Source organism: Myxosarcina sp. GI1(2024) (genome assembly GCF_053543375.1).
This window is the reverse complement of sequence record NZ_JBKGTY010000003.1, coordinates 115,344-230,686: the sequence shown is the minus strand read 5'-3', so window position 1 is coordinate 230,686 and position 115,343 is coordinate 115,344. Positions and strand designations below refer to the sequence as shown.

Annotated in this window: 104 protein-coding genes and 4 pseudogenes (2 of these 108 cut by a window edge); 63 read left to right on the top strand and 45 right to left on the bottom strand. The window is 41.9% G+C overall.

Annotated features, from left to right (window positions below):
• The 28 genes from pssD to ACLFKQ_RS14535 all read left to right on the top strand — a co-directional run.
• On the top strand, nt 1-309 hold the 3' portion of the coding sequence (gene pssD, locus ACLFKQ_RS14670) for a PssD/Cps14F family polysaccharide biosynthesis glycosyltransferase (RefSeq protein ID WP_449000549.1). 141 nt of this gene lie to the left of the window's left edge; 309 of the gene's 450 nt are visible here — the last part of the coding sequence; its start codon lies off the left edge, out of view; its stop codon occupies nt 307-309.
• A 32-nt stretch (nt 310-341) separates the two neighbouring features.
• A complete protein-coding gene (locus tag ACLFKQ_RS14665; protein WP_449000548.1) occupies nt 342-881 on the top strand; it encodes a glycosyltransferase in 540 nt (179 codons plus the stop codon).
• On the top strand, nt 874-1,623 hold the full coding sequence (locus tag ACLFKQ_RS14660) for an acyltransferase (protein WP_449000547.1): 750 nt from the start codon (nt 874-876) through the stop codon (nt 1,621-1,623). The genes ACLFKQ_RS14665 and ACLFKQ_RS14660 overlap by 8 nt, the downstream gene beginning before the upstream one ends.
• 40 nt (nt 1,624-1,663) lie before the next feature.
• Nucleotides 1,664-2,614 carry a glycosyltransferase family 2 protein gene (locus ACLFKQ_RS14655; protein ID WP_449000546.1) on the top strand — a complete coding sequence of 317 codons (951 nt, stop codon included), beginning with the start codon at nt 1,664-1,666 and terminating at the stop codon, nt 2,612-2,614.
• A gap of 38 nt (nt 2,615-2,652) precedes the next feature.
• A complete protein-coding gene (gene rfbF, locus ACLFKQ_RS14650) occupies nt 2,653-3,426 on the top strand; it encodes a glucose-1-phosphate cytidylyltransferase (RefSeq protein ID WP_449000545.1) in 774 nt (257 codons plus the stop codon).
• A 31-nt stretch (nt 3,427-3,457) separates the two neighbouring features.
• Nucleotides 3,458-4,681 carry an L-2-hydroxyglutarate oxidase gene (lhgO, locus tag ACLFKQ_RS14645; RefSeq protein WP_449000544.1) on the top strand — a complete coding sequence of 408 codons (1,224 nt, stop codon included), beginning with the start codon at nt 3,458-3,460 and terminating at the stop codon, nt 4,679-4,681.
• Nucleotides 4,682-4,900: 219 nt separating this feature from the next.
• Nucleotides 4,901-5,977 (top strand): NAD-dependent epimerase/dehydratase family protein, encoded by a 1,077-nt coding sequence (locus tag ACLFKQ_RS14640; protein ID WP_449000543.1) that lies wholly within the window; start codon nt 4,901-4,903, stop codon nt 5,975-5,977.
• A 410-nt stretch (nt 5,978-6,387) separates the two neighbouring features.
• A complete protein-coding gene (locus ACLFKQ_RS14635; RefSeq protein WP_449000542.1) occupies nt 6,388-7,374 on the top strand; it encodes a sulfotransferase family protein in 987 nt (328 codons plus the stop codon).
• A 3-nt stretch (nt 7,375-7,377) separates the two neighbouring features.
• The gene (locus ACLFKQ_RS14630; protein WP_449000541.1) at nt 7,378-7,605 is read left to right on the top strand and encodes a hypothetical protein; all 228 of its coding nucleotides are present in this window, start codon (nt 7,378-7,380) and stop codon (nt 7,603-7,605) included.
• Between the two features lie 254 nt (nt 7,606-7,859).
• Nucleotides 7,860-8,684, top strand: coding sequence for a heparin lyase I family protein (locus ACLFKQ_RS14625; RefSeq protein WP_449000540.1), 825 nt, complete (start codon nt 7,860-7,862; stop codon nt 8,682-8,684).
• Nucleotides 8,685-8,757: 73 nt separating this feature from the next.
• The gene (locus ACLFKQ_RS14620; protein WP_449000539.1) at nt 8,758-10,425 is read left to right on the top strand and encodes a GMC oxidoreductase; all 1,668 of its coding nucleotides are present in this window, start codon (nt 8,758-8,760) and stop codon (nt 10,423-10,425) included.
• Between the two features lie 28 nt (nt 10,426-10,453).
• Nucleotides 10,454-11,413, top strand: a complete 960-nt coding sequence (locus ACLFKQ_RS14615) for a beta-1,6-N-acetylglucosaminyltransferase (RefSeq protein ID WP_449000538.1) — start codon at nt 10,454-10,456, stop codon at nt 11,411-11,413.
• Nucleotides 11,410-12,273 carry a DapH/DapD/GlmU-related protein gene (locus ACLFKQ_RS14610; protein ID WP_449000537.1) on the top strand — a complete coding sequence of 288 codons (864 nt, stop codon included), beginning with the start codon at nt 11,410-11,412 and terminating at the stop codon, nt 12,271-12,273. Before ACLFKQ_RS14615 ends, ACLFKQ_RS14610 begins: the two co-directional genes overlap by 4 nt.
• A gap of 11 nt (nt 12,274-12,284) precedes the next feature.
• A complete protein-coding gene (locus ACLFKQ_RS14605) occupies nt 12,285-13,691 on the top strand; it encodes an apiosidase-like domain-containing protein (RefSeq protein ID WP_449000536.1) in 1,407 nt (468 codons plus the stop codon).
• A 129-nt stretch (nt 13,692-13,820) separates the two neighbouring features.
• Entirely contained in the window at nt 13,821-15,164 is a 1,344-nt protein-coding gene (locus tag ACLFKQ_RS14600) for an IS701 family transposase (protein WP_448998085.1), read from the top strand.
• A gap of 256 nt (nt 15,165-15,420) precedes the next feature.
• A complete protein-coding gene (locus ACLFKQ_RS14595) occupies nt 15,421-17,784 on the top strand; it encodes a WD40/YVTN/BNR-like repeat-containing protein (protein WP_449000535.1) in 2,364 nt (787 codons plus the stop codon).
• Between the two features lie 20 nt (nt 17,785-17,804).
• Nucleotides 17,805-20,096 (top strand): WD40/YVTN/BNR-like repeat-containing protein, encoded by a 2,292-nt coding sequence (locus ACLFKQ_RS14590; RefSeq protein ID WP_449000534.1) that lies wholly within the window; start codon nt 17,805-17,807, stop codon nt 20,094-20,096.
• Nucleotides 20,097-20,161: 65 nt separating this feature from the next.
• A complete protein-coding gene (locus ACLFKQ_RS14585) occupies nt 20,162-20,974 on the top strand; it encodes a sulfotransferase family 2 domain-containing protein (protein WP_449000533.1) in 813 nt (270 codons plus the stop codon).
• A gap of 74 nt (nt 20,975-21,048) precedes the next feature.
• On the top strand, nt 21,049-21,645 hold the full coding sequence (locus ACLFKQ_RS14580; RefSeq protein ID WP_449000532.1) for a chorismate--pyruvate lyase family protein: 597 nt from the start codon (nt 21,049-21,051) through the stop codon (nt 21,643-21,645).
• A gap of 48 nt (nt 21,646-21,693) precedes the next feature.
• Nucleotides 21,694-23,223: a class I adenylate-forming enzyme family protein gene (locus ACLFKQ_RS14575; RefSeq protein ID WP_449000531.1), complete on the top strand. Its 1,530-nt coding sequence runs from the start codon at nt 21,694-21,696 to the stop codon at nt 23,221-23,223.
• A 76-nt stretch (nt 23,224-23,299) separates the two neighbouring features.
• Nucleotides 23,300-24,430: a 3-deoxy-7-phosphoheptulonate synthase gene (locus ACLFKQ_RS14570; RefSeq protein WP_449000530.1), complete on the top strand. Its 1,131-nt coding sequence runs from the start codon at nt 23,300-23,302 to the stop codon at nt 24,428-24,430.
• A 6-nt stretch (nt 24,431-24,436) separates the two neighbouring features.
• On the top strand, nt 24,437-24,700 hold the full coding sequence (locus ACLFKQ_RS14565; protein ID WP_449000529.1) for an acyl carrier protein: 264 nt from the start codon (nt 24,437-24,439) through the stop codon (nt 24,698-24,700).
• 153 nt (nt 24,701-24,853) lie between these two features.
• The gene (locus ACLFKQ_RS14560) at nt 24,854-27,421 is read left to right on the top strand and encodes a condensation domain-containing protein (protein WP_449000528.1); all 2,568 of its coding nucleotides are present in this window, start codon (nt 24,854-24,856) and stop codon (nt 27,419-27,421) included.
• A 15-nt stretch (nt 27,422-27,436) separates the two neighbouring features.
• A complete protein-coding gene (locus tag ACLFKQ_RS14555; RefSeq protein ID WP_449000527.1) occupies nt 27,437-28,363 on the top strand; it encodes a putative capsular polysaccharide synthesis family protein in 927 nt (308 codons plus the stop codon).
• 63 nt (nt 28,364-28,426) lie between these two features.
• Nucleotides 28,427-28,972: a dTDP-4-dehydrorhamnose 3,5-epimerase gene (gene rfbC / locus ACLFKQ_RS14550; protein ID WP_449000526.1), complete on the top strand. Its 546-nt coding sequence runs from the start codon at nt 28,427-28,429 to the stop codon at nt 28,970-28,972.
• A gap of 7 nt (nt 28,973-28,979) precedes the next feature.
• Nucleotides 28,980-30,290, top strand: coding sequence for an NAD(P)H-dependent oxidoreductase (locus tag ACLFKQ_RS14545; protein ID WP_449000525.1), 1,311 nt, complete (start codon nt 28,980-28,982; stop codon nt 30,288-30,290).
• Nucleotides 30,291-30,527: 237 nt separating this feature from the next.
• Nucleotides 30,528-32,279, top strand: a complete 1,752-nt coding sequence (locus tag ACLFKQ_RS14540) for a GDSL-type esterase/lipase family protein (RefSeq protein ID WP_449000524.1) — start codon at nt 30,528-30,530, stop codon at nt 32,277-32,279.
• A 130-nt stretch (nt 32,280-32,409) separates the two neighbouring features.
• Entirely contained in the window at nt 32,410-33,951 is a 1,542-nt protein-coding gene (locus ACLFKQ_RS14535) for a heparin lyase I family protein (protein ID WP_449000523.1), read from the top strand.
• 154 nt (nt 33,952-34,105) lie between these two features.
• Here the strand turns inward: ACLFKQ_RS14535 and ACLFKQ_RS14530 are convergent, their stop codons facing one another.
• Entirely contained in the window at nt 34,106-34,387 is a 282-nt protein-coding gene (locus ACLFKQ_RS14530; RefSeq protein WP_449000522.1) for a hypothetical protein, read from the bottom strand.
• Between the two features lie 376 nt (nt 34,388-34,763).
• On the opposite strand from ACLFKQ_RS14530, the pseudogene ACLFKQ_RS14525 reads away from it, so the two are divergent.
• Nucleotides 34,764-36,378: pseudogene (locus ACLFKQ_RS14525) on the top strand (IS1634 family transposase).
• Between the two features lie 113 nt (nt 36,379-36,491).
• On the opposite strand, the pseudogene ACLFKQ_RS14520 reads toward ACLFKQ_RS14525, so the two are convergent.
• The 3 genes and pseudogenes from ACLFKQ_RS14520 to ACLFKQ_RS14510 form a co-directional block, all read right to left on the bottom strand.
• Nucleotides 36,492-37,286 (bottom strand): annotated as a pseudogene (locus tag ACLFKQ_RS14520) (IS1 family transposase); the annotation flags it as partial.
• A gap of 281 nt (nt 37,287-37,567) precedes the next feature.
• A complete protein-coding gene (locus ACLFKQ_RS14515) occupies nt 37,568-39,094 on the bottom strand; it encodes a serine/threonine-protein kinase (protein ID WP_449000521.1) in 1,527 nt (508 codons plus the stop codon).
• Between the two features lie 196 nt (nt 39,095-39,290).
• Nucleotides 39,291-40,454 (bottom strand): annotated as a pseudogene (locus ACLFKQ_RS14510) (anhydro-N-acetylmuramic acid kinase); the annotation flags it as partial.
• 475 nt (nt 40,455-40,929) lie between these two features.
• Here ACLFKQ_RS14510 and ACLFKQ_RS14505 point away from each other — a divergent pair.
• Together ACLFKQ_RS14505 and ACLFKQ_RS14500 are read left to right on the top strand one after the other, a co-directional pair.
• Complete coding sequence (locus tag ACLFKQ_RS14505) at nt 40,930-43,452, top strand: 4Fe-4S binding protein (RefSeq protein ID WP_449000520.1); 2,523 nt, start codon at nt 40,930-40,932, stop codon at nt 43,450-43,452.
• 132 nt (nt 43,453-43,584) lie between these two features.
• Nucleotides 43,585-45,225 carry an FHA domain-containing protein gene (locus tag ACLFKQ_RS14500; protein WP_449000519.1) on the top strand — a complete coding sequence of 547 codons (1,641 nt, stop codon included), beginning with the start codon at nt 43,585-43,587 and terminating at the stop codon, nt 45,223-45,225.
• Here the strand turns inward: ACLFKQ_RS14500 and ACLFKQ_RS14495 are convergent.
• From ACLFKQ_RS14495 to ACLFKQ_RS14485, 3 genes are all read right to left on the bottom strand, one after another.
• Nucleotides 45,191-45,406 carry a hypothetical protein gene (locus tag ACLFKQ_RS14495; RefSeq protein WP_449000518.1) on the bottom strand — a complete coding sequence of 72 codons (216 nt, stop codon included), beginning with the start codon at nt 45,404-45,406 and terminating at the stop codon, nt 45,191-45,193. The genes ACLFKQ_RS14500 and ACLFKQ_RS14495 overlap by 35 nt on opposite strands.
• 102 nt (nt 45,407-45,508) lie before the next feature.
• Nucleotides 45,509-46,681 (bottom strand): transposase, encoded by a 1,173-nt coding sequence (locus tag ACLFKQ_RS14490; RefSeq protein WP_448998177.1) that lies wholly within the window; start codon nt 46,679-46,681, stop codon nt 45,509-45,511.
• A 236-nt stretch (nt 46,682-46,917) separates the two neighbouring features.
• Nucleotides 46,918-47,436: a DUF1499 domain-containing protein gene (locus tag ACLFKQ_RS14485; protein ID WP_449000517.1), complete on the bottom strand. Its 519-nt coding sequence runs from the start codon at nt 47,434-47,436 to the stop codon at nt 46,918-46,920.
• Between the two features lie 62 nt (nt 47,437-47,498).
• On the opposite strand from ACLFKQ_RS14485, the gene ACLFKQ_RS14480 reads away from it, so the two are divergent.
• Together ACLFKQ_RS14480 and ACLFKQ_RS14475 are read left to right on the top strand one after the other, a co-directional pair.
• Entirely contained in the window at nt 47,499-48,413 is a 915-nt protein-coding gene (locus ACLFKQ_RS14480; RefSeq protein WP_449000516.1) for a class I SAM-dependent methyltransferase, read from the top strand.
• Nucleotides 48,414-48,639: 226 nt separating this feature from the next.
• Nucleotides 48,640-49,125, top strand: a complete 486-nt coding sequence (locus ACLFKQ_RS14475) for a hypothetical protein (RefSeq protein ID WP_449000515.1) — start codon at nt 48,640-48,642, stop codon at nt 49,123-49,125.
• A gap of 70 nt (nt 49,126-49,195) precedes the next feature.
• On the opposite strand, the pseudogene ACLFKQ_RS14470 reads toward ACLFKQ_RS14475, so the two are convergent.
• The 3 genes and pseudogenes from ACLFKQ_RS14470 to ACLFKQ_RS14460 all read right to left on the bottom strand — a co-directional run.
• Nucleotides 49,196-49,365: pseudogene (locus ACLFKQ_RS14470) on the bottom strand (ABC transporter ATP-binding protein); the annotation flags it as partial.
• 527 nt (nt 49,366-49,892) lie between these two features.
• Nucleotides 49,893-50,237 (bottom strand): HdeD family acid-resistance protein, encoded by a 345-nt coding sequence (locus ACLFKQ_RS14465; protein ID WP_449000514.1) that lies wholly within the window; start codon nt 50,235-50,237, stop codon nt 49,893-49,895.
• Between the two features lie 20 nt (nt 50,238-50,257).
• The gene (locus tag ACLFKQ_RS14460; RefSeq protein ID WP_448998010.1) at nt 50,258-51,469 is read right to left on the bottom strand and encodes an IS256 family transposase; all 1,212 of its coding nucleotides are present in this window, start codon (nt 51,467-51,469) and stop codon (nt 50,258-50,260) included.
• Nucleotides 51,470-51,510: 41 nt separating this feature from the next.
• Between ACLFKQ_RS14460 and ACLFKQ_RS14455 the strand changes: the two genes are divergently transcribed.
• The 3 genes from ACLFKQ_RS14455 to crcB (ACLFKQ_RS14445) all read left to right on the top strand — a co-directional run bounded on the left by ACLFKQ_RS14455 (nt 51,511) and on the right by crcB (ACLFKQ_RS14445) (nt 54,391).
• Nucleotides 51,511-52,200 (top strand): aspartate-alanine antiporter-like transporter, encoded by a 690-nt coding sequence (locus tag ACLFKQ_RS14455; RefSeq protein ID WP_449000513.1) that lies wholly within the window; start codon nt 51,511-51,513, stop codon nt 52,198-52,200.
• A gap of 223 nt (nt 52,201-52,423) precedes the next feature.
• Nucleotides 52,424-53,824, top strand: coding sequence for a glutamate decarboxylase (locus tag ACLFKQ_RS14450; protein ID WP_449000512.1), 1,401 nt, complete (start codon nt 52,424-52,426; stop codon nt 53,822-53,824).
• 162 nt (nt 53,825-53,986) lie between these two features.
• Entirely contained in the window at nt 53,987-54,391 is a 405-nt protein-coding gene (gene crcB, locus ACLFKQ_RS14445) for a fluoride efflux transporter CrcB (RefSeq protein ID WP_449000511.1), read from the top strand.
• A 13-nt stretch (nt 54,392-54,404) separates the two neighbouring features.
• Here the strand turns inward: crcB (ACLFKQ_RS14445) and crcB (ACLFKQ_RS14440) are convergent, their stop codons facing one another.
• On the bottom strand, nt 54,405-54,782 hold the full coding sequence (crcB, locus tag ACLFKQ_RS14440) for a fluoride efflux transporter CrcB (RefSeq protein ID WP_449000510.1): 378 nt from the start codon (nt 54,780-54,782) through the stop codon (nt 54,405-54,407).
• Nucleotides 54,783-54,880: 98 nt separating this feature from the next.
• On the bottom strand, nt 54,881-55,099 hold the full coding sequence (locus tag ACLFKQ_RS14435) for a hypothetical protein (protein WP_449000509.1): 219 nt from the start codon (nt 55,097-55,099) through the stop codon (nt 54,881-54,883).
• A gap of 696 nt (nt 55,100-55,795) precedes the next feature.
• Between ACLFKQ_RS14435 and ACLFKQ_RS14430 the strand changes: the two genes are divergently transcribed.
• On the top strand, nt 55,796-56,407 hold the full coding sequence (locus ACLFKQ_RS14430; protein WP_449000508.1) for a TetR/AcrR family transcriptional regulator: 612 nt from the start codon (nt 55,796-55,798) through the stop codon (nt 56,405-56,407).
• A 41-nt stretch (nt 56,408-56,448) separates the two neighbouring features.
• On the opposite strand, the gene ACLFKQ_RS14425 is transcribed toward ACLFKQ_RS14430, so the two are convergent.
• Complete coding sequence (locus ACLFKQ_RS14425) at nt 56,449-57,252, bottom strand: YwiC-like family protein (protein ID WP_449001039.1); 804 nt, start codon at nt 57,250-57,252, stop codon at nt 56,449-56,451.
• A 422-nt stretch (nt 57,253-57,674) separates the two neighbouring features.
• On the opposite strand from ACLFKQ_RS14425, the gene dpsA reads away from it, so the two are divergent.
• Nucleotides 57,675-58,232, top strand: coding sequence for a DNA starvation/stress protection protein DpsA (dpsA, locus tag ACLFKQ_RS14420; RefSeq protein ID WP_449000507.1), 558 nt, complete (start codon nt 57,675-57,677; stop codon nt 58,230-58,232).
• 7 nt (nt 58,233-58,239) lie between these two features.
• Here the strand turns inward: dpsA and ACLFKQ_RS14415 are convergent, their stop codons facing one another.
• From ACLFKQ_RS14415 to ACLFKQ_RS14395, 5 genes are all read right to left on the bottom strand, one after another.
• Complete coding sequence (locus ACLFKQ_RS14415; protein WP_449000506.1) at nt 58,240-59,013, bottom strand: alpha/beta fold hydrolase; 774 nt, start codon at nt 59,011-59,013, stop codon at nt 58,240-58,242.
• Nucleotides 59,014-59,047: 34 nt separating this feature from the next.
• Entirely contained in the window at nt 59,048-59,350 is a 303-nt protein-coding gene (locus ACLFKQ_RS14410; protein ID WP_449000505.1) for a hypothetical protein, read from the bottom strand.
• A gap of 109 nt (nt 59,351-59,459) precedes the next feature.
• Nucleotides 59,460-59,972: a flavodoxin FldA gene (gene fldA / locus ACLFKQ_RS14405; protein WP_449000504.1), complete on the bottom strand. Its 513-nt coding sequence runs from the start codon at nt 59,970-59,972 to the stop codon at nt 59,460-59,462.
• Between the two features lie 267 nt (nt 59,973-60,239).
• Entirely contained in the window at nt 60,240-61,748 is a 1,509-nt protein-coding gene (locus tag ACLFKQ_RS14400; protein WP_449000503.1) for a chlorophyll a/b binding light-harvesting protein, read from the bottom strand.
• A 213-nt stretch (nt 61,749-61,961) separates the two neighbouring features.
• Complete coding sequence (locus ACLFKQ_RS14395; protein ID WP_449000502.1) at nt 61,962-63,023, bottom strand: chlorophyll a/b binding light-harvesting protein; 1,062 nt, start codon at nt 63,021-63,023, stop codon at nt 61,962-61,964.
• A gap of 367 nt (nt 63,024-63,390) precedes the next feature.
• On the opposite strand from ACLFKQ_RS14395, the gene ACLFKQ_RS14390 reads away from it, so the two are divergent.
• From ACLFKQ_RS14390 to ACLFKQ_RS14380, 3 genes are all read left to right on the top strand, one after another.
• Entirely contained in the window at nt 63,391-64,488 is a 1,098-nt protein-coding gene (locus ACLFKQ_RS14390; RefSeq protein WP_449000501.1) for a chlorophyll a/b binding light-harvesting protein, read from the top strand.
• 105 nt (nt 64,489-64,593) lie between these two features.
• On the top strand, nt 64,594-65,655 hold the full coding sequence (locus ACLFKQ_RS14385; protein WP_449000500.1) for a chlorophyll a/b binding light-harvesting protein: 1,062 nt from the start codon (nt 64,594-64,596) through the stop codon (nt 65,653-65,655).
• 82 nt (nt 65,656-65,737) lie between these two features.
• Nucleotides 65,738-67,003, top strand: coding sequence for an IS701 family transposase (locus tag ACLFKQ_RS14380; RefSeq protein WP_448999339.1), 1,266 nt, complete (start codon nt 65,738-65,740; stop codon nt 67,001-67,003).
• A 97-nt stretch (nt 67,004-67,100) separates the two neighbouring features.
• On the opposite strand, the gene ACLFKQ_RS14375 is transcribed toward ACLFKQ_RS14380, so the two are convergent.
• From ACLFKQ_RS14375 to ACLFKQ_RS14365, 3 genes are all read right to left on the bottom strand, one after another.
• Nucleotides 67,101-67,400, bottom strand: a complete 300-nt coding sequence (locus ACLFKQ_RS14375) for a hypothetical protein (protein ID WP_449000499.1) — start codon at nt 67,398-67,400, stop codon at nt 67,101-67,103.
• 387 nt (nt 67,401-67,787) lie between these two features.
• Nucleotides 67,788-68,006, bottom strand: coding sequence for a hypothetical protein (locus ACLFKQ_RS14370; RefSeq protein WP_449000498.1), 219 nt, complete (start codon nt 68,004-68,006; stop codon nt 67,788-67,790).
• 376 nt (nt 68,007-68,382) lie between these two features.
• Nucleotides 68,383-70,104 carry an iron uptake porin gene (locus ACLFKQ_RS14365; protein ID WP_449000497.1) on the bottom strand — a complete coding sequence of 574 codons (1,722 nt, stop codon included), beginning with the start codon at nt 70,102-70,104 and terminating at the stop codon, nt 68,383-68,385.
• A 253-nt stretch (nt 70,105-70,357) separates the two neighbouring features.
• Between ACLFKQ_RS14365 and ACLFKQ_RS14360 the strand changes: the two genes are divergently transcribed.
• Genes ACLFKQ_RS14360 through ACLFKQ_RS14350 form a run of 3 tightly spaced genes read left to right on the top strand, consistent with a single transcriptional unit; the run spans nt 70,358 to nt 71,895 of the window.
• Nucleotides 70,358-70,543 (top strand): NAD(P)H dehydrogenase subunit NdhS, encoded by a 186-nt coding sequence (locus tag ACLFKQ_RS14360; RefSeq protein ID WP_449001038.1) that lies wholly within the window; start codon nt 70,358-70,360, stop codon nt 70,541-70,543.
• Between the two features lie 15 nt (nt 70,544-70,558).
• A complete protein-coding gene (locus ACLFKQ_RS14355) occupies nt 70,559-71,227 on the top strand; it encodes an HAS-barrel domain-containing protein (protein ID WP_449000496.1) in 669 nt (222 codons plus the stop codon).
• 53 nt (nt 71,228-71,280) lie between these two features.
• Nucleotides 71,281-71,895 (top strand): thylakoid membrane photosystem I accumulation factor, encoded by a 615-nt coding sequence (locus ACLFKQ_RS14350; RefSeq protein WP_449000495.1) that lies wholly within the window; start codon nt 71,281-71,283, stop codon nt 71,893-71,895.
• Between the two features lie 76 nt (nt 71,896-71,971).
• On the opposite strand, the gene cruG is transcribed toward ACLFKQ_RS14350, so the two are convergent.
• The 3 genes from cruG to recN form a co-directional block, all read right to left on the bottom strand.
• On the bottom strand, nt 71,972-73,189 hold the full coding sequence (cruG, locus tag ACLFKQ_RS14345) for a 2'-O-glycosyltransferase CruG (protein WP_449000494.1): 1,218 nt from the start codon (nt 73,187-73,189) through the stop codon (nt 71,972-71,974).
• A 9-nt stretch (nt 73,190-73,198) separates the two neighbouring features.
• On the bottom strand, nt 73,199-74,101 hold the full coding sequence (gene cruF / locus ACLFKQ_RS14340) for a gamma-carotene 1'-hydroxylase CruF (RefSeq protein ID WP_449000493.1): 903 nt from the start codon (nt 74,099-74,101) through the stop codon (nt 73,199-73,201).
• A 153-nt stretch (nt 74,102-74,254) separates the two neighbouring features.
• Nucleotides 74,255-76,030 carry a DNA repair protein RecN gene (recN, locus tag ACLFKQ_RS14335; protein ID WP_449000492.1) on the bottom strand — a complete coding sequence of 592 codons (1,776 nt, stop codon included), beginning with the start codon at nt 76,028-76,030 and terminating at the stop codon, nt 74,255-74,257.
• A gap of 178 nt (nt 76,031-76,208) precedes the next feature.
• Here recN and ACLFKQ_RS14330 point away from each other — a divergent pair, with 178 nt between their 5' ends.
• The 5 genes from ACLFKQ_RS14330 (at nt 76,209) to ACLFKQ_RS14310 (ending at nt 79,296) form a co-directional block, all read left to right on the top strand.
• Entirely contained in the window at nt 76,209-76,502 is a 294-nt protein-coding gene (locus ACLFKQ_RS14330) for a DUF2288 domain-containing protein (RefSeq protein ID WP_449000491.1), read from the top strand.
• Between the two features lie 163 nt (nt 76,503-76,665).
• The gene (crtE, locus tag ACLFKQ_RS14325; protein ID WP_449000490.1) at nt 76,666-77,589 is read left to right on the top strand and encodes a geranylgeranyl diphosphate synthase CrtE; all 924 of its coding nucleotides are present in this window, start codon (nt 76,666-76,668) and stop codon (nt 77,587-77,589) included.
• Nucleotides 77,590-77,811: 222 nt separating this feature from the next.
• The gene (locus ACLFKQ_RS14320; protein ID WP_449000489.1) at nt 77,812-78,276 is read left to right on the top strand and encodes a divergent PAP2 family protein; all 465 of its coding nucleotides are present in this window, start codon (nt 77,812-77,814) and stop codon (nt 78,274-78,276) included.
• 195 nt (nt 78,277-78,471) lie between these two features.
• Nucleotides 78,472-78,816 (top strand): hypothetical protein, encoded by a 345-nt coding sequence (locus ACLFKQ_RS14315; protein ID WP_449000488.1) that lies wholly within the window; start codon nt 78,472-78,474, stop codon nt 78,814-78,816.
• Nucleotides 78,817-78,909: 93 nt separating this feature from the next.
• Nucleotides 78,910-79,296 (top strand): hypothetical protein, encoded by a 387-nt coding sequence (locus ACLFKQ_RS14310; protein WP_449000487.1) that lies wholly within the window; start codon nt 78,910-78,912, stop codon nt 79,294-79,296.
• A gap of 7 nt (nt 79,297-79,303) precedes the next feature.
• Here the strand turns inward: ACLFKQ_RS14310 and ACLFKQ_RS14305 are convergent, their stop codons facing one another.
• The 4 genes from ACLFKQ_RS14305 to rbfA all read right to left on the bottom strand — a co-directional run bounded on the left by ACLFKQ_RS14305 (nt 79,304) and on the right by rbfA (nt 82,397).
• Nucleotides 79,304-79,546 carry a DUF4327 family protein gene (locus ACLFKQ_RS14305; protein WP_449000486.1) on the bottom strand — a complete coding sequence of 81 codons (243 nt, stop codon included), beginning with the start codon at nt 79,544-79,546 and terminating at the stop codon, nt 79,304-79,306.
• A 407-nt stretch (nt 79,547-79,953) separates the two neighbouring features.
• Nucleotides 79,954-80,196 carry a DUF4327 family protein gene (locus ACLFKQ_RS14300; RefSeq protein WP_449000485.1) on the bottom strand — a complete coding sequence of 81 codons (243 nt, stop codon included), beginning with the start codon at nt 80,194-80,196 and terminating at the stop codon, nt 79,954-79,956.
• A gap of 166 nt (nt 80,197-80,362) precedes the next feature.
• Nucleotides 80,363-81,976: a glycoside hydrolase family 3 N-terminal domain-containing protein gene (locus ACLFKQ_RS14295; protein ID WP_449001037.1), complete on the bottom strand. Its 1,614-nt coding sequence runs from the start codon at nt 81,974-81,976 to the stop codon at nt 80,363-80,365.
• A 37-nt stretch (nt 81,977-82,013) separates the two neighbouring features.
• Nucleotides 82,014-82,397, bottom strand: coding sequence for a 30S ribosome-binding factor RbfA (rbfA, locus tag ACLFKQ_RS14290; RefSeq protein ID WP_449000484.1), 384 nt, complete (start codon nt 82,395-82,397; stop codon nt 82,014-82,016).
• A 168-nt stretch (nt 82,398-82,565) separates the two neighbouring features.
• Between rbfA and ACLFKQ_RS14285 the strand changes: the two genes are divergently transcribed.
• Both ACLFKQ_RS14285 and ACLFKQ_RS14280 read left to right on the top strand, forming a co-directional pair.
• A complete protein-coding gene (locus ACLFKQ_RS14285) occupies nt 82,566-83,312 on the top strand; it encodes a DUF554 domain-containing protein (RefSeq protein ID WP_449000483.1) in 747 nt (248 codons plus the stop codon).
• A gap of 979 nt (nt 83,313-84,291) precedes the next feature.
• Nucleotides 84,292-84,762 carry a DNA-binding response regulator gene (locus ACLFKQ_RS14280; protein ID WP_449000482.1) on the top strand — a complete coding sequence of 157 codons (471 nt, stop codon included), beginning with the start codon at nt 84,292-84,294 and terminating at the stop codon, nt 84,760-84,762.
• 575 nt (nt 84,763-85,337) lie between these two features.
• Here the strand turns inward: ACLFKQ_RS14280 and ACLFKQ_RS14275 are convergent.
• Nucleotides 85,338-86,123, bottom strand: coding sequence for a photosystem II S4 domain protein (locus ACLFKQ_RS14275; protein ID WP_449000481.1), 786 nt, complete (start codon nt 86,121-86,123; stop codon nt 85,338-85,340).
• A 357-nt stretch (nt 86,124-86,480) separates the two neighbouring features.
• Here ACLFKQ_RS14275 and pirA point away from each other — a divergent pair, with 357 nt between their 5' ends.
• Nucleotides 86,481-86,642 (top strand): arginine synthesis PII-interacting regulator PirA, encoded by a 162-nt coding sequence (gene pirA / locus ACLFKQ_RS14270; RefSeq protein ID WP_449000480.1) that lies wholly within the window; start codon nt 86,481-86,483, stop codon nt 86,640-86,642.
• A 99-nt stretch (nt 86,643-86,741) separates the two neighbouring features.
• On the opposite strand, the gene ACLFKQ_RS14265 is transcribed toward pirA, so the two are convergent.
• From ACLFKQ_RS14265 to ACLFKQ_RS14255, 3 genes are all read right to left on the bottom strand, one after another.
• The gene (locus ACLFKQ_RS14265) at nt 86,742-88,124 is read right to left on the bottom strand and encodes a TldD/PmbA family protein (protein WP_449000479.1); all 1,383 of its coding nucleotides are present in this window, start codon (nt 88,122-88,124) and stop codon (nt 86,742-86,744) included.
• A gap of 74 nt (nt 88,125-88,198) precedes the next feature.
• Complete coding sequence (locus tag ACLFKQ_RS14260; RefSeq protein WP_449000478.1) at nt 88,199-88,537, bottom strand: DUF3082 domain-containing protein; 339 nt, start codon at nt 88,535-88,537, stop codon at nt 88,199-88,201.
• Nucleotides 88,538-88,649: 112 nt separating this feature from the next.
• Nucleotides 88,650-89,222 carry a DsbA family protein gene (locus ACLFKQ_RS14255; protein WP_449000477.1) on the bottom strand — a complete coding sequence of 191 codons (573 nt, stop codon included), beginning with the start codon at nt 89,220-89,222 and terminating at the stop codon, nt 88,650-88,652.
• Nucleotides 89,223-89,423: 201 nt separating this feature from the next.
• On the opposite strand from ACLFKQ_RS14255, the gene ACLFKQ_RS14250 reads away from it, so the two are divergent.
• Nucleotides 89,424-90,098, top strand: coding sequence for a cyclase family protein (locus ACLFKQ_RS14250; protein WP_449000476.1), 675 nt, complete (start codon nt 89,424-89,426; stop codon nt 90,096-90,098).
• A 2-nt stretch (nt 90,099-90,100) separates the two neighbouring features.
• On the opposite strand, the gene hpnH is transcribed toward ACLFKQ_RS14250, so the two are convergent.
• A complete protein-coding gene (gene hpnH / locus ACLFKQ_RS14245) occupies nt 90,101-91,117 on the bottom strand; it encodes an adenosyl-hopene transferase HpnH (protein WP_449000475.1) in 1,017 nt (338 codons plus the stop codon).
• Nucleotides 91,118-91,248: 131 nt separating this feature from the next.
• Complete coding sequence (cobS, locus tag ACLFKQ_RS14240; RefSeq protein WP_449000474.1) at nt 91,249-92,052, bottom strand: adenosylcobinamide-GDP ribazoletransferase; 804 nt, start codon at nt 92,050-92,052, stop codon at nt 91,249-91,251.
• Between the two features lie 148 nt (nt 92,053-92,200).
• Between cobS and ACLFKQ_RS14235 the strand changes: the two genes are divergently transcribed.
• The 3 genes from ACLFKQ_RS14235 (at nt 92,201) to ACLFKQ_RS14225 (ending at nt 94,053) form a co-directional block, all read left to right on the top strand.
• Entirely contained in the window at nt 92,201-92,650 is a 450-nt protein-coding gene (locus tag ACLFKQ_RS14235; protein WP_449000473.1) for a hypothetical protein, read from the top strand.
• Nucleotides 92,651-92,683: 33 nt separating this feature from the next.
• Entirely contained in the window at nt 92,684-93,787 is a 1,104-nt protein-coding gene (gene tgt / locus ACLFKQ_RS14230; RefSeq protein WP_449000472.1) for a tRNA guanosine(34) transglycosylase Tgt, read from the top strand.
• Between the two features lie 128 nt (nt 93,788-93,915).
• Nucleotides 93,916-94,053, top strand: coding sequence for a photosystem II reaction center protein K (locus ACLFKQ_RS14225; RefSeq protein WP_449000471.1), 138 nt, complete (start codon nt 93,916-93,918; stop codon nt 94,051-94,053).
• Nucleotides 94,054-94,117: 64 nt separating this feature from the next.
• Here ACLFKQ_RS14225 and ACLFKQ_RS14220 read toward each other — a convergent pair whose 3' ends face one another.
• Nucleotides 94,118-95,674 carry a BamA/TamA family outer membrane protein gene (locus ACLFKQ_RS14220; RefSeq protein WP_449000470.1) on the bottom strand — a complete coding sequence of 519 codons (1,557 nt, stop codon included), beginning with the start codon at nt 95,672-95,674 and terminating at the stop codon, nt 94,118-94,120.
• A gap of 10 nt (nt 95,675-95,684) precedes the next feature.
• Nucleotides 95,685-96,149 (bottom strand): hypothetical protein, encoded by a 465-nt coding sequence (locus tag ACLFKQ_RS14215; protein ID WP_449000469.1) that lies wholly within the window; start codon nt 96,147-96,149, stop codon nt 95,685-95,687.
• Between the two features lie 639 nt (nt 96,150-96,788).
• Between ACLFKQ_RS14215 and ACLFKQ_RS14210 the strand changes: the two genes are divergently transcribed.
• Nucleotides 96,789-97,502 carry a tetratricopeptide repeat protein gene (locus ACLFKQ_RS14210; RefSeq protein WP_449000468.1) on the top strand — a complete coding sequence of 238 codons (714 nt, stop codon included), beginning with the start codon at nt 96,789-96,791 and terminating at the stop codon, nt 97,500-97,502.
• Between the two features lie 69 nt (nt 97,503-97,571).
• Here ACLFKQ_RS14210 and ACLFKQ_RS14205 read toward each other — a convergent pair whose 3' ends face one another.
• Together ACLFKQ_RS14205 and psaM are read right to left on the bottom strand one after the other, a co-directional pair.
• Nucleotides 97,572-97,937, bottom strand: coding sequence for a slr1601 family putative cell division protein (locus tag ACLFKQ_RS14205; protein ID WP_449000467.1), 366 nt, complete (start codon nt 97,935-97,937; stop codon nt 97,572-97,574).
• 193 nt (nt 97,938-98,130) lie between these two features.
• A complete protein-coding gene (psaM, locus tag ACLFKQ_RS14200) occupies nt 98,131-98,226 on the bottom strand; it encodes a photosystem I reaction center subunit XII (RefSeq protein ID WP_449000466.1) in 96 nt (31 codons plus the stop codon).
• Nucleotides 98,227-98,477: 251 nt separating this feature from the next.
• Here psaM and ACLFKQ_RS14195 point away from each other — a divergent pair, with 251 nt between their 5' ends.
• The gene (locus tag ACLFKQ_RS14195) at nt 98,478-99,188 is read left to right on the top strand and encodes a TerC family protein (protein ID WP_449000465.1); all 711 of its coding nucleotides are present in this window, start codon (nt 98,478-98,480) and stop codon (nt 99,186-99,188) included.
• A 99-nt stretch (nt 99,189-99,287) separates the two neighbouring features.
• Here the strand turns inward: ACLFKQ_RS14195 and ACLFKQ_RS14190 are convergent, their stop codons facing one another.
• From ACLFKQ_RS14190 to ACLFKQ_RS14180, 3 genes are all read right to left on the bottom strand, one after another.
• Complete coding sequence (locus ACLFKQ_RS14190; protein ID WP_449000464.1) at nt 99,288-99,497, bottom strand: glycogen debranching protein; 210 nt, start codon at nt 99,495-99,497, stop codon at nt 99,288-99,290.
• A gap of 44 nt (nt 99,498-99,541) precedes the next feature.
• Nucleotides 99,542-101,233, bottom strand: a complete 1,692-nt coding sequence (locus ACLFKQ_RS14185; protein WP_449000463.1) for a SpoIID/LytB domain-containing protein — start codon at nt 101,231-101,233, stop codon at nt 99,542-99,544.
• A gap of 114 nt (nt 101,234-101,347) precedes the next feature.
• Nucleotides 101,348-104,842, bottom strand: a complete 3,495-nt coding sequence (locus ACLFKQ_RS14180) for a hybrid sensor histidine kinase/response regulator (protein ID WP_449000462.1) — start codon at nt 104,840-104,842, stop codon at nt 101,348-101,350.
• A gap of 292 nt (nt 104,843-105,134) precedes the next feature.
• Between ACLFKQ_RS14180 and purU the strand changes: the two genes are divergently transcribed.
• Nucleotides 105,135-105,989, top strand: a complete 855-nt coding sequence (purU, locus tag ACLFKQ_RS14175; RefSeq protein WP_449000461.1) for a formyltetrahydrofolate deformylase — start codon at nt 105,135-105,137, stop codon at nt 105,987-105,989.
• Here the strand turns inward: purU and ACLFKQ_RS14170 are convergent.
• Both ACLFKQ_RS14170 and ACLFKQ_RS14165 read right to left on the bottom strand, forming a co-directional pair.
• Nucleotides 105,986-106,420, bottom strand: a complete 435-nt coding sequence (locus ACLFKQ_RS14170) for a YraN family protein (protein ID WP_449000460.1) — start codon at nt 106,418-106,420, stop codon at nt 105,986-105,988. The genes purU and ACLFKQ_RS14170 overlap by 4 nt on opposite strands.
• A 1-nt stretch (nt 106,421) precedes the next feature.
• Entirely contained in the window at nt 106,422-106,739 is a 318-nt protein-coding gene (locus ACLFKQ_RS14165; protein ID WP_449000459.1) for a hypothetical protein, read from the bottom strand.
• 181 nt (nt 106,740-106,920) lie between these two features.
• Here ACLFKQ_RS14165 and ACLFKQ_RS14160 point away from each other — a divergent pair, with 181 nt between their 5' ends.
• Entirely contained in the window at nt 106,921-107,412 is a 492-nt protein-coding gene (locus ACLFKQ_RS14160) for a pentapeptide repeat-containing protein (protein ID WP_449000458.1), read from the top strand.
• 157 nt (nt 107,413-107,569) lie between these two features.
• Here the strand turns inward: ACLFKQ_RS14160 and ACLFKQ_RS14155 are convergent, their stop codons facing one another.
• The gene (locus tag ACLFKQ_RS14155; RefSeq protein ID WP_449000457.1) at nt 107,570-108,718 is read right to left on the bottom strand and encodes a mechanosensitive ion channel family protein; all 1,149 of its coding nucleotides are present in this window, start codon (nt 108,716-108,718) and stop codon (nt 107,570-107,572) included.
• Nucleotides 108,719-108,740: 22 nt separating this feature from the next.
• Complete coding sequence (locus ACLFKQ_RS14150; protein WP_449000456.1) at nt 108,741-109,817, bottom strand: mechanosensitive ion channel family protein; 1,077 nt, start codon at nt 109,815-109,817, stop codon at nt 108,741-108,743.
• 322 nt (nt 109,818-110,139) lie between these two features.
• Between ACLFKQ_RS14150 and ACLFKQ_RS14145 the strand changes: the two genes are divergently transcribed.
• The 3 genes in view from ACLFKQ_RS14145 to ACLFKQ_RS14135 are tightly spaced (at most 30 nt apart) and all read left to right on the top strand, a layout consistent with a single transcriptional unit that may run on beyond the window.
• A complete protein-coding gene (locus ACLFKQ_RS14145) occupies nt 110,140-113,052 on the top strand; it encodes a DEAD/DEAH box helicase (RefSeq protein ID WP_449000455.1) in 2,913 nt (970 codons plus the stop codon).
• The gene (locus ACLFKQ_RS14140) at nt 113,053-114,081 is read left to right on the top strand and encodes an NAD(P)/FAD-dependent oxidoreductase (protein ID WP_449000454.1); all 1,029 of its coding nucleotides are present in this window, start codon (nt 113,053-113,055) and stop codon (nt 114,079-114,081) included.
• 30 nt (nt 114,082-114,111) lie between these two features.
• Nucleotides 114,112-115,343, top strand: the 5' portion of a protein-coding gene (locus tag ACLFKQ_RS14135; protein WP_449000453.1) for a lipid-A-disaccharide synthase. 13 nt of this gene lie beyond the right edge of the window; the window shows 1,232 of its 1,245 coding nt (coding positions 1-1,232); its start codon is at nt 114,112-114,114; the stop codon falls past the right edge of the window.

Here is a 115,343-nt window from a genome sequence, read left to right as displayed (position 1 = left end):
CACTGGGTAATCATGCAGGAAGCCAGAATGTTGGGTAGAGCTTTCATCAATTTCTTCCACGCTCTGTTCATTCTCTACCAAAGCAAACCTGATTTAGTAATTTCTACCGGAGCTAGTTTGGCCGTACCGTTTATCTACGCTAGTAAACTCTTTGGCATCAAAACAGTATTTATTGAAAGCATCTCCCGCTCTGATGTTCTCAGCCTCAGTGGCAAACTCGTCTACTATGTCGTTGACGAATTTTATGTTCAATGGCCTGAATGCTTGGAACGTTATCCCAAAGCTAAATATAAAGGACTGATTGCCTGATATGAACTTAAAAATCGAACATTTAGTCAAATATGATTGTTTTTACCTTAGGAACGATTATTTATCCCTTCGACCGCGCTGTTGATTGGTTAGATCTCCTCTTAAAAAAAGAAATTATTACCGAACCAGTTTTATTTCAACACGGTGAGACTTCTGCTGCCCGTTTAGAGCATCATCTGTTAACTTCTGTTGCTTCTCTAAGCAGAACCGAAATGAAAGAGGCAGTCCGGCAGGCATCTCTAGTAGTTGCCCATGCCGGGCAGGGTTCGACTAGAATGTTAGCCAAAATGGGCTCGTCTTTCGTATTGCTACCCAGACTAAAATGCTACGGCGAACACATCGACGATCATCAACTGTTATTTGCCCAAGCAGTGCAAAGATTTGGTGTTAGCCACTGTACGGATTTTACCCATTTAGTTAACTACATCCAGCATCCACCACCACCCATTGGAAGGGAGTTATTTAATGCACCTTCTCTAGCCAAATATTTTCACGACTTTTATCGAGCTCCGCTCATATCTCGTAAAGTACGTTATCCCGTCAATCTTAGCTCAGGACTCTACTATGATTAGCCTGCCCAAAGCTTCAACAACTACTTGGACACGATTGCAAACTAAATGGCAAACTTCAGGTGTAAAAGGTCTTTTTGCTACTAGCTGGATGTGGTTTTGGATGCGCTGGGCGGGATTGGGTTATCTAGGAAAAATTACCACGGCGATCGCCACTTGGTTGGCTCCGCCCTACTATGCCCGTCGCTGTCTGGCTCGCTATCATCCTCGGGGTTATATCGCTCCTGGAGCGACAATTTACCATCCCCTGCTGCAATTGGGAGCTAATGTTTTTATTGGCGATCGCGTAACTATTTTTCAAGACCGCGAAGGGGGCAAGGTAGTTTTAGACGACCGCGTACATCTCTATGGCGATACCTACATTCAAACGGGATACGCCGGAACGGTCACCATCGGCAAAGACACTCATATACAACCGCGCTGTCAATTTTCCGGTTACAAAGCACCAATAATAATTGGTTCTAAAGTCCAAATCGCTCCTAACTGCGCTTTTTATCCCTACGCTCACGGGATCGAACCAGAGCGATCGATTCAAGAACAGCCCTTAACTACTAAAGGCGGCATCGTTATCGAAGATGATGTTTGGCTGGGTTATCGAGTCATCGTTCTCGATGGCGTACGTATCGGTTGCGGCGCCGTGGTTGGCGCGGGTTCGGTAGTCACTAAAGATATTCCTCCAGGAGCGATCGCCGTCGGTGCTCCAGCTCGGGTTGTCAACATGCGTAGTTCGACCCCAGAACCCTAATATCGATTCTTAATTTTTTGTTGATCAATTCCATAAAATCATGAACCAAGATCGACCTTTGGTTAGTATTGGCATGCCCGTTTATAATGGGGAGCAATTTTTAGCAACTGCCTTGAATTCAATTCTGGCACAGACCTTTAGAGATTTCGAACTGATTGTTTCCGATAATGGCTCCAGCGATCGAACAGAAGCAATTTGTCGGCAATATGCCGCCGCAGATCCCCGTATTCGCTATTTCCGTGAAGAACAAAATTTAGGTGCTGGGTGGAATTTCGATCGTGTCGCCGAGTTAGCCACGGGAAAATATTTTAAATGGGCTTGCCACGACGATCTTTGTGCCCCAGAATTTCTCCAAAGCTGTATCGAAATATTAGAACCAGACCCCAGCATCGTTTTAGCCTATTGCCAAACGGCAATCGTGGACGAATCTGGAGCAGAAATTGAAAAATATGAAGATCGCTTTGACTTACAATCTTCCCAAGCTACGGAACGATTCAAAATTTATCGTCACTTAGTGCGTTACGGAAATGAATGTCATCCCTTTCACGGTCTAATTAGACGGGACGTACTACAACAGTTGTTGCCCTTAGGAAGTTATCCTTCCTCGGATTTAGTTTTACTGGGCAAATTAGCTCTTTATGGCAAATTTTATGAAGTGCCCAGTTATTTATTCCAAAAAAGAGATCACCCTGCCAACTCTTGGAGAGCCCATCGTCGCTTCCGCGATCGTATTGCCTGGTACGACCCAGCCAAAAAAGGCAAGCTACACCTAACCAGATGGAAATGGTTACGAGAATACATCGCTGGAATTCATACCGCACCTCTCAACTGGCAAGAACGAGTCAATTGCTATCTCCAAATGGTGCAATGGCTATCGTGGAATAGCGTTTGGTTGAGCAAAGATTTACTCAAAGCTACTGCTTGGCCATTTATCAAGCTGTTTCTCAATCGGCAGTCAGAGCAAACTGCCAAAACGGCACGCTCTGTTTAAATAATCATGAAATAATCAATCACTAAGGAGTCAAACAAATGAAAGCAGTAATACTAGCTGGTGGATTAGGAACTCGTTTGAGTGAAGAAACCAGTATTCGACCCAAACCAATGGTAGAAATTGGTGGTATGCCGATCCTGTGGCACATTATGAAAATCTATTCTACCCACGGGATCGATGATTTCATTATCTGCTGTGGTTACAAAGGTTACGTAATCAAGGAGTATTTTGCCAATTATTTTTTACACCGTTCTGATGTCACTTTTGATATGCGGTTCAATCAGATGAACGTTCACACTGGTAATGCCGAACCCTGGCGAGTCACTCTAGTGGATACAGGAGCGGATACCATGACTGGCGGACGTTTAAAAAGAGTAAAAGAACATGTCGGTACTGAAACTTTTTGCTTTACCTATGGAGATGGAGTTGGTAATGTAGATATTACCAAACTCATCGCTTTTCACCACGAACAGGGGACATTAGCAACCTTAACTGCAACCCAACCCCCAGGACGCTTTGGGGCAATTTGTTTGGAGCAAGAACAAACCAAAATTACCAGCTTTCAGGAAAAACCTGAAGGAGATGGGGCTTGGATTAACGGCGGTTACTTTATCCTCGAACCAGAAGTAATTGATTTTATTGCTGATGATTCGACGGTTTGGGAACAAGAACCCTTGAAAAAACTAGCTCATTTAGAACAGCTTTCTGCTTTCAAACACGATGGATTTTGGCAGCCAATGGACACTCTGCGAGATAAACGCAACTTAGAAAAACTGTGGGCAAGTGGTAATGCTCCTTGGAAAATTTGGTAATTAAGACAATAGATTAGTTTTATTTTAATTTATGTACGATTTTGTAATTATTGGTGGTGGCATTGTCGGTCTTTCTACCGCAATGGCTTTAGGACAAACCCATCCCTCGGCGAAAATTGCCGTTTTGGAAAAAGAATCGCAGTGGGCATTCCACCAAACCGGTCACAACAGTGGCGTGATTCACTCCGGGATTTACTACAAACCCGGTGGGTTTAAGGCTCGATTTTGTCGGGAAGGCAATCAGTCGATGGTGGCATTTTGCCAGCAGCATAACATCGATTACGATGTCTGTGGCAAAGTTATCGTTGCCGTGGAAGAATCAGAGTTACCCTTACTGGAAAACTTATACCAACGGGGTCTACAAAACGGTCTGAAGGTGAGCAAAATTAGTGCCACAGAGGTCAAAGAAATCGAACCCCACGTCCGTTGTCTAGCTGGTTTGCGCGTACCCAGTACGGGGATCGTCAACTACCAGCAAGTAGCTCAAAAGTATGCCGACCTGATCCGATTTCAGGGTGGCGAACTCTACCTCAATACTAAGGTAGTCAAAATTATCAATACCAGTAATACTCAGGTATTAGAAACCACCCAAGGTAAGTTTGAGACGCGATTTACGATCAACTGTGCCGGACTGTATAGCGATCGCGTCGCTAAATTGGCTAAAGCTAAGCCGAAAGCTAAAATCGTTCCTTTTCGCGGCGAATATTACGAACTAGTACCGGAAAAACGCTACCTGGTCAACACCTTAATTTATCCCGTACCCAATCCGGCATTTCCTTTTTTGGGAGTTCACTTTACCAAGATGATCGATGGCACCGTTCATGCCGGACCGAATGCGGTACTGAGCCTCAAACGCGAAGGCTACCACAAAACTGACTTTAACTTACGAGACTTTGTCGAAGTGATGACCTACCCTGGTTTCTGGAAGTTAGCTGCCAAACACAGCGATGATGGGATTCAAGAAATTATTCGCTCTTTTAGTAAAGCAGCCTTCGTCAGGAGTTTGCAAAGACTAATCCCTGAAGTTCAAGCAGAGGATCTAATTCCCACCCATGCAGGAGTTCGCGCTCAAGCACTGCTGAACAATGGCAAACTGGTAGACGATTTCTCCATCGTCCCCGGTCAAAACTCAATTCATGTTTGTAATGCTCCCTCTCCTGCCGCTACTTCTTCCTTGGAAATCGGTAAGGCAATCGTTCGCCAACTTCCTGAAATAAGCAAGTCGGCTGCAGTAAATCTCGTAGCTAACAGTTAGTATCGAACTTCAAAACTTGCCAACAGAATAAAGTCGATCGGCAACAAGCAATTGAAACAAACCTTTCCCGAACCAACCATCTTTGAAGAAAAATTTTTGGGCTTGACCAAATCTCTAATGGCATACTAAACCTCTAAGGTCGGCTCAAAGAACCCAAAAAATTCAGAGCAGTTCTCTGATTAACCATACTCAATTTATAGTTTTTCTTTTTTATTACCTATGAAGATACTAATCACTGGAACAGAAGGATATTTAGGCTCTCTACTCGCTCCAATTTTAATGCAGCGAGGACATGAAGTTATCGGGGTCGATACTGGATTTTATAAAGTAGGCTGGCTTTACAATGCCACTGACTTAACTCCTAAAACTCTTAATAAAGATCTCCGTCTGATTACCAGTGCAGACTTATCAGGAGTAGAAGCTATCGTTCACATGGCAGAACTTTCTAACGACCCCGCCGGTCAACTCGCTCCCCACATTACGTACGAAATCAATCATCAAGGTTCGGTACGCTTGGCAAAACTAGCTAAAGCTGCAGGGGTAGAACGCTTTGTCTATATGTCCTCCTGTAGCGTATATGGCGTTGCCACAGAAGACTACGTTACTGAAGAGTCTGCCGTCAATCCACAAACGGACTATGCAGTATGCAAAACTTTAGTAGAAAGAGATCTCAGACCCCTAGCCGACGATAATTTCTCTCCCACTTTTCTGCGTAACGCCACTGCTTATGGTGCTTCTCCTCGGATGCGCTTCGATATCGTGTTAAACAACTTGGCCGGACTTGCCTGGACGACCAAGGAAATTAAGATGACTAGCGATGGTACCCCCTGGCGACCTTTGGTACATGCTTTAGATATTGCTAAAGCTATCGTCTGTGCTTTAGAAGCACCAAGAGAAATCGTTCACGATCAAATTTTTAACGTTGGAGATAGCGCTCATAACTATCAAGTTAGAGAAATCGCTACCTTCGTTGCCGATGCCCTTCCTGGCTGCCAACTCAGTTTCGGTTCTAGCGATGGTGATAACCGCAGCTATCGAGTTTCCTTTGAGAAAATCAATTCCAACCTACCCGGCTTTAAATGTGACTGGAATGCCGCTAAAGGTGCACGACAACTTATAGATTTATTTACTCACATTGACATGACCCCAGAAACTTTCACCTTTAGGGGTTTTACTCGTCTCAAGCAACTAGAGTATCTTATTCGCACTCAGCAAATCGATCGCAACTTTTTCTGGAGCCAGTCATCTCAAGTTGTTACAACACCTGTAATAAAGAAAGAACCAGTGAGTGTTTGAAAAACAAAAGTTTGTTTGAGTAGATTCGATTCACTTACGATATAAGTTAACTGGAGAAGTTAAAAAATACTTTTAACTACCGAATGTAGCAATTTGCAAGTCAGTACGAAACTCTCTGTGAACTGAGTATTTCAAGCAGCAGTTCAATTATAAGGTTTTCAACATTTTCTGACTTGCACCTAAGTACAGGACAGGACAAAAAATTGCTCCTAATTCATGAAAGTTTTGTATATCAAAAGATTCGCTATGTTTAACTAACTTCGGCACGACAACACTTTCAAAAGTTTGGTTCCGTACAGAGGACTTGCACCCATTTGAAAGATAATTATGTTTACCTAATTATTAAAGTTTTCTAAAAACCTCGAATTTAGACTGATTTAGACTAATAAAGTCACAATATCAAAGCAGACATGAATGAGAAAACAAGATTAGTTTCTAATGCTTCTAAGGTAAAACGAGGAGAAAGATTAATCTTTGTTGCAGGAGCACCTCGTTCCGGAACAACTTTAGTTCAGAACATGATAAATTCGCATCCAAATATTTGTGGTGGTCCAGAATTTCTCTTTCTTAGAGAAATTATAAATTTGAGGAAAAAAATACATCAAAATATCGAGCGAAAAATTCTTAGCGAGCTTTGTTCACTTGAGGAGGCAGATCGCATAATATGTTCTTTAATAGAAAGTTTTTTTCTGCCATTAGCCGAGCGTAATAATTGTCAATTTTATAGTGAGAAAACTCCTGAAAACATTTTGGTGTTTCCAGACTTAATCGAATTATTTCCTGCCTCATATTTTATTTATGTAGTTAGGGATCCTAGAGCAACAGTTTCTTCACTGCTTCAAGTTGGAAATCGCTACAGAGAAAAAAAAATCAGTGGCGGTAAATATACTCGTGATTTACAATCTGCTATCGAGCACACTAAAAATTGTCTTGAATTTGGATTCACCTCTGTTAAAACTACTCCTGAAAAAATTTTAGTTTTACTTTACGAAAATTTAGTAACCGATCCCAAAAGTGAAACACAAAAAATTTGTGACTTTATAGGAATTGAATGGTCGAAACAAATGCTAAACCCCGAACAATTCAATCATATAGGTGAAAAAGCAATTACTAAAAATGGAATTTGGTACGAGAGAAAAACATTTAACCGAAATCCTAGCAGTAAGGAAATTGATAAATGGAAAAATTTGCTCACCTCAAATCAAAAAATGAGACTTTTTTTGGCATTTCGGAATAATGAAGAACTCAAAGGACTAGGATATAAAATAACAAATGAAGAACTGTTGCTGGTCAATCAAATTATTGGCTATATCGAGCATATTCTTGACAATAAAAAAGTACAAATTAAATCATGGTTAAAATCTAAATTACTCTCTCTATCGCAATCGACATACTAGCTAATGGGACATTTATTGAATTTGCAATTGCTGTTTAATGGAATTGTCAAACTCCTTGAAGATCCCTTTTTACGCTATCAGATGAGTCAACAATGTCGCGCGATCGCCGAACTAGAATATTCTTTTAACCTAGAATATTCTTTTAACACTTTATGCTCAGAGACATATCGCTTTCTACGAGCAGTTGCCCGAAGCTCGAAGCTCAAACAACGATTTGGGATAAAGCGATAAGTGTAACTGATAGATATCTTTAAATCTTGATGTTTTCGCTCGATTTAATCTAATCGTATCTTTACAAAACATACTCTTGTCAGGGGAATTGCAATCGCAATTCCCTTTAATTTGTCTATCCGTAGAGTATTTTATTCAGTCTTCTTTTCTTCCTTTGAAGATTTTGGAGATACCGATACCTCTCAAACTGTAAAAGTTTCAGTTTTGCCATGCGCATTTTTAAATTGCTGCTTTTTTCGACATTTTTTGCCTTAATGCCTGGAAGTTCCGCAGCCGACATCATCTTAAGTACCACTTTTGATGAGGGAAATTACGAACAGATTTACAGACAATATCAAAAGGAACAATGTCGCCAAGATTCCGATTATTTGGATAATAGTCTGTACAGATTCGTCTCTGCTCCCGTTCGTAGTGGCAAGTTGGCAATGCAACATCACACCAAAAATTGCGACGAGCGCAGCGAACTGGGAATCAATCCCGGTTTGTTAAAAGAAGGAGAAGAGTACTGGATCGGTTGGAGCTACTATATTCCAGCCAACTTCAACCAGCCAGTCTCGGGTAAATCCGACTATACTATCGTCCATCAAATGTTTTATGGAGCTTCCTTCCGCGACCAGCGCAGTGGCGTAACCCTGTTTGAATGCAATCAAAAATCTACCAGAAATGGCAAATTGACCACTAGAGGCTCGCCTGGCAGCCACATGAGTATTTCACCCCAAGGAGATACGTTCGGTTATGGCGTGACTTTTTACAAAGGAAGAAATAGTCAAGGAAGATACCTTTTTGGCTGTAAAAATATCAGCATTCCGGCTAGACTCGACCAGTGGGAAGACTTTGTCATGCACCTAAAGCCTTCCTCAGACCCCGAACGAGGATTTGTCAAAATTTGGAAGAATGGCGAGCTTTACGTTAACGAACGGGTGGCACTACTTCGTCCGGGTGTAAACATTATGGGAGCCTGGAAAATCGGAATCTACGTCGGGGATCCCGGTCATGGGGAACGAATGCTGTACACAGATGAGCTACGAGTTGGCAATGCCAATTCTTCCTTTGAAGCAGTTTCTCCCGGCAAAAATTAAGTTTTAAAGTATTCTCTTGGCGAGAAGCGCGATCGCGCTTTGATTTAGAACCAAATTATAATTCAAACAAATCATGTTAATTGACATTCGCGAGTTGACCGAAAACACTCTCATCGAGAGTGATATTTGCATTATTGGAGCTGGAGCGGCAGGAATTAGCATAGCTCGAGAATTCATCGCTCGCAGCGAACGAGTTTGTCTGTTAGAGAGTGGCGGTCTAGACTACGAAGAAGACAGTCAATCTCTCTATCAAGGTGAGAGCATTGGTACTCCTTACTTCCCGCTCAAAGAATCTCGAGCCCGCTATCTAGGTGGTTCGACCAATCTCTGGGCGGGATGGAGTCGCCCCTTTGACGACTTCGATTTTGCAGACCGCCCCTGGATGCCCTACAGCGGTTGGCCGATTACTAAAGCCGAGCTAGATCCATATTATCAACGCGCCCAGCAAGCCTGTAGTCTCGAACCAGACAAAAATGACTTTGCCGACTGGCACGATGCCTTAAAAGCAATAGAATTCAGTCCTTTTCCCCTAGAAGAGCAGATAGAAACCTATGTTTGGCAAATCGTGCCACCGACTCATTCGCGCTTTGGCAAGGCTTATCGAGCCGAACTAGAAGCAGCTGATAATATCACGACTTATCTTCACGCCAACGCAATCGAAATTGAAACCAACGATCCCGCACTCAGGGTGACTCGACTGCGGGTTGCTTCTCCAGAAGGCAAACAGTTCTGGGTTAAGGCCAAAGTTTTTATTCTCGCCGTTGGTGGTATTGAAAATCCCCGCCTGCTGTTAGCTTCTAACCGAGTTCAAAGTAATGGCTTGGGCAATCAACACGACTTGGTAGGCAGATTTTTTATGGAACATCCCTACCTGAAATCGGGAGAAATTGAATTTTTCGAACCCCCCGTTCTCTACACCAAAGAAAATATTAAAGTGGGTCAGACCTATCTAGGAACCGCTCTCGGTTTGTCCAAACAAGTCCAAGAGCGAGAGCAAATTCTCAATTTCTGTACCAGACTGGTAACTATTTTACCCGACTGGGTAGAAGCTTTTAACAGCCTCAAATTTAAACTGCGTGGCAAAAAAGGTATCTTTCATGAAGCTTTCCCGACGATTACCGAAGGACAGAGACACCGAGGCGATCGCTCGACTCTCGAAGACTTAGGCAAAGTAATTGCCAATTTAGATCGCATTGCAGCTAGAGCCTATACCAAACTGTTCGACAAATCTTTTTATACCGGACAGTCCAACCTCTGCGAGTTTCATCTAATCGGCGAGCAGGCACCCAATCCCAATAGCCGCATTAAGCTCAGCAGCGAACGAGACAGACTAGGAGTCAATCGAGTCCAGCTCGACTGGCGTTTGAGTCCCATCGACAAATATACTATCGAGCGATCACAGCAAATTATTGCTGAAGAGTTAACTGATGCTGGACTCGGAAAAATAAAAATCGAATTCGATCGCGAGCGCGCTTGGGACTCAGTGGCCGGTTCCTACCATCATATGGGTACGACGCGCATGAGTCCCGACCCCAAACAGGGTGTGGTCGACGAAAATTGTCGGGTCCACGGCATCAGCAATTTATACGTAGCTGGCAGCTCGGTTTTTCCCACCAGCGGTCTTTCCAATCCCACACTTACCCTGATGGCTCTGGCTATCCGACTAGCCGACCATCTCAAAGAAACCAAGTTCACAGAGACGACTAACTTCGAACCAACTGAGGCAACTGTTTCTCTCTAACCGATGGTTAGTCAGACTAAGTCAGAAGATGAAAATTGTATATTTTATTCAAAGTCATAAAAATCCAGAACAAATTTGCCGTTTAGTTAAGACTATTAAAAACTCTAGCTGCAATTCTTTAGTGCTGCTCAGTCACGACTTCAGCAGTTGCCCTTTAGACTTAAGTAATCTGAGTCACTTTTCAGGAATCGAACTGATTAAAAGATATCGAGGGGCAAGACGGGGTGACGACTCGGTCTTAGAAATTTATCTCGAGGCGATCGAATGGTTATTCGAACGTAATTTTAACTTTGACTGGTTAATTTGTCTGTCGGGTCAGGACTATCCAGTTCGACCAATTCCCGAGCTCGAAGCCTTTTTGGCTACTACCAAACACGATGGCTTTATCAGTCACTGGGATGTCTTTGCCGATGAATCTCCTTGGGGTAAAGAAACCGGTCGCAAGCGTTTTTTCACCCAGTACCTCAAACTACCTCAAGGGAGTAAGTGGTGGCTCAGAAAACTGTCGCGAATCGAGCCGTTGCTTCCCGGGGTAATTTTTCAATGGCGTTTCTCCCTCATCGGATTAGAAGTCAAATCCACTCCCTTTAACGATAACTTTAAATGTTACGGCGGATGGTATTGGAACGTTCTATCGAGAAAATGCGTAGATTATTTGAGGGCTTATTTAGAGGAACATCCCCAGCTATTGAAATTTTACCGCCGAACCCTGGCTCCTGAAGAATCTCTCATTGCCTCGGTGTTGGTCAACAGCAACCAGTTCGATCTTTCTAATGATTGTCTGCGTTATTTAGATTATCCTCCAGAGCTTTTTGGCTTCGCCCGCAACTTAACTACGGAAGACTACTCCAAAATTGCCCATGGTAACTTTTACTTTGCCAGAAAATTCGAGCCAGAGCCAGACGATAAAATTCTCGATCTGCTTGACGAACTAATCGAAGCTAAAGCAACCGAGGAATCTACAGCTGCTAAGAGCTTAGGAGTATGACCTTGTTAAATCTAGTAATCAAACAGCAAAACTTGCCATCTAATTCATTGTGGTTATACCGCAAAGAATCTCTCTTAACTGCCTTAGTAGAATGGATTCCTAGAGCACCAGGGATCGTGCTGAGAAATCGGCTTTATCGTTCTCTTTTCGCCAAGCTAGGTAGTTCGGTACGCATTCAACCAGGAGTTGAATTCGTCCAGCCCCGTCACATTGAAATTGGCAATCGTGTCGCGATCGATCGTGGTGTCTATCTCAGTAGTGCTGCCACTAATAAAACTCAGGTAGGAAACAATCGGGTTTGTCTGGAAGAGCGGGTCAACCTGAAAGTTGGCGTTCGGATCGATACTTTTGGTAACGATTGTCAAATTTACCTCAAAAAGCAAGTAATCCTCGATCGCGGTGTCGATCTGCGAGCACTCGAGCGCGGCTATATTGAGATTGGCGCAGCTACCTATATCGGACCTTACACTTGTCTGGCAGGTCCGGGACCGATTGTCATTGGTAAAAACTGTCTGATCGGCTCTCACTCTGGGATTTATGGCAACAATCATAACTTTGGCGATCGCCAACAGCCGATTGCAGCACAAGGTATTACCTGCAAAGGAATTGCCATTGAGGATGACTGTTGGTTGGGCACTGGCGTAAGAATTCTAGATGGAGTCACCATCGGCAAAGGTAGCGTAATCGGAGCAGGAGCGGTAGTAACTAAAGATATTCCTCCCTATTCAGTGGCGGTTGGCGTACCTGCTAAAGTAATTTCTCAGCGCCACGAGCCAGACTCTCAAAACCATGAGGAAAAGGGATCGGAACTTGATGGGATAAGTAACAGATCGCTTTCAGAAGTTAGTCATCCCAGCTAAGGGAGTCAACTATGAGACGTTTCTTTTATCTACATCTATTGCTACTCTCCTTGCTCTCTCTGGTGTTAGTAGCCCTTAACCATGACGATAACTCGAATACTCCTAAAACCATAACTAGTAAGTTGGCTACCATAGGCACCGACTCCGAAGCTTCTGGGCAATCCCTAGAATTAGAGCTGAAGGTGCCAGAGTACCCCATACCCACCAAGTTAAAAATAGACAGCTCTAAACGGTTCTTAGTACGTGCCGATGACAGTCCCTTCGTCTGGATTGGCGATACTTTTTGGAAGTTTTCCAAGCTCAGTCGCGAACAACGCCTGCAGTTACTCGACGACCGTAAGAGTAAAGGCTTTAACGTGGTGATGGTTAGGGTGGGAACGGGAACCAAAGGAGAACCAGCCGGCTTCACGGGTAATTTAGAGCCGATTGAAAGCCATTTTCAGGAACTAGACCATTTAGTAGCGGCGGCAAACGAGCGGGGTATGTATATCGCCATTGCCACGGGATGGTGGTATATCGTCAGAGACTTCGACGCGGAGGCGCTCTATAAATTTGGTAAGTTTATCGGCGATCGCTATAAAAATAACGACAATATTATCTGGCTCGGTGCTGGTGAGTCTGGGAGCCATCACCGCAAACAAGAGCTGGCTTTTAGCAAGCTGAAGTCACTAATTCGGGGAATTCGCGATGGGGATACTGGCAATAAACTGTTAACCGTTCATGCTGACTACCAACGCGGAACTTCCCTCTCTGACACCAACGAGCTAGTGGATTTTAAAAACTGGCAAACCAGTCAATGGTGTTGCCCGGACGATTTGCCTCGTCAAGATGTCCGCAACTGGACTGTTTGGGAAGCGATCGCCTATGACTACGAACAGTTGCCCACTAAACCTACTTTTGATGGAGAAGCCTGGTTTGAAAATACCAATCTCGGAGGAGGGGCACCGGCAAAACCATATAATATTCGTCGGCGTGCCTATTTTACGATCTTTGCTGGCGGTTTCGGTCATTCCTATGGAGGATCGGGGATCTGGGATGTCACCTCAAACTTTAGCCAAGCTCTGCAATATGAAGGAGCGACCCAAATTGGCTACCTCAGTCAACTTTTGCACGCTTTGGGAAATGACTTCCTCAAACTCAGACCCGCTCAATCGATGGTTATCAGTGGACAAAGCTCGGATTACGATCGACACATTCAAGCAACTAGTGCCAATGATGGCAGCTACGCTCTAGTGTATACCGCCGGAACCAGTAATTTTGCCCTAGATCTTTCTCAATTCCGTACCGAATCCATATCGGCGATGTGGTTTAATCCGAGAACCAAAGAGTTGAGCGAGCGAAACCGGGTCGGCAGAAGCTCTTTAGTGAACTTCACTACGCCAGAGAACGGGGATTGGGTGTTGGTGCTCGGAAGGTAATGACAAGTTAATTGCATTTAATAACATAACAAAGGTTATGGGCAAAGCTATCTTAACCCTCTTATGTCACTCTCCGAGTAGTAAAATAAAGGACTAGAAAAACAAAATTGCTAGAGAGTACATAGTGCAATGGATGTAGAGTTACAAATTCTCAAACATTTAGCCAGAGATGCACGACCGACAGTATCGGTGATTGACGAATATTGTAGCAGCTACAAAGACTTATTCCCTGAAGTAAGAAGTTACGAGTGTTTTAAGTACTTACATTTAGGAATTGTCTCACCAATTAAGAGAAAATCACTCCCAGAAATAGCGAAAATAGTAGGTATTAATTCAGCGCAATCACTACATCATTTTTTAGCTAAGTCCCCTTGGTCAATAATTGAGATTCGAAAACGAAGATTATCAAAAACACTTTCGGCATTATCAGGGAAGAAAATAACAGTAGTCATTGATGAAACAGGAGATAGAAAGAAAGGAAAAAAAACCGACTACGTAGCGCGGCAATACTTAGGAAGTATTGGCAAGATAGACCAGGGGATAGTTACAGTAAATAGCTATGGGATATACGACAATATTACTTTTCCTTTAATGTTGAAAGTTTTTAAACCGAAAGGAACATTAAAACCAGGGGATAAATATCAAACCAAGATTGAATTAGCTGCCGAAATAATCGAAGAACTAATAGATTTTGAGTTTGAGATTGAATTAGTATTAGCAGACAGTTTGTATGGAGAAAGCAGTTATTTCATACAGACATTAGACAAACCTAAATTGCCTTGGGTCTTAGCAATTAGGAATAATCACGGGGTTTGGATGCCTCATAATCAAAAAGTTAGAGCTAATAAATGGTGTGAATTTGAAAGAATTTTTAGTAATCAAAATTCAGAAATCAGATATGTTAGAGAAATTGTTTTTGGTCGCAGATGTTGGAGAACCTACTGGGAATTAACTACTAACCCCGAAACCATGCCAGAGAATTCTACATCCTTTGTTATGACTAATCTTACTGACAAAAGAAGTCAAATTAAGCAACGTCTTGGTAATCTTTATGGATTGAGAACCTGGGTTGAATATGGATTTCGACAGTGCAAACAAGAGTTAGGTTGGACAGATTACCGTTTCACTAAATTCGAACAAATTGAAAGGTGGTGGGAAATTATTTTCTCAGCTTACTGGATGATTAGCTCTCAAACAAAAGTGCTTTGTAGTCTCAATTATTCAGCAACTCACTCGAATTTTTCTGATGGTAAAGATGAGTTTGAGGCAAATTTTACTCGTCATCAACAGTGGTCTAATCAAGGTGGATGGAAAACTACTTTAAATAACCTTCGTTTAATTATTCAACCAATTACTTTACTCTGGTTAATTGTTCCCTGGTTAGACATTTTTCCCAATCGTCAGTTATTGTTGGGTTTTCATCAACTAATTGCCTTGATGAATCAATTTTCACCATACTTTCTCAGTGGATAAACTACGTTTCTACTATTTTTTATTTTCGGAGAGTGACAGAAGAGGGTTAATTTATATCTGCGGATTAGTGAGTCACCGCTGAAAAAATTTATCGCAGCTTTAGTCTTAGCTGCTGTTAGTTATCTACTAGTGAGATATTTGCGCTCGAACAAAAGATTGCCTCGTAGACAATAGCAGCTCGCGCCAGTTAGTATCTTTGCTGTTTATATGAGTGTTTGTTTTTCTATCTATCTACTAATAAAATTTCGTTAATTCTATGTTTTGGCAACAATTAAATTTGCTAAAAGTTACTGTTTTAAGTTTACTTTTAGCTGTGGCTTGGTTTACCTTCGATGTAAAAGCTGCCTGGGCTCATTATCCTCATGATGATATTTTTGCTGTAAAACTCTCTCCCGACTATCAGCAGGATCGAACTCTATTTATTAATGTACGAAGAATCTTATTTAAGTCAGAAGATGGGGGGAAAAGTTGGCAAAGAATCGTACGTGGTTTAGACCATCAACATGAATTAGCCTCTCTAGATATTGCTCCTAACTCGCCCAAAATTCTCTTTTTATCTACTTTAGGAGATGGGATTTACAAATCTGAAACTGAAGGTGATTCTTGGTTTAAGGTTAACCAAGGTCTCAACGATTTAAATATCGACCTAGTTGCGATCGCTCCTGACCTTGCCAATCTCGTCTTGGCCGCAGGTACTAAGTCGGGACTTTACCAGACTGAAAACGGCGGAGTCAGTTGGCAAGTGGTAATGACAGAAGAGCGTATTACGTCGATCGCTTTTACTCCCCAACAGAGCCAGCAAGTCATCATAGGAGATCGTCAGGGTAAGCTTTACTCTTCCGACAATGGCGGACGAAGCTGGCGACAACTTGCCACCCTAGACAATAGCGGTGAGATTAAATCTATAGCCATTTCGCCCAATTATGGCTCAGATCGGACTTTTTGGGTAGGAACCCAACAGGGAGGAATTTTTCAAACAGTAGACGGCGGTGGTACTTTCGCGCCGGTAAATAACGGCATCGGCGATCGCGCAATTATGTCTCTGGCAATTTCTGCTGACTACGAGCGAGACTCGACGCTCTTAGCTTCAATCTGGGATGAGGGGGTTTTTCGCTCCACTGATGGTGGCGCAAGCTGGCAAAAATCGAGTAAAGGACTGACCAAAGACAAACAAGCCGAGCTCTCTAATTTTAACCGACCTCATTTTAGCGATTTGAGTATTTCCCCTACCTATAGCCAGGATGGAACCGTTTTCGTAGCTGGTTTTGATGGCTTATTTAAATCGACCGACTGGGGACGCGTGTGGCGAGAACTCGATACTCTATCCTCAAATATTATCATCGGTATGGGTATATCACCAGATTATCAACAGGATTCTACCCTTGCCGTTACCACTTATTTGGGAGGAGCCTATATCAGTCACGACCGCGGAGCTAACTGGGAAAGTATCAACCGTGGTTTAGAAAAAGACAAATTTCTCAAACGCACTGCAAAACAACTTCTTCAAGGTAATTTCGTCGCTCGTTTATTCGATGTGGTTTTTTCCCCCGACTATAGTAATGACCAAACTATATTTTCTCCCTCATGGACGTATTTTTTAAAATCTAGCGATCGAGGTCAGCACTGGCAGAGAAGTTCCCTAAAGAAGCTGCCAGAACCCTTAAATAGACCTACCAAATATTCAATTGCGGTTTCACCCAACTTCGCCTCAGATAAGACGATTTATTTAGGTTCGATGCAGGGTAACGGCAAAGATGCCATTCTGAAATCAACCGACGGCGGACAAAACTTTTCGGTTGTCGGCAATGTAGACCATCGAATGATTTTATATTTAGCGATTTCTCCGGATTTTGCCACGGATCGAACTTTATATGCTGGGGTTAGGGATCTCGTCTACAAGTCAGAGGATGGAGGACAAACTTGGCAGCCAGCTAGCAATGGCATTCCCTCAACCCAAGAAGCGATTAAGTTAGCCATTTCCCCTAGTTACCAAGTAGACCAAACTGTTTTCGCCGGTACTGCCAAAGGTCTATTCGCCACCAGAGATGGCGGCAAAAGCTGGAGCAAATTGGGGGGCACTGCCGATGGTGACGATGGTTATGTAGAAGCCGTGGCAATATCTCCCGATTACCTGAGCGATCGCACCGCGATCGTCAACTTCCGAGGCAAAGGATTGTTTAAAACTGTCGATAGAGGTACGAGCTTTACCAGAGTTGGCAACGCTCTAACGAAAGATAATCATTCATTAGCCAATATGTACGCCTTTTGGCCGCCAACCATACCAATTCAATTTTCACCCTCATACTCGAGCGATCGCACGATTTACGGCGTGTCTGACACGGAACTATTTAGATCGGCAGATGGTGGTGATACCTGGGTAAATCTGCCCCTACCTGCGCCTCAAGGGACTAATCTGATGCAGTTCGTTACTTATCACTATCATCGCTTGAGCGTGGCTCCGATGGTTAAATTTTTGCTGGCTGCAATCGTGGCTTTACTAAGTTATCTAATTTTAAAAGGTCTGAGGTTAGAAAAAAGACTACCCTCAACCAAAATTCCCCTGAAAACCAGTGGTGCTTTTGCAGCATTTATCGTCGCCTTTATCTTCTTAAATGTCTAATTATTTAAAAGTTTAACTATATGAAATGGAATAATTTTAACGCCTCGGTTGGTGTTAAGGCCATTTGCGTTTTGTTGCTGTCGATTGTCAGTGTCTTCTGTTTTGACGTAGAGGGGGCATTAGCTCACGGTCCCCACGACGTAGTAATTGACGTCGAACTCTCTCCCGAGTACCAGCGAGACCAAACGGCATATTACCTGCTCGATAGCTACCTGCCTATCTGGGGCAATCTATTCAAGTCAGAAGATGGCGGCGAAAGTTGGCATAGAATTGAAAAAACTTTGGATAACCAACATAAATTGTCTTCTCTGGCTGTCTCAGCTCGAGCGAAGGAAATTCTCTTTCTCTCTACTTTAGGAGATGGAATCTACAAATCCGAAACTGGAGGAGATTCTTGGCGCAAAGTTAACCAGGGACTAGCAACCCTAAGTATTGATTCGGTTGTCACCGCCCCCGATTCTGCTGAATTTGTCTTAGCTGCCGGAACCGAATCTGGGCTGTACGAGACTGAAAATGGCGGTGCCCATTGGAAACAGGTGATGAGCGAGGCGAAAATCAGCGCGATCGCTTTTGCCCCAGAGAACGAGAGCATAATTGTCGGTGACGCCCGAAGCAATCTCTACGCTTCTGATGACCGAGGTCAAAGTTGGCAGCAGCTATATAATCTGGAAAATAGTGGGGCGATTCAAGCCATAGCGATTTCCCCCCGCTACCAGACAGACCGCACTGTTTGGGTGGGAACCGAAAAAGCGGGAATTTGGCAAACCCAAGACGGCGGTGTCACTTTCTCCCCAGTAAACCGAGGTATCGGCGACCGCACCATTATGGCTTTGGCAATCTCCCCTGACTATGAAACTGATGGGACGCTTTTGGCTTCTACTTGGCACGAGGGCATTTTTCGCTCCACCGATGGGGGCAAAACCTGGCAGAAGCACAGTAGGGGGTTGAAAAAAACTTCTCAGGCAGATACGGAACTATACAAAAGTCCTCATTTTAGCAACTTGAGTATTTCCCAGACCTATAGTCGGGATGGAACGGTTTTCGTAGCAGGTTTTGATGGCTTGTTTAAATCCACCAATGGGGGACGTAGTTGGCGAGATGTCAACATCGGTAAGGGAGCTACCAGTCTGAGAAATTTAGCCATCTCACCCAATTATCAAAACGATTCGACAATTGCCATTTCTACCCTGTATCAAGGTGTTTACCTCAGTCAAGATAGCGGTACTACCTGGAGTTCCATCAATCGTGGCTTGGGGTTAGATCGTCTGCTCAAACAAAATCTGATTACTCAAACGGGAGACTTGGTTTTTTCTCCCAACTACAGTTCGGATAATACTTTACTCGCCAGTTCCTGGGGTTGTTTGTTTAAATCTACCAACGGCGGCAAGCAGTGGCAAAAGCATTGGGTACCCAAACGTCTACGGCGCGACAGCTACATGGCGGTTTCGCCCAATTTTGGCAGCGATCGCACCATTTATTTAGTAACTTTACCGGGTAAAATTCTCCAATCCACTGACGACGGCGAGAACTTTTCAGTCGCCGGAGAAGTTGACGCTCGCGCTGCTTTTATTCCTTCTTTGATCCTCTCTCCCAACTTTGCCAGCGATCGGACTCTCTATCTGGGTAATTATACTGGTGGGGTTTACAAATCGGTCGATGGCGGTGCTACCTGGCAACTTGCCAACAAGGGACTAATCGCCAAGGACGACTATGCCAAGCTGACAATTTCCCCCAACTACCAACGAGATCGCACTGTTTTTGCCGGTACTGCCGAGGGTTTGTTTGTCACCCAAGACGGAGGCAGCAGTTGGCGCAAATTTACCAACACCGCTTATGGTGATAATAGTTATATCGAAACTATTGCCGTATCTCCCAATTACCAGAGCGATCGCACCTTCCTGATTAGCGTTCGAGGTAAAGGCTTGTTTCGGACAGTGGATGGAGGCACGACATTTACTCAAATTGGCGATTATTTGACTGGACCGATCGAGTTTTCCCCTTCCTACCAGCGCGATCGCACTATTTATAGCTCATCGGGAGCAGAACTTTATAAAACCACCGATGGCGGCGATACTTGGCAAACCCTAGTGGTTCCCAAACCTAACTACAATTTTCTGACCATTTTATATCATGTGGCGACTAATTCTCCCGCACGCAGATATCTCACTGCTGCCATGGCGGCTTTATTGGTTTATTTACTAATCGGCTACTTGAGGTTGGGCAAAAAATGGTCTTTGAGAAAATGGCAGCTCAAAACAAGTGGTGCTGCATTTACCACCTTTGTTGGCATCTTAATTATCTTGTCTGTATGAGACACATCGGCAAGCTTGAAACTACTCAAAAAATTCATAATTAATTCTCGCTCTAGAGGTCAAAGATGGCTATTATTTGTCGCGATTACAAACTTTTGTTTATTCAAGTACCGGCTACAGGCTGTTCTTCAGTCAGTAAAGTACTCATCGAACAGCTGGGGGGAGAAAAGCTACCTCAACAAGATCTAATGCTGGCAGGAAAATACAAACTAGTAGGAGAAAAACATAATTCACTTTCGCAGTTATTGGGATTTAATCTGATCTCCCGCCAAGAATTAAAATCCTATTTAGTCTTTGGTACCGTGCGCAATCCCTTCGACCGTTTTGCCAGTGCCTACCAACGCTACATCAGTTCTTGGTGGGATATGATGATTGAAAGCGACGACCCCAATTGCCCGGCAAATCGAGCCGGAACTGCATATCGCGAAAGATACGTTAAAAATATTCAAAAGCAAATTCAGTTCGCACGGGAAGAAGGCTTTGAAAAATGGTTAGCCAGAAAAATTTTGCTTCCCCAAAAATTAGACAGACGAGTGAAATCTGTATTCAAACGCTGGTATAGAAAACAACCCCTATTACTTACCAAGGATGCCGTCAAAATGAATCTTGCCTATCCCCTAATCGAAGGGGTCGATGAGGTCATTCGTTTCGAACATTTAGACAGCGACTTCAACAAAATTCTCAGCCAAGCGGGAATCAAAGAGTCTATTGCCATACCCCATGACAATAAAACTCCCGGTAAAAAATCCTATCGAGAACAATACTCCCCAGAAGCTAGAGCAATTGTCGAGAGAGAGTTATCTAAAGAATTAGCTAGATTTGGATATACTTTCGATCACTATTTATCAGTTGAAAAAAGCGTTGTTAACAGCTATTAGCTAGAGATATTTAGTTGACAATTTGGGAAATATAGACCGCATTAAAGACACTAAAGTTCAAGGAGAATCATAAGATGCAAGCTCAAACAATTAGCAACGAAAATAATCAAAATGAGATGATGCGAGAGGATTTAAATCGCTCTTTGATGCGGAATCATATCAATCCCTCAAAGCTGAGTACGTTCCAACGCATTATTTTAACTACTAATGGTACTCTAACCGAAATCCTCGAAGCATATTTATTTGAGAAAATTGGCATAGTCAAATTGTCAGAAGGTTTGGTTTCTATTACCCAAGATATCCCCGTATTAGAAGTTAAACAGGGAAATGAAGTAATTGAAAGAAAAATCTTACTTCAGGGGAAAATCAGTCGCAAGAATTTTATTTATGCCGAATCAATCTTAGTGACTGATAGATTAGAAGAAAAATTTAAAAATGAATTGCTTCACTCCAGTACTCCTCTAGGTAGACTGTGGTTGGAATACAAGTTAGAAACATTCAAAGAAATAGTAGATACTGCCGAAGAATCAGCCGATAAATTATCGACTTATTTTCCAATTCAACCAGAAGATAAAATACTTTCTCGTACCTATCGGGTTTTTTCTCAGCGCAAGCCAATTATGACGATTACTGAAAAATTTCCCGCCAGTTATTTTATCTCCCATTTCTAATCGATAACTCAACTTTATTGCCCTATTTTTTCTCGACGAGGTTCGACCATGCTAGAGCAAATTTTGGCTAAAGTAGCGCACCAATATCCCCAAAAAACCGCCATTATTTATGACAGTTTAAAAGTTAGCTATCAAGAACTCGACGCTAAAGTTAGAGGCTTTAGCCGAGGTCTGAGGTCAATCGGTATCGATCGCGCTGACTGTATTGCAGTGATTTTGCCCAACTGTCCCGAATTTGTGGTTAGTTTTTTTGCCGCCGCTCGATTAAATGCCATCTTTCTTCCCCTCAATCATCTATATAAAGAAGAAGAACTCAGTTACTATCTTCGCGACAGCAATGCCAAGGTAATTATTACCGATACCAAAAGAGCAGAGCTTTGCCAGCAAATCGTCTCGGAACTAGAAGAACCAGTCACCATCATTACTGTAGATCGAGCTAGTCCGTCTACTACTTTCTTTGAGGATTTAGTTTTGCCCGCAGGATTAATAGAAGAAAACGCGGTTTCTTCTTCCGAAGACTTTCTATATCAGTATTCCTCTGGTTCTACAGGCAGACCCAAAAGAGTCGGCAGAACTCAAGAAAATTTATACCATGAGGTAAATAACTTTACCCAAACTGCAGCAGTAACTCCAGATGACAACATTTTATGTCTCGTTCCTCTGTATCACGCTCATGGCTTGGGTAATTGTCTGCTGGCGGCTATTTGTACCGGAGCGACTCTAGTTATCTTAGAACAGGTCTGGCAAAAGGGAGTTCCCGTGGAAGTTCCTTTCGTGTTTAGAAGTTTGAGAGTTTTAGAACTACTGGAAAAAGAGCGCATTAGTATTCTGCCAGCCGTACCGTATATTTTTAATGCTTTGGCACAGACACCAGGAGATGCTCGAGCCGATTTATCTAGGTTGAGATTGTGCTTTTCCGCAGGAAATTTTCTCTCTCAAGAAATTTTTGATAAGTTCCTCACTAAATTTGGCATTCCCGTCAGACAGCTTTATGGTTGTACCGAAGCCGGTTCAATTTCCCTCAACTTAGACAAGGAAGTAGAGTCTACTCAGGCTTCTGTCGGTCGTCCTCTCAATAATGTCGAACTAAAAATTGTCGATGATGGAGGTAAAGAACTACCCGTCGGCGAAATTGGGGAAGTGGCGATCGCCTCAGCCGCACTGACTCGCGGCTACCATAATATGCCCGAACTCAACCAACAAGCCTTCAGAAACGGAGCCTATTTTACCGGGGACTTAGGCAAACTCGATCCCCAAGGTCGTCTTTACATTACCGGTAGAAAGAAAATTTTAATCGATACTGGGGGACGTAAAGTCGATCCGATCGAAATAGAAGACGTGCTCATTTCCCACTCTCAAATTGCCGAAGCAGTGGTAGTAGGAGTCAAAGGCTATTTTGCCGGGGAGATCGTCAAGGCGGTTATCGTTCCTAAAGAGGGAATGACCTGTTTGGAGTCAGAAGTTTCTGCCTACTGCAAACAACACTTAGCAGAATTTAAAGTACCCAAGATTATTGAATTTCGCTCGGAAATACCTAAAAGTCCCTTGGGCAAAATTTTGCGTAAAGCATTGGTCTAAAAAGTTAGTAGTTCGGAGTTGTCAATGATTCTAAACTTGGGACTTCGAACCAACTACAGTTAACACATCGAACGATATGAAAATTGAAGACATACTCGACGTTAACATTGAATCTTCTAGGGCGTTAATGAACCCGATGCAGGTAAAAGAACTGCTGCCCCTAACGGAAACTGCGGCAGAAACAGTTTTACGAGGTAGACAAGAAATTCAAAATATACTCGACGGTAAAGACCCTAGAAAATTTATTATTGTCGGTCCCTGTTCGGTGCACAATCCTCAAGCTGCGCGCGCTTATGCCAAAAAGCTCAAAGCTTTGGCAGAAGTAGTCAGCGATCGCCTGCTAATCGTAATGAGAGTGTACTTTGAAAAACCCAGAACTACCGTAGGCTGGAAAGGACTAATTAACGACCCCGATCTCAATGGTTCTTTTAACATCGAAAAAGGTTTATTAACCGCTCGTAGCTTACTGCTAGAAATTGCCGAAATTGGACTCCCGGCAGCAACCGAGACCTTAGACCCCATAACGCCTCAGTACCTAGCAGATTTGGTTTCTTGGGCGGCGATTGGGGCGAGAACCATCGAATCTCAAACTCACCGAGAAATGGCTAGTGGACTGTCGATGCCAGTGGGGTTCAAAAATAGCACCGATGGCAATGTCAAAGTAGCCTTAAATGCCATTCAATCATCCAGAGTGCCCCATAATTTTCTGGGACTCGATCGCCAAGGGGAAATTAGAACTTTTAAAACCAAAGGCAATCCTTACGGACATCTCATTCTCCGAGGTGGCGATCGCCAACCGAATTATGATGCTGCTACGGTAACCATGGTCGAACAGCAATTACAGAGCTTAAACTTACCTCAAAAAATCGTTATCGATTGCAGTCACGGCAACTCCCACAAAAACCATCAACTCCAGGGGGCAGTATTGGAGAATATTTTGCAACAAATCGCCGATGGCAATCACTCACTCGCCGGCATGATGCTCGAATCAAATTTATTTGAAGGCAATCAGCAAATTACCTCAAACTTAGGGGATCTAAAGTACGGTGTTTCCGTGACCGATAAATGTATCGGTTGGGAGGAAACCGAACGAATCATTTTAGCTGCTCGCGAAAAACTGGGTGCCGACAGACAAGTTACTTTATACACCTGCGGACTGGTGGTGTCGGGAATTCCGGTTCGCAACTTATTAACTACTAAAGGATAAATCGCTATGAAAACTATGACAGTTGAAGAAGTAAAATTGCAAACTCAAAATGTCGTTTTAGAATTATTACCCGATCTCGACCGTCAAGACCTTAACGATGAGAGCGATATTTTTAGCCTGGGGTTAGATTCAATTAATGCGATGAATTTGGTTTTTAGTTTACAAGAAGCTTTCGATATTAAGTTCGATACTCAAGAAATCAGCATTGAGAACTTCCGCACTGTTGGCGATATTACCAAGCTAATTGAGAAGAAGGCACGCTTGCACTAGGCACTAAGCAATTTGGTGAAAGGGTAAGGCTTAAAGAGAAAGGGTTGGTCTAATCTCTCTAACCTTTAATCTTTCTTCCTCTGTCTCCTCTTCTCTCTCCGATGTCTCCAAACCAGACGCGATCTCTCACGTACATATCTGCAATTATCTATAATGACCCAAACTACTCCAACTGTTTCTAAACCGAGTTCTGCAGCATCTAAAGCACCAGCAGATCTTTGGGAGGCAATTAAAACTATTGTCAGCTTACAAAATCAAGCACCGCCTCTAGTCTCCGTCAGTCGTGAGGAATCGTTGCCCCTGTCACATACTCAAGAACGACTATGGTTGCTCGACCGCTTGACGGGGAGTAATAGCGCGTACAATATTCCTTTTGCTTTACTATTGCGAGGAGCTCTTGACATCTCGGCTCTCGAAGCTAGTCTTAAAGAAATTATCCTGCGTCATGAAGCTCTGCGGACTAACTTCACTACAATAGAAAACCGCTCGTTGCAGTTTGTTACTGCGGAGCGTGGGGAGAACTGGAGCTTAAAAGTAAGCCAGTTACCAACGTCTGCTTCAGAACGGGAAGCCGAAATTCAGCGTCTTTGTCACGAAGAAGCTCGAATTCCCTTCGATCTCGGGAGCGAGCTACTGTTGCGAGCTAGTTTAGTAGAGCTAGAGCGAGGCGAATATCTGCTCCTGATTACCGTCCATCATATTGTCTTTGACGGTTGGTCGGAAGGAGTATTTTGGCGGGAGTTAGCTGCGCTCTATCAAGCCTTTAGTCAGGGGGGATTTTCTCCCCTCGAGCCGCTATCCATACAGTATGCCGACTTTGCCGTCTGGCAGCGACAGTGGCTGCAAGGTGAGTTACTAGAACATTTACTAACTTATTGGCGGGGACAATTAGGCGAAGAACTTGAAGAATTAGAACTGCCGCTAGATCGTCCTCGAACTCCCGGCTCTACTCGTCCTAGTGCCAGTTACAAACAAATTTTGCCTCCGGCACTGACAGCCAAACTTAAGACTTTGAGTCGGGAAGAAGGTGCTACTCTGTTCGCGCTGCTACTGGCTGGTTTTAAAGTACTCTTACAACGATACACCGAACAGGAAAATTTGTTTGTTTGTAGTCCCATTGCCAACCGCAACCGCAGAGAACTCAAAAATCTTATCGGTTACTTTGTCAATCTATTGATTCTCAGGAGCGATCTTTCAGGCAATCCTAGTTTTCGGGAATTGTTGGGTCAGTTACGGCAAACGGTATCGGGCGCTTACGCTCACCAAGATCTGCCCCTGCAACAGTTAGTCAACAACCTAGATTTGGGTCAGACTCCCTTGTCTCAGGTAATGTTCGTCCTGCAAAATAGTATCGGTCAATCCCCAAAACTAGCCGATTTAGCAGTACAGTCCCTAGAGGTCGATAACGGCACGGCGGATTTCGATCTGTCCCTATCGATGTCGGAGTCTCAAGGAACTTTAACTGGAGTTTGGAAATACGACCGGGATTTGTTTGACGAAGCGACTATTGCTAAAATGAGTCGGCATTTTCAGCTCTTGCTAGAGGAAATTGTTGCCGATCCCAGCCAATCTCTCGCTTCACTACTAATCTTAAACCAAGGCGATCGCCAAGAATTGAGTCAAAAACGAGCTAACTATCGCCTCAAACCAGAGGTCGCAAGAGTTCGCGTCGAACCTCGAAATCCCTTAGAACTTCAGCTAATGCGAGTTTGGCAACAGATTCTCGACAGCGATCGCCTCGGGGTTACAGATAACTTTTTCGAGGTGGGAGGAAGCTCTTTACTCGCCTTTCGTCTAATTGCCGAGATTGAAACTACTTTTGGTAAAAAACTACCTTTGACTGCTCTATTGCAGGCACCGACTATTGAGAAATTAGCCGGTATTCTACGCCAGGAAGCAGGTGCCGTATCTTGTTCTTGGTTGACACCAAAACAGCCTGGTAGTTCGCGTCAGCCCTTTTTCTGCATTGCCCCTGCTGGTAATAGCGGCATCGGGTTCGCTCCCATCGTGGCTCATTTGGGTTCCGACCAACCCTTTTACGTCCCACAAGCACTGGGTTTAGAAGGAGAAGCCGCTCCTCACGAGCGTGTCGAGGATATGGCAGCACACTATATCCAAGAAATACGCACCATTCAACCAGAAGGTCCCTATCTTTTGGGAGGCAGGTGTTTTGGGGGGATTGTGGCTTTTGAAATGGCTCTGCAACTAACTCGGCAAGGGCAACAAGTGGCTTTACTGGCTTTGATTGATGGTGCGATGCCGCCACACCTCTACCTTAAGCTGAGAAATCGCGATGGCAGTAAAAAATCGAAATCTTTAGCCGAACTCCTGCAAAGTTTTATTTATTTCTGCAAAAATGGACGACTTTTTACTCTCTTAGGTTACAAGTACCGACAGCAGGTCAGAAAGTTCCGCCAAAAGCGAGCGAAAAACTCACAGGCTTCAGATCCACTACTGGAGAACGTCCAAAAAGTTTTTCGCAGCCATCTAAAAGCTAGAGCAGATTACGTACCACAAGGTATGTATCCGGGCAAAATCGATATCTATGCTAGCGGAACATTAAGAACCGATCAGCAGGATAAGTGGGGTGAATTGGCTGATGGAGGAATTGAATACCATTTCGTCGGTGGCGAACACGGCACGATCGATCGCGAACCTCACGTAAGAGTGTTGGCAAAGAAGCTCAGAGAATCAATGGATAAAGCAGGACAAAATTCTTAACTAGGGGATGAATAAATGCATAAAACTGTCGCCAGAATATTACCCAACTACTCTACCAACAAATTATATTACTCTTGGAAGTTCGAGCTATCCAAAGCTGTGACTAATATTTTTGGCTCGAATTTATCTCAACCTGAAGTGATAGTGTATCAAATGGGTAAAGTAGGTTCGAGTACTATCGTAAAATCCCTGCAAAAGTTAGATTTGGATTTCAAAGTTTATCACGTTCATGCTCTGTCTGAACAAAGGATTGAAGAATTAGAAAATACTTACAGAGCTCATTTCGATCGCACCAGAGTTATTCACAGCCATTTGTTGGAAAGTCTTTATTTACGCAAGCAAATTAAGAGAAATGAACGACAACAAAAATGGAAAGTTATTACTCTCGTCAGAGATCCAATAGCCAGAAATTTTTCTAGTTTTTTTCAAAATGTTCAGCATCAGAGAGGTTATGACTGGCAAAAAAAGCTGCATACTTCAAGCCCTGACGTTTTAAGCAAAGAACTACAGAAAATTTTCTTAGAAAACTTGGACAACAATTTCAAGATTTTAGACTTGGACTGGTTCGACCGCGAACTAAAAACCGTCTTCGGAGTTGACGTTTTTGCTAAGAAATTCGACCCTGATAAAGGTTATGAGATTTATCAAGGGGAGAAAGCTGACGTACTTTTATTGAAATTAGAAACTCTCAATAGGTGTGCCAACAATGCTTTTAGAGAATTTCTTCAGCTCGAAAATTTTACTTTATCTAAAAAGAACATTGGTCGCAATAAACTATACAAACAGGTATACAAAAGCTTTCTCAATGATATTAAATTGCCAGAAGCATATATAGAGGAAATGTATACCTCTCAATTTGTCAGACATTTCTACAGCAATTCAGAAATTAATTATTTTACTAACCGCTGGCGTAAGATCCCAACTGAAATGACTAGAAATTGATTTCATAACCTTGAAACCGTTTGTATATTTTTATCCCATCGATTTATCTTCAAACCAGAAACTATGAAATTTACCGAAACTAAACTCCAAAATGCCTTCATTATCGATATAGAACCCCGTCAAGATCATCGCGGCTTTTTTGCTCGTACCTTTTGTGCCGAAGAATTTCAAGAACACGGTTTAAAACCAGTGGTCGCCCAGTGTAATATGTCTTTTAACTACAAACGAGGAACCTTACGGGGCATGCACTATCAAGTATATCCCGCCACCGAAGCCAAGTTAATTCGCTGCATTCGCGGTGCAATTTACGATGTAATTATCGATATGCGTCCCAATTCTCCTACCTATCTCCAGCACATTGGTGTGGAGTTGAGTGCAGATAATCGACGCGCTCTTTACGTACCAGAAATGTTCGCTCATGGTTATCAAGCTCTTACCGATCGCAGCGAAGTCACCTATCAGGTAACTGAATTTTATACTCCTGGTACAGAAAGAGGCTTGCGTTATGACGACCCTACTTTTGAAATCGAATGGCCAGAGCCTGTAAGCGAAATTTCGGAAAAAGATATGAATTGGCCTTTATTAAAAGAATCTACTATAGGAGGATAAACTAACTATGATTATTGTCGATAGAGCTTTACAAGCCCGTGCCAAAGCCAAAAATCCGATCAAAGTTGCGATGATTGGAGCAGGCTTTATGGGTCGTGGCATTGCCAACCAAATTGTCAACTCAGTACCGGGAATGGAGTTAGTCGCCATTGCCAACCGCCATTTAGCTGGTGCCGAGAGAGCCTATAGCGAAGCTGGTATTGCTGAGGTACAAACGGTAAAAACTACTTCTGGATTGGAAGAAGCGATCGCCAGAGGCAAATATGTCATTACTGAAGATGCTACGCTGTTGTGCCAAGCAGCGGGAATCAATGCCGTAATCGAAGTCACGGGAACCATTGAATATGCTGCTGCCTTGGTTTTAGAAGCGATCGCCCATCACAAACACGTCATTTTGATGAATGCCGAATTAGACGGTACCATTGGAGCGATTCTTAAGGTTTATGCCGACCGTGCCGGGGTCGTTCTCACTGCCTGTGATGGCGATCAGCCAGGGGTAGAGATGAACCTGTATCGCTTTGTTAAAAGTATCGGCTTGACTCCTTTACTCTGCGGCAATATTAAAGGTCTGCAAGATCCCTATCGCAATCCTACTACTCAAGAAGCTTTTGCCAAACGCTGGGGACAAAAACCCCATATGGTAACCAGCTTTGCCGACGGTACCAAAATTTCTTTCGAACAGGCGATCGTCGCTAATGCTACTGGGATGAAAGTAGCCCAACGGGGAATGCTCGGTTACGAATTTAAAGGTCATGTGGACGAAATGACCTCGATGTATGATGTCGAGCGCCTGAAGGAACTAGGCGGGATTGTCGATTATGTGGTCGGTGCCAAACCAGGTCCTGGGGTCTTCGTATTTGCTACCCATGACGATCCCCAACAACAACACTATCTCAATCTCTACAAGCTGGGAGAAGGACCTCTCTATAGTTTTTATACTCCCTATCATCTATGCCACTTTGAAGTGCCCCTTTCAGTAGCGCGAGTCGTCTTATTCCAAGATCCCGTGCTCACTCCTCTCGGCGCACCTCGGGTAGAGGTAGTAACTACTGCTAAAACCGCGCTTCAAGCTGGAGCAACTCTAGACGGCATTGGTTACTATATGACCTACGGTCAATGTGAAAATGCCGAGGTAGTGCGCGCAGAAAATCTCCTCCCGATGGGATTGGCAGAAGGATGTCGTCTCAAACGGGATTTGCCTAAAGACCACGTTCTGACTTACGATGATGTCGAACTTCCTTTAGGTCGTCTCTGCGATCGCTTGAGAGCGGAACAAAATGCTTATTTTGCCGATAAGCAAATAGCAACAGTTCAGTAGACGAGCGAGCGGATTTCAACCAAACAAAAAGTTTTTAGTCGTTGGCTTTGCTTGGTCAATGGCTAAAAACTTAACTTAGAAGCTAGGATTTTATATTTAACGTCTGGTGTGAATTAAAGTTTAGTAAGGAGATAAAGATTAAAAAGTATCGATAGTCTTTACAACTTGAAGCTATTGACCTTTCTATGCCCAAAATGTATTATTATATAAATTTGTATTGCTTACATAAATAAATTTATGGCATCTGCTTTTTTGCTAGTTGAAGCCGAGGAAATGACTCTCAAGAATTATCGCCTCGAAACCGGTAAGAGTCATGCTTCTGGCGGTGGTATTATTGGTTTGAGAAGTAGAACGGGTGAGAGTGGTTCTGCTTCTTGGCAATTTTCCGGAATTTCTGGTTTATACGATCTCGAGTTGGGATACTTTGATGAATCCGATGGAGTATCTCAATTAGAAGTTCGAGTTGACGATATTACCATCGCTACTCTCACTCTCGATAGTCAACTTGGGGGAGATATAGACAGCGCGGCAACCGCAGTCAAAAGTAAAATTGCTAGCGGCATCGCCCTAAAACCAGGACAAACTATTACTATTTTGGGAACTACCAATGCAGGAGAAAGAGCGCGGGTCGATTATCTCAAATTTACTCCTATCGATGCAGAAACTAACAATGACGGAGGTGACGGAGGTGATGTTGTAATTGATGATAATCAAGATCTAGATGAGGCAATAGCTTTGGATGCGGTGAGCTATGAGGAAGCAACGGGGGGCATTATTGCTAAAGTCGAGGAAAACTTCATATATACATATACTAATGCTACTCCTCTCAAGATCATGCCTTTGGGAGATTCAATTACCCATGGAGTAATTGGTACTAGAGACAGAAACAGCGGTGGCTATCGCCCTTTTTTAGAAAGGGAGCTAACCGCAGAGCGATTTGCTTTAGATTTTGTTGGTTCTAAAACTAGCGGACCGAGCCATCTCAGCGATCGCGATTATGAAGGTCATCCAGGCAAACAGATCTCCTACATTAGTAAAAATGTCGAAAAATGGTTGTCTAATTCCACTCCAGATGTGGTTCTGCAAACTATTGGTACTAATGACATCTTTAGAAATAATGATTCTAGCGAGACGATTTTAGAAGATTTAAGCGAACTAATTGATCGCATCACTGTTCATTCTCCCGACACAAAATTATTAGTTTCTTCTCTTCCTCCCATACATCCCGACGAGCAGTCTGCAGAACAAGTAGCTAAAGGGGAAGCTATCAGTCGAGGCATACCAGATCTGATTGATTCCAAAAAGTCTCAGCAAAAAAATGTCGGTTTTGTCGATTTTAGCAGTCTTACTCTCGATGATTTGACTTCATCAATAAATCTAGATTTGGATAATGGCTTACATCCCAATGCTGGAGGATACCAGAAAATTGCCAGTCTCTGGCGCGAGGCAATCTACAATCAAACTGGCATCAAAGATAGCTTACTCGATGTCAAAAATGTCAGGGGTTCGACTTTTGCCGATAGTTTTTTCGGGGACGAGTTTGATAATGAGTTTTCGGGCAACGCCGGAAATGATTATCTGGTTGGCAATGCCGGTAACGACAAGCTTGATGGCGGCTCTGGCAACGATACTTTAATTGGCGGTTTAGGAGTCGATAATCTCAATGGTGGTTCGGAAGCCGATCTCTTTATCTTTGAGAAACTACAACTCGAAAGTGATTTTATTGAAGATTTTACGGTTAATAGCGATAAAATCGCGATCTCAGCAGCAGGCTTTGGCGGTGGACTGACGGCAAATACCGATTTAACTGAGGCTCAATTTACTATCGGGACGACTGCTATCGGTACTAGCGATCGCTTGATCTACGATAATATTAACGGCAAACTTTTCTTCGATCCAGATGGCAATGGAGAAGAAACTCAGGTTTTATTCGTCAATCTAGCTTCCAATTTAGCAATTAGCGAGCGAGACTTCACAATTACTGCTTGACCTGAAATCTATCTCTATTAACTTTCAAGTTACAAACATAATCTTCAAACAAAATCTTAAGCTTAAGGCTCGATATCCTCAAACAGGACTTTAAGCTCAAGACTCAATCAAATTAAATAGGTAATTAGTTATGTCATCAGATTTTCTTTTAGTCGAAGCCGAAGATATGGTGTTGGAAAATTATCGCCTCGAAACCAATAAAACTCATGCTTCAGGCGGCGGCAATATTAGTTTGAGAGCCAGAAGAATAGGAGAAACCGGTTCTGCTTCCTATCAATTTTCGGGCGTTGCTGGTTGGTACGATTTAGAACTAGGTTACTTTGACGAATTTGATGGCATTTCTCAACTCGAAATTCGGGTAGACGATGAATTAATCACTACTATCAATCTCGACCTCGACCTTGATGATGATAAAGATAGTACGATAACAGCAGTCAACCGTAAAATTGCCAGTGGTCTAGCTCTAGAACCAGGTCAAACTATTACTATTACTGCCACCGAACATGAGGGAGAGCCAGCTCGTGTCGATTATCTTAAATTTATTCCAGTTGAAGAACGAGTGACTAGTCTCGATCCTCTCGACGAGCGAGAGCTAGAAGAAACTGCAGCCAAAGCTCAGACCAAGATTGTCTATCCAGGAGCGACTATATTCCAAAGTGATTTTCAATCAGGTTTAGAGGGATGGAAACTATCCGGCTTCGATAATCCAGCTTCTGGAATTGTTGCCAATCCCGACCCTAACGAGCAAATCGACAATAGTTCTGTAAAATTTGTTTTGGAAGAGCCTGATAAAAGGGAAGAACTGAACTTAAGTCCCGTTCCCTATAATTCTGAAATTACTTATCAGTTTAGAACTTTCCTTCCTGAAAGCTACGTCGAAGATCCAGTTGCCGATCCCGAAATTGTCGCCCAATGGCACGCCAAACCAGATACTCACTTAGGTGAAACTTGGGCGGGAACTGGACCCGTACTGTCTTTGTTAACTGATAATGGACAGTGGAAGCTCGGTCGAAAATGGGATACAAGACAAATTATCAGAGAAAAAGGTCAACGAGGACGTCTAGAATCTGAAGGTTCGGCAAGCTACGATCTAGGTGATTATCAAACTGGAGTCTGGACTGATTGGACATTTCACGTCAAGTGGTCTTATGAAGCCGATGGCTTAGTTGAGGTGTGGCAAGACAACAATTTAGTTCTCAGGGAAACCGGTCCCAATGCCTACAATGATGAACTCGGACCATACTTGAAGATCGGACTGTATAACAAAAAATGGCAAAATCCCGATATAACCAAAAGAGAGCTCTACTATGACGATGTAGAAGTCCTTTCATTTGAAGACGATTATCTTCTCAGAGGAGAAGAAGAAAACAACATTTACGTCCTTAATGCTCAGACGGCTGCAGGTAGTCAAATTCAGGATACGGGAGGTGCCGATACTCTATTTTTTAGTGATAACCTAAGTCTAGACTTAGCCTTTCTCAAGCGAGAAAATAACGATCTACTGCTCGACATCGATCGAGACGATATATACGATGCTGAAGAGCTGACCATTTCCAACTTCTTTGCTTCCTCAGAAGTAGGTGCGGGTTTAATCGAGACAGTGGGCAACCTCGATGGCACTGAGATTTTTAACGCTTTTGGCTCAGAAGTAGAAGCAGCACTGGCGGTCTAAACTGAGAAAATTCGAACCAATCCACTTCTCTGCCAGAATGAGCTGCGGATAGCAATTACGTTGTGTGATTCCTATCATATCGCTATATCTAGTGGATGACGATTGGCAATACCGTATATAATTAGTCACTTTTGCTAAGAATTCAGTCTAAACTTCAATATTGAGTCCAAATGGCTTTTAATTGGAGAAATTGCTCTCCAACCCATACCAACCATAAGCTACGATGTTTTTTCCCTGATTTCTTGAGTTTGATTCTTTCGACTTGAATTAGACTCATATCATGAGATGAAGAAGAACGGAAATGTAAATCTTTCCATTGACTAATTCTGAGCTTGCCTAATTTGGGGTCATCTACTTCGACTGTTTCATTTGCCGACCACCAGGTAGTAGAATCATTAACTTGGAACTTCTGGTCCTGTTTTTTGGGTCTGCCCATACCTGAATAGTTTTTTTGGTTTGGGTTTTGACCAGAGACAGCAATTGGAACGGATTCTCATCAATTTACTGACAGGAACTTCTCCTGTTTGATTGACCCATGAACCATTGCCATATTCACTATCCAAGACCACTAAAACTTTTTGCTTTATCTGTTTACATACTTGTTTGAGTTGCCATGCTGCTTTTGATCTCGGTTTTTCATACGACGTGATTCTCTCATGTCTTAATGGCAATGCCCAACTGCCTTGTTTTTCTGGTAGCCAGGCTATCGTACTGTATCCTTGCCCTACTGTGACTGAATTATTGGATCGGGGATTTCGCAGGTTGAGGAATAAAGGTAGGGTATTAAAATGAAGAGTTTAAATAACCTTTGAATGGATATCCAGGTAAAAAACTTAGATCACTTAGGTATAGTAGCAGGAATCGTTGACCAGATAGGATTAGTTGAAGAAATAGATAAGCAAATAGAGCCACATCCCCAACAAATAATCAGCACAGGACAAGTGGTGAAAGCTATGATTGTTAATGGATTAGGGTTCGTCAGCGCACCTTTGTAGTTGTTTGGAGAATTCTTTATTGGAAAAGCAACCGAACATCTTTTAGGAGAAGGAATTAAGCCAGAACACCTAAACGACGATCGTATAGGCAGAGCCTTGGATAGTTTATCGAATCAAGGATTGACATCATTGTTTACCAGCATTGCCCTGTTAGCACATCAAAGATTTAATCTGGCGACTAAGAGTCTGCATCTAGACTCCAGTAGCTTTAGCGTGGAAGGAAGTTATAAGATAGGAGACTCAGATGAATCGAGTAAATCTATCGAATCCCTCAAGATTACTTATGGTTACTCGAAAGACCATCGACCAGATTTAAAGCAATTTATGATGGATGTCATCTGTAAGGGAGATGGAGATGTACCTTTATTTGTGAGAATAAGAGATGGAAACGAATCCGACCGTGCCATTTTTGCTCAGTTGATTCAGCAATTTAAACAGGAATGGAATTTAGAGAGTATTTACGTTGCCGAAAGTGCGCTTTACAGCGCGGACAATATTCAACAACTAGAAAAACTGAACTGGATTACTCTTGTTCCTCGAAGTATCAAAACAGCTAAGATTTTAGCCGAATCAATCAAAGACGATGTTTTTGTCGAGAGTGAAATTTCTGGTTATCGCATTGCCTCCTGTTGTTGTGATTATGGTGGAGTGCCTCAAGGTTGGTTAGTTGTTGAAAGTGAAAAACGTCGCGATAGTCATTTGAAGCAGCTAGACAAGCAACTGACAAAACAACTCAAAATAGCCACCAGTGAACTAAAGTCACTCATGAGACAGGATTTTGCTTGTGCTGTCGATGCCAAACAAGCTGCGGAGATGCTAAGTCGTAATTGGAAATATCATTCTTTAGAATTAGTGGCAATTGAAACTCATCCTCACTACATCAAAGCAGGAAGACCGACTAAACAATCAGTCTCCCGAACACATTACCTATCGTGTCACTGCTCAAGTTGTTCCTTTAGAGTCGATAATTGAGATTGCCCAAAGGCGAGCTGGGAGATTTGTTTTAGCAACTAATGTCACAGATGAAGACGTTCTTTCCAATGATGAGGTGCTAGTTGAATACAAAGGACAGCAAAGTTCTGAGCGAGGCTTGCGTTTTCTTAAAGACCCTTTATTTTTTACTTCCAGTGTTTTTTTGAACACCCCTCGAAGAGTAGCAGCATTGTCAATGGTTATGGGTTTGTGTTTGCTAGTTTATACTCTCGGTCAACCTCAGTTACGACAAGCTTTAGCTCAGAACCAAGAAACTATTCCCAATCAACTCAAGAAACCCACTTCTACTCCCACACTAAGATGGATATTTCGATGTTTTCAAGCGATTCATCTTGTTCATTTGAATCATCAACTACAAGTTTCTAATCTTAATGAGGCTCGACTGAAGATTTTAAGTTTTCTTGGAAGCCCTTGCCAAAAATATTATTTAATTTGTTAGCCTACCTGCGAAATGTCTGTTACAACTTCTGCCTTCCTGACTGATGACTGATAAGCGTGGCAATGACCAGAACTAGAAGTTATAAAGACGATTTACTCAAAGCATTGGTAGTGCTAAAGATGCAATGAAGCATTATAGTAATGCACGAAGTGCCAGATAGCACCTAGATGATTCTCTAATGATTTGGAAAATGATAGGGTTTTTCCCACTAATCGAGATACTCTTTGTCTAAGAGTATTGTTAAACCGTTCAATATAACTTGTTCTTCCTGTTTCTTTTCCCACTGCTTGATGGGGTTGTTGAGGAAATACCGTCTCATAAGCTGCCCAAAAATCAGTGTAGGCAACCGCACATTGACCATAGACAGGAGGTAGCGAATTCCACAGTTCTGGCGCTGCTTGTTCGCTGCGATTGCGCTCCGCGCAGTGGCAAAGCCAATCGCCAATTGTTACCCCAACGATTTCACGAGTTTTGGAATCCAAAGCTAACCAGACCCATTGTTTATTTCCTTGATGGTCTACAAATGACACGGGGCTTTCAAGGTGCGGAACCTGTGTCCGCACACAGCCCCTCCACATTGCATCACACTGCTTCGTCAATTTCCCCTTTTTTTGGGTGTGACTTTTATTTCTCTGGGAACTAGAGCATATTTATTTATGGTTAACATAGGTTTGAAGCCACTTTTCTGACACTTCAACTGCTCGTGCAATACCTGCCAAAGAAATTCTTTCTAATCAGAGCCTGTCAATCAACTCCCGTTTCTCTTGATTAACGACGATTTTTTGCGGTTTCTCTACAAATTGACGATGACATTGATTACATCTAAACCTTTGTTTTCCGTTGTGAATCCGACCATTTTTGACAATTTTCTCAGAATGGCAGCTTGGACAAGTAGGCTTTGCTCTCGAGTTATTTAAGCTCGACGTTTATTTTAGATCGTTACTTCTACAGGACTACCTAATACTGTAAAGACTTAGTAAAGTAATTTATGTGGTGTGAAATTGGTGCGATTATAACTCGAGCACCTCGAAAGCACCATATATAAAGAGTTTGAACCCACGACTCCCACTACCCCAATAGATGATTACACGGATTTATATATAAAATACTTATCAGTCTAACTCTTTACAGACAGCACGAGCTGTTTCCGAATCACCAAAAGATGTGTCTTTATCTATCTCTGTAACACCTAAAAATTACCACGACTAATTCCTTTAGCCGTTTTTACCTTTGCGATAATACTATCTTTAAGCTTTTCTAATTCGCCTCGTAAAATTGCCTTGGCAGATTTAGGATTACTTAAACTGGGCATTATTTTGCCAATATCCGCCCATTTTTTCAGCATACTACAGTTATGTGGATCGATAGACGAACTGGCTACATGCTGACACTGCTTTGGCTGTTCGAGAACATAAAATAAAATTCGATATTCACCTATCGTTGATAGGGCGCGACAAATTTGCTGCCCTTTATTCGATTTAAGATCGAGATAACAAGGTAGCCAACGAGGTCTATGTTGGGGATGATATAAAAGTGTGAGCCACAACAACATGGGATGAGGGCGATCAAGAAATAAAAATTGATTGTAGCGAATACCACCAGAAGTGCGATAAACTAAATCCTCGGAGTCTAACATTGCTGAAATAACGGGGATTTCTCCCAAAGAAGTGTTAATTAATCCAGCAAAAACAATCTTGCGTACGGGTTTATCTTGGGGCCACGCAGTTTCTCGGCAAATTTGGGTAACGGCAAGACTGGTTTCTACATTGTCTTGGTCTTGGGTGGGTTCCGATGATTTGGTGTTACTGTCGCCCTTAACCCCAGAAGTAGTTGAATGTTGAGCGGGAAGCTCTAGACTTTCTAATACCTGTAGAATTTCTCGGACGTCTTGAGGGCGATTTTCTCTCTCTTTGGCTAAACAACGAAATACCAAATCCTGTAGTTGAGGAGGTATGTTCAATCTCTCATTAAAAGGTTCGGGTTTGAATTTCAAATGTGCCTGATACCAACCTCCAAAAGAAGAGCTTTGAGGTAGTAAAGGCATATCCATAGTTAGCATTTCGTACATCATTACTCCCAGACTGTAAATATCAGAACGACTATCGAGTTTTTTACCTTCCATTTGTTCGGGAGAACAATAAGCTAGAGTCCCCATAAAAGATTGAGTCTGGGAAGTACCGTCCTGAATCAATTTAGCAATACCAAAATCCAAAATTTTAGCTACTTCTCCCAAGGTAGGGTCGTTAATGACGACGATGTTGCTCGGTTTGATGTCGCGATGGATAATACGGCACAGTTCTCCGTTAAATGTAATTCCCTGGTGAGCCGACTCTAAACCCAAGCAAACGTGGCGAGTATAGCTGAGAAATCGTTTTAGTGACAGAGGCTGATAGTGAATTAGGTCGCTAAGACTCTTGCCAGAGAGGAACTCCATAACATAAAAGGGAATGTTGTTGATATCTACACCATAGTCTTTCACCCTAACAACATGGATACTTTTTTCTCCCAATAACGCAGAAATTGTAGCTTCTCGCTCAAAGCGTTCGCGCATACTATCGTTAAGTAAAGCTTGAGATAAAAATTTTACTGCTACGGTTACTCCTCCAAGTACAGTATCTTTGGCGCAATAAACCCTACCCATCGCGCCTTCACCGACTAATTTTACTATCTGGTAACGGTTAGAGAGTAAACGACCATAGTTGGTATCTTGATTCATGTGGATAATCTGGGGAAGTAATTTCGACCTTTAGTGAGAAGGCAGCAAATGCACCAAAGTGTTTTCTTTCTCTAATGTTCCCCAGATGACTATATTTGATAACACGATTAAGTAATTTAAATTTAATTATTGTCGTACTAGAAAAAATAGCAAGTGGAAAACCTCTTCCGTAATCCTTGGCTTGCTATTGTTGAGTTTAAACAGCTATGGGATAATGAACATTTCCGAGTAACATTGGCTGTCTGGCTCCCGTTACCTGAGGTAGGTTTCCAGGTATTGAGTAGTTGAATCTCCAATATGCCAAAACCGCAAAAGCGATCGCTTCTTTAAAATCTCCATCAACTCCCACTTCATCTGTAGTTAGTATCGCTGCCGATGATAACTCAGATTGCAAGCGTTGTCTTAAATAAAGATTGCGACAGCCACCACCACAGAGCAAGATTCGTTCAGGTAATTGGCGCAAAAAATGACGATAGCTACGAACGATAGAGGCTACGGTCAATTCGGTTACGGTTGCCAGCCAGTCGGCAGAGCTTAAGTTTTCCTCTTGGGCATCTTGCCAACATTGGTTGAGGTAATCTCGACCGAATAGTTCTCTTCCTGTAGACTTAGGTGGCGATCGCTTAAAAAACTCCTGTTCTAACCACTGTTCGATTAATTTAAAACAGGGAGAACCTTGTGCCGCCAAGCTACCATCTCGATCGTAGGTTTGACTGCCGTCAGTCAGCTGTTCTACCGCCAAATCTATTAGGACATTACCCGGTCCGGTATCCCAACCACAAATTTGCTGTTGCCAGTTAGGTTCATTTTTAGGGGGTAAATAGGTGAGGTTACCAATTCCACCGATGTTTTGAATTGCAGTGTGTTGGGTAGGATGAGCTAGCAAACAAGCGTCTATTTTAGAAACTAAAGGCGCACCTTCTCCTCCTGCAGCCAGATCGCCAGCGCGAAAATTACTTACGGTAGGAATACCAGTTTGGTTGGCAATTATCTCTCCTCTTCCTAGTTGCAGACTGTAGCCTAAAGTTGTCTCTCTAGCAGACATCGGTGGACGATGGTAAACTGTTTGACCGTGAGAACCAATAAGTTCGACTGTTTCCTGGCACTCTGTTTGAATAGATTTAACGGCACGAGCGAAATTAAGCGCGATCGCATCATCTAAGGTGGCTAGTTCGGCAACACTCAGAGATTGTCCGCCACAAACGGCTAATATTTGTCTTCTTAAAGCCTGGGGATAGAGATAGGTATTACCAGCCAATAGCTCGATCTCCAAATCTAATTCGCCGCCCCTTATTTCAACTATCGCTGCGTCAATTCCATCTACTGAAGTACCGCTAATCGCCCCAATAACTTTCATGTTTTTGTTCTCTGTGTAGCTGCAGACATAATTTTGACATAATTATTCTGCATATTTATACCCGTTACCAATCAATTCTTCCTCGGCTTTTAGCGACGTTCAAAAACGACTTATTCGGAGGCTACGGAAGTCACACTAGCAAACTAGATAGGTGTCTTGAGTAAATAGCTGAAAACTAAATTCTGGCTGAATTTTAACGTTTACATTTCTTATCTAAAACTCCTTTTCTACAGACTACTCAAACCAGTTTTTAAAGCATCAAACCTATAGTTAAAGGGATTGCAATGCCCGAAATCAACTGCTTGAAATTAAGTTGAAGTAACGAAATTTCTAGATATAACATGGTAGACTTCAGAACAATTGCCGACTGAACTTGGCATAACTAGAACCAAAAAAACCTAGAAATCATTGAAGTACTAATTAGGTTACTTAATCTCTAGCAAAATCTATTTTAAGATAAAGTGAGGTATCCAGACTGATGCTGAGTAAAGTTGCAGAAAAACGAATTCATGTTTTTAGGTATGTTTTGGTAGTAGGCTGGTTAATTTTAATTCTGTCGCTGTTTTACGATCCCATATCGTCAATTTTAACTGACCCTACTAGCGAGTTTTTCAGTCCTTTTAAAGACGGTATAATTACTAGAGCCAGTAGTCCTGAAACTTGCGTTCTAGTTCAAGGAGAATGTCTGAGCGAACAACCGTATCCCCTAGGAACCAGACTATTTTGGGGAATGTTCGTTCCCTGTGCGATCGCAGTGGTATTTATCCTCGGGCACGAAACCTGGCGCAGAATCTGTCCTCTATATTTTTTATCTCAGATTCCCAGAGCTTTAAGAGTTTCGCCCAAATCCAAAGTCAGCAATAATCGCTGGTTGTCAAACAATCATTTATACTTGCAATTTGCTTTATTTTTTTTAGGATTAAATATCCGGATTTTATTTGTTAACTCAGCCCGCCCCGTATTTGGTTTATTTTTACTGTTAACTATTAGTGCGGCGATCGCCGTAAATTATGTTTATGGCGGTAGAAGCTGGTGTCATTATGTTTGTCCTTTCGGCATGGTGCAGATGGTATTTACCGGACCGAGGGGGTTGTTTGGTAGCGAAGCTCAAAAAGAGCCGCCTAAGAGTATTACCCAGTCGATGTGTCGGACATTCGATCGAGACTTACAGAAAGAGAAAGCCACCTGTATTGGCTGTAAATCTCCCTGTATGGATATCGATGCGGAAAAAGCCTATTGGCAACAATTGACTAAGCCAGGAAGAAGACTGGTGCAGTACGGTTACCTAGGTTTAGTTGCGGGATATTTTATCTATTATTGGCTGTATTCGGGAAATTTTGACTACTATTTCTCTGGTGCCTGGACCCACGAACCCGATCAATTAGCTAGCTTATTTAAGCCTGGTTTCTATATCGCTGGAAAAGCTATCCCCATTCCCAAATTAATTGCCACTCCTCTATCTCTGGCAGTAATTACGGCTGTGTTCTTTTTAGTTTGCACCAAGGTAGAAAAAGTCTACGGTAACTATCTGAGAAAAAGAGATCCAGAGAGCGATCGCCAGTTAGTTTTACATCGGATGTTTACTCTTGTTACCTTTATTGCCTTTAATGCCTTTTACGTTTATGGCGGTCGTCCCGAAATCAATCGCCTGCCGTTTATTTTACAGATGGCGTTCAATGGTTTAGTAGTTTTAGTCAGTACTTTTTGGCTGTATCGCACCTGGGGACGGACGGCACAACAATACGAACGAGAAAGCATTGCCGACAAGCTGCGTCGTCAACTGAAGAAACTCCAGATCGACTTCGATCGCGTTCTCGGCAAACGTTCTCTAGAAGATCTTCAAGCTGACGAACTGGATTTACTAGCACGAGTATTGCCCCAGGTTACCCGTCAAGACCGCCTGCAGATATATAGAGGAGTCTTAGAAGAAACTCTACAGGCTGGTAATATTGAAGCCGCTAATAGTTTAAAAAGTTTAGAAGCTATTCGTAAAAAATTAGAAGTCAGTCAAGAAGAACACTACGCGCTACTTACCGAATTGAGTATCGAAGACTCGACATTGATTCTACCAGCCAGAGAATACCCTCAAGAAAACAGAATGCGAATTGAAAGCTATCGCGAAGCAGTGGCAGGCTTACTACAGGAATTAGTCGATAGTGGCATGCCTCTACAAAAAGTGATCGCGCTCAAAACCAAACAAATTAGCAACCTCAAACACGAATACAATATCAGCAAACAAGAACACTTGCAGGTATTAGAAGGCTTATTTGATTCCCTACGACCCAAAGCCGAAAAACTGCTGGCACTACTACAGGTCCAAAGTTTCCGCTATAAAGTAATCACTAATCTCAAACCTCATTCTGAGACACCCGTATTTGTCTTATTACGCAAACTATTAATTGCCAAGCAGCAGCTAATTATTACTCCCTTGCTGGCGGTTTTAGAAATGCTGAACGACGATCGAGAAGTAGTGGAATTGGCTAGACGAACGGGAATTTTAGCCAAAGATGCGATCGCTTCGATGTTACAAGAACCCCAAGCTCAGTGGCAACAACGGCTCAATCCCGTGATTCTTAGAGAACTACAACCCACTTTACCCAGAGGCGGACAGACAACTCTGGTACATGGAGGCGAAGCAACTCAATTGCATACTCTGTCTCTTTCCAAAGAAGCGGTAGACAATACGCTGATAGAACTACTGCAAGAACCCAATCCGATTACCGAAGCAGCTAGTTTATATGCTCTGACGCAACTCGATCGCCAACGAGGATTGGCAGAAGCAGAGAGGATCTTGCAGCAACCTTTAGTCGACGATTTGGTAAGAGATACTGCATCTAGTCTACTGCGTCGCTCAAATTATCCCTCAATTATCGAGCGATTATTGGATATGTCTACTCGAGCGCATTTTTCCTCGATGACTTCCGAAGAATTATTGTCGGCGATCGCCCAGGTGCAAATCAGCCATCTAGAAGAAACAGAAATTTTTCCGCAGAGAAATTGATTTTGTGCCTTAGTAAAAGTATCGACCCATAAGCATTACTAAGGCGGCATATTTATTAACGTCGAACCCTATAAAAATTTGTAACTGTAATTCGTAAATTTAGCAATTAGTTTTTATTAAAAACCAGAAATCATGCCAGAAATTATTGTTATCGATACTAGAAAACCTCAAGAAATTAAAACAGTTCGGTTAAATCCAGAAACTCAGCTCAATCGAGAATGTCTAGTCGGTAGAGACGAACGTTGCTGCATCGTACTTGAAGATACGAGGATCAGTAGAATTCACGGTAAGATTGCTTTTCGTAATAACAGTTACTATTTTTCCGACTTAGGCAGTCGTAATGGTTCGCGAATCAACAACGAAATCGCTAAAGCCGATCGAGAATATCATCTCAAGCCTTCGGATACTATTGCGCTCGGCAATCATCTTCTCTGGGTTAAAGCGATCGCGGGTTTGACCGTTCCAGCCCCAGACGAATCCCAAACTCCCAGTCAATACATGCCCTTAGCAGCGATCGACCCTAACTCTCTCGAACGCTGGACTAGTGGCAATAAAGAACTGACTTGCGTCCGCATTACCAATGAAACTGCCGATGTCAAAACCTTTACTTTTGTCGCAGAGCCTCCCGTCCTCTTTGGCTATCGACCAGGACAATTTACTACTCTCGATCTAGAAATAGATGGAAAATCCGTCAAACGTTCCTATTCAATTTCCTCTACTCCCTCTCGTCCACACACTATAGACATTACCGTCAAGCGCGTACCCCCACCAGCAGACGAACCCACCGCACCTCCAGGACTGGTGAGTAAATGGCTGCACGATAATTTACGCGTCGGCAGTAAAGTCAAAATGACACCTCCAATGGGCAAATTTACTAACTTTGCCAATCCCGCTCCCAAATTACTGCTAATTTCGGCTGGTAGTGGCATCACTCCCATGATGTCCATGTCTCGCTGGATTTGCGACACCATTGCTGATGTCGATATTATTTTTCTCCACAGCGCACGCAGCCCCCGCGATATTATTTTCCGTCAGGAACTAGAAATGATGGCGGCAAGACATCCTAACTTTAAGTTGGCAATTACCATCACTCGCCCTGAAGCAGGGGAACCTTGGTTTGGCTATACTGGTAGACTCAACGAAGCAATTTTATCTACTATCGCTCCCGACTTTAGCGATCGCAACGTCTATGTCTGCGGTCCCAATCCTTTTATGGAAGCAGCTAAATCTCTGCTCCAAAGCTTTAACTTCCCGATGGAAAATTACTATGAAGAGAGTTTTGGCGGTAAGAAGAAGCAGAAACAGCGATCGGTTGCTTCTGCTACCGCACTATCGCCTACAGATAACACTTCAATTATTCGATTTCCTTCAGTGGACCAACCCATTCCTTCAACTAGCATTTCTTCTAACGGGCAAACTCCTCGAGTCGCGCCTACATCGATCGTCGCTAAGCAAACCACTCCTAAACCCGAATGCCAGCCCGAACCCATACCTAACTCCGCACCTGCAGCCGCATCCCCATCATCCAGTCCGATGGTAGTACTGGCTAAATCGGGGCAAGAAATTGCTTGTGATGGTGAAGAATTTATCTTGGATGTAGCCGAAGCAGAGGGAGCTAGTTTGCCCTTCGGCTGTCGTATGGGAGCCTGTGGCGCTTGTAAACTTAAAAAAATCGAAGGAGAGGTAGCTTACGACGAAGATGTCGATTGCGAAGATGATTATGTTCTGACCTGTGTCGCTAAACCCCTAGGGAGAGTAGCGATTGAGGCTTAGATTCAGTCAGCCGTTGGAAAATCGTCAGGCAGTTGTAGAAGTCGTGCAGCGTAAAGTTTGAGTTTTCTGAGCGATCGCCACTCTTTTCTTGTAGAGCGATAGAATCAGTTAATGCTGGTATTGCAACTACTTTTTTAGGCGGTAGTGGGGCAACTGGAGCGGAAGGTGCGATCGCTGCCATTAGCGAAGTTTTCTAAAAATTAACAGCAAAAAAAGCGCGTCAATGGCAACACGCTTGGTGGTGAGGTAAATAAGCTGACTGCCTGACATATCTTAGGAAAAGTCAATTGGAATAACATTTGATTTCCTGAATACGACTGAACCAGATAGCATCATATTGGTGTTTCTTAGCTTTTAGAGAAGCAAAACAAGGTTGAACATCTTGAGATAACAAAGCACTAGGAAAGAACAAATCGCGACCTTTATGCAAAACGCCCTTGAGCCATCGCCAACCAATTTTGAGATAGCTTAGGCCTCTTTTCCAGTGAGGGTCTACCTGAGTTCTAAGTCCTTTTAATTGAAGCGTTATACCATGACAAGTGGCAAAAAGAAGAGCCAGTGCGACAATTAAATATAGACGTTCTAAAGCTTTAGCATGGCGGATTTTCGAGTCTTCCAACTGAAATACTCCTGATTGAGAATCTAAAAATAATTCTTCAACACGGAAACGCAGTCCGTATTGCCAAAGAGTCTGTAAGGATGGATTTTCATCGGTAATCATAGCCCAAGGCTCTTTGACTCCTTTAACGTTTGCCAGGACAACGTTGCAACGGTATTTACCATCGAGCCATAAACCAACGTCATGACACAGAACTGCTTGAGCTTTTGGCGGACAGAGATACTTTAATTCAATTGGATGCTTTCTGACTCCGTGTAGAATGACATCGCAGGGTAATCGCAGACAGTAATGCCACTTACTATCTTGCAGCCAATTGACTAATTCATGATTAGCGAAACCACGGTCAGCTAAGAGCATGATATTGGAATAATCAGATAGTAATTTTGCGGCTAATCTCAACATTAGTTTGTATTCGGTAAAAGCGACTGTCGAACTTTTGTGTTCTAATACTTTCCACAAGAATGGTCTTGCCCTTCCACCGCAAACAATTGAAAGGTGAATGATGCAAAACCGATTCCAGAGCATAGTTGTGTCTAGTGCTAAATAAAGGCGTTGAGAATGCCAGTTTTTGATTGCTCCCAGAACTAACGGGACATACAAGCTTCTAACTCGAATTCGCTGATTACTGACAAATCTTTGCCACTTTCTTTCAAAACTTTGGGCTTTTCTAGCACGACTGGGGATGTAGCATTCCCATTCGCTCAAGCAGATTTTACCGCTATGGATTAAACCGATAATCATCCACACTAAGGCTTTTAAATGCCGTAGATCGCGATAGTTACTATGTTGACTTAGCAATCTGAACAGTTGATTATAAAGTGGGGTAGAGGTAGACATGGAATACAAAGCTTAAAAACATCTATTTTTAGCTAACCATGAATTCTCTCCCTTTTCTTTTCAGTTACCGTATATCAGTACTTTTAGTTACTTGTGTCAGGCAGTCAGGTAAATAAGATAATGAACATCTAGTATTTACTTTATTATCGACGATTTCACATCGACTAGACGTTTTTGATTAAATTCGATCGCGTAAGTCTTCAACCTTGACAAAACAAATTTCTCCGATGAGGAATTTAAAGACTGGCTGTGTTAAATTGCTCTCGAATATAATTAATTCTGGCTAAATTTACACCTAAGTCAGATTCTCCCAAACGGGAAGCCGAACGCGCTTGAATCGCTCTTAGATCTCCATTAGCGAAAAATTCCACATCATCAACAAAGCCCATCCATTTGCTCGTAAACTGAGCATAAAGATAGTTGTCGTCCTCTGTAACTAATTTAGCTCTGGGTTGGCTAATAATAATATTTTTTAACTTGGCGATCGCTTCATCTGTACTAGAATCATAATTTAGAGGTTCAATATGATGTTCTGCATCAGAACTTTGGGTACTGACGCAGTTGGGACTACTAGGACAAGGGGTTAGATGTCCGTTGACAACTCCCAGATTGCTCGGAACCGTACCGGCAAATACCGTAGGAGTATTGGGAAACAAAATTCTCACTCCTACCCAAGCAACTGCGGCTATGAGGACTAGCAGCACGCCTAATAAAACCCAGTTAAGCGATGGCGATTCTTTTTCTACTGCAGACATGATATAAATTCCTTTGAGATCCCTAAAAACAAGCTTAAAATAACTTTACACTTATTTCCTCAATGACTGCTACCCATACTCAACTAGGATTTACCTCCCGTCTGATAAATGGCATTTTAGCAATTAAACCACTAGCTAACTTTGCCAAAACCCGCGCCAGAAATATGATGATAAAACGCGCCGAAGCTATTGGCGTACCTTGGCGAGAGAACGTGAGGCAATTGAGCGATCGCAATTGGGATGCAGAATTTAAAGCCGTACAAAACCCCCAACTCGATTATCCCGATTACTACCAAACTTCCTTTCACGCCTACGAACGAGGCAATCTTAGTTGGGAAGCAGCTTGGGAAGTCGAATCTGCTGCTCGAGCAGTCCATGCCAAAATTTGGTCAAAGGGGGACGTTCGAGGAGATTGGATGCTGCGCCAAAGCTATCACAACATCATCCAACAGCAACTAGAAATCGAACCCCAGACGATTTTAGATCTCGGCTGTAGTGTCGGCATGAGTTCTTTTGCCCTCCAAGAAATTTTTCCCCAAGCTCGGGTTACGGGAGTCGATCTTTCCCCTTATTTTCTGGCAGTAGCTCGATACCGCTCGCAGCAAATGCAAAGAGAGATTAACTGGCGACATGCCGCAGTGGAGTCTACAGGGTTAGAAGCTGCTAGTTTCGATTTGGTTTCCGCTTGCTTGCTGTTTCACGAATTACCCCAAACTGCAGCCAGAGCTATTATTACTGAAGCTAGCCGCTTGTTGCGTTCGGGGGGATATTTGACCATCATGGACATGAACCCGCAATCGCCAATTTATCAAGGGATGCCTGCTTACATTTTGACCTTGTTAAAGAGTACCGAACCCTATCTAGACCAATATTTTGCGCTAGATATCGAACGAGCAATTATTGAAGCGGGTTTTGCTACTCCTACTATAACTGTTAACAGTCCTCGCCATCGAACTATAGTGGCGCGAATGATTTAGAAAGTAAGTGTCTATTGATATTGAGATTTAATTGAGTCACGATCTTACTTAGCTATCACTATAATTCCTTGTCTAATATGCGGCGGTTGCTTGCTGACGAAGAGCTATGCGCTTAAAATAGTATATAAATTAGATGAAAATTACAATGATTCACATCTGTAAACTATAAAAAGTTTCGTCTAAAATTATTTGTGTTTTAATTTTTGAAATTATCGAGCTCGATCTTATGCCAAGCCACCAGAGCAAAACCCCACAGAAATTAGGAGAGTTACTCATTGAAGCTGGATTAGTTTCGAGCTCTCAGATTGAAGTAGCGTTGAGAGAGCAACAAGCCAATCCCGACTTACTTTTGGGAGAGATCTTAGTACTACATGGCTGGATTAAATCAAAAACGGTAAACTTTTTTGCTACTGATTGGCATAAGCTAGCTAGAAAAACCAATAAGCATAAATTAGGTTATTATTTGCGTCAAGCAGCACTCTTAAAGGAAGCCGATATTGAAGCAATTTTAGAAGAGCAAAAGCAAACTGGGGTGCGCTTCGGTACCATTGCCGTCTTTCAAGGTTATCTCAGGCTTACTACCTTAGACTTTTTCTTAATGCGCTTATTTCCCGAAACCTCAGCAATCAGTCCCTTTGTAAATATGCATGGTTCGGTAAAGCGTTTTGAGTCCAAACCGACTCTAATTGAGTGGTATCGACCGGATGAGTAGAACTAGGTAAGTTCCGACGTCTCTTTACTTCTCGACTTCTACTAAGTTTCTAATTGGACTTTTTTATTGTTTAATTGTTATTGCTATTAATTTTGCCATCTTCTAACTCGATAATGCGATCGGCAACGTCGAGGATTCGATTATCGTGAGTAACAATTAAAATCGTACACCCTTTAAAATCGTACACCCTTGCTCTCTGGCTAATTGCTGCATTAAATCGACAACATTCCTACCAGATTTAACCCCGTCCAGTTTGAAAACTAGAGTTTTACACCAAAAAAAAAGAAGTAGAGTCAAAAAAAGAAGTAACCAACAAAAATAATGTTGAAGGTTAAGTGCGATCGACATAATCAGAGCAAAGAAACATTGAGGTAAGAAGCGTTAAGAGCCGAACATCCTCGAACAAGAGAACAGAAATAGGGAATCAAATTATTGAAGCTCTGAACATAGCAGCCATACCACCACAAACAAGAGAGGTAAATCTAAAACCTCGCTGGACATTAAAAAGGCTAGTGATGTGGATTAAACAACAATATCAAACCGCTATTGTTGGGCTGCTATATCGAGCAGCATAAAAATAAGAATAACTTTAATAATTACAGTTCATCAATACTTGTGTATTTGCTAGTCATGATATCAAATCATCCCATTCATACTCAAATTTAGGATCTCAATGCTGACAGTTTCCGTTCTAAACCTCGAAAACGATATTAATTAAAAGGAACGAAGTGGCGATCGCAATACCCTCAAAATCCTTATCTAAATAGCTACACCATCTCCGATTTAGAATTGAGTGCCGAACGAACGGCAATGGAAAGCATTAGCCGAGAAAGACCGCTAGAAATCAGGCTGATTCCCAGCAATAAACCAATTACCCAGGCGGCACTAGCGGGCCACTCCAGCCAAATTAACAAGCCGAGAACTAACGTCACAATGCCGTCGGCTAAAACCCACCACCAATTTGACGAATTTGGACGCAGTTGAAAAGCTAGAATTAACTCAAATACTCCTTCTAGCAATAGAAAAGCGGCCAGCACCAGGGTTAATGTCACTACCCCTTCTAAAGGATAGACCAGCAGCACAATCCCAGCCCCCAGATACGGATCTGTCAATAAGTTTGTGTCAAAGAAAGTTAAAGTGGAAGCCGTCCTTCAAACTCGATGGCAAATCGATTTAAAGCAGCTTTCCAATCCCGTAAAGGTCTAGTCCATCTCTGAGATAAGTTATTAATCGCAAGATAAATAACTTTGAGCGCAGCTTCATCTGTTGGAAAAATCCGATGATTCTTCAACACTTTTCTAAGAGTCATATTCATCGACTCGATCGCATTAGTGGTGTAAATAATGCGACGGATTTCTGGAGGAAACTGGAAAAACGGAATCACGTGCTGCCAGTGAGCCAGCCAAGACCTACTAATTGGGGCATAAGTGGAGTCCCACTTGTCAGCAAAAGTTATTAGTGCCTGTTCGGCTTCAGCTTCAGTAGCGGCAGTGTACACTCGTTTGAGGTCAGCGGCAACAGCTTTACGGTGTTTGTAGGAGACATAGCGTAGGGAGTTCCTGACCATGTGTACCATACATAACTGTACGCGGGTTTGCGTAAATACCGTTTCAATCGCTTCGGCGAAGCCCGTCAGACCATCGATACAAGCAATAAAGATATCCTTGACTCCACGATTCTTTAACTCAGTTAACACCGACAGCCAGAATTTTGCCGTTTCTGTCTGGGTCATCCACAGCCCCAATAACTCCTTATCGCCTTCGATGTTGATTCCCAGAGCTAGATGGACGGCTTTGTTGATGACTCTTCCCTCCTGTCTGACTTTGACGACCAAAGCATCAAAAAAGATAATTGGATACACTGCCTCTAGGCTGCGATTTTGCCACTGGAGTCGCTCTTCATGAACCGCATTGGTTACTTGAGATACCAGGGCTGGCGATACTTCTACTCCATAAAGGTCTTGTAGTTGGGCTTGGATATCACGAGTGGTCATTCCTCTCGCATACAGGGCGAGAATCTTGTCATCGAAGCCTGTAAAACGAGTTTGTCCTTTTTTGACCATCTGAGGCTCGAATTGGCGATCGCGATCGCGAGGCACGGCAAGTTCCGCTTCGCCAAACTCCCCCTTAATGGTTTTACGGCTGTGTCCGTTGCGTCGATTTTGTCGCTCTTTTTTGCCCCGCTCTGCCTTCTGAGTCTCTAGATGTACGTCTATTTCAGCTTCTAAACAACGCTCTACGAGTTTTTTGGTCAGTTGTTTGAGGATTCCTCCTTCTCCAATAAGGTCTTCTGGTTTTTCATAGTCTTTGAGCAGTTCATCAATTAACTCTGGTCGAAAGGTCATAGTCTCATTCCTCACATTAATTCTATTTATTAGAGTGTGTTTTGACCTTTGACACAATTTATTTTACATACCCTATTCCCATTCTGAGAAATACCCAGATTCATCGGGGAGACCTTCTAACGATTTCTGGAACTCGCAATCATACCCAACGCTTAGTTAAGGAAATTGGCTACCCCGATCGCCCTACCAATATCACCGATATGATTACCGTCGGTCTCGGCATCTTTATTGGGGGTCTATTGGGAGCAATTGTTTTCAACGTTTTTGGTACTCCGCTGACTCTTTCCACGTCTGGAGGGGCACTGATTGCTGGCTTAATTATTGGTTGGTTGCGGGGGGTTTACCCGATATTTGGCAATATGCCATCTGGCACCCTCTGGTTTATGAACAATGTGGGCTTGAATATGTTTATTGCTGTCGTAGGAATTTCCTCTGGTCCAGGCTTTGTCTCAGGAATCAAAGAAGCTGGCATCAAGCTGTTTGTACTGGGTTTGCTGGCTACTTCAATTCCCATGCTGCTCGCACCTCTAATTGGTAAGTTCTTTTTTAAATTCGATCCAGCGATCGCTCTTGGCTGCTGTGGGGGTTCTCGTACCAGTACGGCATCCGTCGGCATGGTGGGTGAAGCGGCAAAAAGCGACGTTCCTATGTTAGGTTATACGGGTCCCTACGCCGTTAGCAATACCTTACTGACTCTTTGGGGGATGGTGATGGTACTGCTGCTTAAGTAGTAAGACCTGTCTAAGACTAGCAAATTATCTGTCTCGATAACTTCTCAAGTATTACCTTTACTCGTTTTATTTAAGACTTTTGAATAACTTCGAGATTCGCTACATACTACTTTCTTAACGAGAGCAGCGAACAATCTCAACTCAAAAGTTAGCTTTACGCCAACCTACAAATTTTTTTCACTGACCTTTCTCACCAATTACCAATTAAGGAGTTAATTTTTTTATGCCTCTACATGAGTATAGCGACATTCGCGACGACGTCAACGACGAAATCTATGCATCTAGCGACCTGTCGGTTTCCATGCCGAAGTATAAGATGCCGATACACGAGCATAGTCCTCGTAATGCTTATTCAGTTATCCATGATGAGCTGATGTTAGATGGTAACTCTCGTCAGAACCTGGCGACTTTCTGTCAGACCTGGCTGGAGCCTGAGGTTCATCAGTTGATGGAAGAGTGTATCGACAAGAATATGATCGACAAAGACGAGTATCCTCAGTCCGCCGAGATCGAAAGTCGCTGCGTTCACATCCTGGCAGATTTGTGGAATGCTCCCGATGCTGCTAACATTATTGGCTGTTCCACGACAGGTTCTAGTGAAGCAGCGATGCTAGGCGGTATGGCCATGAAGTGGCGCTGGCGTGAAAAGATGCGGGCTGCTGGTAAGTCTACAGACCGACCTAATATGATTACCGGTCCGGTCCAAATCTGTTGGCATAAATTTGCCCGTTACTGGGATATCGAACTGCGGGAAATTCCCATGGAGCACGGTCGTTTACTAATGACTCCAGAAGAAGTGCTCGCGCGTTGTGATGAAAACACTATCGGCGTCGTTCCAACGCTCGGTGTGACGTTCACCTGTGAATACGAGCCTGTTAAAGAAGTTTCCGATGCACTCGATCGCTTCGAAGAAGAAACTGGTATCAATATTCCCATTCACGTCGATGGAGCCAGTGGTGCATTTCTGGCTCCTTTCTGTCATCCTGACTTAGAGTGGGATTTCCGTCTTCCGCGAGTTCGTTCTATCAATGCTTCCGGTCACAAGTATGGTCTTTCACCGTTGGGTGTGGGCTGGGTTATATGGCGCGAAACATCCGATCTTCCCGAAGAGCTAATCTTCAATGTGAACTACTTGGGCGGCAATATGCCTACCTTTGCCCTGAACTTCTCCCGTCCGGGGGGACAAATTGTCTGTCAGTACTACAACTTTCTACGTCTGGGTCGAGAGGGCTATCGCAAAATACAGACGGCTTGCTATGATACCGCTCGCTATCTGGCACAGGAAATTGAAAAAATGGGGCCTTTCGAGGTGCTATTTGATGGAAACATGAAAAAGGGAATTCCTGCCCTCTGCTGGAAAGTCAAAGATGGCTTTGATACTAAAGGCTACACCCTCTACGATTTAGCCGATCGCCTTCGTAGTCGCGGTTGGCAAGTTCCTGCCTATTCTCTGCCTGCCAACTGCCAGGATTTAGTTATCCAGAGAATTTTAATTCGTAACGGTGTAAGTCGCGACTTAGCTTCTCTGTTGATTGAGGATATGGAGCGTTGCCTAGATTACTTCAAAAAACACCCAATTGAATATCCTCTAACTGCTGAAGAAGCAACAGCTTATCACCACTAAGATTTGAACGCATCCCATGTCAAAACGCATGGGATGCGATGATGTTATTTTGGCGCGAGCCTTGGGTACTGTACTTTCAGCAACGCCATCTTTAGTATTTAGCTTGGCGATCGTCTTTGGAGCACTTTAATTTATCAAAAGCTATTTAGGTTTAGAGTCACGATGCTGGAAAATTTTCATACTCGAGCAACTATTGCAATTAGTTTGGGAGCAATTGCTGGCGCATTATGCCGTTACTATCTAGGCGATTGGCTGACCCAGTTGGTAGAAATAGAGTTTCCTATTGGAACCTTAATTGTCAATCTAAGTGGCTGCTTTTTAATGGGTTTAATTACTACTCTCGCTACAGAAAGATTGCTGTTAAAACCAGACCTCGTTCTTATGCTAACAACTGGATTTCTCGGCTCTTATACTACTTTCTCATCCTATGAGCTAGACTCTGCTAATTTACTTGAAATGAGAAGCTTGCAGATTGACTTGGCATACTGGGTTGGTACGCCCTTGCTGGGATTTCTCTGCTTTAGTCTGGGAAGTAGATTAGCCGAGTTTATTCGACCTTCTCATTAAACGATTAACTCTTTCAACCTAGTTTTTGAGCGACCCAAATACCCAACTCTACACAAAAAAATCCTAAAACTGGACTGGCTAACCTGTAACCCAATCCAGTAAGAATTCTGTCGCTACGAAGTAACTTAGCAGAATCTAAAATATAGGACGAAAAGGTCGTATATGCTCCTAGGAAACCCACTAGAAGCGTTTTTTGCAACGCGATGGGGAAGCTTAGCTGTAGCGACACAGTTGAGACTAAGCCAATTAAAAAAGCACCCGTTAAATTAACAAACAAAGTTCCATAGGGAAAAGCTTCTCCCCGCTTCTCGATCCAGAATAAGGTGATGTAGTATCGGCTTAGTGCTCCTAAAACAGCTCCTACGGCGATCGCAAGTGGAATCGAATTCATAAATCCACTCATAAGTTCAATTTTATCTGCAATTTTATGATAAAAGAGGGCAAATATGCCTAGCTGACTTTATTCAATTGCGGTTTCATTAATTAGCATTATCGGGCAGAATGAATTGATACTGTTTCCCTTGAAAACCTTTTCCTAATATGAAATATCGGAAAGTGACAGAAGAGGGCTATATTAGCTTGTCTTTCTGCGGTTTCGGTACTTAGTTGGGCTACCAAACGAGCGACTTCAGCTCGATTAGCGACTATTTCACTGCTTAATTGAACTTGCAGGCGTTTGACAGTGGCAGCTCGAGCTATCTCCATCACCAGATCTAGGGGACACCAAGATTGCAGAACTGTTAGTTCGAGAAGGCGATCGCTTCTCCTAATGGTTCGATTCTACCTAAAGCGGTAACTGCTTTAATTTCTGGAATTGGGGTAACTGGCTCTATTTCTGCTTCTGTCTTACTAGTACGAGCGATGGCATATATAGCCGTACCTCCGACAACTACTAATCCAGCTAGAGAAAGCAGAATTACTATAAGTCAATTAACTCCGCGACAGAATGTTGAAGCGTGTTTCTACCTTAAGAAGCGGAGCAAAAACTAAGCTTACAAAAGCTTACAGAGGTATTTGAGGGATAAAAATATAACTACAGTCAAACTCAAGAGCCAGAAGTACTGTTAGAGGGGAAAAGGTTGGCATAACAACACATTTTTCTATCTCTCCTGTTCCTTTGTTATAGTGCCTGTTTCTCACCAGAGTAAAACTCTCTGTGAGGTGGCACTATTCCCCTCTAATGGCAAGAGCCAAGATCTATGATTCAGTCTCAGTTCTACTTAAGAACCGATCGTAAATAGTAATAGATATAAATAGGAGAGAAAGAGACAATATTTCCATAATTGCTCTCCTCAAGTAAATATAACCAAACTAGACTGTACAGTTTGATAACTATGATTATACTAAAATGTACGGTGTAAATTTGTCAACTGAGATCGAGTAAAAAATGGTCGCAATGTAATTATGAATACAGACAAAGCTGCTCGCCAACAACAGCCCAACTCGAAGCGCTCTCATCATAAAGCCGCACAAATTTTACATGGAGCCTTACCAGAATTTCTCGAACACGGCTATAGTCGTACGAGTATGGACAAGATAGCGCGATCGGCAGGAGTTTCCAAGCAAACTCTATACAGTTATTACAGTGACAAAGATGGTTTGTTTACTGCATTAATTCAAGAGCTCGTGAGTCAGAAATTTCAGTTGCTCTGTTCAGAAACTTTAACGGGAGAACCAGTTGAAGTCTTGCGGCAAATCGCAGCAAGGTTGCTCCAGGGAATTCAAGATACAGAATGTCTCAACCTAGTCAGGTTGATTGTCGCCGAGTCAGGAACCAGACCAAACTTATCCCAGCTATTTTTAACTAATGTCTCGCAACCAGCGATCACCATGTTAACCAAATATTTTCAAACAGAAACTCGTCTTCATTTTAGCGATCCTGAAACTGTAGCGAGAATTTTTATCGGTTCGTTGATTTATTACATTATGAGTCAGGAAGTCCTCCACGAAAAAGAAACTACACCCATCAAAAGCGATCGCTACGTTAATAATTTGATTGACTTGATAGTAAATTAGTATTGCTGCTTGAAGATTGAAGAGCCACGATTGAGCGTTAATTATCGAGGCGGTAAATGAGCGGGGAGAACGCTAACACAGGCGATCGCAATATAGAGTAAAGCAAGGCGGGTTTCAAAGATAGCAATAAAGTGAAATCTGGCTTGACGATACCAATTCCGGAAGCCAAATACCACGAGCAACTTAATTAAGGCTACCGTGAAAGACAAAGCCGTAACTAAAGATAGATAGTTGAGACTGTAGAGACTGAAAATAATTAGAGTAGCAATGCCATGATAAATTATCCCTGGTTTAAAAGCTGCCGTTTTTTTACGACGGAGTTTTATAGTATATATTGCGCTACTGAAGAATAAAGTGTTGAGTATCCACATTGCCATTGCCTGGAGAGATAGGCTTCCTATAGTTGCGCCATAAGCTAGCGGTGCAGCCAGACAGATGGCAGCAAAACTAGTAATTTCATTGACGATGGATTTATGTTTGCCTTTGACCACGGCGATCGCATCGGCGATTAATGCCATTATTGCTAGCAGATAAAGCCATAACAATACCGAAGCTTGAAACCAGAGAAATAAGGCTAAAAATAGAGCGATCGAGCCATAAATTCCTCCCCAAAATAAATAACGGGGTTTTAAGTTTTTTCTCAATTTAATTTGTACTACGAAGGGATGCTCTGCTTGCAAAGCAAAAAAAGCACAAATTAAAGCTAAAGATGTCGAATATGTCCATTGTTGTGCCAAAGCTGCGCCCGTTAAGAACGAGCCTAACAAAACTAGTAAAACTCCGTGCTCTGGAGAAAATGTCGGGCGAATCCAGAAGCGAGGCTTGTTTCTGGTCGTTCGAACCATACTACCAGTGGAGCTTGGAGTATTAGGGGCGATTACGCTCCGTGTAGCCTTTGGAATCGTCATAATGTCTTCTCGATCTCGACAAAGTGAATCAGGAGGTGGAATGAGGGATTCGGTTTCATATTTCAGCCAAATAAAAAATAAAATCTAACTAATAGAGAATTATTTCTATTTCAATTTTTAGGCCTTGAGAGCCTTGAAAACTCGATTTTTCCTGAATTGGCGATCGACGAAACCAATTCAATCAATTTTAGCTGTAATGAATATACTACTAAATGCAAAATATATGCAATAAAAATTTGATTTTTTTATCGTTTATGAAAAAACTAAGCTTGATGACAAGCTGGTGAATTAAACCTTTTTTAGTATTTGTGATAGATTGATATTGTCAATAAAATTTACTTAATGAAATAGCAAAAGTTATGTCCACAACCAAAGGTTTATTACGTCCTTTCGGTCAGGTAGCAGACAATCCAATTTTATTGGAAAAAAATGTTACCGAGCCAATTTGCGAAGGTTTTAATGCTGCTCTAGCTAGTTTCCAAGGCTTATACTTGCAGTATCAAAAACATCATTTCGTAGTTGAAGGTGCCGAATACTATTCATTACATCAGTTCTTTGCTGAGAGTTATGAAGAAGTACAGGAACACGTTCATGAAATCGGCGAACGTCTCAACGGCTTAGGCGGAATTCCTGCCGCTAGTTTTAGCAAGCTTGCCGAACTCTGCTGCTTCGAGCAAGAAGAAGATGGGGTATTTAACGAGCGTCAAATGGTAGAACACGATCTCGCTGCCGAACAAGAAATCATCAAGTTAATACGCAAACAGGCAGCGCAAGCAGAAAGCCTAGGCGATCGCGCTACTCGCTACCTATACGAGCAGATTTTACTAAAAACCGAAGAAAGAGCCTATCACTTACACCACTTCCTGGTTCACGATAGTCTAACTCTCGCTTTTGTTGGTAATGGTGCTAACAACTAACAATCATCTAGCAATAATGATGTAAAGTCTCTTCGAAGATTGCCGATCTAGAAGAGACTTTAATATATGGTAGATTGACTCTTTGCCAGAACTTAATTACTTGCCTACCAACTTGTTCGGGAAAGAAGTAGTGAAAAAAATGATGTCCCAAAGGATTTACCCATAATACATCGCTGTCTTTGAGATTATCCGACCAACCTTGTAAAATAGGAGGAGTGACAATGCCATCATTTTCGCTTCCACAGATCATTAAAGGCATTGATACTCCGCCAGATTTGACTTTACCTAGTTGATAGAGAGAATGAGCAGTAGGGGCAGTATAGAGATCTCGTTGGAGAATTTTAACTAGATTTCGAGTATTGATTCGGTCTTGATGACCGAACATCATTTGTACCATCCGCGCTAAAACAATCTCCTGGCTGCAAGATAATAGTTTGCGCATCTGATAATAGTGTGCCTGCCAGTCGCTAGCGGGATTAGAACCAACTCCTAGTATAGTTAGGGATTTCACCTTGTGAGAATATTGACGGGCGTAAAGCAATCCTAGCAACCCACCAGTTCCATGACCAATTAGATCGATTGGTTGAGACTTGGATTGAAGATAGTCGTGGAGTAGGCACAAGGCTGTGTCGAGAGAACTCGGATCGTCAGGTTCTTGACGATACTCCCAATAGGCTATTGGTACTTGATTGGATAGATAACGAACAATTCGTCCATCAAAATGTTTAAAACTAGGATTGGCATTAATCCAAACTGGTGCTGTCGCTTGAGAAATTTTCATTGGTATCGAATTTGAGAAGTTTTGAAGTTAAATACTAAATGTTCGGCTTTTTCTTAGTCTGCTTCAGACGGGCAACATAAGGAATTTTTTGACTGTTTCTAGAATCCGCTCCAGCCGTAAAATCCCGACAGTCAATTGCTGCTTCGGACATGGCATCTATAGGATTGACCGCACATTTGAGTCGATAATCGCCCGTAAAGTAAGCGCATTTAGAACAGGGTATTTGGTGAAGGCGTTGGACGTGATTAATAGCCTGTTGACCTACTTTCATCGTTCGCCACAACAAAAACAGAGAAATCAAGCTCCAAACACTAATGCATAAAATGAGATGCAGCATAAGCGATCGCGTTTTCGTAGTAATTGCTAGAAAAGGAAAAGTAACCGATAATGTTGGCTCATTAGAATGGCTACTTTTCCGTTCATTGGAGAGGAGAACCCCCAACACTTTAGAGACCGAATTCAGACTTTAGCCGTGTCGTCCATTCTTGAATTCGTTCCTGCGATAGTTCTGGCTGATTGTCTTCATCTAATGCCAGTCCGACAAACTTGCCATTCTTCTCGGCTTGAGATTCATCGTATTCATAGCCTTCAGTAGACCAATATCCTACGGTCTTGCCACCCAAACCAGAGATCTTCTCTTCCAAGATGCCCATCGCATCCTGAAAATTCTCGGGATAGCCTACCTGGTCTCCAGTGCCAAAATAAGCTATTTTTTTGCCGCTAAAATCAATGTTCTCTAGTTCGTCAAAATAACCTTCCCAGTCGCTTTGCAACTCGCCAATATTCCAAGTAGGACAGCCGATGATGATACAGTCGTAGTTAGCAAAATCGTCATCGGCAACCCCGCCAATTTCGTGCAAAGCAACTACATCCTCTCCACCCAAAGCAGACTGAATTGCTTCTGCTGCTTCCTCGGTTTTGCCAGTAGTCGTACCGTAGAAAAGACCAATTTTAGCCATGATAATTTTTCCTTGTTGATTTATTCGATAGTTGTTTGTTGCAAATTTTTATTGATTATTACCAAGCAAAAAGCTTGGTAAAGCGATCGCGACATTCAAAGTAAATAAAGTCGCTCCTTAAGCAAGAGAAAGTTTTAGAAAGTTATCGATTAGAAACTAGGGATTAGAATGCAAGGAAGTCTAACCCCTATTTACAATTCCTCAGACTTCTCGAACATCATACATTTATTGAAAACTTATTTCAATAGCTTGGGAAAAATTTTGTGTTTAGATTTGACCACTGAAGACAGCTTTAAGCACATCGAGGTTGTCATAAACTAAGTAGGCGAAGAAAGCACCACCCATACCCCCAACTAAGAAAGCAGCAGCGAACTGACTCCAACCGCCTGTAGTTTTAAGCGAATCTGGCATATCGAGATTAGCAGTAGCATAGGTAGGATTCGGTCGCAGTTGTTTGCTAAAAGAAGTCGCGCCATAAATTGACAAACAGATAGTTAGAATTATCACTAATCCACAGGCACTGAGAAAACCGACAAAGTTACTTTGTTCTGTGTTTCTTAGAGGACCTAAAAGCACAAAGGGACCAAAGAGTAAATATCCATGTGCCATGCCAATCTCTAAGCCTCGGAAAAGAGGAGAAATACCAGCACGATAAATGGGAAGATTACTTAGTAACCAGAGGCTAAAGTCTGAAGAGTTGAGCGGTGTTTGTAAGTCGGCGATGAAGGGATCTTCCGCAGTTACAAACTTAGTATTGCCTTTTTGAAAATCAAAACCTTTAGCTTTACCCCTAGCTCGAATGGCGTGCCAAATATGACCGAAGAGAAATAATACTGCAAAGACAAAATGAAAAGTAGCTAGCCAACCCCTGGCACTAATTATTCCCGTATCATTTTGTATTAAACCAACAGAACCATAAAAGACTTCGGGATAGACTGTGTCATTGACGGTACAGAAATAAGCCGCCAAAAATCCCATGTAGGAAATTGCTGCGAGACTATAGGAAAGATAGGCTTCCCCTGAGTAAACTAACAGCCGACGTGCCCAACTAAAAGGTCTAGTCGCCATATGCCAGAAACCGCCTAAAAAACAAATAGAACCTACCCATAAGTGACCGCCAATAACATCTTCTAGGTTATCTACGGCTGCCATACCTTCTTTACCGTATGCCCCAAATAAATAACCAAAGATTTTCAGGGGATTGACCGTCGGGTCAGTTATCACCCGAACTCGTCCCATTTCCCCTGCCCAGGGATCGAATACCCCACCCCAGAACATAGCTTTAAAGACTAGCAAAAATGCCCCGATTCCCAACAAGGCTAGATGAATACCAATAATGGTCGTCATCTTGTTGGTGTCTTGCCAATCATAGCCAAAAAACCCCGTAAAAGTATCGTTCTGCTCTAAGACTTCGGGTCCTAAGAGAGAATGATAGATACCGCCAGCACCCAAGACGGCAGAAGAAATTAAATGGACTACTCCCACCACAAAATAGGGATAGGTATCTACAATTTGTCCGCCATCTCCTACTCCCAAACCCAAAGTTGCCAGGTGTGGTAGTAAAATTAATCCCTGTTCGTACATCGGTAGAGCCGGATTGTACTGAGATAACTCAAATAAAGTCATCGCTCCTGCCCAGAAGACAATCAGGGCTGCTTGAGCGACGTGCGCACCCAGTAACTTGCCCGACAAATTGACCAAACGGGCATTACCAGCCCACCAACCAACATCGGGAATTTTGTTTTTATTTGGACTTTCTGCAATTACTGCTGTCATAGCTTTACCTCTTGGCGTTGCTAATTTTATGTATAAAACTGAAACTATTTGTAGCTCTTTAAGAAGTTTAAAGTCAAAAGCTTTATGGACACAGGGCAAAAGTTAAAAGGAGAGGAAGAGAAGGCTCTAGTAGAGAAATTCCCCAATTCCCCAGTCCCGAACAGTCTTCCTCCGCATCCTCCGCTTTCTTTGTTACCCGTTACCTGCTACTTGCTACTCAAAAACTGGTTCTGGTGGCAGTAGAGAGCGCTCGATTCGCCCTTTTCTAAAATCGAATCCTGCTGCTTTCAAAGCATGAAATATATGTCCCTGTAGAAAAAAGAAAGCCAGCCAGAAATGAGCATTAGCCAGCCAAGTTCTAGAAGAAATCCAGTTACTGTTATTTGGGGGAAAATAGGGAAAAATATCTAATCTCATCGACAGAGGCGCACCATAAAATACTTCTGGATAGACTGTGGTATTGACCGCGCAGTAGTAAGCGGCGATAAAACCCATTAATGCCAAGGCACCGAGACTATAGGACAGATAAGCTTCTCCCGACCAAACAAACAGGTTTTTTGTCCACCCAAAAGGCCTAGTGTTAATGTGCCATAAGCCACCAGTAATTAGAATTGCTCCTATCCAAACATGACCGCCAATAACATCTTCTAGGTTGTCTACTCCAGCAATCCAGTTTTTTCTTACTGCACCGAATAAATAGCCAAAAATAATTGCGGGATTGAGAGTTGGATTGGCTATAGTTCGGACTTCGGCTGTAACGGGATCGTATAAGCCTCCAAAATACATTGCTTTAGCGACGAGTAAAAATGCTCCAAGTCCCAATAAAATTAGGTGAATGCCAAGAATATCGGTCATCTTATTGGTATCTCGCCACTCGTAACCAAAAAATTCCGAAACATTTCCGAGATATTTTGGTCCAAAAACGGCATGATAAATACCACCAAACCCTAAAAAAGCCGAAGAAATAAGGTGCAATGCGCCAATAACAAAGTAAGGATAGGTACTGATAACTTCTCCACCCCCATCCACTCCCCAACCCTGGCTGGCAAGGTGAGGTAACAGAATTAAACCCTGCTCGTACATCGGCTGGGTAACATCAAAGCGAGAAATTTCGAACAAAGTTATCGCACCAGCCCAAAAAACAATCAAACCTGCGTGAGCGACGTGCGCTCCTAACAATTTGCCTGAAATATCTTTTAGTCTGGCATTACCAGCCCACCAAGGGATATCTGTAGAGTCTTCCATCCCTTGATAATTTTCACTTAAAGCGGTCATATCTCCAAACCTCTTGTCTTGTTGCAATCTATTGATAATTTGAATCAATAAGCTTTTCGCACAGCTTACAGCAAAAACTAAATTATTGACAAATATTTTCTTTTAATTTAAGACTTGGGGCGATCGCGCGATCGCTTGTAGACAATTTTTAGTGCAGATATAATTGGTAAAATCAGCATTTATATCTATATTTTTTATTGCTAAGGTAGGATGACTGCAGCAAATTTTTGAAAATTGTAGCAACTTTATATTAAGTTTTGCGAACGACAATCTGATAATTAATTTCAATAATGCATAATAAACCTGTCATTGCTTTATTGAGAATAGTTAGTAACAAGTTTTACCAAATCGATTAGGAGGTTTTGTTTTGCAGACATACGATAAACCCAAAGACAAATATGACTGGTGGGCGGGGAATGCCCGTTTTGCCAATTTATCTGGCTTATTCATTGCTGCTCATGTTGCCCAAGCAGCACTGATTGTCTTTTGGGCGGGAGCGTTTACTTTATTTGAACTATCGAGATTCGACCCTAGTTTACCGATGGGACAACAGGGACTAATTCTCATTCCTCACCTGGCTACATTAGGACTAGGTGTAGGCGAAGGCGGAGAAGTTGTAGATACCTATCCCATGTTTGTGGTAGGTGCGGTACATCTAATTTCTTCAGCCGTCTTAGGTGCGGGTGCGCTATTTCATACCTTTAAAGCTCCTAGCGATCTCAAAGAAGCTTCGGGGAAAACTCGTGATTTCCATTTTGAATGGGATGACCCCAAGCAGCTAGGAATAATACTCGGTCATCATCTGCTGTTTTTAGGCGTAGGTGCGTTGGCACTGGTTGCTAAAGCGATGTTTTGGGGCGGACTATACGATGTCAACATTCAAGATGTGCGAGTCGTTACCGACCCGACTTTAAATCCATTAACTATCTTTGGCTATCAAACCCATTTTGCCTCAGTAGATAATCTGGAAGATTTAGTTGGCGGTCACATTTATGTGGGTGTTTTACTTATCGGTGGCGGAATCTGGCATATCATCGTTCCGCCGCTAGAATGGGCGAAGAAACAGTTAATCTTTTCGGGAGAAGCAATTCTTTCTTACTCTCTTGGCGGTATTGCTTTATGTGGCTTTGTGGCTGCCTACTACTGTGCGATCAACACTCTGGCTTATCCACCTGAATTTTACGGCGCGCCGCTAGCGGTTAAGTTGGGAGTCGTGCCCTATTTTGTTGACACAGTGGATTTACCCTTGGGTACCCATACCGCTCGTTGTTGGTTGGCTAATGCCCATTTCTTCTTGGCTTTCTTTTTTCTTCAAGGTCATCTCTGGCACGCTCTACGAGCAATTGGTTTTGATTTCCGACGGATAATCACGGCTTTAGATAATGCCGCCACTCCTAAAGCGGGTCAACCATTGGTCACTAGCTCGAAGACCGAACCCCAGCCAGCAATGGAAGGTGCTGACTAGGTAGATTTCCTATATTGCCATAGGTGTTTTCTCTTATAGCTTAGTGCAATTTCTGCATTAAGCTTTCTTTACTCATTTAGAATTTTAGATTTTTAATCATAAATTATGACAACGACACAAATAACCACCTCGGAACGAGATTGGAGTTGGCTAGTCGGTAACGCTCGTTTAATTAATTTATCGGGTCAACTATTAGGTGCACATCTTGCCCATGCGGGATTGATTATGTTTTGGGCGGGTTCGATTACACTGTTAGAAATCGATCGCTTTGTTCCTAACCTACCATTATCAGAACAAGGATTGTTATTAATACCCAATCTCGCCCGTTTGGGTTGGGGTGTTAGTACGGACGGAACGATAGTTAATACCTATCCTTATTTTGTCATCGGAATGCTGCATCTAGTCGCTTCTGCCGTTTTGGGTGCGGGTGGACTATTTCACGTCTTTCGCGGCGCGGCTAACCTCAAAGATGCCTCTGGACGTGCGTCTAAATTTCACTATGAATGGGACGATCCTCAAAAGCTAGGATTTATTCTGGGTCATCATCTGATTTTTTTGGGTGCCGCAGCTTTGCTGTTTGTCGGTAAAGCTATGTTTTGGGGCGGAATTTATGATTCTACCGTAGAAGAAGTACGTCTGGTGAGCAATCCTACCCTAAATCCCTTTACTATTTTCGGTTATCTCTTTGGTTTCAGTCACGGTCAGTGGAATCCTTTGGGGATGGCGGCGGTAGATAACCTAGAAGATATTATTGGGGGTCATATCTGGGTTGGAGTTGCCTGTCTGGCTGGTGGTGCCTGGCATATCGTCCGAGAACCTTTTAGCTGGGCAAGAAAAGCTTTTATCTATAACGGACACGGGATTCTTTCCTACAGTTTGGCTGGTGTGGCATTAATGGCGTTTACTTCTGGCTATTTTGTAGCTTTTAATGACCTTGCTTTTCCACCCGAACTGTATGGTGTAGATCTTAGCTCTTTTGCAGCAATTCAATTCGTTCTGTGTGGAACTTTTTTAGGAGGTCATCTCTGGCACACTTTTCAGGCTAAATCTCTTGTTAAAGCTTTGGTTTTGAGCGAAGAAGATAAATTTAACGCGATTATGACTGGATTTCTGGTGCTAGCAGTCATTGTTATTTGCTTGGTTCTGCTTTCTACTAACGGTACTTAAACAATTTAAACAGACAAAATAAGATAGAATACCTTTGCTGATTAACTTTAACATTATTCTAAAGCCCGATCGCACTTACTTTATGAAAGAAACTACTCCCGCAGCCATGCCTCCCTGTTTCGATAGATGGTGTCAAAAGTTTGATGATTTACTGAGAACTAAAGCGCAAAAAAGGGAATTCAGACATTATTTAGGAGGATTATTAGGGGAAAGTGAGCGAAAAAATGTATCTCAAATGGCTAAAGACGCAGTAGAGGTCACATACCACAAATTACACCATTTCTTAACTGAAGCAACTTGGTCAGCGAACAAGATAAATGAACGTCGCTTAGAAGTGATGAACAAGTGTAATCAAACGAGAATCAGTAAGGGATTTAGTCTAATTGTTGATGACTCTGGGCATAGAAAAAGTGGTAACTTTACCGCAGCAGTAGGTCGTCAATATATTGGGGAAATTGGGAAAACAGATAATGGCAATGTTGTAGTAACAACTCATCTATATGATGGCCAAAAAAGCTTACCTTTAGACATAGAACTATATCAACATGGTAATTCGTTGCCCGAAGGAAAGAAAGACAGAGAATTCAAGAAAAAACCCACCTTAGCCTTAGAATTAATCGATAAAAGTTTGAAGAGGGGATATCGACCAGGACTAGTATTAATAGATTCGTCCTATGGTAACAACACAACTGTTTTACTCGAACTGGAAAAAAAGAAATTAAAGTATATAGGAGGAATCGCTAAAAATCGTAATATTTTGGTTAAAACTCCATCAAATCAATTAGAAAAAATCAGAGTAGATGAATATGCTCAATGGTTATCTGATGAGGAATTTAAGGAGATTCAAATCCAGGGTGAAAAACCTAGAACCGTCTGGGTAGCAATAATAGAAGCAGAAATATCAAGGCTAGAAGGAATCAGAAAAATAGCTATCGTCATGAGTGCACCAATCTTTGAAGATGCTGAAGATATTGACTACTTACTCACAAATGTTGAGGGAGAAATAGTAACCGAGCAATGGATAGTTCAAACTTATGCTCAGAGAAACTGGATAGAAGTTTTCTATCGAGAAGCCAAGGGATGGTTAGGATTAAAAGAGTATCAAGTTAGAGATAAGAAGAGTTTGGAAAGACATTTTATTCTAGTTTTTTGTGCCTATACTTTTATCCTTTGGCATAAGCTTACTGGAGGTTTAAGAAGACGTTGGGCGAACAAACCTTTGGAGACATTTCCTGAAGCATTAGAAGCTTTTCGTACAGGTATATCTTATCGTTTTGTCCAATGGTTGAACCAAAATCGCGACGTATTCGTAGCTTATAAAGCTAGTTTGGGCTTTGTTTGGGCTTGATTTTTGTTTAAGTACCGCTAAACCATAATGACTATTGCTCGCTTTTAAAAGCCTCTTCTCCGGAAGAGGCTTTGACCAATTATTAAGTATAAATTTTTTAAACCTTGAAGTAGTCTCTTTTTAAGACGTTTCTTCCTTCTGTCGTTAACTGGGCATTTTTACAAACGGCGAGTACCGAGTCATCATCTGAGCTAGTATTATCGACGGCTTCGCCTGTTAAATAACCGCTCTCGATCGCAAAATTTAGGTGTCGTACTACCTCATCTTTTTCTACTACTTTACCGCCAAAATCGTCTTTGGTATAACTAATATCCTGCGTTTCTTCGCCACTGCGCTTGACTTTGTTGAGTAAGAAGTAGATGATGTCGTCACGACGTTCGTTCATGGGGATTGACATAATAAAATCTCCTTTAATGAAAATTTTTTTCATTAATTATTTACGACTCTTAGATTAATTAAAGCAATAAATAAATTAGATCCATCTAAAGTTGTAAATATTCTTAGACTCGTCAAACTACTTTTTTGGCAAACTTGTAGCAAGAAAGCTGAAATAGATAGTATTTGCTTGAGAGATGCTGCGAAAGTATAAATAACCAAAATTAATTGAAAATAAAAATCAATTACATCAATTAACTTTGTTAGGATTGGTACTATACTTACCGTACGACCACTAGTTTCAGAATTCACCATTTGTGGTAGGTTAGAAGAGTTGACTCTCAGTCATGGTGATCGCGTTAATATCTGCAATTGTCTACTGAAGCAGAATAATTTTCGATCGAAGTGGCTAAAGGAAAAAGCCGGTTTTCAGCCAAAATTTCAAACCTGGCTGTTGGTTAAAAGTAACCGGAATGCGAAAGTACCAACTCGAGCGAGAAAAGTCAAGCATATAGCCTATATAATAGAGTTGCTTGTAGAGTTCAGTTCGCGAACGACATACTTCTCGGAGTGCGATCGCCTCTGGCGATACGCGGAGCGTAATCGCAGCAACCAAGCCTAAAGCCAAAGTATTAGACTTTATCGGTAATAAGAGTAATATTGAAAAATAATTTTAATAGTTTGGAAAAAATTTGAAAAAATTTTGAATTTAGATTCGATTGCTGAAGACATATACGCCGTAATGGTCGAGCTCTCGTACTCTAATTGAAGATGCTATTGGGGTCATGCTTCAACAAAATCATAGCTTTCATCTTCAAGCTGCCCAATGTAGATTTAATACCAATTGGAAAAAGTAATGAGAGACTTAGTCAATCTCAATTTCGATATATCGTCATTTCAGCATTATTATCCATCTCACTACTTTAGGTAAATGGTATAAATTGCAGCTCAAACCCGAAAAGCAATCTTTACTAAAGCCTAAAGTTATCCTGCTCGATAGTTAATTAAAAACTAAAAGTAGTGCGAATTGTGCCGATAACTAAATCGTCATTGTCATTATTGCTATTGGGTGCAGTAATCCAAACTACCCCCGGAGTGACGGCAATGTTTTTATTAATCCGATACTGATAAAAAGCTTCTAAATGGAAAGAAGTATCTTCATCCTCCCCTAAACTTTCGATATCGGAATTACTCACATAAGGCTCTATACCTACAATAATTCCTCCGAGATTACCTTCTTTGCCCAAGTCGGTCAGTGCCAGGGTCGCCGCCCAGTTCCAGATATCTTGCGTACCTCGGTCGATTTGTCCGTCTAAACTAGAAAGACTGGTAACTTTACTCAATGCACCCCAACCGCCAATGATAACGCGATCGCTCAATGACCAAGATAACTCTATGCCATAGGCATCGCTGACTGTGGGTACTGCTTCGCCAAATAAATTTTCACTCAGCGATCGCAAATTAGCTAAATTACTGCCAGTACCGGTATCGCTCTGATTGTACCCATGAACGTAAGTAGCTGCCAAGCTCAAATTGTCTACTGGAGTAAATAAGATTTGTCCGATCGCGCTAAATGCCCCGTTAAATAAGCCGTTACCAGAGTCTGGATTATCGGCATCAGAGGCTAAATAACCTGCCGTAATTTCAATCCCTTCAATGGGACGATGAATGATTCCTATGCCTGCATCACCTGGGGGAAAATAAATCGGGTTCCGAGTGCCAAAAGCCGAAATTGCTCCCGAAGCGCCATCACCATCTAGAAAATTAACCGTATCGGCTAGATCGTCGGCGGCTATTCCCGTGGTACCGATAATTATATTAGTCCGATCCCCAAGACCAAAAGTATAAAACAGAACTTCTAAATTTAGTTCGTTAGTGCCAGGTTGAGCAAAAGCTAAGTTACCCTCAAAAGTACCCGTTTGTTCTGTCAAAGTGGGGAAATTTGCTGCAGACAAGCGAGAAAAGAGTAAATCTCGACCACCAAAGCTGGTAACTAATTCTAAACGCAGGCGATCGCCAAAAACGAAACTTTCATCTCCTTCACTAGATAAAACGCCGCCCGTGGCTAAAATTGCCTCTCCTAGTAGTTTGGTAGTAGTGGAAAACTGGGTCAGTTCTAATTCTGTAGTGCGAGCCTGTAAACCGTCGGTTCTTCCCTGTAAAACGGCTAATTCTGCTTGAAAATCTTGTTGCAACCGCAGTAGCATTTCGATGTCCTCTCGTAAAACATTTTCCGACCTAACAATTAAGCTTTCAAGACGATCGAGACACGAATTTAAACTGGCAGCAAATTCATAACGAGAGAGGGTGCGATTGCCACGATAGGTAAAATTTTTATATCCCGCCAAACAACTATAGCGTACTACCAAACTTCGGAGAGCCTCATATGCCCAGTCTTCTGGCGATACATCCTGTAGGCGCTCGACGCTATTTAGCTGGTAGATTGTTTCGTCGTAGTTATATCGTTCGATGGTTTCTAGTAGCCTGGGATCGGATTGGGTAACGTTCTGTGCTATGAGAGCGGATTCAGAATTAAATGAGGGAGATGGCAAATTTAAAATATACTTTTGGTTTGGTAAACCCGAAATAGCTTTAGTATTTGCTAAAGTAGCTGATTCAAAAATTTGCGTTCGCTCGGAGCCAGCAGCTTCTGTTTTAGGTTGCCATAGTAATAAAACAGCAAAAGTAAGGGTAATCTTGGAGATTTTACCCGATAATTGTGGCATTTTTCCCAGTCCTCACACCTAAATATTAATTTTTACCCTCAGCTAAGCCGCAAGACGACTCAATTGCAAGAGCATCACAATTTAAGCTGTTCTCATTTTGACATTACTTAAGCTCGATCGAGCAATTAAAAAATTACTTTTTTGAGCGAGGGATTCATTGATTAAACTACTGCTAAACTAAGCAAGGCGATCTTTTGTTATAAGCTAGATAACAGCAAATCTTAGTAAAGCGCGATCGCCTGATAAAAATATGATGATCTTACCAGGAGCAACCGTTAAAATTATCAATCCCGATGATACCTACTATAAATTTGAGGGTATGGTACAGCGCATTGACGATAATAAAGTAGCAGTGTTGTTTGAGGGCGGTAATTGGGACAAGTTAGTTACCTTTAATCTATCAGAAGTCGAAACAGTAGACTTGAGTAAGAAAAAATAATCTACCTGATAGCTTATGCGTCTTCCCTTACCTCAATTTACGGTAGGCGATCGCCATCCCAATCATATTGCAGAGGTAATTGAAACCTCCACTACTCAATATTTGGCGCAGTGTCTCGAACCAGAAGATCTGAAATTTCCTAAAATGCCGCCTTTTGGCAGTTGGATCGCCTCTTTTGACGAAGAGTCGGGGAATAAAATTCTGGCAGTAGTCACTCATGTTACTACTACGCCCATCGATTCAGTACATCGCGCCAGGGCGTTAGGTTTATCTTTAGCCGAATTAAGGGAACAACAACCCCAGATCTTTGCTATGTTAAAAACCGAATTTAAAGCGGCGATTGTCGGTTACGAAATACCGAATAATTCCTTAAATGGCAATGGCAACAATTTGGGTAAAGTATATCAATATTTGCCCCCACGTCCACCACAAATACACCAGGCTGTCTATCGTTGCGAACCAGCAGAAGTAATTCACTTTACTGAAAAACTCGATTTTTTACGCACTTTACTACAAGTTAGAGACATTCCCGTCGAGTCTTTAGTAGCGGCGGCGGTAAGAGAGGTTTATCAGTTACGTCAAGCCAATCGAGATTGGCTAGTGAGCGTCGGTAGAAATCTCAGCATTTTGTTAAAAGATGACTACGATCGCCTGCGCTACATTCTCAGTCAGATTCACTGGTAAAAGCGAGATAAACTGAGTATTGCAGCAATTTTTTAGAAAAATTTTATTGATCTATGATTTCGATCGAGTTAGTAAGATCGGTTATTCGACGCGAGCGCCCAATTTTCTCTAAGCTCGGGCAATTTCTAGTGAAATTGAGTTTAGTTTTCTCAATTTCAGCGATCGGTTTATTCGGCTATTGGACAGCTCCTGCTTTAGCTGGCATTGATGACGATCGCTATGATGGCAATATTTTTGTTGTTTTTGCGGGGAATGGTTCTTTAGTTCCGCCGCGCCTCAACCTAGTGCAGACTTTACAACGAGAAATGCCAGCCATAATAGTTTTCTATGTAGATGATAGTAGCGACTGCAAACAATTTTCCCTGGTAGTTTCTCGCATTCAAGAATTCTACGGACGGGCAGCTAGTATTATTCCGGTTAGAGTTGATGCTTTACAAGCTAAATCGGATTATACCCCCCGAGAACCAGGTTATTACTATGCTGGTGTCGTTCCCCAAACCGTAATCTTAAACAGACAGGGTAAAAAGATCTATGAAGCTAAGGGACAAGTTCCTTATGAACAAATAGACGACCAACTACGGGAAGTATTCGATCTCTTACCTCGCTCTGAGTCGAAAACCCTAAAACGTCGTTCGTTTAACGAATATAATTCCGAGTTGGTCGATTGATAAGCAAGAGAGCAGAGGAGAAAAGTTTGACTCATAATTCTCCTTTGCTCCTCCGCTGGTTACCCCTTGCTGGTGTTTAGTGTCTCTTACTTTTTACCTTTTTACTTTCTCGATAAGTCCTACCGCGCCACTGAGTAGGTGTTTGTAAAGACGATTGGAAAATTCGCCAGACGGCTAAAGGATCGGCAAAAGGAGATAGCCAAAAGCCCCAAGCAGCAGGGGAAAATAGCGATAAACCAGAATAAGAAGGCGCGAGCGCCAACAACATTCCCCAACGCAACACAAGTAAAAACAGGTTTAAGGCTAATAAGGCGATCGCCGATAGGGGAAGGTAACTCGTCGTCAATAGATAGAGCCCAATTGTCGAGATAAACAAAGGTAATCCTTGAACGCAACCAAGAACAGCAAGATCGCCCCAAATTTGGGCAGTAGCAGCCGCATCTTTAAGATCGAGCGATCGCCCCCACTCTCGCCAAGTTTCTTTCATTCCTTCGTACATCCTGACTTTGATTACCTTAGAACCGTCGAGAAAGCCAACTTTATAGCCAGCAGCGGCAATGTTACGAGCTAAAGTCACATCATCGCAAAAAGAACTTGCTGCAGTTGTATAGCCATCCAGTTTTTCTAATACTGACCGACGACAAAAAAAACACTGTCCGTTTGCCATTACCCGTTCTGAATTGACTGCAGTTACACCAGCAGAGTCAAAACGATAGAGTAGGGTCATCAGTAATGCAGGTTGTAGCCACCATTCCCCAGGATATTGCAAAATAAACTGGGGCGCGAGAGAAATCAGATCGAAACCTTCTGTTTCTGCAGCAGTAATTAAACTCGGAATCAAGCCTGCTTGAGGCTGAGTGTCAGCATCGATGCCTAAAATCCACTCACTTTTAGGCGAACTGTGTAGATATCCTGTATGTAAAGCCCAAGGACGACCTACCCAGCCTACGGGAAGCGGAGCGTCAGTTACCAAACGAAAACGTGGGTCTTTGGCAGCGGTGGCTTGAACTATGTCTCGAGTTCCGTCTTGAGAATTGCTATCGACTACAATCACTTCGCGCAGTTCGTAACTTTGACTACTCAAACCTTCCAAGCAAGAACTGATTCTAGCAGCTTCGTTGAGAGTAGGAACGATCGCGCTTACCTTAGCGATCGCATCGGGATTGGCAGTTATGGGTTTTAGGGGAGAACGACGGAGCGCGCCTTTTAACAAACGAGATAGTAAAATTAGGGTCGCTACTCCCTGAGATAACAATAATCCCAGAGATATAGCAGCTAAAATTGGCAAATTCACAAATTACTCCTAGCGAATGCTAGCGGTAACTAATTCTTTGGTTTCTGTCGCATCCGATTCAGGTAGAGAACGATTCCCAGCCATGAAATACAAAATCAATAGGGGTAAAATTCCTAAAATAACTCCTAAAGATATCGGCAGATAAATACCTGCAGCCCAGCTAAGAATCGCACCAAAGGCAAAGTTAGCTAAATAGATAAATAAAGGTAATTTTAGATGATTGTAAGGTAAAGTTGTAGGTTTGGCTTTCCACAAAACAGCAGCAACGCTCATAAAGAGAGTACCCGTTCCCAGCCAGCCGGCAAAGTTTTGATAGGGCATACCAAAGAAGGCTCCTGGCTGTTCCCAGACCCAAAAAGGGATTGCTGTTTGACTCATAGCAGGATCGAGCACAAAATCCCAAGAAGTCAGACATAGAGAACCAATAGCGATCGCGCCAAATTGACGCAAGCAGTCATTAATCTCTATGGTTGCCAAGCCAGCGCGGGCAATAAGATAAGCACTAAAGCCAACATAGAACCAAGATAGGGGGATGGTAAATGGCACTAAACCCGCAATTTTATATCCTAAGCCACTGAGATAGCGATAATGACCGAAAGGGAAACCAGTGCTAGTACCTAAAAGTTCGCTACCTAAAGATAGTGAAATTGCTGGAATCATAAAGCTTAAGAGATGCCACTTGCCTAAAGTACGATAGCCATAAACTGCGATCGCAGTGGTTCCTAACAGCATATAGGCAACACCACCTCCAGCCATCGACCAACCAAAAATAGTTTGTCCCCATTCAAATCGGGATAGTAAGCTGAGAAAGTCGGGATTGGGCAATACTAAGATAATTCCTGCCAAACCAAAAGCCATAGAAAGGATATGACCAATTAAAAAATAACGCTCGGCACTAAACAATTGTTTCATTACTAAATAAAAAATCAATCGAAATTGGTTCTTTATTAGTTTACAAACATCAATTAATTATGTGTTAGCTCGAATTCAATTGAGTAGCGAGTAATGAAGATTGAGCTTTTTACCTTCTTCTGGCTCTACTCTCTCTGCTCTCGCCGTTTGTTTTTACCTCTTGCCTCTTACTTTTTGCTGACGATATGCCGTAGCTTTGCTCAATAATGATTCGGCAAATGCCACCGCTTCTTCTGCCGAATGTCCTCCCGTAATCTGGGCGATTTCTTGAGTACGAAGTTGAAGCTCCCTTAGGGGTTTAACTCTAACTACGGTGCGAATAGGGGGAATTGCCGAATCGCCATTGCACTGGTTGGTATTGTCTGAAGCTGCTTCGATAATGGTTTTTTCGACTTTGTAATGTACGTCAGCCATAGCGGCTACTAGGGGTTGATGGGTAACGCAAAATACCTGATGCTGCAGGCTGAGTTGGTGAAGCTTTTCTGCGATCGCCTGAGCGACTTTACCCGACACTCCTGCATCGATTTCGTCAAAGATCGAGGTACTAGAACTTAGTTCGGAATCGGAAAAACAGGCTTTCAATGCCAGTAAAAACCGACTCATTTCCCCCCCCGAAGCCGTTTCTGACAGGGGTTGAATCTTTTCTCCTGCATTGGGACTAAAATAGAATGCCACCTTATCTGCTCCCGTAGGGGTTGGGGAACGGGAAATCAGGCGACATTCAAATACTACTTTGTCCATCGCCAGTGGTTTGAGTTCGGCAATTAATTGTTTTTCTAGTTGGTTAGCAGCTTGTCTTCTCAATTGAGTGAGTTGGCTACAGACTCGTTCGAGCTGCTGTAAAGCCCCCTGGTGTTCTCTTTCTAAAACCTCGAGGGATTGTCCGCTATCGGTTAACTGGGCTAACTCGCGTTGGAGCTTTTGTTGTAGGGCGATCGCATCGGCTAGCTCGGGTCCGTATTTGCGACAGATATTTTTTAACAATCTAATTCTGGCTTCAATTTCTGCCAACCGTTCGGGATCGGCTTCTAAATCTTCTCCATAGCGACTAATTTGTTGTCCCGCCTCGACAATTTGAGCCATTCCCGACTGTACCATCTCCACAATTGATGCTAGTTTGCTATCGTATTCGCTCATTTCTTCGAGATAAGACTCGGCTTGTCCAAGTAAATCGGCGCCTGCTGGTTCTTCGCCGTCATTTTGATAGAGAAGTTGATAGACTTGATAGCTCAAATGCTGTAGTTCCACTACGTGAGCCAAGCGATCGCGTTCCCGTTCTAAGCATTCTAATTCGTCTGGCTCATTTAGTTCGGCTTCGTTTAAATCTTTAAGCTGAAATTCTAATAAATCTTGACGTTGTAATAGTTCCTGCTCTGACTGACGACGTTTGGTTAATTTTTTTTCGGTCTGTTGAAATTTTTCATACGCCGCTCCTACTCGATCCCGTTGCTCGATTACCGACTTACCGCCATACACATCTAGTAAATCTCGCTGTTTTTCGGGAATGAGTAAATTTATCGTCTGTCCTTGAGCGGTAATTTCTACCAGACGCGAGCGCAACTCTGCCATCAGCTGGCGATTGACTAAAGTGCCATTAACCCGACAGCGGGAGCGCAGATTATTATTTTTACCGATAATTAGTTCTCGCCCACAAATCAGAAGCTCTTCTTCTAAAAGGTCGATTGCTAGAGAATGTAGCCAATCATGTAATTCGGGGTCAATGACAAAAGTTGCCTCAATTAAAGCGCGATCGCTACCGCTTCTAATTTGGCGACTACTGGTTTTGCCACCCAAAGCCAGTTCGATCGCATCGAGAATAATCGATTTGCCCGCTCCAGTTTCTCCCGTAAGCACATTTAAACCTGGATGTAGATCTAGTTCTAGGCGATCTATCAGTGCAAAATTATTAATTTTTAGGTTAACGAGCATTTATGTAAAAGCAGTTTAAACTTTAAAAATTTAAATAAAATAATTAAAATATCTCCTACTCAAAAGTTTAGCGGAATCCCAGGGCGAGAGTAAATAAATTGATAATTGCAATATTTGACTCTAAGATGACTTTATTGCTTCAAAATAAGCAAAACAACAAGATAAAGTAAGTTTAAAAATGTCAGATCTTCAAGCCCGATTGAAACAAGATTTAGCCCATATTGCCTGGAAAGAGCTATTACCCCACGCCAAAAGAGACGCGCTCGTGATAGTCGATCCTAAACTCAATCTAGTAGAAGTAGGAGCGGCAATCGCTCGGGATAATTCCAATTTAGTTCGAGACTGGATTGACACCCAAGCGATCGGCAAACCCTCTTCTCAGCAGCTTACGTGTTGGAATCGAGAGCCACAAAAACAGTTTGCCACGCTAATCGTACAGCCCTTTGTCATCGTTCAGGAAGTTGCTGGATAAACTTTTAAGCGAATCGAGTTAGAGAAATCGGGTCTTAAGCTTTTTCTCGGCATCGATGACAGAAAATTACATCGTGTCGATCGATTAACCATTTAGTAAATTTTATTTAGCGAACAGTGCAGATCGGGTAAGATTGAGTACAGTTAGTTAGGCAGCAATAGATATGGTAGAGACTGAAGAAAAATTAGCCGCTCGGCAACCTATATTTGACTTAAAAAACTATTTACAACAGCGAAAAGCTCTAGTCGAGCGAGCACTAGATCGCTCTATATCTATTACTAGACCGGCAACGATCTATGAAGCTATGCGTTATTCCTTATTGGCTGGAGGCAAGCGTTTACGCCCAATTCTCTGTTTGGCGACTTGTGAACTGCTCGGGGGGACGACAGAGATGGCAATGCCCACCGCTTGTGCTTTAGAGATGATTCACACCATGTCTTTAATCCACGACGATCTTCCTGCCATGGATGATGATGATTACCGTCGGGGAAAACTAACTAACCATAAAGTTTATGGCGAGGATATCGCGATTTTAGCGGGTGATGGTCTGTTAGCATTTGCTTTCGAGCACGTAGCGATGGAAACTAAAAATGTCGCTCCAGAGAACATCGTTCGAGTAATTGCCTGTTTGGGACGTACGGTTGGTGCGGCTGGTTTAGTGGGGGGTCAGGTACTAGATCTAGAATCAGAAGGTAAAACCGATATTGATGCCGAAACTCTAACTTTTATTCATACCCACAAAACCGGAGCCTTATTAAAAGCTTCAGTAGAGTCGGGGGCAATTTTAGCAGGAGCAAGCCAAACAAACATTGATAGATTATCTAATTACGCTCGAAATATTGGTCTGGCTTTTCAGATAATTGATGATATTTTAGATATTACGGCGACAGACGAACAATTAGGAAAAACAGCAGGCAAAGATATACGGGCTCAAAAAGCTACTTATCCTGGCTTGTGGGGATTAGAAAAATCTCAATCTCAAGCTAAACAGTTGGTTGCTGAAGCGATCGCTCAATTGGAAACTTATGGAGACAAAGCCAAACCTTTAGAGGCAATCGCCAAATTTATCGTCACTCGCGATCGGTAAAATCACCGCGTCACGATGGTCACTAGTGCCTGAAGTTTCACCGGGCAACGGAACCTCTCTCATTGGCGAGAAACGCTCGAAGGCGGACAGAGCCGTTCCCGAGGGCGAGATCGTCTCACCCCCACTCCTCTTCAAGCCTCGGAGGTTTCCTCTAAAGTCGCGCTCTCGTCAAAATCCGTCGCACTTATTTAGATGACGTTGTTGAGGCAAAAAAAACAAACCATGCAGGAATTTGCTGACATATTCCACAATCAGACACTGCTGGTTGCAGTCCTTGCTTGTTTGACTGCTCAAGGATTAAAGCTAGCAATCGAGTTGATCCGAAAAGGCGAGGTTAATATTAAATATTTAGTAACTACAGGAGGAATGCCCAGTGCCCACTCAGCTCTAGTAGGTGCCTTAGCAACTTATATAGGTTTGAATATGGGTTGGTCTTCTCCCGAGTTTGCGATCGCCTGTTTGTTTGCGGTAATTGTCATGTACGATGCGGCAGGAGTACGTCAAGCAGCAGGGAAACAGGCTAAAATCCTCAATCAAATTGTTGATGAATTATTTCAAGAAGAACATCACTTCAACGAAGAAAGACTAAAAGAGCTATTAGGACACACTCCTTTTCAAGTAGTCGTGGGGCTAATGTTGGGAATCGGTATCGCCATGCTATTTTCGTCCTATGTTCGGATTAGCTAACTTTAGTCCCACTAACGTACGAGGCGTTGCAGAATGCGTAATGATTTAACTCTGATTGTCTTCGAAAAATCTGGATTGTAAAAGTCGTAAATACCAAATACCATTACCTAATCAGCAACGCCAAATCAAGCACAGTTAATAGGCGAGCGCTCGCCCCTAACTTTGGCGCACCAATTTATTCAACTTTAGTTATTTATGAGTCAACTAACTATTAATCTTCCCCAAGGTTCTCTAAGCTTTAACTTTACTCCCGAGGGAGTCAGGCAACTACAGCAAGAAATATCTAATCTGATGCAAAGCTTAAAAGCGGTTGCCAGCCGAGATCCTAGCAGTGGCAATCGACCAAAGCCACAACAACCAATGGAATATCGCTATACGGGAGAAGTATTTTTAGAGATCTTTTGCAATCCCAATATTTATCCTAGTCCTTTTGCCGCCAAAATTTTGCTAACTATTCGTGACGAACGCATTCGCATTACCACCGAAGTGGAATTGACTCAATTAATTGAAGATCTAAATTTGTATTTAGAACAGATTTAAGCAAAAAAAACATCGTAGGTTACCGATTTGCTTGAGAAACTGTAGCATGATAACCAAAAGAATTAGAATAATTATCAACTTTGGCATATTAACATGAACCAGAACAATATTATGAATCTGCTCAAGCACGGCTTTCACATTACTGTAGGAGCAACTGCAGCATTAGTAGAAACCATACAAGATCCTCAAAAGCGCAGTGAAGCGATCTCCGAAGTTCAGGCAGAATTGAGCCAAAAAACTCAAGAATGGGCGGCTAAAGGTGAAGTAACCGAAGTAGAAGCCAAAAGATATCTAGATAATTTGTTCGAGCGGCGAAGTGAAGCTGAGGTAAATTCTAGCCCTACAAATACACCAAATCCGCCTAATTATCCAACCGGTAACAATTCTTCAGTCAATTCTCGATTGCAAGAACTAACCGATGAAATTATCGCACTAAAATTAGAGTTAGAAAAACTGCGCCAGACTAAAAAATCGGAATGACTAGGGTTTAGTCACTAGACCATTGTCCCCCACCGATTAAATCTTCTACCCGATCGCGTAGTAAATAATCCGCTCTTTCTAATTGGCATTCAACTTCTAACCACTCCCTCGCAGGTAAATACTCACATAAAACATATAGTGGTTGACTGCGACGGATAACTCCTCGCTCGACTAGGTGTCGAACTTCATCTCGAATAGTTTCTAAGGAGTATCCAACCGAGGTAGGAGCTAAAGTTGCTTTTGTAATCATGAAAAGTTACCTGCCATTACCGGTAAAAAATAATTTGATGTAGAGAATGCATTTATCTATCCCTTTAATGTATCCTGTTTTTCGCAGTTTTCATGGCTCAATCTGTCAAAAAAAATTAAGTTTCCCTTAAAAAATTAATATTTCTTTTGCTTATTTTAAATATAGGTAAATAGTCTCAAAAAACTCTATGATTTCTTGCCCTTTTAACATAGCTGTTTTGATGTGCGTTCTTAGTGGGCGTTACCGGAATCTTTTGTTTTGTTGGAATTACAAATTGCTTACAAGAGCTGTAACAATGATGTAGGAAAGTTGCTAGAAAAAACAAAAACCTGGAAGTCCAGGTTTTTGTTACTCCAAGATGTATTTTGTTGGTTATTTAAATATTTAAATTTAAATCTTGCTTAAACTCAATCATTTTCCCAAGATTGATAGGAAACTAAATCGCCAATAGGATCGCGGAGTAAATAATCACATCTTTCCAGTTCACACTCAACGCCTACCCATTCGCGAGCGGGGATAAACTTGCAAAGTACGTATATTGGTTGTTGACGGCTGACAATACCTTTTTCAATTAACTGACGAGCTTCGTCTTTGATACTATCGATTGAGTAACCGATCTTCGGAGAAGGAGAAACAGTTGCAAATGTCATATAAATATCACCACTAAATAAATTTATAACTATACATATCAATATAAACTATATAGCCGCAGAAATAACAATAAATTCGATTTTTGCTGTATCGAAACATACAAATTTATTAACAATCTGACCAAAACGATCGGGAGTTCATAACTAAGTTCTCCATGAGGATAATTTAAAATCCAAAATTGCTGCGATCGCCAGCGGTAGTGAATTGTTCATTTGGAGAAAGACCGAAAAGAGTCTCTAGGGAGATCGCCTGGGCGGTTGGCATTTGTCCGTAACAAAACATCCAGGGTAAATTAACAGGCATAACAGCACTAAACCAATCTAAAACATAGGGGCTGCCGTAGATAATTAAACCTACTACTTTTCCTGTTTGTAAGAGTTGTCGATAAATATTTTTAATTTGGGGAGTCAAACCAGAATTACCACGAAAAGGATTGCCCCGAATAAATATCTGTAGCAGTGTCGGTCTAGAGTCAGCCAGAATTGAATCAATCGTACTATGGTCTACTATTTGTCTGTCGTAATCAAACTGTTGCGGGATAGTTATAGCTGGGGTGTAAAGATCGAGAAAAGCAGAATTAAGTATGTCGTCCACCACGATTAAGTTACGCGATTTTATATCTGGCCGTCGTTGTAAAGGGAGATTACCTCCAGAACGCAACGAGTCTCTTAAAACTGCATTAACTAAAAACTCGGCTTCCACTGTAGATAATTGAGCCAATTTTTCATCGTCAATTATTACGTCCCTATTATTCACTACTTTAGCTTTAGCATGGTTGATTCGGGCGAGGGATTGCTCGATTCTTTGTTCGCTAATGCGTCCAGACTTAACGGCATTATAAATCGAGGCGATCGCTACTTCGGGATCGTCAGGCATTAACAAGATATCACTACCAGCTTCAATTGCCATTACCGCTACTTCTTCAGGAGGAGCATATTTAGTTATTCCGTCCATAATCAAAGCATCGGTAACTACCAAACCATCGAATCCCAACTGCTGTCTCAAGCGATCGCCGACAATTGTTTGAGATAAAGTTGCAGGATATCGTTCGTCCCAAGCAGAAATTAGCAGATGCGCCGACATCACGCTATCTACTCCAGAAGCGATCGCCTCTCGAAACGGTAGTAGTTCTACTCTTTCTAGTCGCGAATCTGAATGTGGTAAACAAGGTAATGCTAAATGAGAGTCAACCGCAGTATCTCCATGTCCGGGAAAATGTTTGGCGGTAGTTAAAATTGGCTGGGAACTCGCCCCTTTTATAAAAGCTGCGGCTAATTTACCAACTGTTAGGGGATTATCGCCAAAAGCACGAATGTTAATTACGGGATTGTGAGGATTGTTATTAACATCTACTACAGGTGCTAGTAACCAATTGATGCCTACTGCTAAGGCTTCTTGGGCGGTCAATCTGCCAATTTCAGCAGCATATTTTTCCGCCAGACTGGGATTATTAGCGGCGATCGCCCCTAGTGCCATTGGTGGCGGAAACCAAGTCGCCCCACTAAAACGCTGTCCTACTCCTTCTTCAATATCTGCAGCGATTAGTAAAGGAGTTTTCCCCCAGCTTTGCAGTTGACGCGATCGCGTTTGTAGTTCCACACTGCTACCCCCCAACAATATCGCCCCACCTAAGTTGAGTTCTTCCAACCATCCTTTCAATTTAGTGTTACTGGCTTCCCAAGCAGGATAACGAATTTGACAATCGAATAGATGACCGGAAGCACGGACGACGATCGTTTGTCCGATTTTTTCTCTCAGAGACAATGAGCGATGGGAAATCAGTTTAGTCACCGAGGTAAAACTTGGTTAGAAGTTGTCATTGATGTTCCTGACTTGATTTTTGTTGACGATTCTGGCTAACTTCGTGAAGTAAATTTAACATGCGATCGCCTCTTTCTAAAGAGCGGTCTTGATAAAATGCGATTTCTGGAGTGCGTCGCAAGCGCATTCTACTACCCAATTCTCGACGAACGTAACTAACAGAAGATTTTAAACCTTCCATTGTCTCAATTTTAGCTTCTTCTGTACCATAGATACTGACAAAAATTTTAACGTGTTGCAAATCTCCAGAAACATCGACATCAGTAATGCTGACCATACCCGAGCCAACGCGATCGTCTTTAATACCATCGATCAACATTTGTCCTACTTCTCGCTTAATTAATGAAGCTACGCGAGATACGCGGCGGCTATTAGCCATAATTTTTTCCTCCATCTTTGCAACCATTTCTGAGGTTCGTGTTGTTTTTCCGAACACCGATCTAGATTGTAGCTATTTCTGAGTGAATTGGCTTTTCCCGATCGATAATTAGCTACAGTTGTCAACACTATCTCACCTTGAAAATGTCAACACTATCTCACCTTGAAAATGACTTTAAACTTTTGGATGAAGACAAGCGGTACCTGGATTAATATTTTTACTGTCCTTACGGGAACGAGTTTGGGTTTAATCCTGAAAAATCGCCTCAACTCTAATCTACAAGCAATTATTACCCAAGGTATTGGTTTGATAACTATTTGGATTGGGTTCAATCTGGCTAACAGCATGGCAAAAGCAAGTGTGGCGAGGATAGATGGTGCTATTTTGGGTTTGCTATCAATGGTAATCGGTGGTGTTTTGGGAGAGTGGTGGGAAATTGAGTCTAGACTGACTGCTGTGGGAAATTGGCTGAAAAAACGGTTTCGTGGTAAAGGATTGTTTAGTGAAGGATTTGTTGCTAGCAGTTTACTGTTTTGTGTGGGTCCAATGACGTTAATTGGTAGTTTGAATAATGGTTTAACTGGAGATAATACTTTATTAACCCTCAAGGCAACTATGGATGGAATAGTCTCAATCGCCTTGGCTAATATTTACGGTATTGGTGTGGGATTTTCAGTTTTAATCATACTAATCTATCAAGGTGGATTATCTCTAATTGCAGGTTGGATTGCCAATACTCTCCCTAATTCGGATAACAATCCTTATTTATTAATAATTACTGGCATCGGCGGTTTAATAATTATTGCTATCGGTTTAAACTTATTAGAAATGGTCAAAATTCGAGTTGCCGCTTTTCTACCCGCACTAGCTGTAGCACCGGCAATTTATTATTTAGCAACCATATTTTTGGCTTAAATTTATTACTTGGTACAAGAATAAGCCATAATAATGAAACTAAAAGAAATAACATTTAATACGAACAAAATTAACCATTGACTGCAGCTGATACAGCTTAACTTATCGAGCAAATAATCAAGAGAACTATTGGAATTTTCAGCTAAGGTTATTGTACTGTCCCAAATATAAAATACCTTGAAAACATTGGTTTTCATTAAGCGATCGTAGATTAACCGAGCTGGCTTTCGAATAGTCATGAGCTAGTTAAATTGTCGTATTTTACTTAATTAGAATTATTTTGAAGTCTGAACTCGACCAAAGCTACACCAAAGGAGTAGGTTTGGCGTGCTAAACAGAACTAATGTTTCAGTAGTGTCGAGCTGCGAAAAGGCACCTCACTTAGCAGAATTTAGTTACCCAGTGGCGTTCCTTCCACATTTTATGGATAGGTGACTGAGAGCTAGACTTTTTCTAAGTAACTCTGTCATTCTTAATGCCGAGACTTTTTGGAATATTAATGTATTATCCCTTACCAAACAAAACGAAATTTTATATTACTTTATATTTTTGATTTGGAATTTCGTTCTTTTCGTTACATTTTACTTAATAATTTAACAAACTGTAAATAGAAACCCTAATGTTCGGATGTACAGAAATGTCCGGATCGGGAAAATTTTATCAGAGATTTTGTTTAAATTAAATTTACTATTTCCCTATCTATGAGCCTTGTGGTGTATTCTTCTTCCTATCTTGCAGAAGAAGTACGAGGACTCAACAGAGGGAGCACTGCCCCTAACTTAAAGAATAAGTTTGAAAATGCAGCGTAGTACTTTAGCTGAAGTTTAAAAATGACTCTACATAAATAAATTTCTGTAAATTTCTGGTTAATTTTACTGAGAATTAAATTAATTTACGTAATTTACGCGATCGAAGTGTAGTATAGTTAGCACGAGCTCAGTAAATATAATGATAAACTTGTTGCGATAATTTTAAATCGATGTTTAACATAGTTAGTAATTTTTTTTCAAATTCTCAGAAAGAGTACCAGCAGTTGAGCATTTTGGCGATCGAATCTAATAAATATTACGGTAAATATCTTACTAAACTGATTAAAAAAGCTCGACCTAATTATAAAGTATTGCTGGTTGACAATAGCGAGCAAATCTTCTCTTTAATGTATTGCGAAGTGGAAATCGACATCATCCTTTTCGATCTTAGAGCGGAACTCAATAGCGATAACATTGCTTTGATTAAAGCAATCGCACCAAAAGTTAGTTTGATTCATTGGAGTAATTGTAAACACCCAGAAGTAATCGAATTCTTATATTCTCTAGGAGTAAATACTTTTTGCCATAAAGAAAGCGAGTCTAAGAAACTAATTGAAGCAATAGATTTGGCAGGTAATTATCCTCGTTCATTTTATATGGATGAAAAGCTGTACGACTGTCTGAAGTTACTAAAAAGCTAATTGTCCGCCAATAATTAACAGTAGAGGTTATTTGGTAGGGTTAAACCTACAAGTAAAAAGTGCGGCGCAAAGAGCAAATTTTAACTAACCAGTAGTAATGGTTTGAAGTAACTTAATAATTGTTATCATTGTAGTTTTTATTTCGCCTTACCTACTTAACTTAAAATATTTACTCTTAAATTAACCGCTTAAATCGAAAAGTTGCCATTTGATATGTATTAGGGGTTACAATATACCCAATTGAACTGAAAACGAAAAAGCCAGCGTTTTACGCTGACTTATGGAGCAAGAGTTATAAAATTTTAAGCTACAGTGAAGTGGGTTGCTAAATTTAAATAAAAGCTAATAAATAAAAGCTAAGATTTTTAGTAGCCAACTGAACTCAATTCCAACTTTGTTTTGTTGAATCTATCATCGGCGTTATCCAACTATATAACAACAGTGTATATACGAGGATATTTTTTTGAACTCTCTGGTTTATTTAGTTGGATTTACGGATAACTAGTTTGTTTTATGCTCTGGTATCGAGCAAAAAGTTCAATTTTGCAGTTTTTCCGCTCGACAATTAAAGCAATTTACTTATACCTAGCCAAATCTACTCGATAACGTTGCTTTTTAGTTAGAGAGACTTCACCTACTTCGATTCTTCCTTTGCCACGAACGGCAATTAAATCTCCAGGTTTGATAGTGTAGCTAGGTTGAGTAATTTCCTTCCAGTTTACTCGCACGTCTTTACTGGCGATCGCCTCTGCCATTTTACTGCGAGACATCCCAAAACCAGCCGAAGCGATCGCATCTAACCTCATTGATGCTTCTACTGTCGTCATTTCTTTCTTTTTCGGCGGACGAACCTTAAGTTCGCTAAATTCAATTTGTTGAGTTTTTACGCTGACCGATCTTACCTGAGTTAAAGAGCTAGTCAAGAACTCGACGATTTCTGGTACGACGATAACCTGCGCTCCCCTTTCTCCTAAAACGATAATATCTCCTACTTTTTCTCTAACTATACCAGTTCCTAAAATTGCTCCGAGAAAATCTCTATGGGTAGCAGGATCGAAGAGAAAATTACCTGCAATATCTAAAGCAGCTAATTCTATTTGCGACTTATCTAAGGGAATATCCGGACGGGAAAGTCCCACACGCTGTCTTTCGGCTTGAGGATAGCCTCCCCAAATTAAAGTTTTGACCTCAGTTAATTTACCAAATACTGCTTCGACTTCTGCCAAAATTGGCGGGGAGAGAAAATCGGTACATACCACTTCCCAGGTTTTAATTGCTTGCTCGGCTTTATCAATAACGCGAGTAATTTCTTCTCGATTTTCTATACCTTGTAGTAATTCGGTTTTCGATAATAAACTCATTGATGAATCAGAAAATTAGTTCACTAAATTATAAAAACATTCAGGCGATGTAATATTTTATAAACTAAATGTATAACGCTTAGGGGTGTAAAAATACTCGCCTAACTCAAACTAACGAAATTTAATTTTTAATTTTTGTTTGACGAACAGTCTTTAACACTTACTAGCTATGAAGATTGTTTAATGTTCATCAGCCGCTCGACAGCATGGTCAGATTGACCTTAGCTAAGGAGTAGGTTACAAATAAAAGAACTTTTTGAAGTTTCTGTAATAAATTATACCGATCCTCAAAAAAATGTTATCTTTTACAGAGAAAACAAACTCCATATCATTTATCAATAATAAAAATAGTCCATCATGAACATAATAAATCAAGAAACTTTAAACCAAGCTGCTCTCAGCCATCGTGAAAGTCTTCGTCGTAGCTTAAGCATTCGTCTCGAAGCAGCCAAGGCAAGAGGAGATGAGAAGTTAGTCCAACAGCTACAAGCAGAAGCTAATTATCTAAATCTCAACTAACAAAATTGGGCAACTGTGCCATTAGACTAATCCAGGGACATTGTAACCAATGTCCCTGGTTTTTTATCGTCACTGTAGTGCGATCGCCGTTTATAGAGTTTATCTACCACCGACCACTACGTTGTTTATTGTTAAGTGAGGACCGCCAACGCTGACTGGTAGAGGCATTTGTCCTCCCTTACCACAGCCACCATTAGTATAAAGAGTATCGTTGCTAATTGCTTCTATATCTTTAAGAGTTTGAAAGACATTTCCCGTCAAAGTTACATCGCTGACTGGTTCGGCTATTTCCCCATTGCGAATTTTATATCCTTCTGCCGCAGCAAAAGTAAACATTTCGCCGTTAGTTTGTCCCCCTAACATTCTGACTGCATATACTCCATCGTCTATATCTCGAATCATCTCGGCAAAAGGAGTTTCTCCAGGCTCGATCGCCGTATTAGTCATCCTAACGATAGGAGGGTAACTAGCGCGAATCGCTCTAGCATTTCCCGTCGGTGCCTCGTGCATTTTACCCGCCGTTTCTCTTGAGTGCAGTCTTTGAGTTAGTATGCCATCTTTAATTAAATATTTACGCTGTCCGGGAACCCCTTCGTCATCGTATTTTAAAGTGCCAGGTAGGTCTTGTAGAGTTGCATCGTCGATGACATTCAACTGTTCGATCCCCATGGATTTTCCTAATGTCAAAAGTTCCTGCATCTGGGGGTTTTCATAAACGAAATCGGCTTCAGAAAGATGCCCGAAGGCTTCGTGAATGAATACACCAGCTAGATAGGGGTCGAGAACCACCATGTATTGACCTCCTTTAACCGATTTGGCTTCTAACTGTCTAATGGCACGTTGAGCCGCTCCTAAAACTCGCTCTTCAATTCCCACTAAGTCGTTAAAGTCGCTGAGTGAATAGACCGATTCAAATCCCTGCCGTACTATTCCCCCTTCTCCTCGGGCGATGGCGCCGAAGCGTCCTGAAAGATCTAATCTTTCTTGAACGATACAGCTACCAATAGAGTTAACAAAAGATTTAGTAGTAAAGCGATCGCGCAAGCTAGTCATAGTAGTCTGAATGCGCGGATCGTAGTCTAAAATAAGCTGATTGTATGCTTCTAGTAACCGTCGCTTTTCTTCAAGGTCGATACCGCGAGGATCTCGTTTAATCTCAGCGGCGACATAATCTTCTATTGGCTCTATGGGGGCAAGTTGAGTCGTTTCAGTTCCGACTATTTTTGCTTGAGCGATCGCTTCATCGACTCGTTCTGATAATTCTTGTAAACCATTAAAGGTGACAAAACTCCAGCCACCTTGATGACAGGCACGAATTCCTCCTGCTAGAGCAAAATTGCGATCTACACCATCTAACTGTTGTCCGCGAAAAGATAGAGAAGTGGCTTCACTTTGTTCGACTCTAATTTCTAAATAATCGACATCATGGCGACGAGCGGCGATCGCACTTTGTAATTTTTCGATTGTTATGTTGTGGGTCATATTGGGTCTTAACTTTTCGATTGAGGCGAGATTTGGGGTTACACGTTTATCTAAAAGTAATAGTATTTCTCTTGTTAGCTAGATTTCATTTTAGACAAATATTTTTTGAGATCTCGAATCGTTACTTGAATTCCCAACAAAAACAAGCCAACCGCCACTAAGCCAAAAACTCCCATCCCTAAGGCAGCCAAGCCAATTACAATAGTTCTTACCGCTACAGTTAGATTGACCACTATTGGATTATCAGAGATAACTGGTTTATCGGCGTAAGTTTGGACGATAGAAATCATTAAAAAGTAAAGCGCGATCGCTATTCCTCCAGAAAGAGTTGAAGCGATCGCACAGCGTAACAGGGTTATTTTACTTTCGGGTGATTCTACTGGAATATTATCTTGAGATTTGTTTTCGCTCATAGAAAGGTCATTGGAGCTTGCCAAACGCGCTCTTGATGTTGGCTATTTCTTAGATTGTAGATAATTGTTGTTGTTAGCAGTCAGTCTGGCGCAATTTAGTTTAATCTATCACTTAATTTAAAAGAGAGTCAATTGTTTGTTGCCAGTCTTCCAAGCTAGACTGAGAAGATAGGTCGGTAGCTTCTGCACCGTTAATAAAGAAAGTAGGAGTAGACCAAACGCCACGCACGACCGCTAGACGTGCGGGTACTCTTGCCTGATTATATATCTCTTTGCTTTCTAAACGGTCGATCAATTCTCGCTCGTTCCAATCAAAGCCATCGGCAGCATAGCTGGCTAGAAGTCGATGAAAATCGGTTTGAGTTTTATCTTTAAAGGCTTCATTGGCAAACTCTCCTTGATGCTGAAATAGATAAGTAGCAAAGTCAACAAATTTATCCGTATCGTCTCCGGCTACGGCGATCGCAGCTTTAGTTGCGTCCCAACTTTGGCGATGATTGCCGAGAGTCATGGGCTGTAGAATTAGATAGAGGCGATCGCTGTAAGTCTCGGCTACTTTAAGTATTTTCGTCCACGACTTTTTAGAAAAGGGACATTCTAGATCGAAAAACATCTCCAAGATAATTGGTGCATCTGCTCTACCTAGTTTGTAGCCACTAGGTCTTTGAGGAATTGGAATTGGCATGATAAATCGAAAAAAATGGGCAAAAAGCAGTAATTATTTTGTGTTTACCGCTGACTTTTAATTCATTACTTAATATTTTGACAAGATTTCTACTTAGAAAAACACATCTTGAGATAGAGACATTAGTTCGGGTAACTTTGAGATTTTGTTATGTAGCTTTTTAAAATAACTGCCAACTCCACCAACACTCAATTAATTAATATGTCAGAATCGCGATCGAATAATACCCATGATTGGATCGATGTGTCTTTAACCATTCATAGGGGCATGGCTCATTGGCCAGATAATCCCGGTGTCAAAATCGAACCTAGTTTGTGTCTGGCTCATGGTGATGTCTGCAACGTCTCTAAGTTAACCTTGGGTAGTCATACCGGCACTCATGTTGATGGATTGAATCATTTTGTTAAAGGTGGATTGGGAGTCGATAAAATGCCTTTAGATGCTACCATCGGTAAAGCTAAAGTTATTGGCATTGAAGATTCAGAATCGATAAAAATAGCAGAAATCGCACCTCATAATCTGCAAGCAGGCGATCGTGTCTTGTTTAAAACCGTTAACTCCGAGCGTTGCTATCGACAGGATGAATTTGTCAGAGATTTCGTCCATCTTTCGACAGAAGCAGCCGAATATCTAGCAAAAACAAAGGTACGCACCGTTGGAGTCGATTATCTTTCCGTAGGTGGCTATCAGGGTAACGTAGTAGAAGTTCATCAAGCCCTCTTGGGTTCGGGTATTTGGGTTATTGAAGGACTAAACCTTTCGGCGATCGCTCCTGGGGAATACGAATTAATTTGTTTGCCAATTAAACTTCAAAATGGAGATGCAGGTTTAGCTCGTGCCATTCTCAAACCCGCATCTAACTTAGAATTGCTTTAGATTTAACCGTTAAATAAAGCCCCGATCGCTTTACTCATGTTTTCTGGCTGCATGGCGGCAGTAGCGGCAGTAGGTTCGTAGCCGCAATGTACCATACAGTCTGCACATTTGGGATTGCCGCTGGCTTTACCGTAATTACTCCAAGTAGTTTTATCGATTAATTCTCGGTAGCTAGAATAGTGTCCTTCATTGAGTAGATAACAGGGTTTCTGCCAGCCCAAAACGCTATAGCTCGGACTACCCCAAGGAGTACAGTCAAAATCTATATCGCCCATCAAAAATTCTAAAAATAAGGGATTGTGATTGAAATTCCACTTTTTGCATCCCGATTTCCAGGGAGAAAGTATTTCTCTAAATAAAGCTTTAGTTTGTTCGCGTTTTAAGAAGCTATCCTGGTTTGGTGCCCACTCGTAACTATAGCCAGGAGAAATCATCATCCCGTCGAGGTTGAGACTTTCGAGGAAATCAAAAAATTCCTGCATTTCTTTGGGATCGGTCCCCTCAAATACGGTAGTATTGGTAGTCACTCTAAAGCCTTGGCTTTTGGCAGCGCGAATTGCCGCGATCGCTTTATCGAAAACTCCCTGGCGATCGACGCATTTGTCGTGACGTTCTCGCAAGCCATCTAAATGCACGCTAAAAGTCAGATAGGGAGAAGGTTTAAATTTAGCTAGACTTTTTTCTAGTAACAAACCATTAGTACAGAGATAGACAAACTTTTTCCTTTCTACCAATCCTCTGACGATGTCATCAATTTGGGGATGTAATAGGGGTTCGCCCCCAGGAATAGAAACCACAGGTGCGCCACATTCTTCTACAGCAGCAAAACATTCTTCTGGGGTGAGATGTTGTTTGAGGATCTCAGTGGGATGCTGAATTTTACCACACCCCGAACAAGCTAGATTGCAACGAAATAAGGGTTCGAGCATCAATACTAGAGGAAAGTGTTTGCGTCCTAAAAGACGTTGGGTAACTAAATACTTACCTACGGTTATCGCTTGCTGTAGTTGAATTGCCATTATTCCTCACCCTATAATCTTTTGTGGTTTTATTCTAATGAGATTTTGACTACCGAGGGTTGAAGTTTAACCTTCTTCTTGTTTCTTAATAGTCGCAAAGCCAGATCGCAGAATTAGAATTATTTTTATCGCTAAGCAATCTGTGACTCAAAAACAGTCAACATACAGAGAATAAATACCTCTGTCCATTCCACCACCGCACCATAAGTATCTCCAGTGTGTCCTGCTAATTGGCGGTAAAAATAATATCCGGTCGTTAAAGCGATCGCACTACTGGCTAAAATAATTACGAGAATTTGCCACCATAGTAAATATCCCCACCACCAGAGCGCACCATTAAACGACAAAATGAATACCAAGCCTAATAATAAATCTTGGGGTAAGCGCAAGTTTTCTCGATGAAAGGCACCCTTGCCCGTCTTTCTTAAATAAGGATAAAAAGCAATCGCAGCTACTTGTCCCCATCTCGCCCAACTAGCAGCTAACATTAATACTAGCCAACAGGGCAGATTGGTTTCACTCAAAGCAGTAGTTTTTAACAATAAAATAATTACTGCAGCGATCGCACCATATGCCCCGGTCGCACTATCTTTCATTACCTCTAAGCTACGGTTGAGATCTGCTACTGCCAAACCATCGGCTGTATCCATCGCACCATCGAGATGTAACCCTCCTGTGATTTTAATCCAGATTGCTACGATAATCGCGCTACGAGTCAAAACGGGAATACCTAGTACGTCTAAACTAGTTGCCAATAAACCCAAGAGTGAGCCGAGCGCCAGACCAATTATCGGTGCCCAGCGAGCAATTCTTTCCCAATTGGCGATAAATCGAGCGGGCAGAGGGACTGTGGTATAAAAAAATACTGCGCTCGCCAAAGAACTAATTGAGCGTTTGATGGGTTGCCAAACCAGATTTGAAGGTATGATTGACACAGAACAAATATTAGTCAAAATTTCGCGCTATCTCTTTAAAAATGTGGATTAATATTGTTTCATAGACTACTTTATTTTTAACTACATATTCTAAGTATCATTACTTAGTCCCTTTAAATTGTCAGCTTAAAATTTGTATTGTTGTAATATGATGAATTATCACGACTCGCCAAAATCTTTGCCAGCACCCTGTATTGTCGAGAGGGGAACGATTGTTAATAAAGATGATATCAAACGCTTGCTTCAAGATATTACTTGGGTTCGCTACATTTATACCATTGACAATTGTATAGATACTGAGGGTAAAGGTAGGCTAAAAGAAGTATTCATTAATTCCTGTCAATCCACGATGATTGCTAATGGCAATCTCTATATTAATATCCAAAGTTTTGATTATTTGGAGCTCGGTAAGTCATTGCAAGCAGAAACATACTTCGATCTCATCCAGGAAAATTGTCAACTGCGCCTAATTCCCATCTCGCGATCGTGCTACGATCCCAGTTTATCTGACAATATAGACGAAGTAACTCTCGAAGTTATGGTAGCAGAAGCACTTTCGGCTCATTTGGATGTACGGTTGGATGACGAAAAATTTTAAACCAGAGACAAATTAAGGACAGAACGATAACTAGTGGGATTTTCCTTTCAATGTCAGGCAGCCTGCAGTCATACTCATGCTAGAACGGGAGTGTTTCATACTCCTCATGGTATTGTAGAAACTCCTCGTTTTATGCCCGTAGGCACTCTGGCGACGGTCAAAGGAATTACCCCGCGACAGTTAGAAGATGCCAAGGCGCAGATGATTTTGGCTAATACCTATCATCTTCATTTGCAGCCAGGAGAAGGCATAATTAAAGCGGCAGGGGGATTACATCAGTTTATGGGCTGGTACGATCCTATTTTGACCGACTCGGGCGGATTTCAAGTATTTAGCCTCAGCGACTTACGTAAAGTTAGCGAAGCTGGAGTTACTTTTCGCTCGCTACGGGATGGTAGCATTATCGAACTTACTCCGGAAAAATCGATTCAAATTCAAAATGCTTTAGGGGCAGATGTAATCATGGCATTTGACGAATGTCCTCCAGCTAATGCTACTAAAAAACAGGTAGAACTAGCTACAGAGAGAAGCTATCGCTGGTTAACCAGATGCGTAACGGCACATCAACATCCAGAAACACAAGCATTATTTGGGATCGTACAGGGGGGAATTTATCTAGATCTACGAACCAAAGCAGTCAGAGATTTAGCTGCTTTGAATTTACCAGGTTACGCTATCGGTGGGGTTAGCGTAGGGGAAACACCAGAATTAATTAATGAAACGGTTCGCCATACTGCCCCCCTCTTGCCAGTGGATAAACCACGCTATTTAATGGGAGTCGGAACTTATAGAGAAATGGTACGAGCGATCGCTGCAGGTATCGATTTATTTGACTGCGTAATTCCAACTCGTTTGGGGCGACACGGTACGGCTTTAGTAAAGGGAGAACGAATCAATCTGAAAAATGCCGCCTATAAAGAAGATTATTCTGCTTTAGATCCAGCTTGCTCGTGCTATACTTGTCAAAATTTTAGCCGTGCTTACCTCAATCACCTAGTGCGATCGCGCGAGATGTTAGCTTATATTCTATTATCTCTGCATAACATCACCGAACTGATTAGTTTTACTCAGCAAATTCGCGCCTCAATTTTTGCCGATACTTTTACTACTGATTTTGCTAGCTGGTTAGAAAATTGAATTAATCTTATGAAGATATTGAAAACATGCAATTCGGATCGATCTTAGCCTCCGCTCGGAACGAGAACCGAATCATGATAAGATTGTCTCTATCTTTAGAAGAAAATTTTTGGAAGGTAGATTGATATATGGAAGCTGCAATGCTATTGGCAAAGCTGCCGGAAGCTTATGCTATGTTTAAACCCCTAGTAGACGTTTTGCCCCTGATTCCCGTGTTTTTCCTGTTATTGGCTTTTGTATGGCAGGCAGCAGTTGGATTTAAATAAAAATAATTCAATTCACGTCAGCTGTTGTTTTGAAGCATCTCAGTAGAGGTGCTTTTTTGATGAGCTAAAAGCGATCGCCAATCTTAAAAATTATTTCACTACCTCCTTCATCGTTCAAGGCAAACTCCAGCCTCACCGCACCCACGGGAGTAAGAGCGCGCAAACCCAAACCATAACCAAAACCGCTTCCAGGTTTATCTCGCACCAGTGCCGGTCTTCCGATAACATCATCATCCGTACCCAAATCGCTGGCGTAATCGAAAAATACAGTACCACCTAGATCGATCTCTCTGTTAAACAGCGCGATCACAGTTATTGGATAGCGATATTCTGCCGTTGTTTGAACGAAACTACGTCCCGTTCCCAGTTCACCCGCTCCATAACCGCGTACCGAACTCGAACCCCCTAGAATAAAAGCATCATAGGGTGGCACTTCTCCTAAAATAGTCCCTCCCTGAAAATTTAGTACCAGAGTTCGCGCACCCTCGCTAAATCCAAACAAATTTAAAGGCAAGTATTGAGTATAGTTAGCCGCCAGACGATTATAGGTAATACTGGCATCACCGATGGGAATAGACTGATCGCTACCCAACTGTAAGATAAAACCCTCAGTAGGATTGCGCGGGTCGTTTTGACGATCTAAAACAGCAGCAAAATTAATGGTTAATAAATCGTCCCGCCCGTCATCACTAACAGTAAGGCGATTGCCGAATTCGTCGCGAGCTGAGATATCGTTAGAAAATGCTCTTTCTCTAGCAGAAATGCGTTGATAAGAAATACCGATCGCTCCTTCAAAATCTCTAGCCAGAGGACGAAAGTACTCCACACCACCACCTAGCCGATGTACCCAAGGCTCATTGTCACTGGGGAGATCGACATCGCGATCGCCATTGTCAAATTCAGGTTCTACTCCCCGTTGATTGAAGAAATTAATGCTGTAACCCCTGTCGTGACGGAGATAATTGCGATAGCCAACATCAAAACCAAATCTTTCTTCACCCCCTTCGATGCCAAAGCTAAGTAGCTGATTGGTACCGCCCAGGTTTCGCCAGCCAAAACGAACACCGCCAGCTATACCCAGAGAGCTATTAGATGAAGCGTCAACTACATTGGGCTTAACGGGACCTCGCAAGGCAGTAGGAGGTTGTAAAGTTAATCCAAAGGCAAAAAAGAGATCGCTGTTTTCTCTGACCGTTACTACCATTACTACTTCATCAGCTGTTGGTCCAGGCTCTAAAGCCAGCTCGGCATCGTCGATGATGTTTAAATCTCTAACTCCTGTTAAACCTCGTTCTGCCAATTTTGCATCGTACAGATCTCCTGGTTCTAAGTCGAATTCTCTTGTAATTACCTCTGGTTGGCTTTTGCCTTCCGTGAGATTACCATCGCGATCGACAAAGCGTACTTCAATCTCGCCAATAGTCTTTCCTTTAGCAGACGGTATAACTGTTTCTGACTCAGTTGGCGACTGAACGATTAGATCTCTAGGAGTATGTTTTGTAGCTAGCTCGGGCGATTGCCTATTACCCCCTTCACCAGATAGTATCGCTCGAGCTTGAGCCGTGGTCACCTCACCCAACCCAACCACAATAAATGATAAACAAAAAAGATAGAACTTCATTATTTATCATTTAAAGAACTTTGTGGGTGTGTTCGTGCTGTTTGATATTATCTTCAACACGCACGATATTTGTAGCATTTAGAACTCTTTTTCTTTCTAAAGAATAGTTAAAATCTTGTTTGAGAGTTCCTAAAGGAAGATGTTTTTTAGCTTCAGGACGACTTTTGTAAGTACGGGCTGCAGCTAATAGTCTCTCCTCGAAGTGATCGCATAAATTAGCATCCTGAGGAAATTCTGCAGGTAGTTGGATTTTGTCTTCAACCATAATTTCTCCCAGAGTTTTAGCACAGGCTGCTTGATAAGAGGTAGGAATTTCTTTTACCAGTGCTTCTAATGCAGCAGAGGGAATTGGTTCGATTACTTTAATTTCTCGTACTTCTCCTTCTTCTCTAAGAAAGCAGGTAGCTACTCCTAAGACACAATAGTCTTCTGGAGTTAAATCTGATGCTCGTGTTAGTAATGTTGTGTTAGTCATAAATTTAATTAGTACAGCACTCGTTAGCTAGTTTGATGCTGACTAACTGTCAGAGATTACTTCATCACGTCCGCCATCAACCAAGGGCTATATATAATTAGCGTGAGGAAACTTTGCGTCCTCTAACGCCCCGCAAAGCAGACTCGCAACCAAGGCGAGACTCTGCGGGTTGCCGAACAAGTCGAAGACTCGGTCTATTCCGCAAACGCTTCGCCCCGAAGCACTCTTCTCTGACCGCTGGTCAACATTTAGGAATGTTTAGGAATGTAGTTCAATATTGTGTTTAAATAGCCGACTTTATTAAAAATCTCGCTCGAACCAAACATTCCAACTTAAAACCTAGCACTGATTCGAGCCGTAATCTAAAAAATACATAAATATACCAATGGCAATAAATTGAAATTAATGATAAACACTGTTATTTTTTCAGAATTTTAGGGAACTCTATTCACTAAATAGATGATTTAATTGTGCTGCGAGCCAAAGGGAGAAATGCAATCTCGCTTGCTAAACTTAACCAAATCTTTATCCTAGATTGGTAAACAATTGTGCAAAACTGTGCTCGGTGACATATTATTCAGCTCAACTTAAGAATCAAGCCAGATAATGTATTAGCTTTAACCAGGTTTTATTGATGCCATGCAAATCGACTATCAAAATTGCGCTCGATTTCAGCCAAAACAAGGGAGCTTACTCTCGACTTATAGCTCGAATGAAGTATCTGTCTGTCTATACTCCTCTCTAGCTTACGGTGAAAAACTCAACTCAGAAGCTAGACTCAAAACTTGTTTGGAAGAAATAACTGCTCGAGGAGATTACGCAGTTGCCATCGCGATACTAGACGAGTTAATTGCCCTTCGTCCTGATAGTGCAGTAAATTACAATAACCGAGGATTAATGCACTTCCACAATAACCAAACGATTGAAGCAATTGTCGATTTATCTTTAGCTTTAAAACTCGACCCCAAGCTAGACAGTGCTTACAACAATCGAGCTAATTGTTATGCGGCTCAAGGCAACTTGGCTGAAGCAATCGCCGATTACGATTTGGCACTCGATCTCAATCCCACCAATCTTCGAGCTTGGATCAACCAAGGCATTACTTTTCGTGAATTGGAAATGTACGACTCGGCAATTGAAAATTTCGATCTGACTCTAATTATTGGTAACTCTTTTCAGGAGAGAATTTATGCTGAAAGAGGACGCTGCTACCATTTGAGAGGGGATTGGAATTGTGCTGTTGCTGATTACCAAAAGAGTCTACAACTTTTAAAAGACGATATTCGGCAAGACAGATATCGAGAAAAAGTAACAGTTTGGTTGGAAACATTATACAATCCTCTTCGTGGATAATATAACTAACAACAATGAATTATAGGCAAGAGGCAAGAAGCGACAGTAAGTAGCCATTGCCTATTTTTTTTATCGCTTGCGATCTACTTTTTCTTTAGGCAGCCAATAAATTCGACTGCGATTGGGTGCTAGCAGCGAACTATACTGTTCCATGAGACTTTGAGTTTGTTGTGGATCGAAGTTGTGATTGAGTTGATGGCGTAACTCTCTAACTCTAGCCTCGGTTTGTCCTACTTGAGTGCGAAGTTCTTCTAACTTTGCTTGTTGGGAAAAATGGTAGGGCAATAATTTAATTAAAGAAGCAATTGAAGCGATCGCAATTACCCAACTCAAAATTAGCTTGAGCCAAACTTCTGCCGTAACTCCTCGATAAGGAGAGCGCTTTTTTTGAGAAGGGCGAGGAATTTTAGTTGTGGACTGCCGATTTCGATTCATTTAAATTAAATAGCTGTCACGAAGCTTTAGCTTAGCAATTATTCGAGCGACAGTCACAGACCGTCTCGCCTTAAAACGACGAAGTAATCTGTGACTGCTGAGTTAATACCGACTCACTCAGACCCACCTATAGCAATAAACACTGTGGTTTAGATCCAAAATGGAAGAGCTTCAATATATTATTATCGAGGACTTATTTGTAAAGTTCCGTAGAAAGTCGAATTGCCATAATTCCGGGAATTAAAGCCACCACTAAAGCGACAAAAACTTGAGTATCGGATAAAGGCATATTAAATTACTCCTGTTTGAAAAAAAGTTATTCATTTTCTAATTTGCGTCATAATTGTCCCCAAGCCAAACAAGTCGTTACAATATGCAACATAATTAATAAAAACTGACTAAAAATTGAGAATTTAACTACGAGATTTGGTAGAGCTGTTAGGCGGTAGAGAAAATGAAAATATAAATTGTCGATCGCTCTCGTAGCTTGCGACAGTAGCCTCAATTCTCATTTATTATCAATCTGGAGAACAAAAGTGAATGGTTGGAGATTCATTCGATTACTTTGATTATCTGGCAGATCTGGGCTTTCAAACTCCTCTAATCTTGCTAGTGTTAATAGTTTTAGAAGCCGTACTTTCAGCGGATAATGCGATCGCGCTAGCTGCGATCGCCCAAGGTTTAGAAGAGCCTAAATTGCAGCGTCAGGCACTTAATATCGGTTTGGTGGTTGCTTATGTATTGAGAATTGCATTGATTTTAACTGCTACTTGGGTAGTTCGATTCTGGCAATTTGAATTACTGGGAGCGATATATTTGTTGTGGTTGGTATTTAACTATTTTGTTACTGATGATAATGAGTCAGTATCAGACCACAAGCATCTTAAGTTTTCTTCTTTATGGCAAATAATTCCTACAATTGCCATTACCGATCTGGCTTTTTCCCTCGACAGCGTGACTACAGCGATCGCGATTGCGGATGAAACTTGGCTGATTATTGCTGGTGGTACTATTGGTGTAATTACGCTGCGCTTTCTAGCCGAACTCTTTATTCGCTGGCTAAAAGAATATACCTATTTAGAGGATGCAGGATTTATCACTGTAGGTTTTGTAGGGTTGCGGTTGTTGCTCAAGGCAATTTTTCCCGATTTGGTTATTCCCGAATGGGTTACCATCGCCGTCGTTACTATATTTTTTACTTGGGGTTTTTCCAAGCGAGAGCCGGTCGAATCTTCGGGTGGAGACAACTAATGCGGTCTTATCTAATTTGAGAGAACCGTTTATAGATTAGAGAACGCAATTGACAAGGCTTTTATTCTAGACTTGATTTAAAATTGTTATTCTAATTTCTTAATAACTTAGCTTCAAAGCATTGACTGGTACCTCATTCCAAGTCTCAACGGTACGCAAACGAGCTACCCAACCACTTTGTTTTTGGGCTTCACTAAGATTGTTTTGCCAATTTTGATGACAGTCTTTGGCGATTGCTTCATTCTCACAGGCAATACAAGCATAAATAATCCCGCTCGGATCGATTTGTTCGTTCACCCAAATAGTCATAACATTTATTTATTTAGAACAAAAATATCCTACGCTACTCTACACTATAGTTTAACCGTGTGTAGCCAAATTCGATCGCCATATGACTGCTGGTTAGTTCTGGATAGTTGTAAAGGAGCACGCCAGAAAACGATCGCATCGTTTAGAGGCTCAATCGTAGTTTGGGGATAATAAAAGCTGAGAATTTGCGCTGCCGTCCAACCGAGATTAGCTAAATTGTAAGAGCCATATTGACTTAAACCGACTCCATGACCGAAGCCACCGCCGATAAAATCGTAGGCTTTTAATCGCTCTCGTTCCTCATAAACTGGTTCGAGATAAAATAAAGTACTAATTGGGGCTTCAAAAGCACTGCGTACGTCGTTTTTATGTAACTGCACTTTGCCTCTATCGGTTTGAATCGTCAAAGTCAAAATTCTACCAGAAGGCGATCGCTTCTCTATGTTCATCCATTGAATAGTACGAAAATCTGCAAGGGGATGGCGTGTTTTAGTTAAATAATTGCGTAAATCTCGGTTTAAGTCTTTAATACTGCTAGTTTTATGCCAGCGAAATACCCTACTGTGTCTTGTTTCGTTAAATCCTTGTTTCAATTTTAAAAAACGCCGCAAATTCGTTTCATCAGTCAAAGGAAACTCGGATAGATCCCAAACAGGTTGGGGAGAATCGATAATCGTTTGGAGATAAGGGCGATCTGCGCCATTCCAAATCTCGTCAAACGTGGCGGTAACCCCTCCAGTAGTCGAGGAATAAAGAGCATCTACCAATTCGTTTTGGTAAGTCAAAACCAAACCTTTGGTAGCTTCGATAGCGCGATCGCTCTTTAGATTAGTTCCCGACAAACCTTTGTATACCTGACAGTGAACGGTAGCACAGAGCTGATAACCATCTGCAGCAAAACGCCGTAAATTGCGTAAGGCATAAGTACGGGCGATAATAGTTTGGGCGGCGACTGCCTGGGGCGGAGCCTTGGTGCCAATTTCGTGGGGTACGACCCCTCTAAGATAGGTTTCTAAAAGAACGTGATTGACTAGGGTATATTCCCCAAAAGCATTGGGTTGGAGTTCTAAACTTCCACCATAGAGATGAGTAGCTGCTTCGTCATCGCCAGTGGTGACTTCGACTAGATTTTTTTTGGTGGTAATTTCGACCTCATCCTGTTGATATTCTCGACCGGCAATAGTTAGAGTAGCTTGGGGCTGATGAGTTAAGACCTCTGTCGATAAATAAGCCTCATCGTAACCATTTGCCTGTAAACTGTGAAGCAGCCAGCGTCGGATTAGAGGAGTTGAATAGACATCTCGTTTTGCCCACACCTGCCAGCGTCCTGGCTGAACGATTTCCACCTTAATGCCCAGTTCTTGCCAAGAATTGGCACTGGCTTCAGCAGTTTCAAAAGTAGCGCGATCGCTCAAAACTAGCCTTTCTGATAGTTGGGGCTTGGTTAGGGGTTGTGCCTCGACTGTCAGTGTGACTTTTTGAGTCTCAATCGGTTTGATATTCTCTGCCTGAGGAAAATTGACCGTCAGAGAATCTCCAGCAGTACTGCGAATTGTAACTTTGTCGATGGCAGGTTCTGATTCGTCAACAGGCTCAGTACCCAATCTTTGAATAATGCCGACCTCTAACTCGATTTCTTTAGCATTAACAGCAACTGCCGCTACAGTTTCTGTTGCCAACCAACAACCCAGTAAAGCGATCGCCAGTCTGCGACCGACTACAGTAATTTCAAACATTAAATTTATGTTTAGTAAAATTTTTTATGAGCCAAGTCTACTTTATCGAATAGGTTTTAGTCGTCCGTTTGTGTAAACGCGACTTCAAACCATAGCGCTTGCATTGGTTTTATTTCAATCTAGCTCGATACTACCGAGCAAAATTTCGCCATTAATCATTCTCTTAGCCGCATCCAATAGAGAATCTTCGACATAAGGTTTGACAAAGTAACCTTTAGCACCTTTTTGAGCGGCAATATTCCGCATTTTTTGGGCTCCCCGAGAAGTTAACATGGCAATGGGCAAAGTACAAAGTTTTTCGTCTTGCTGAAGTTGGGACAATAGTTCTAATCCATTCATTCTAGGCATTTCGATATCGCAGAAGGCAACATCGCAAGGAATGCCTTGTTTGAGTTTTTCCCAGGCTTCTCGACCATCTCTGGCTTGTTCTACCCGATAACCAGCTTTTTTAAAAGTCATTGATAATAGCTCTCTGATCGTTACCGAATCATCAATAACCAAAACTAGTGGCGCATCACTAGACTCTGAATTTGAGGTAGCTAAATTGTCAAATTTAGGTTCCGAAATTGCAGGCTCTGCCGAAGCAACTGACTCAGTTTTTTCCTCAACTCGATTGACTTCAATTAGACGTTGAGCCACATCCATGAGGTCTTTTTCAGTGTAAGGCTTGGTTAAGTAAGCCTGCGCTCCTAATTCACTCGCGAGTTGACGATGTTTGTCAGCACCGCGAGAGGTTAGCATTGCCACCGGTACTCGCTTTAATCCTTCGTGTTTTTGAAGATTTGAGAGCAGTTCCAAGCCGTTCATTCTCGGCATCTCGATATCGCAAAAAATCATATCGCAGGGGAGTCCGCCACGCAATTTATCCCAGGCTTCTTGACCGTCTCTAGCTTGTTCGACGCGATAACCGAGCTTATTGAAACTCATCGATAACAGTTCTCGGACGGTAATCGAATCATCTACTACTAACACCATCGGTTCCTGACGAACTTGGGTTTCAGCAGGCTCGCTTGGCAGGCGTTCGAGAAGCTCGAAGTTCATTTTAATCGTTCTCCTGCCTTGAGCGATTTCAATCAGCTCTAATACGTCACCAATCGGCATAATCTTGCCGTCGCCCAAAACTGTTGCTCCTGCGATCCCAGGAGGCTTGGCTAAAGAGCCTTCAATTTGTTTGATTACGATTTCTTGTTCGGCTTGTACTTCATCTACTTCCACTGCCAAAAAGTTGTCGACACTGCGCAAAATAATCACAGCTATGGTATCTTCGTCGCGGTTATTAGCACTGTAAAGGCTTCCTCGTCTTATTTGGCGATTGTAGGTAAGCAAACTACTTAAAGGTCGCAAAGGTAAGAGTTTATTTTGCCAAGAAATACACCTTACTCCATTTTCATTAACTTGAATGTCATCAGCAAAATATTCCAGCGTATTTTCTACACCATCAATTGGAAAAGCGATCGGATTATTATTGTCTACACAAATTAGGGCCTTACAAATACTTAAAACCAGAGGTAGTCGAATAGTAAAAGTCGTTCCCTGACCTTTTTGAGATTCTATACTGATAGTTCCGCGAATTTTTTTGAGGTCAGTCAAAACTACATCCATTCCCACCCCACGACCTGCAAAGTCGTCGGCTTTGTCTTTGGTACTAAACCCTGGATGAAATAGCAGATCGTAAATTTCTGGTTGAGTTAAGTTTTGTGCTTCTGCCCAAGTTAAGAGGTTTTTCTCAACCGCTTTATTTTTGACTTTTTCCGAATCGATTCCCGCACCATCGTCAGCAACTGTAATTACGGTTTGGTTTCCCTGGATAAAAGCTTTAATATTAATATTTCCAGCCACAGGTTTGCTTAGTCTAATTCTCTCTTCTGGAGATTCAATACCGTGAGATATTGCATTGTTGACTAGGTGAGTCATGGGATTGTAAAGGTGTTCGACGATCATTTTATCGATCAGAACTTCTTTCCCTTCTACGTTTAGTTTGGCTTGTTTTTTTTGCTGACGAGAAATTTCCCGAATCGCTCTTGGTAAGCGGTCTGCTGTGAGTCCGAAAGCAACCATACGCGAGGAATTCATTCCCTCCTGTAGCTGAGTAGTTACCTGACGGAGAGTTTGAGTCACTTTGTCGCTTTCATCGACCACAAACTGAATATCGGAAGCAGCTTCTCTAACTCTAACGATTAGCTCGATAATTTCTTGAGAGAGTAGGTGAAAGCCCGTAAAGCGATCCATTTCGAGTGCGTCAAGTTCGTCCGCCCGCAATTGTTCGCCTTGCTCGGAAAAACCAGACCGATTTATACCTCGCGATGCTACTACGTTAGATTGACGGCTAGCGAGCAATGCTCCTTCTAGAAGCGATCGCTCGTACATATCGTGCATTTTCGTACCCGCCTCTCCCAGAGACTGAACGTGACCGAGTAAATTATCTAGAAAGCGACGCAATCTTTCTTGGTCTTCTTCAAGTCGGTTACGTTTGACTACTAATTCCCCAATTAAGTTATTGAGATTGTCTAATTTACGCACCGATACCCGCATTGTCGGGTCGAAGACATTCAATTTGGCTGCTGTTTCGGCCTCGGGGATAGATTGAACTTTGGCAACAGGGGAAGATATTACCACGCTTGAAGATTGTGGCGGTAAGTTATTTTCAGACTCACTTAAACCAACAATTGCGTCCAAACTGGCTAATTCTAAATTTGAATCTAAACTGAGATCTAATTCGATTGAGTCTAAAGAACTATCGGAGTTGGTCGAATTTAATAATTCTGGTCCGGATTGGGAAAGCAGTAAATTATCTAAGTCATTCGAGTCGACATCCCCGTTCGCTTCTTCTGACAGAGGGTCTGTTAATTCTAGTTGCCCATCTAAATTACTCTCTGCAGTTTCCAATTCTAAATTTTCGAGCTCGAGAGATGTGTCTAAATTATAGTCTTCGATAAATTCTGTTTCTCCTCTTTCGGTATCGAGAGCGAAACTTAGAGAGTTTTCCTCTAAACTAATTTCTTCGTCTAGTTCGATCTCTTCGATAAATTCTGTTTCTCCTCTTTCGGTATCGAGAGCGAAACTTAGAGAGTTTTCCTCTAAACTAATTTCTTCGTCTAGTTCGATCTCTTCGATAAATTCTGTTTCTCCTCTTTCGGTATCGAGAGCGAAACTTAGAGAGTTTTCCTCTAAACTAATTTCTTCGTCTAGTTCGATCTCTTCGATAAATTCTGTTTCCCCTCTGGCACTATCTTGCAAGTTTTTAGTAGATACTTCCGACTCGGAAAGTCGCTCGAATTCAGATTTATCTACTTCATAACTACTTTCGATGTTTGTCTTGCGATCGAGAGGATTGCGAAAATCCCACTTGGATAGCTCTAAGTCTATTTCGCTTTCTGACTCAGGTGATTCTTCAACTTCTGCTAGAGAAGGTAGACGATCCTCAAAAACATCGGTTTCGTCGGAAAAGACGTCTAAATCCAACTCCGAATTCTCATTTATCCACAGATCGTTACGACTACTATCTAATTCTTCATTTTGAGGAACAGTTCGACCGGTATTTTCTAAACCATCTACAGCTGGTTCATCCCGATTGTCGTGGAACTCTAAAGGGTTATCCTGACTATTCATAATCTTTTTTTGAGCAAATAATATAGATAGAGCTTTACAAAGACGAAAATCTTATTGTGGTTTGGGTTTTCGCCAGAACCGCTTATTATAAATAGCGATTTTACATAAATTAAATAGATAAGTTGATAATTACTATCCAATTTTAGTTTTCCCAAAATTGGTGCGTCAAATTAATTTCTTTTTAGAAAATTAAAAAAATATAAATGCAGCTTAATTGAATTATGTCACTCTCGCAAGGTTAAAGATATTCTAATTTTTGCTAGTAAATACTAATTTAGTTAATTTTTTTCAGATGATTACTCCTACTGCAACCCTCTTAATTTCATGTCCAGATCGCCCGGGTCTAGTTGCCAAATTCGCCAACTTTATTTACAGTAACGGTGGCAATATTATTCACGCCGATCTCCACACAGATTTAAGCGACAATTTATTTTTAACTCGCATCGAATGGCAGCTACGGGGATTTAATTTATCCCGCGAGGCGACCGCCACTGCTTTCGAAGAGATCGCCAAACCTTTAGAAGCAACTTGGCAATTACATTTTTCCGACACTTTGCCCCGCCTTGCTATTTGGGTAACCAAGCAAGAGCATTGCTTGTTGGATTTACTCTGGCGGCATCAAGCCAAAGAATTACAAGCTGAAATACCGCTAATTATTAGCAATCATGGTAATTTAAAGGCGATCGCCGAACAGTTTGGAGTTGATTTCTATCATCTTCCGATTAACAAAGAAAACAAACGGGAACAAGAAGCTAGACAACTAAAATTGTTAGCAAATTATGACATCAATCTAGTGGTGTTAGCTAAATATATGCAAATTTTAAGCTCTGAATTTATTCGTAGCTTTCCCAAAATTATTAATATACATCATTCTTTTTTACCTGCTTTTCCCGGAGCCAATCCCTATCATCGAGCTTATCAAAGAGGAGTTAAAATCATCGGTGCTACGGCACACTACGTTACTCGAGATTTGGATGAAGGTCCGATTATCGAACAAGAAGTAGTCAGAATTAGTCATCGCGATACTACTGCAGATTTAATTCGCAAAGGCAGAGATTTAGAGCGATTGGTTTTAGCTCGTGCGGTGAGATTTCACCTGCAAAACAGAATTTTAGTTTATGGGAATAAAACTGTAGTTTTTAATTAAGCTAAGTCAAAAGCTGCTCTTAAATAGGTTTGTAAATTAAATTGATAAAAATCGCCATCGACTGAAAATTGCTTGGCGGTCAAACATTTGGCTCGGTTTTTTAGTTTGCTTACCAACTCGTATTTAACTAGAGCCACATCAAAGCGACAGGGCAGTTCGACTAATTGGGGGTTTTTAGCTAAAAAAAGAGTTGCTGCCTGACAGATTTTCTCTTGTTTGCCGTCATCAATAGCTAGTAAGCCATTTTCATCCCAATTATGACCGTTACGAGTTTTAACTTCAATAAAGATTAAGTTTTGTTTAGCAGGATGAATCGCGATTAAATCGATTTCTCCCTGACGACAAGTCCAATTTCGAGCGAGGAGTTGATAACCCTGGGTTTCTAACCAGGAAGCAACTAATATTTCACCTAACTTGCCGATGTTTTTCATCTTATAAATCTATATTTTCCAACTCCTTCCACAAAGCATCTAAAAACTTATCCGTATCGGTAATTCCCAATTCACCTAAAGCTTTCCATTCCTCAGCTTTAAATTCGCCGTCGGCACCGACAACTTCTTGTGTCCAGTAGGGTAAATAAGAAGGATCGGCGACAAATTCTCGTGCTATCTGTAAAGAGGTTTTACCTGCAATCTCACGCTCGACTTTAGCCTCTAAGCAAAACTTGAGCAATCTACCCAGGGTGGTTTCTGGTGTAACTGATAACAAAATAGCTATTGTATTAACTAATGCTGTTTTTTTTTCGTCCACAACTAGGTTTCTCCTTTGATACTGGTAAATTGACTTTAGCCCATTCGGCGATCGTCAGTTAGAGCGCAATTTAATTATTCTAATTTAAAGTATTTTTTATGTAATTACTTTAAATAAAGGCTGTAGAAACCAGGAAACATTTAGCGGTAAAATTTTAGCGACCGAGATTTAAGTAGCAACAATGAATCTAAAAAAAATTATCGGTAATCTCTCGATTTTCTTAACTGCTGTCAGTTTACTTAGCAGTATCTGGGTGATGCCAGCTTGGAGTCGCGACTTTAACAAGCAGGTTTTGACAGATGCTGATTTTGCTCGGCAAGATTTAACCGATGCAAGTTTCGATCACGCTAATTTGCGGGGCAGCGATTTTAGTCACTCGAATTTGTCGGGAGTACGATTTTTTGGGGCCAATTTAGCTGGAGCAAACTTCGAGGGAGCAAATTTGCGTGGGGCAGATCTAGAATCAACTCGAATGACCACAGCTAATCTCAGAAATGCTGTTCTAGAAGGTGCCTTTTTAACCAATGTGATGCTCGAGCGAGCCACTATTGAAGGTGCAGACTTCACCAATGCGTTAATGAGTCTTAGAACCGAAAAAGCCTTGTGTGAAAGAGCGAGTGGTACTAATTCTACTACAGGACGTAACACCAAAGAAACTCTTTTTTGTCCCTAAACTGGGACAAGAGAGAAATCAAAAACATCAGCAGAAAGTAGCAACTCTATCTTAGAAACTCTTCCCTTCTTTCTTCGCCCCCTGGCTTCTGGCTACTCACTACTTCTTTTATTCCCGCTGCCGTTCACGAGTCGTGCAAATTTGGATAAAAAAGTTCTTAAATAGTCACCGGTGACTCAACATAAATGGTTGGTTCTTGCATGATAAACTCGATTTGATAATCTTTAAACTGTTGAGAAATAGTTTCATTTGCTAGTTCTAGAAGTCGTTTTCGTAGTTGAATCGAATTTTCTGAAGAACCCAAAATAAAGAAAGTAACCCTAGCACGGGTTCCTGGCTTATCTTCTGGTTGAAAGAGTTTAATTTTAGTACTGCCAGGATCGATACCAAACAGAGCATCAGTACTTTCACTAACTATCTGCTCTACCAAAGCTTGCTCTCGTTCTTCGAGTTGTCTTAAAAAGTCTAGGTAGAGCAACACCATCACCTTTTTACCCCTAGTAATATTTTCGATATCCAAATTAGCTAAAATCGAATTGGGTATAATTACTAGGGTGCTTTTAGCTGCAGTTCTCAGTTTAGTCGAGCGCAAGCCAATCGATTCGATTCTGCCATAGACATCTTCAGCATGGGGATTGAGACTGACGCGAATATAATCGCCGGGAATAAAAGGGCGGTCTAAATAGAGTACAATGGTGCCCAAAAGCTGTTCTAAAGTATTTTGGGCGGCAAAAGCAACAGCGATACCGCCAATTCCTACTCCAGCTAATAAGCCAATTAAATTGATGTCTTGGCTTTGGGCAAAAGTTATTACCGCCACAAAACCGATAATTACATTGGCAATAGTTTCAAATACGAGCAACATCTCGTCTACTTCTAAGCCTAGCCTACGAATCATATCGATACCATAGACTCTGACAAACTGTCTGAACAGACGAGAAGCTAGCCAAGCAATACTAATAATTACTGCTAAGTTGAGAAAGAACTTGGCAAATTCGTAAAAACCTCGGTACTCCTCAATCAGGTTAAAGCTAATTGAAACCAAGACTAAAGTTCCAGCAATTCTAATTAGTTTTTCTAAGGGAACAATTAACCGCGCATAAATTTGAGAAAATTTATCGGGAAACAATTTTTGAATAATTGCTTTTACAAGTATGGGAGTGTATCTACCTGTTAGTAAGGCTAGGAATAAAAAAACTATAAAAACACCTACGTTAATAGTGTGTCTCAAAATTAGATTTTTGGTCGAGTCATCTAGTTCCAACCAACCTCGAATCGTTTTTTGAATTGTTTCCGAAATATTCATAGAAAGTCAAAATATTTGCTCGTCAAATCGTAATTGGAGAATCAACATTTATCGTTCTTTCTTCTATATCGAAAGCTATGCTATATTCTTTTAACTGTTTAGTAATATTTTGGTTGGCAGCATCGAGAAGTTGACGACGCAAATCCATTGAAACTTCTCCTGAGCCCAAAATAAAAAAGTTAACCTGTGCTTGAGTTATTTTTTGATTATCTTCAGCAATTAAGTTTTTAAAAATTACCTCTGTATTGCGAGGATCGATGCCGAAAATATCTTTGGTACTCTCGAGAATAATTTGACGAATTAAAGCTCTTTCTTCATCAGGAAGAGTACGATAAAAAGTCAAATAAATTAGAGAAATAACCTTTTTGGCACCAGTTAAATTTTCAATATTTACTTGGGTTAACACGCTATTGGGAACGATAACCAGACTACCCTTACCAGAAGTTCTAATTTTAGTAGAGCGCCAGCCAATAGATTCTACTCTGCCAAATGTGCCATCAGGAAGATGAATGTAGTCATCGATAACAAAAGGTCGGTCTAGATAAAGAACAATTCCTCCCAGTACCTGCTCGAGAAGTTTTTGTGAAGCAAAGGCGATTGCCAAACCACCGATTCCCAAACTAGCAATTAAACCAAAAATATTAATTTTGTGAGTTTGTGCAAAGATAAAAACTACGACGATAACGATAATTGAGTTGGCAAGTAGTTTGCCCAAAAGTAAAAACTCTCCCGTAAGTTTGCGTCCTCTTTGCAGGGCGGCATCCAATAAAAAGTTATCAAAAAGCTGACTGAATAGGCGAAATCCCAACCAGATAGCACTAACGGCGATCGCCAAACTCAAGGGGATTTCAATGACACTGACCCATTTAGGGGTGTCAAAAAATAACAGTGACAAGTCAATAAAAGATAACAAAATACTAATACCCAACCAATAGCGATCGGGGTTAATTACCTTCTGAATCGCTTCGATAAGCTGAGTAGATAGAAAACGTTTACTCAAAGAAAGCATGAATTGAAATAAGAAAAATAATCCCATAAGAGCCATAATTGCCGTGCAGCTAATTAAAAATAGTAAAATATTAGTATCGATCTTAGTCATCTTTGTTATATAAACATTCATCCCATTAAATCTAACTACTAAATATTGCTCCTCTAAGTAACTCCACCAAGGTAAACGTTAAACTAACTTATTGAGTTTCTCTGGCAACTCTCGATCCCCAAACCTGCGTTCACTGTTGAATTAAGTTGACCTAACTTAGGATCCTCTAATGTTTCAAGGTCAAGCATAACTCATGCCAGAAAAAGATTGAGAATAACTTATCCTAGAAATTTGTTAAATAAATTCTGATTCTCAACAAAAGTGTCACAATGTATCTAATCTCAAACAAATTACTCAAGCTCATAGCCCGATTGAATAGCGCGTGAATTTAATTGCTTCTTCTAAGTTAAATCTACAAGAAATATTTCCGTTTGAACTAGATAGTTTCCAAAAGCAGGCGATCGCAGCTTTAGCTGCGGGTAAGTCGGTAGTAGTGTGTGCCCCTACTGGTTCGGGCAAGACCTTAATCGGAGAATACGCTATTTATCGTGCTCTACAGCATGGCAAAAGAGTTTTTTATACTACTCCACTTAAAGCTCTTTCCAATCAAAAATTTCGTGATTTTCAGGCACAATTCGGTGCGGGAGATAGCCAGAAAATCGGATTGCTGACAGGAGATATCATTATCAATCCCAATGCAGTAGTAGTGGTAATGACTACGGAGATATTTCGCAATATGCTTTACGAAACTCCCATCGGACAGTTAGGAACTTCTCTAGAACATGTAGAAGCGGTAGTCCTAGATGAATGCCACTATTTAAGCAATCGCTTTCGCGGTACTGTCTGGGAAGAGTCGATTATTTATTGTCCGCCCCGAATTCAGCTGGTGGCTCTTTCAGCAACTGTAGGAAATCCCGAAGAGTTAACCGACTGGATAATTAAAGTTCGCAATTCTCAGTCTAGTGAAGATAAAATCTATGACTGCGAACTAGTCAATTCGGATTTTCGTCCAGTCCCGCTGCGTTATTATTTTTGCGATCGCCGAGGGCTGCACTATCTTTTAGACCGCACTCAGACTAAAATTAACCCCAAGCTCAAAGGTTTACCTTCAAAAGCCGGGCAGCGTAGGAAAGGCTCGAATAAAAACTGTCCGAACATCTTTCAGGTAGTGCAGCAGCTTGGAGCTAACGATATGCTGCCGGCAATTTATATTATTTTTAGTCGTCGAGGCTGCGATCGCGCCGTAGATGAATTGGATTCTTTAGTATTGGTAACTCCAGAAGAAGCAATCCAAATAGAAAGCATCTTGCTACATTTCTTTTTGGTTGAGAATTTGGAATTACAAAACGCTTTGCTGTCCCATTTTTCCGAGTCAAATAGGAAGCTAGCAGAACTAATACGAGAATATCTAGCCGAAAATCCTCATGCCGAAAGAGATTTATTAACTTACTTAACTGCAAATCCCAATCAAAAATACCTGCTGTGGCAATTTTTGTGCGAACGTTCCCAAATCGCTAGAATCGACCAAATCGAACCCTTAATGAGGGGGATTGCCGCTCATCATGCCGGATTGTTACCAGCCTGGAAAGAATTAGTCGAACGACTATTTGAGTCGGCATTAGTTAAAATTGTCTTTGCTACTGCCACTCTCGCAGCTGGGATCAATATGCCCGCTCGCACCACTGTGGTGTCTGCCCTCTCCAAACGTACCGATGGCGGACACAGTATGTTGACTCCCTCAGAATTTTTACAGATATCTGGCAGAGCGGGACGTAGGGGTAAAGATAAAGTAGGATACGTAATCGCTTTGCAAACTCCTTATGAGGGAGCAAAAGAAGCTGCTTTCTTGGCAACTTCGGCAGCAGAACCGCTTAGGAGTTGGTTTACTCCTTCCTATGGTATGGTGCTCAATCTCTTGCAAAAACACGATCTCAATGAAGTTAAAGAATTACTAGCAAGAAGCTTTGCCGAATATTTAGCTCAAAAAAGACTTGCCCCCGAACAACAGGCGATCGCCGAGATAACTACCAAACTAGCCAAATTAGATGTAGAGTTGGCTCCTGTCTCAGTTGGAGATTTAAACGGCTATCAAAAATTGCGCGATCGTCTCAAAGAAGAGCGTAGACTGTTAAGTATTTTGCAACAGCAAGCAGAAGCCACGCGAAAAAGTCAAATTAAACCATTAATTGCTCAGTTAGAACCCGGTAGCATTGTCGGTTTAAAAGGCAGGCATATTAGGGTGAGTTCTCCAATTGCAGCAGTTTTAGTCGACCACCAGGTTCCGAGTTCCGGTCAAGCTCCTAACTTGTTATGTTTGGGAGCAGACAACCACTGGTATATCGCGGCAAATGCCGACATTAGCGAAATTAACGAAGGTTCTTTGCCCAAGGAAGCTATTGCAGAAATTCCTCAACAGCCCTTAGAAAATCTCAAACTGGGAAAATGGCGTAAGGGAGATGAATATAGCGCCATAATTGCCAAGCAGATTGCCGATTATCTCATTCCCCCAACTCCTGCTCCTGAAGTTGGGGAACAGCAGCAGAGACTGGATTTGGTGGAGGAGCAATTGGACGCTCATCCCCTACAGCAAGTAAGCCATCCGAACCGGCTGCTCAAAAAACACAAACAGAGATTGATACTGCGAGAAAAGCTGCATCGAACTCAAATTAAATATCAAAAGCAGAAATCCAATCAGTCTTATTATTGGGATGAATTTCTCAATTTAATTAAGGTTCTACAGGAATTTAAAGCTCTCGATGGTTATACTCCAACCTCCTTGGGACAAGCAGCCGCCACCATTCGCGGTGATAACGAACTGTGGTTGGCATTGGCATTTGTCTCGGGTGAATTGGAATACCTCGAACCACAACATTTAGCCGCCGCAGTTTGCGCTTTAGTTACCGAAACTCCTCGTGCTGATGTCTGGTGCGACTATCCCCCACCACAAGCAGTTCTAGAAGCCCTGGGAGTAAAAAAACGCTCATCCAATCGGGGTCCGCAAACTTCAGTCATCCGCGAGATGCGAACTAATCTATTTCAAATTCAGCATCGCTATGAAGTTGGTTTACCCATCTGGCGAGAATACGAATTAGTTGGTTTGTGCGAACAGTGGGCATTAGGAGTAGAATGGAACGAACTCTGTGAAAGCGTTAGTTTAGCAGAAGGAGATGTGGTTAGAATGTTGCGTCGCACTGTCGATGTTCTCCTACAAATTCCGCAAATACCCAATATTTCGCCAATTTTGGCTGACAACGCTCGCCAAGCAGCCTCGATGATGAAACGGTTTCCCATCTAGATGAAAATTTATGATGTCGCAATTGTCGGTGCTGGGTTGTCAGGATTGACTTGTGCCAGACAACTAGAGCAGCGAGGCTATCGGGTAATAGTCGTAGAAAAATCTCGCGGTGTAGGAGGTCGCGTTACTACTAGAAGAGTAGGCGATCGCCTGACCATAGATCGGGGTTTGCCCTGGCTAGAGGTCCAGGGCAAAGAGACTCAAAAGTCAATCGAGCAGTTACTACAAGAAAAAATAATTCAGCCTTGGAACGGTAGAATTTGCCAGCGCGATCGCCAGGGAAATATCCAGCCAACTGAGACGAAAAATCTTTATGTTGCACCAGCAGGGATTGATGCGATCGGCAAATATCTAGCTCAGAACTTAACGATTGAAAGACAATGTCGGATCGAGTCTATCCAACCCAATTCTGACAATACTTGGGGGCTAATGGCAAAAAATTATTACTTACAAGCAAAAGCAGTAGTTATTGCCATTCCCGCACCTCAAGCCTTAGAAATTTTGAAAAAAATTGAAAATTGCTTGTCTGCTGAATTGGTAAACCAGTTGCGAGCGGTAAAATATTTTCCCTGCATTACGGTTTCGGCAGGATATGAAGAGCGATCTCGCTTTAATTTACCACCGTGGGAGGTTTTAAATCTTAATTACGATGAAAAAATTGCTAAAATTATACTTAATAGCAGCAAACAAAAACTCCCTACACAACCAGTATTCATTTTTCACAGCACACCTCAATTTGCCTACAAATATCTCGAGGTAACAGATTTAGAGCCAGTAGGAGAACAGCTATTAGCTCGAGCAGCACCCTTGCTCCAATCTTGGCTAAAATCTCCGCAGTGGATGCAGGTTCATCGTTGGCGATATGCTATTCCCAGCGAGCCATTAACTATTAGAAGTCTAGCGACGAGTTCTCCTTTACCGTTAGTTTGTTGCGGTGATTGGTGTGGAGGAAATAATCTCGAAAGTGCTTTAAACTCCGGGATGGCAAGTGCTGAGGCGATCGCTAGTTCAATCGAACCTAATAGCTGATAGCTAACCACAAAGGAGTTTAAACCAATCATGGCACCTGTCGATATTGTCATTTTATCTAATGCTCCTGGCGAAATTATTACTTGGGTGCGCCCAGTAGTCAAACAGCTGCGACAGCAGTTAGGTAACAATGTTGCTCGGGTGAGAATTTCGGTAGTTTTATCTCCCTGTCCCCATAGTACCGGAAAAGAAGCGGCGATCGCCCTGAGTTACCCCCAAGTAGATCGGGTATTGCCTGCAGAAGATTTTTGGCAGTTTTTGCTGTGGGGAAAAACTAGGGAAAATTGGGGCTGGCGTAGGCGGGGAGTAGTTATCTTTCTCGGTGGCGATCAGTTTTATACGGTAGTTATCGGCAAACGCCTAGGTTACTCTACTCTAGTCTATGCTGAATGGGATGCCCGCTGGTATCGCTGGATCGATCGCTTTGCTGTGATGAATCAAACGGTAGCGGAAAAAATACCTCGAGCTTGCCGCCATAAATGTACCGTAGTCGGAGATCTAATTGCCGATGTGGCTTTAGAAGTGAGTGGCGATCGTCGTAAAGATTCTCAAACTCCACTTATCGGTTTGTTAGTAGGCTCGAAGCCCGCCAAACTGGCTCAGGGCGTACCTCTATGTCTGGCGATCACCGAAAAAATTCGGCAACAGCTACCTCAAGCTAGATTTATCATTCCCGTTGCCCCAACCCTAGATTTAACTACTCTGGCTAAATACGCTGCTCCGAGAACTAATAATTTAATCTCTCAACTAGGAAAAGTTAGCGGCAAATTAATTTTAACTACTACTTTTCCTTATTTAGTTACTTCTGGCGGTACTAAAATTAGCTTGATTACCGAGTTTCCTGCCTATGAAACTTTGAGTCAATGTCAATTGTGTGTAACAACTGTAGGAGCAAATACTGCTGAATTAGCCTCATTAGCAATACCGATGCTCGTCTTGTTACCCACGCAACAGCTAGATGCGATGCGTGCCTGGGATGGGTTACCGGGAGTTTTGGCTAATTTGCCCGGTGTAGGAGCAATTTTAGCCAAGTCGATCAACTGGTTGGTTCTCAGACAAAGACGCTTGTTTGCCTGGCCTAATATTTGGGCAAAAGCAGAAATCGTACCCGAGTTAGTTGGTAAATTAAGTCCAGAAACTGTTGCCAATTTAGCATTAGATTACCTCCAATATCCCCAAAAACTTCAAACCATGAGCGATCGCTTACGTCGAGTTAGAGGGACATCGGGTGCGGCAGAGCAACTTGCGATAATGGTAAAATA

Bases quoted from the DNA above. Each gene is read 5' to 3' on its own strand.
- ACLFKQ_RS14665 (WP_449000548.1), top strand. From the start codon at position 342: ATGATTGTTTTTACCTTAGGAACGATTATTTATCCCTTCGACCGCGCT.
- ACLFKQ_RS14660 (WP_449000547.1), top strand. From the start codon at position 874: ATGATTAGCCTGCCCAAAGCTTCAACAACTACTTGGACACGATTGCAA.
- ACLFKQ_RS14655 (WP_449000546.1), top strand. From the start codon at position 1,664: ATGAACCAAGATCGACCTTTGGTTAGTATTGGCATGCCCGTTTATAAT.
- rfbF (WP_449000545.1), top strand. From the start codon at position 2,653: ATGAAAGCAGTAATACTAGCTGGTGGATTAGGAACTCGTTTGAGTGAA.
- lhgO (WP_449000544.1), top strand. From the start codon at position 3,458: ATGTACGATTTTGTAATTATTGGTGGTGGCATTGTCGGTCTTTCTACC.
- ACLFKQ_RS14640 (WP_449000543.1), top strand. From the start codon at position 4,901: ATGAAGATACTAATCACTGGAACAGAAGGATATTTAGGCTCTCTACTC.
- ACLFKQ_RS14635 (WP_449000542.1), top strand. From the start codon at position 6,388: ATGAATGAGAAAACAAGATTAGTTTCTAATGCTTCTAAGGTAAAACGA.
- ACLFKQ_RS14630 (WP_449000541.1), top strand. From the start codon at position 7,378: ATGGGACATTTATTGAATTTGCAATTGCTGTTTAATGGAATTGTCAAA.
- ACLFKQ_RS14625 (WP_449000540.1), top strand. From the start codon at position 7,860: ATGCCTGGAAGTTCCGCAGCCGACATCATCTTAAGTACCACTTTTGAT.
- ACLFKQ_RS14620 (WP_449000539.1), top strand. From the start codon at position 8,758: ATGTTAATTGACATTCGCGAGTTGACCGAAAACACTCTCATCGAGAGT.
- ACLFKQ_RS14615 (WP_449000538.1), top strand. From the start codon at position 10,454: ATGAAAATTGTATATTTTATTCAAAGTCATAAAAATCCAGAACAAATT.
- ACLFKQ_RS14610 (WP_449000537.1), top strand. From the start codon at position 11,410: ATGACCTTGTTAAATCTAGTAATCAAACAGCAAAACTTGCCATCTAAT.
- ACLFKQ_RS14605 (WP_449000536.1), top strand. From the start codon at position 12,285: ATGAGACGTTTCTTTTATCTACATCTATTGCTACTCTCCTTGCTCTCT.
- ACLFKQ_RS14600 (WP_448998085.1), top strand. From the start codon at position 13,821: ATGGATGTAGAGTTACAAATTCTCAAACATTTAGCCAGAGATGCACGA.
- ACLFKQ_RS14595 (WP_449000535.1), top strand. From the start codon at position 15,421: ATGTTTTGGCAACAATTAAATTTGCTAAAAGTTACTGTTTTAAGTTTA.
- ACLFKQ_RS14590 (WP_449000534.1), top strand. From the start codon at position 17,805: ATGAAATGGAATAATTTTAACGCCTCGGTTGGTGTTAAGGCCATTTGC.
- ACLFKQ_RS14585 (WP_449000533.1), top strand. From the start codon at position 20,162: ATGGCTATTATTTGTCGCGATTACAAACTTTTGTTTATTCAAGTACCG.
- ACLFKQ_RS14580 (WP_449000532.1), top strand. From the start codon at position 21,049: ATGCAAGCTCAAACAATTAGCAACGAAAATAATCAAAATGAGATGATG.
- ACLFKQ_RS14575 (WP_449000531.1), top strand. From the start codon at position 21,694: ATGCTAGAGCAAATTTTGGCTAAAGTAGCGCACCAATATCCCCAAAAA.
- ACLFKQ_RS14570 (WP_449000530.1), top strand. From the start codon at position 23,300: ATGAAAATTGAAGACATACTCGACGTTAACATTGAATCTTCTAGGGCG.
- ACLFKQ_RS14565 (WP_449000529.1), top strand. From the start codon at position 24,437: ATGAAAACTATGACAGTTGAAGAAGTAAAATTGCAAACTCAAAATGTC.
- ACLFKQ_RS14560 (WP_449000528.1), top strand. From the start codon at position 24,854: ATGACCCAAACTACTCCAACTGTTTCTAAACCGAGTTCTGCAGCATCT.
- ACLFKQ_RS14555 (WP_449000527.1), top strand. From the start codon at position 27,437: ATGCATAAAACTGTCGCCAGAATATTACCCAACTACTCTACCAACAAA.
- rfbC (WP_449000526.1), top strand. From the start codon at position 28,427: ATGAAATTTACCGAAACTAAACTCCAAAATGCCTTCATTATCGATATA.
- ACLFKQ_RS14545 (WP_449000525.1), top strand. From the start codon at position 28,980: ATGATTATTGTCGATAGAGCTTTACAAGCCCGTGCCAAAGCCAAAAAT.
- ACLFKQ_RS14540 (WP_449000524.1), top strand. From the start codon at position 30,528: ATGGCATCTGCTTTTTTGCTAGTTGAAGCCGAGGAAATGACTCTCAAG.
- ACLFKQ_RS14535 (WP_449000523.1), top strand. From the start codon at position 32,410: ATGTCATCAGATTTTCTTTTAGTCGAAGCCGAAGATATGGTGTTGGAA.
- ACLFKQ_RS14530 (WP_449000522.1), bottom strand. From the start codon at position 34,387: ATGGGCAGACCCAAAAAACAGGACCAGAAGTTCCAAGTTAATGATTCT.
- ACLFKQ_RS14515 (WP_449000521.1), bottom strand. From the start codon at position 39,094: ATGAATCAAGATACCAACTATGGTCGTTTACTCTCTAACCGTTACCAG.
- ACLFKQ_RS14505 (WP_449000520.1), top strand. From the start codon at position 40,930: ATGCTGAGTAAAGTTGCAGAAAAACGAATTCATGTTTTTAGGTATGTT.
- ACLFKQ_RS14500 (WP_449000519.1), top strand. From the start codon at position 43,585: ATGCCAGAAATTATTGTTATCGATACTAGAAAACCTCAAGAAATTAAA.
- ACLFKQ_RS14495 (WP_449000518.1), bottom strand. From the start codon at position 45,406: ATGGCAGCGATCGCACCTTCCGCTCCAGTTGCCCCACTACCGCCTAAA.
- ACLFKQ_RS14490 (WP_448998177.1), bottom strand. From the start codon at position 46,681: ATGTCTACCTCTACCCCACTTTATAATCAACTGTTCAGATTGCTAAGT.
- ACLFKQ_RS14485 (WP_449000517.1), bottom strand. From the start codon at position 47,436: ATGTCTGCAGTAGAAAAAGAATCGCCATCGCTTAACTGGGTTTTATTA.
- ACLFKQ_RS14480 (WP_449000516.1), top strand. From the start codon at position 47,499: ATGACTGCTACCCATACTCAACTAGGATTTACCTCCCGTCTGATAAAT.
- ACLFKQ_RS14475 (WP_449000515.1), top strand. From the start codon at position 48,640: ATGCCAAGCCACCAGAGCAAAACCCCACAGAAATTAGGAGAGTTACTC.
- ACLFKQ_RS14460 (WP_448998010.1), bottom strand. From the start codon at position 51,469: ATGACCTTTCGACCAGAGTTAATTGATGAACTGCTCAAAGACTATGAA.
- ACLFKQ_RS14450 (WP_449000512.1), top strand. From the start codon at position 52,424: ATGCCTCTACATGAGTATAGCGACATTCGCGACGACGTCAACGACGAA.
- crcB (WP_449000511.1), top strand. From the start codon at position 53,987: ATGCTGGAAAATTTTCATACTCGAGCAACTATTGCAATTAGTTTGGGA.
- crcB (WP_449000510.1), bottom strand. From the start codon at position 54,782: ATGAATTCGATTCCACTTGCGATCGCCGTAGGAGCTGTTTTAGGAGCA.
- ACLFKQ_RS14430 (WP_449000508.1), top strand. From the start codon at position 55,796: ATGAATACAGACAAAGCTGCTCGCCAACAACAGCCCAACTCGAAGCGC.
- ACLFKQ_RS14425 (WP_449001039.1), bottom strand. From the start codon at position 57,252: ATGGTTCGAACGACCAGAAACAAGCCTCGCTTCTGGATTCGCCCGACA.
- dpsA (WP_449000507.1), top strand. From the start codon at position 57,675: ATGTCCACAACCAAAGGTTTATTACGTCCTTTCGGTCAGGTAGCAGAC.
- ACLFKQ_RS14415 (WP_449000506.1), bottom strand. From the start codon at position 59,013: ATGAAAATTTCTCAAGCGACAGCACCAGTTTGGATTAATGCCAATCCT.
- ACLFKQ_RS14410 (WP_449000505.1), bottom strand. From the start codon at position 59,350: ATGCTGCATCTCATTTTATGCATTAGTGTTTGGAGCTTGATTTCTCTG.
- fldA (WP_449000504.1), bottom strand. From the start codon at position 59,972: ATGGCTAAAATTGGTCTTTTCTACGGTACGACTACTGGCAAAACCGAG.
- ACLFKQ_RS14400 (WP_449000503.1), bottom strand. From the start codon at position 61,748: ATGACAGCAGTAATTGCAGAAAGTCCAAATAAAAACAAAATTCCCGAT.
- ACLFKQ_RS14395 (WP_449000502.1), bottom strand. From the start codon at position 63,023: ATGACCGCTTTAAGTGAAAATTATCAAGGGATGGAAGACTCTACAGAT.
- ACLFKQ_RS14385 (WP_449000500.1), top strand. From the start codon at position 64,594: ATGACAACGACACAAATAACCACCTCGGAACGAGATTGGAGTTGGCTA.
- ACLFKQ_RS14380 (WP_448999339.1), top strand. From the start codon at position 65,738: ATGAAAGAAACTACTCCCGCAGCCATGCCTCCCTGTTTCGATAGATGG.
- ACLFKQ_RS14375 (WP_449000499.1), bottom strand. From the start codon at position 67,400: ATGTCAATCCCCATGAACGAACGTCGTGACGACATCATCTACTTCTTA.
- ACLFKQ_RS14365 (WP_449000497.1), bottom strand. From the start codon at position 70,104: ATGCCACAATTATCGGGTAAAATCTCCAAGATTACCCTTACTTTTGCT.
- ACLFKQ_RS14360 (WP_449001038.1), top strand. From the start codon at position 70,358: ATGATCTTACCAGGAGCAACCGTTAAAATTATCAATCCCGATGATACC.
- ACLFKQ_RS14355 (WP_449000496.1), top strand. From the start codon at position 70,559: ATGCGTCTTCCCTTACCTCAATTTACGGTAGGCGATCGCCATCCCAAT.
- ACLFKQ_RS14350 (WP_449000495.1), top strand. From the start codon at position 71,281: ATGATTTCGATCGAGTTAGTAAGATCGGTTATTCGACGCGAGCGCCCA.
- cruF (WP_449000493.1), bottom strand. From the start codon at position 74,101: ATGAAACAATTGTTTAGTGCCGAGCGTTATTTTTTAATTGGTCATATC.
- recN (WP_449000492.1), bottom strand. From the start codon at position 76,030: ATGCTCGTTAACCTAAAAATTAATAATTTTGCACTGATAGATCGCCTA.
- ACLFKQ_RS14330 (WP_449000491.1), top strand. From the start codon at position 76,209: ATGTCAGATCTTCAAGCCCGATTGAAACAAGATTTAGCCCATATTGCC.
- crtE (WP_449000490.1), top strand. From the start codon at position 76,666: ATGGTAGAGACTGAAGAAAAATTAGCCGCTCGGCAACCTATATTTGAC.
- ACLFKQ_RS14320 (WP_449000489.1), top strand. From the start codon at position 77,812: ATGCAGGAATTTGCTGACATATTCCACAATCAGACACTGCTGGTTGCA.
- ACLFKQ_RS14315 (WP_449000488.1), top strand. From the start codon at position 78,472: ATGAGTCAACTAACTATTAATCTTCCCCAAGGTTCTCTAAGCTTTAAC.
- ACLFKQ_RS14310 (WP_449000487.1), top strand. From the start codon at position 78,910: ATGAACCAGAACAATATTATGAATCTGCTCAAGCACGGCTTTCACATT.
- ACLFKQ_RS14305 (WP_449000486.1), bottom strand. From the start codon at position 79,546: ATGATTACAAAAGCAACTTTAGCTCCTACCTCGGTTGGATACTCCTTA.
- ACLFKQ_RS14300 (WP_449000485.1), bottom strand. From the start codon at position 80,196: ATGACATTTGCAACTGTTTCTCCTTCTCCGAAGATCGGTTACTCAATC.
- rbfA (WP_449000484.1), bottom strand. From the start codon at position 82,397: ATGGCTAATAGCCGCCGCGTATCTCGCGTAGCTTCATTAATTAAGCGA.
- ACLFKQ_RS14285 (WP_449000483.1), top strand. From the start codon at position 82,566: ATGACTTTAAACTTTTGGATGAAGACAAGCGGTACCTGGATTAATATT.
- ACLFKQ_RS14280 (WP_449000482.1), top strand. From the start codon at position 84,292: ATGTTTAACATAGTTAGTAATTTTTTTTCAAATTCTCAGAAAGAGTAC.
- ACLFKQ_RS14275 (WP_449000481.1), bottom strand. From the start codon at position 86,123: ATGAGTTTATTATCGAAAACCGAATTACTACAAGGTATAGAAAATCGA.
- pirA (WP_449000480.1), top strand. From the start codon at position 86,481: ATGAACATAATAAATCAAGAAACTTTAAACCAAGCTGCTCTCAGCCAT.
- ACLFKQ_RS14265 (WP_449000479.1), bottom strand. From the start codon at position 88,124: ATGACCCACAACATAACAATCGAAAAATTACAAAGTGCGATCGCCGCT.
- ACLFKQ_RS14260 (WP_449000478.1), bottom strand. From the start codon at position 88,537: ATGAGCGAAAACAAATCTCAAGATAATATTCCAGTAGAATCACCCGAA.
- ACLFKQ_RS14255 (WP_449000477.1), bottom strand. From the start codon at position 89,222: ATGCCAATTCCAATTCCTCAAAGACCTAGTGGCTACAAACTAGGTAGA.
- ACLFKQ_RS14250 (WP_449000476.1), top strand. From the start codon at position 89,424: ATGTCAGAATCGCGATCGAATAATACCCATGATTGGATCGATGTGTCT.
- hpnH (WP_449000475.1), bottom strand. From the start codon at position 91,117: ATGGCAATTCAACTACAGCAAGCGATAACCGTAGGTAAGTATTTAGTT.
- ACLFKQ_RS14235 (WP_449000473.1), top strand. From the start codon at position 92,201: ATGATGAATTATCACGACTCGCCAAAATCTTTGCCAGCACCCTGTATT.
- ACLFKQ_RS14225 (WP_449000471.1), top strand. From the start codon at position 93,916: ATGGAAGCTGCAATGCTATTGGCAAAGCTGCCGGAAGCTTATGCTATG.
- ACLFKQ_RS14220 (WP_449000470.1), bottom strand. From the start codon at position 95,674: ATGAAGTTCTATCTTTTTTGTTTATCATTTATTGTGGTTGGGTTGGGT.
- ACLFKQ_RS14215 (WP_449000469.1), bottom strand. From the start codon at position 96,149: ATGACTAACACAACATTACTAACACGAGCATCAGATTTAACTCCAGAA.
- ACLFKQ_RS14210 (WP_449000468.1), top strand. From the start codon at position 96,789: ATGCAAATCGACTATCAAAATTGCGCTCGATTTCAGCCAAAACAAGGG.
- ACLFKQ_RS14205 (WP_449000467.1), bottom strand. From the start codon at position 97,937: ATGAATCGAAATCGGCAGTCCACAACTAAAATTCCTCGCCCTTCTCAA.
- psaM (WP_449000466.1), bottom strand. From the start codon at position 98,226: ATGCCTTTATCCGATACTCAAGTTTTTGTCGCTTTAGTGGTGGCTTTA.
- ACLFKQ_RS14195 (WP_449000465.1), top strand. From the start codon at position 98,478: ATGGTTGGAGATTCATTCGATTACTTTGATTATCTGGCAGATCTGGGC.
- ACLFKQ_RS14190 (WP_449000464.1), bottom strand. From the start codon at position 99,497: ATGACTATTTGGGTGAACGAACAAATCGATCCGAGCGGGATTATTTAT.
- ACLFKQ_RS14185 (WP_449000463.1), bottom strand. From the start codon at position 101,233: ATGTTTGAAATTACTGTAGTCGGTCGCAGACTGGCGATCGCTTTACTG.
- ACLFKQ_RS14180 (WP_449000462.1), bottom strand. From the start codon at position 104,842: ATGAATAGTCAGGATAACCCTTTAGAGTTCCACGACAATCGGGATGAA.
- purU (WP_449000461.1), top strand. From the start codon at position 105,135: ATGATTACTCCTACTGCAACCCTCTTAATTTCATGTCCAGATCGCCCG.
- ACLFKQ_RS14170 (WP_449000460.1), bottom strand. From the start codon at position 106,420: ATGAAAAACATCGGCAAGTTAGGTGAAATATTAGTTGCTTCCTGGTTA.
- ACLFKQ_RS14160 (WP_449000458.1), top strand. From the start codon at position 106,921: ATGAATCTAAAAAAAATTATCGGTAATCTCTCGATTTTCTTAACTGCT.
- ACLFKQ_RS14155 (WP_449000457.1), bottom strand. From the start codon at position 108,718: ATGAATATTTCGGAAACAATTCAAAAAACGATTCGAGGTTGGTTGGAA.
- ACLFKQ_RS14150 (WP_449000456.1), bottom strand. From the start codon at position 109,817: ATGACTAAGATCGATACTAATATTTTACTATTTTTAATTAGCTGCACG.
- ACLFKQ_RS14140 (WP_449000454.1), top strand. From the start codon at position 113,053: ATGAAAATTTATGATGTCGCAATTGTCGGTGCTGGGTTGTCAGGATTG.